Source organism: Burkholderia sp. AU45388 (assembly GCF_030481585.1).
Classification (GTDB): domain Bacteria; phylum Pseudomonadota; class Gammaproteobacteria; order Burkholderiales; family Burkholderiaceae; genus Burkholderia; species Burkholderia sola.
Window position 1 is genome coordinate 1 of record NZ_JAUJPV010000008.1, and the last position, 113,514, is coordinate 113,514.

The following is a 113,514-nucleotide window of genomic DNA, read 5'->3' on the forward strand; positions in this document are numbered from 1 at the left end:
TCTCCTGTTCTTCAGCGAGAAAATTCAGGGTGTCATCAAGCATGGCGACGCAGGTTAACAGCCTCCATCACCGTTTACAACACCCAAAACAAAAATGCCGTTCAGTTCTTAACTGAACGGCATTACCGCAATCGCGGGGCTTTTTTGTCCGGCGAAACCGCCGCCGGAACCGGGCCGACGGGCGCGGCTTACGCCTGCCGCTGCAGCCCGTCCACGTCCTTCACGGGCGCCGGCCGGTAGCCGAGCGATTCCGAGATGGTGAGCGCCGTCCGGCTCAACTGGCCGAGCCATGCGTCCTGCAGCCGGTCGGCGGGCGCCGACAGCGACAGGCCCGCGACGAGCTTGCCGGAATCGTCGTAGATGCCGGCCGCGATGCAGCGCACGCCCAGTTCGAGCTCCTCGTTGTCGCGCGCGCACGATTGCTGGCGAACGATCGTCAGCTCGCGCTCGAGTTTCGCGATATCGGTGATGCTGTTCTGCGTATGGCCGGACAGCCCCGTGCGCGTCGCATACGCACGCACGCGCGACGTTTCGTCGGCCGCGAGGAACAGCTTGCCGACCGACGTGAGGTGCAGCGGCGCGCGGCCGCCGATCGCGCGGACGACCTGCATCCCGGAGCGCTCAGAATACGCGCGCTCGATGTAGACGATCTCGTCGCCCTGGCGCACCGACAGGTTCACGGTCTGCCCGGTGAGGCGGTGCAGCTCGCGCATCGGCATCAGCGCCGCGTCGCGCACCGACAGGCGCGCCTTCACGAGATTGCCGAGTTCGAGCAGCCGCATGCCGAGGCGGTAGGTGCCGGGATCGGAGCGGTCGACGAGGCGGCAGGTCACCATGTCGTTGAGGATGCGGTGCGCGGTCGACGGGTGCAGCTCCGTGCGCTGCGCAAGTTCCTTCAGGCTGACAGGGTCGCTGTGCGCGGCGAGCGCGTCCAGCAACCGCATCATGCGTTCGATCACCTGGATCGACGTTTTTGAATCCGGGGTGGGTTGGCTCATGTCGGGGGAGGAATCGGTTGACGCGTCAAGCGGTGTTGGATCGATTGTATCTCGTATCGTGAAAAAAGCGAACGCCGTTCGAGGAAGTCCTCGTTTTGCGCGCGGCGGGCTTGCACGCGGGCCGGCGTTGGTCTTGTCGGCCAAACGTCGGATAATGAGAGCCGTTTTCTCGAAGGAGCACGTATGCGAGTCGGTTTGTTCGTGACCTGCCTGGTCGACCTGATGCGCCCCGAAATCGGCTTTTCGGCGCTCAAGCTGATTCGCGACGCCGGCTACGAGGTGAGCGTGCCGCCCGCGCAGACGTGCTGCGGCCAGCCGGCCTACAACTCGGGTGACCGCGCGCTCGCGCGCGACCTCGCGGAAAAGACGCTGCGCGAGTTCGAGTCATTCGATTACGTCGTCGTGCCATCGGGTTCGTGCGGCGGGATGATCCGCGCGCACTACGGCGACCTGTTCCGCGACGATCCCGAACTGATGGGGCGCTATACGCGGTTCCAGCAGAAAGTTTATGAGCTGACCGATTTCCTCGCGAGCGTCGCGAAGGTGTCGCTCGCGCCGGGCGAATTCGCCGGGCCGGTCACCTATCACGATTCTTGCTCGGGCCTGCGCGAGCTTGGCGTGAAGGCGCAGCCGCGCGCGCTACTCGCGCAGCGCGGCGTGGCCGTCACCGAGATGAAGGACTGCGAGCACTGTTGCGGCTTCGGCGGCACGTTCGCGGTCAAGTACGGCGACATCTCGGCGGCCATCGCGGACGAAAAATGCGCGAACGTGCGCGCGTCGGGCGCGGGTGCCGTCGTGCTCGGCGATCTGGGCTGCATGCTGAACATCGAAGGGCGGTTGCGCCGCACCGGCGACCGCGACACCCGCGTGCTGCACGTCGCGCAGGTGCTGGCGGGCGACGTCTGACGCCCGGTTCCGCTCACTTTTCCCCGATACCGCGATGCAAGTCCAATCGATGCATTTCAAGGCGCGCGCCGGCCAGAAGCTGGCCGACCAGCGCCTGCAGCACAACCTGAAGAAGCTGTCGACGAAGTTCGTGTCCGCGCGCGCCGACGCGATGACCGCGATCGACTTCCCGGCCACGCGCGCCGCGCTGAAGGCGCGCCGCAACCGCGCGCTGGAGAATCTCGACGTGTGGCTCGAGGCGTTCGAGCGCGAGGCGACGCGGCGCGGCACGACGGTGCTGTTCGCCGAAACGACCGCGGACGCTGCGCGGCTCGTGGCCGACATCGCGCGCCGGCACGACGTGAAGAAGGTCATCAAGACCAAGTCGATGGTGTCCGAGGAAATGCGCCTGAACGCGGTGCTCGCCGAGATGGGCGTGCAGTCGATCGAGACAGACCTCGGCGAATACATCCTGCAGATCAACGACAACGAGCCGCCGAGCCACATCATTGCGCCCGTCGTGCACAAGGACAAGGACGAGATCGCCGATCTCTTCGCGCGCACGCACCGGCGCGAGCGGCTCACCGAGATCCCGGACATGACGCGCGAGGCGCGCGACGTGCTGCGCCCGCATTTCATGTCGGCCGACATGGGCGTGACGGGCGGCAATTTCGTGATCGCGGAAACGGGCTCGGTCGCGATCGTGACGAACGAAGGGAACGAGGGCATGTGCACGGTGATGCCGCGCGTGCATGTCGCGGTGACCGGCATCGAGAAGGTGCTGCCGACCCTCGAGGATCTCGCGACGGCGATGCGGCTGCTGCCGCGTTCCGCGACCGGGCAGAAGACGTCGAACTATTTCTCGCTGCTGACCGGGCCGCGCGGGCCGGGCGACGAGGACGGCCCCGAGCACAACTACGTGGTGCTCGTCGACGGCGGCCGCACGGGCCTGATCGGCGGCGAATTCCAGGAGATGCTGCGCTGCATTCGCTGCGGCGCGTGCATGAATCATTGTCCGGTGTACCAGAAGGTCGGCGGTCATGCGTACGGCTGGGTCTATCCGGGGCCGATGGGATCGGTGCTGACGCCGAGCTACGTCGGGCTCGACCGCACGCTCGACTTGCCGCAGGCGGCGACGCTGTGCGGCGAGTGCGACAGCGTGTGCCCGGCCGGGATTCCGTTGTCGCATCTGTTGCGCACGTTGCGCGAGAAGCAGGTCGAGCGCCACCTGCGGCCGTGGCGCGAACGCGCGGCGCTCGCCGCATGGGGGTTCTTCGCCCGGCGCCCGATGCTGTATGCGCTGACGACCAAGCTCGCGGTACGCGTCCTCGAACGGCTGGGCGGCGACGGCGGCATGCTGCGGCGCCTGCCGATGATGGGCGGCTGGATGGACACGCGCGACCTGCCGACGCCGACCGGGCGCACCTTCCGCGAGCTGTACGCGGCGTCGCAAAGTCACCTCGGCTGACACTGTTCAGCGGGCGGCAACAGTGCGTTCGCTATTTGCATATTTATCTCGATAGATGCGGTCTATAGAATCTCGTCTGTAGTCCCCGGAATTGGGTTTCGGGGTACGAGGTCAACGAGGTCCGCATCATGAAAAAGACAATATCGATGTACTGGCCGCTGGCAATCGTGGTTCCGCTGGCAGCGGTTGCCTATCTGCATGCGATGGCCGATGCGCCGTCGCGCGGTCCGCTCGCGGTTCACCAGGCGTCCGCCGAACTGGCGCGCGCGGTGTCGTTCGGGCTGGTCGGCGACGCGGCGCAGCCGCTGCCCGCGGCATCCGGCGACATCGCGCTCGCTGCGCCGAAGGCGCTGTAAGGCATGGCGCCGTCGCTTCGCGCGGCGGCGCGGTTTCGGCCGCCTTTGTATAATGGCGCGTTATGCTCCCACGCGGTTCGCCGCGGCTTTTCGATAGTGCGATGACCCGCGTTGCGATCTGTTTCGTCTGTCTCGGCAACATCTGCCGTTCGCCCACCGCGGAGGGCGTGATGCGCCGCCAGGTCGATGCGGCCGCGCTGGGCGACCGGATCGCGATCGATTCGGCCGGCACCGGCAACTGGCACGTGGGCGAGCCGCCCGATACGCGTGCGCAGGCGGCGGCCCGCAGCCGCGGCTACGATCTGGCGGCGCTGCGCGCGCGGCAGGTGAGCGCGGCGGATTTCGAGCGTTTCGACCTGCTGCTCGCGATGGACGAAGCAAATCTCGCCGAACTGCGCCGCCGCTGCCCGCCGCAGTATCGCGACAAGGTGCGCCTGCTGATGGAATTCGCGCCGGGTGCGACCGAAACCGAAGTGGCCGATCCGTATTTCGGCGGCGCGCAGGGCTTCGAACAGGTGCTCGACCAGGTCGAGCGCGCATGCGCGGGCCTGCTGGAGACGCTGCGCGCACGCACGGCGCACTGACCGCGCGATATTCAGCGGTCTGCGAATACCCTTTCAAAGGCGTGGATACTTGACTAAAAACGTCAAATATTTATACTTGACCAAAATCGTCAAGATTGCAGTCCCCTAGACACCATGAGACTCACCACCAAAGGCCGTTTCGCCGTCACGGCGATGATTGACTTGGCACTGCGCCAGGAGCAGGGCCCGGTGACGCTTGCAGGCATCAGCCAGCGCCAGCGGATTTCGCTCTCGTATCTCGAACAGCTGTTCGGCAAGCTGCGCAGGCATGAAATCGTCGAATCCGTGCGCGGCCCGGGCGGCGGCTACAACCTTGCGCGTCGCGCGCAGGACGTCACCGTCGCCGACATCATCATCGCGGTCGATGAACCGCTCGACGCCACGCAGTGCGGCGGCAAAGGCACGTGCGACGGCTCGAAGCAGCCCGACGGCCATTGCATGACGCACGAGCTGTGGTCGACGCTGAACCAGAAGATGGTCGAATACCTCGATTCGGTGTCGCTGCAGGATCTCGTCGATCAGCAGCGCGCACGCGAGGGCGCCCCGGCGGTGCTGCGCGACCGTCGCGCGCCGGAGCCCGTCGCCGCACCGGCCGAGCCCGTGCGCACGATGCCGCTCGGCCCCAATTCGGTGTTCAACATCGCGAATTCGTGAGCGCGAAGGCGCCCGCCAACCCCCATAACGTACATAGTCCCTGCACAGAATACCCGGAGCGACAGATGACCCAAGAGACTCTCCACCTGCCCATCTATATGGATTACAGTGCGACGACGCCCGTCGATCCGCGCGTGGTCGACAAGATGGTGCCGTACCTGCGCGAGCAGTTCGGCAACCCGGCGTCGCGCAGCCATGCCTACGGCTGGGACGCGGAGCGTGCGGTCGAGGAGGCGCGCGAACAGGTGGCCGCTCTCGTGAACGCCGATCCGCGCGAGATCATCTGGACGTCGGGCGCGACCGAGTCGGACAACCTCGCGATCAAGGGCGCCGCGAATTTCTACAAGGGCAAGGGCAAGCACATCATCACGGTGAAGACCGAGCACAAGGCCGTGCTCGACACCTGCCGCGAACTCGAGCGCGACGGTTTCGAAGTCACCTACCTCGACGTGAAGGACGACGGCCTGATCGACCTCGACGTGTTCAAGGCCGCGCTGCGCCCGGACACGATCCTCGTGTCGGTGATGCACGTGAACAACGAGATCGGCGTGATCCAGGACATCGAGACGATCGGCGAGATCTGTCGCGAGAAAGGCATCGTGTTCCACGTCGATGCCGCGCAGTCGACCGGCAAGGTCGCGATCGATCTCGCGAAGCTGAAGGTCGACCTGATGTCGTTCTCGGCACACAAGACCTACGGCCCGAAGGGCATCGGCGCGCTGTACGTGCGTCGCAAGCCGCGCGTGCGCATCGAGGCGCAGATGCACGGCGGCGGCCACGAGCGCGGCATGCGTTCGGGCACGCTGGCGACGCACCAGATCGTCGGCATGGGCGAGGCGTTCCGCATCGCGCGCGAGGAAATGGCAACCGAGAACGAGCGCATCCGCATGCTGCGCGACAAGCTGCTGCGCGGCCTGTCGCAGATCGAGGAAACCTACGTGAACGGCGACATGGAGCACCGTGTCCCGCATAACCTGAACATCAGCTTCAACTTCGTCGAAGGCGAGTCGCTGATCATGGCGATCAAGGACGTCGCGGTGTCGTCGGGCTCCGCGTGCACGTCGGCGTCGCTGGAGCCGTCGTACGTGCTGCGTGCGCTCGGCCGCAACGACGAGCTCGCGCACAGCTCGATCCGCTTCACGGTCGGCCGTTTCACGACGGAGCAGGAAGTCGACTTCGTGGTCGATCTGCTGAACAGCAAGATCGCGAAGCTGCGCGAACTGTCGCCGCTCTGGGAAATGCACCAGGAAGGCATCGATCTGTCGACGATCGAATGGGCCGCACACTGATACCGCATTGAATGCAACCGCGGGCGGATTGACGCACGCAGACGTAACGAGTCAAGGAGTCTGAGTCATGTCTTACAGCAACAAGGTTCTGGATCACTACGAAAACCCGCGCAACGTCGGTTCGTTCGCGAAGGACGACGACACGGTCGGCACGGGCATGGTCGGCGCGCCAGCATGCGGCGACGTGATGAAGCTGCAGATCCGCGTCGGCGCGGACGGCGTGATCGAAGACGCGAAGTTCAAGACCTACGGTTGCGGTTCGGCGATCGCATCGAGCTCGCTCGTCACCGAATGGGTGAAGGGCAAGACGCTCGACGAGGCACTGTCGATCAAGAACACGCAGATCGCCGAGGAGCTCGCGTTGCCGCCGGTGAAGATTCACTGCTCGATCCTCGCGGAAGACGCGATCAAGGCAGCCGTGGCCGACTACAAGAAGCGCCACGACACCAAGGAAAGCGATCAGGCAGCAGCCTGAGCGGCATCGAGCGGCTAGGGAAGGAAACGCGGCGGGCTCCCGGGTGCGCCGCGGCAAGGACATCATGGCAATTACACTGACCGAAAAAGCAGCACAGCACGTCCAGAAATACCTCGTCCGTCGCGGCAAGGGTGTGGGCCTGCGGCTTGGCGTCCGTACGACCGGGTGTTCGGGGCTCGCGTACAAGCTCGAGTATGTCGACGAGCTGGCTCCCGAGGATCAGGTGTTCGAGAGCCATGGCGTGAAGGTCGTCGTTGATCCGAAGAGCCTCGCCTATATCGACGGCACCGAGCTCGACTTCGCCCGCGAAGGCCTGAACGAAGGGTTCAAGTTCAACAACCCGAACGTGAAGGACGAGTGCGGGTGCGGGGAATCGTTCCGCGTGTGACGCGGCTCCCTCCGCGCGATGCGGGCAAGAGGCGGCACGGGCCGCCTTTTTAATGTGCGGCGTTTGCCGCATGACGAACCGGAATTGAACGCGACGATGGTTTCGCTGAAAGACAGCCATTTCGACCTGTTTCACCTGCCGGCGCAATTCGCGCTCGACGAGACGGCGCTCGACGCCGCCTACCGCACGGTGCAGACGCAGGTGCATCCGGACCGCTTCGCGGCGGCCGGCGACGCGCAAAAGCGCATCGCGATGCAATGGGCCACTCGCGCGAACGAGGCTTACCGCACGCTGCGCGATCCGCTGCAGCGCGCGTCCTATCTGCTGTCGCTGCGCGGCGTCGACATCGGCGCGGAAAACAACACGGCGATGGAGCCTGCCTTCCTGATGCAGCAGATGGAGTGGCGCGAGGGCATCGAGGATGCCGCGGCTGCCCGCAACGTCGACGCGCTCGATGCATTGCTCGCCGAGTTGCGCGACGAGAAGCGCGTGCGCGTCGAGCGCCTCGGCACGCTGCTCGACAGCGGTGCCGATCAGGCCGCCGCGGAAGCCGTGCGTCAGCTGATGTTCATCGAACGGGTCGCGTCGGAAGTGGGCGCGCAGATCGAGCGCCTCGAAACTTAACCGCGTGCCTGGCGGCACGCGCAGCAAACGGGCCGAGCGCCCGAACGAACCAAGATGGCTTTACTGCAAATTTCCGAACCGGGCATGGCGCCGGCGCCGCACCAGCGGCGGCTCGCCGTCGGGATCGATCTCGGCACGACGAACTCGCTCGTCGCCGCCGTGCGCAACAGCGTGCCCGAAGTCCTGCCGGACGAAGCCGGCCGCGTGCTGCTGCCGTCGGTGGTCCGTTACCTCGAGAAGGGTGGCCGCCGCATCGGCCACGAAGCGAAGGAGCAGGCCGCGACCGATCCGCGCAACACGATCGTGTCGGTCAAGCGCTTCATGGGCCGCGGCAAGGCCGAGGTCGAAGGCGCGGCGAACGCGCCGTACGAATTCGTCGACGCGCCGGGCATGGTGCAGATCCGTACGATCGACGGCGTGAAGAGCCCGGTCGAAGTGTCGGCCGAGATTCTCGCGACGCTGCGTTATCGCGCGGAAGATTCGCTCGGCGACGATCTGGTCGGTGCGGTGATCACGGTGCCCGCATACTTCGACGACGCGCAGCGCCAGGCGACCAAGGATGCCGCGCGCCTCGCGGGCCTCAACGTGCTGCGCCTGCTGAACGAACCGACCGCCGCGGCGATCGCCTATGGCCTCGACAATGCGGCTGAAGGCCTTTACGCGGTGTACGACCTCGGCGGCGGCACGTTCGACCTGTCGATCCTGAAGCTGACGAAGGGCGTGTTCGAGGTGCTGGCCGCGGGCGGCGATTCCGCGCTGGGCGGCGACGATTTCGACCACGCGCTGTTCGGTCACGTGCTCGCGCAGGCCGGGATCGACGCGAAGACGCTCGCGCCCGAGGACGTGCGCCTGCTGCTCGATCGCGTGCGCGTGCTGAAGGAGGCGCTGTCGTCGGCGCCCGAAGCGGCGCTCGACGTGACGCTGTCGAGCGGTGCGCACCTCGTGCAGACGATTTCGCACGATACCTTCGCGTCGCTCGTCGAGCCGCTCGTGCAGCGCACGCTCACGCCGACCCGCAAGGCGCTGCGCGATGCGCAGGTCACGCCGGCCGACATCAAGGGCGTCGTGCTCGTCGGCGGCGCGACGCGCATGCCGGTGATCCGCGATGCGGTCGCGAAATATTTCGGCCAGCCGCCGCTCGTGAACCTCGATCCGGACCAGGTCGTCGCGCTCGGCGCGGCGATCCAGGCCGATCTGCTCGCGGGCAACCGCGGCACCGGCGACGACTGGCTGCTGCTCGACGTGATTCCGTTGTCGCTCGGTGTCGAGACGATGGGCGGCCTCGTCGAGAAGATCATTCCGCGCAACTCGACGATTCCGATCGCGCGCGCGCAGGAATTCACGACCTTCAAGGACGGCCAGACCGCGATGGCGATCCACGTCGTGCAGGGCGAGCGCGAGCTCGTCGCCGACTGCCGGTCGCTCGCGCGCTTCGAGCTGCGCGGCATTCCGCCGATGACGGCGGGCGCGGCCCGCATTCGCGTGACCTATCAGGTCGACGCGGACGGCCTGCTGTCGGTGTTCGCACGCGAGCAGCTGTCGGGCGTCGAGGCGTCGGTCGTCGTGAAGCCGTCGTACGGCCTCGCCGACGACGACATCGCGAAGATGCTGGAAGACAGCTTCAAGACCGCTGAAATCGACATGCGCGCGCGTGCGCTGCGCGAAGCGCAGGTCGAGGCCGAGCGGATGCTCGAGGCGACGCAGGCCGCGCTGGCGGCCGACGGCGAATTGCTCGATGCCGACGAGCGCGCGCAGGTCGACGCGCTGGCCGCGGCGTTGCGCGCGGTCGCGCAGGGCGACGATACGAATGCGATCGAAGCGGCGACCAAGGCGCTGGCCGACGGTACCGACGAATTCGCGGCGCGCCGGATGGACAAGAGCATCAAGCGCGCGCTGTCGGGCCGCCGGCTCGACGAGATCTGAACCCACGAACCGCGCATCGGCCGGCAACGGCCCGCGCGACGATGAACGTGCGGCGCGTGGCGCCGCACCCTGACTGACGGAACGAACATGCCTCAACTGGTGGTGCTGCCTCACGTCGAACTGTGCCCGGACGGCGCGGTGATCGACGCGACGCCCGGCAAGAGTATCTGCGACAACCTGCTCGATCACGGGATCGAGATCGAGCACGCATGCGAGAAGTCGTGTGCATGCACGACGTGCCACGTGGTGATCCGCGAAGGCTTCAACGATCTGACGCCGTCCGAGGAGGACGAGGACGATCTGCTGGACAAGGCGTGGGGCCTCGAGCCGACGTCGCGCCTGTCGTGCCAGGCGATCGTGAAGGAAGATTCGGACCTGGTGGTCGAGATCCCGAAGTACTCGATCAACCACGCGAAGGAAAATCACTGACAGGAACCGGAGGCAGGCGATGAAATGGACCGATTCGCGTGAAATAGCCATTGCGCTGGCGGACAAGTACCCGGACATCGACCCGCAGCGAATCAACTTCGTCGACCTGCGCCAATGGGTGCTCGAACTCGACGGCTTCGACGACGATCCGGCGCACTCCGGCGAGAAGATCCTCGAGGCGATCCAGGCGCACTGGATCGACGAAGCGGATTTCGACGACGAGGACTGACCGACCCGACCGGTCGCGGCGCGCGCTGCAACGGCGCACGCCGCGCCCATGAAAAACGGCTCGCGAGCAAGCGCTCGCGAGCCGTTTTCGTTTTGGGCGCGCCGCCGCGCACGACACACGGGCAGCGAACGCCGGCGACTACACGATCAGATGATTACGCGCCGACCAGCGTGCCGTTCTCGATCCGCACGCGCTGGCCCTGGCCGAACGGCGGCGGGTTGTGGTACGTGAACGTGCGCGTCGCACCGCTTTCCATCTGCACTTGCACCTGATAGTCGGTTTCCGCGCGAACCTGCTTCTCGACCTGGTTGCCGGCGAGCCCGCCGCCCAGCGCGCCGATGATCGTCATCGCGGTGCGGCCGTTGCCGTTGCCGAACTGGTTGCCGAGCAGGCCGCCGGCCGCCGCGCCGCCCACGGCGCCGATCCCCGAGCTCTGGCCCGGCGTGCGCGTCTGCGTGATCGAGACGACCGTGCCGCAGCTCTGGCAGTAGGTTTGCGCAGGCGCCGACGGCTGTTGCGCGTATTGCGGCGGCTGCGGCGCGGTCGTGTGACGGCGGTGCGGTGCGGCCGGGCGCGGCGCCGGCTTCGGCTCGACCTGCGCGACGGCGGCCTGTTCCGCCGCCTGCCGCTGCGCTTGCGCGGCGAGCGCGGCGCTGGCGGCCGCGGCCGTATCGACGGCCGGCTGCGACGCGATCAGCGCGGCCTGGGTCTGGCCGTTCTGTTCGTTGCTGCTGGTGGCTTTCGGGAAGACGCCCGTGATCGCCGCGGTCGCCGCGAGGCTGGCGACGATGACGGCGCCGGCCGCGGTGGCGATCAGCGGGTGGAGGCGTTGCTTTTGCGGCGTGGTCTGATTCTGGTTGTCCATTTTTTTCTCCAAGGTCGATCCGGATCGACGCACTGCGCCGGAGCAGGATCCCACGCTCGGGAGCGAGCAGACTCGGCGTTCCGGTGCCTCGTTCTGGTCCCGTGGTCATGCGTGGTGACGCAACAGGAGTGTCGTTCACGGCCCAGCGGCGCGCCGTATCAAGGTGTAACGAATTGCAGCGCGGGATCGTCGCTTGCTACCGGGAAAACCCGGGGGAGGCCGTCGCGACGTGGGAATAAAACGGGGAAGGATCGAAGGCCGGCAGACGCCGGCTGGCGGGATTTACGCGTCGTTACAAAGCCGACGCGTGCGCGCCACGGAATGCGGCGCACACGCGGTGGCGGCCGTCAGTCTTCGCGGCGCAGGTGCGGGAACAGCAGCACGTCGCGGATCGTCGGGCTGTCGGTCAGCAGCATCACGAGACGGTCGATGCCGATCCCGCAACCGCCGGTCGGCGGCATCCCGTATTCGAGCGCGCGGATGTAGTCGGCGTCGAAGAACATCGCTTCCTCGTCGCCCGCATCTTTCTGCTCGACCTGCTTCTTGAAGCGCGCGGCCTGGTCTTCCGGATCGTTCAGTTCGGAGAAGCCGTTCGCGATCTCGCGGCCGGTCATGAACAGCTCGAAACGCTCGGTGATGCCCGGCACCGTATCCGATGCGCGTGCGAGCGGCGACACCTCGACCGGGTAGTCGATGATGTAGGTCGGCTCCCACAGCTGCGATTCCGCGGTTTCCTCGAACAGCGCGAGCTGCAGCGCGCCGATGCCTGCATTCAGGAAGGCCGGCTGCGACACGTCGACGCCGAGGCGCTTCAGTTCCGTGCGCAGGAACGCGTCGTCCGACAACTGGCCGTCGGTGTAGTCCGGTGCGTACTTCTGGATCGCCTGCGTGATCGTCAGGCGATGGAACGGCTTCGCGAGGTCGAGCTCGCGGCCCTGATACTGGATCGTCGCGGTGCCGAGCGCATCGATCGCCGCCTGGCGGATCAGTTGCTCGGTGAAGTCCATCAGCCAGCGGTAGTCGGTGTACGCGGCGTAGAACTCCATCATCGTGAATTCCGGGTTGTGACGCGGCGACACGCCTTCGTTCCGGAAATTGCGATTGATTTCGAACACGCGCTCGAAGCCGCCGACGATCAGGCGCTTCAGGTACAACTCCGGCGCGATGCGCAGGAACATCTGCATGTCGAGCGCATTGTGATGCGTGACGAACGGCTTCGCGGCCGCGCCGCCCGGGATCGGGTGCAGCATCGGCGTCTCGACTTCCATGAACTCGGCGTTGTCCATGAACTTGCGGATCGACGCGATCGTTTTCGTGCGGGCGCGGAACGTGTCGCGCGTTTCCGGCGTGACGATCAGGTCGACGTAGCGCTGGCGGTAGCGCATTTCCTGGTCGGACAGGCCGTGGAACTTGTCCGGCAGCGGACGCAGCGCCTTCGACAGCAGGCGCAGCTCCTTGCACTGGACCGACAACTCGCCCTTGTTGGTGCGGAACAGCACGCCGCGCGCGGCGACGATGTCGCCGAGGTCCCACTTCTTGAACGCGTCGTAGGTGTCGGCGCCGACGTCGTTCGGCGTCACGAAGAACTGGATCTGGCCCGACCCGTCCTGCACCGTCGCGAAGCTCGCCTTGCCCATCACGCGCTTGAGCATCATGCGGCCGGCGACCGACACCTCGACCGGATTCGCTTCGAGCGCGGCCTTGTCCGAATCGGCGAATTTGGCCTGCAGGTCGGCTGCATGGTGCTCGGGCCGGAAGTCGTTCGGATAGGCGACGCCTTGCTCGCGCAACGCGCGCAGCTTCTCGCGGCGCTCGGCGATGATCTGGTTGTCGTCCGCCGTGACGGCGGGCTGCGTTTGGGTCGGTTCGGTCATGATGGTCGGAATTCGGAGTGGGGTGCGGCAACGCAAACGGGAAGGGCGGCGCGGGCCGGCCGCGCCGCGGCGCTTACACGCCCTGTTTGAGGCTCGCGCTGATGAAGTCGTCGAGGTCGCCGTCGAGCACCGCACGCGTGTTGCTCATTTCGACGTTCGTGCGCAGGTCCTTCACGCGGCTCTGGTCGAGCACGTACGAGCGGATCTGGTGGCCCCAGCCCACATCGGTCTTGCTCGATTCGAGCTTGTCCTGCTCGGCCTGGCGCTTGCGCATCTCGACTTCGTACAGGCGCGACTTCAGCATCGCCATCGCTTCGGCGCGGTTGCGGTGCTGCGAGCGGTCGTTCTGACATTGCACGACGATTCCCGTCGGCATGTGCGTGATCCGCACCGCGGAGTCGGTCTTGTTGATGTGCTGACCGCCCGCGCCCGATGCGCGGTACGTGTCGATGCGCAGGTCGGCCGGGTTGATCTCGACTTCGATCGAGTCGTCGATTTCCGGATAGACGAACACCGACGAGAACGACGTATGGCGGCCGCCCGACGAATCGAACGGCGACTTGCGCACGAGGCGATGGATGCCCGTTTCGGTGCGCAGGAAGCCGTACGCGTATTCGCCCGTGACCTTGACCGTCGCGTTCTTGATGCCGGCGACGTCGCCGTCGGATTCTTCGAGCACCTCGGCCTTGAAGCCCTTGCGTTCGCAGTAGCGCAGGTACTGGCGCAGCAGCATCGACGCCCAGTCGCATGCCTCGGTGCCGCCGGCGCCGGCCTGGATGTCGATGAAGCAGTTGTTCGGATCGGCCGGGTTCGAGAACATCCGGCGGAATTCGATGTCGCCGACGCGCGCTTCGAGCTTCGCGGCGTCGTCTTCGGATGCGAGAAGGGTGTCTTCGTCGCCTTCCTCGCGCGCCAGCTCGAACAGGTCGAGCGCATCGCGCAGGTCGCTATCGAGCGCGGTGAGCGTCGTGACGACGCCTTCGAGCAGCTTTTTCTCGCGACCGAGCGCCTGGGCGTTCTTCGAATCGTTCCAGACGTTCGGGTCTTCGAGTTCCTTGTTGACTTCGGTCAGACGCGCAGCTTTGGCGTCGTAGTCAAAGATACCCCCGAAGCTCGCCCGCGCGATTGCGCAGGTCGAGCAGGGAGCTTTCGATCGCGTTGAGACGTTCCGCTTCCATGATCGTTCGCTGTTCCGGCTTCGTAAAAAAGCGGAATTATAGCCGATCGGCCGGGTTGCCCGGTGACGCAAACGGTGCCTGTACGCGTGTTGACGGCCCCGTCCGGCGCGTCGCGCACGCGCAGCGGCGGGCGTCGCGGGGCGGTCGGCCCACTCAGCCGGCCGCGTGTTCGACGATCAGCTGGACGCGCGAGACGCCGTTCCACGTATCGGCAACGAGCCGGTACGCGACTAGCGCGCTCGCCGGCAGCGGCTCGGTATGGTTGAACCAGATCGCGTTGAAGCGCTGGCGACCGCGCGCGAGCTGCAGCTTCAGGTGCTTTTCCTTCACGAGCGACTGCGACACGACGTCGAATTCGCCCGAGAAAAGCGGGGCCGGAAACCCTTGCCCCCACACGGCTTCGTCGAGCAGGCCGACGAACTGCGGCGTGAAGTACGCGTCCTCGAGTTCGCCGTCGGTCTCGATCACGCGGGCCAGCGCGTCGTCGGACAGCCATTCGCGCGCGACGGCCTCGAACGCGGCCGCGAAGCGCGGCACGTTGTCGGTGTCGAGCGTGAGGCCCGCCGCCATCGCGTGGCCGCCGAACGCGACGATCAGGTCCGGTTCGCGTTTCGACACGAGGTCGAGTGCGTCGCGCAGATGGAAGCCGGCGATCGACCGGCCGGAACCCTTGACCCGCTTGCCGTCGTCATCGGCGTGCGCGAACGTGAACGACGGGCGGTGGAATTTTTCCTTGAGCCGGCCGGCGACGATGCCGATCACGCCCTGGTGCCATTCGGGATTGAACAGCGTGATCGTGCATGCGTCGGCCGGATCGACGTCGGCGAGATCGGCGAGCGCCTGCTGCTGCATGCCGGCCTCGATTTCGCGGCGCTCGCGGTTCATCACGTCGAGCTGCTGCGCGAGATCCCACGCGCGGCCGATGTCGTCGGTGATCAGGCATTCGATGCCGAGCGACATGTCGGACAGCCGCCCGGCCGCGTTCAGGCGCGGGCCGAGGCCGAAGCCGAGGTCGAAGCCCGATGCGGTGCGCGCTTCGCGCGCGGCGGCGCGGAACAGCGCGGCGACGCCCGGCTGCATGCGGCCGTTGCGGATGCGCTGCAGTCCTTGCGCGACGAGCACGCGGTTGTTGCCGTCGAGCCGCACGACGTCGGCGACGGTGCCGAGCGCGACGAGGTCGAGCAGGCCGTCGAGGCGCGGCTCGGCTTCCTTGCTCGCGAACGCACCGCGGCGGCGCAGCTCGGCGCGCAGCGCGAGCAGCACGTAGAACATCACGCCCACGCCGGCCAGGTGCTTGCTCGGGAACGCGCAGCCAGGCTGGTTCGGGTTGACGATCGCGCGCGCGGCGGGCAGCGCGTCGCCGGGCAGGTGGTGGTCGGTCACGAGCACGTCGATGCCGCGCGCGTTCGCGGCTTCGACGCCGGCGACGCTCGCGATCCCGTTGTCGACCGTGATCAGCAGGTCGGGCTTGCGCGCGGCCGCGAGCTCGACGATCTCCGGCGTGAGGCCGTAGCCGTATTCGAAGCGGTTCGGCACCAGGTAGTCGATCCGCGCGCCGAACATCCGCAGGCCGCGCACCGCGACCGCGCAGGCGGTCGCGCCGTCGCAGTCGTAGTCGGCGACGACGAGCAGGCGCCGCTTGTCGGCGATCGCGTCGGCGAGCAGCACCGCCGCATCGGCGCAGCCTTTCAGCTCGGTGGGCGGAACGAGGCGCGCGAGCGCGGTCTCGATATCGACGGGCGACTGCACGCCGCGCGACGCGTACAGGCGCGCGAGGACGGGGTGCAGGCCGTGGCGCGCGAGCGCTTCGGCGTCGGCGGGCGCGACGGGGCGGGTAACGATGCGGGTCATACGGGTGGGCTTGTTATTCGAACAGGGAGGCAAGCGCGCGGCGGCGCCAGAACTTGCGCAGGTCGCCGCGCGTCGCGTGCAGCGTGACGGAGCTCGTGTCGCCGCACAGCGTCACGTCGACGCTCGCCAGTTCGCCGTTCTGCAGCGCGGCGAGCGCGGGTGCGAACCAGTCGCGCTCCAGCGCGGCGAGGCCGTCGTGCCAGCGCGACCAGTCCTGCTCGATGAACGGGGTGGTCAGCGCCGGCAGCTCGACGAGCGTCGCGCCGTCGGCGCCGGGCAGCGCGCCGAACGTCGCGGGCAGGTTGCCGGCTTCGGCTTGCGCGGCGCGCGCGAGGCCGAGCGCGGCCGGCGACGCGGACACCACGCGCGCGAACGGCTTGCCGACCGGCTTCAGCGTGCCCTGCGCATGGAACCAGATCGAATTGACGGCCGGCAGCCCACGGGCCTCGCGGGCTTCGTTCACCGGGTGCTGGAACCACGCCATCTGCACTTCGTTCTGCAGTTTCATCCACATCCGCGAGCGCTCGCCCGTGTGCGCCTCGTGCGGCAGCCAGATCTCGATGTTGCGGCCGCTGGCGCGCAGCGGCGCGGCGCCGGCGAGGCGCGCGAGCTGGTCGCTCGACAGGTACCAGCGCGCGGGGTTCGGCGCTTCGAGCCGCACGCCCAGCTCCTCGATCAGCGGCCGCGCGACCGCGAGCAGCGCGGCCGCGTCGCCGTCGTCGAGCGCGAGGGCGGCCGGATCGACGAGCACCAGATGATCGTGCGCGATTTCGACGTGCACGGGCTCGACGCACGCCCACGCGTGCGCGCCGGGATCGCCGCCGTCGGCCAGCAGCATGTAGGGCGCAAGCGGCGCCTCGTCGGCGGCGTTGCCCTGCGTGGCGCCGAACCGGCTGGCCAGCCAGCGCTCGTGCGGCAGCGTGCGCTGGAAGTCCTCGCCGGTCACGCGCTCGACGAGGCTTGCTCGGGCGAGCAACTTTTGGAGCGCGGGGCTGTCCAGCGTATGCAGGGACGAGGCCGCGTCGGCCGCCGACGGCAGCGCGAACGGAACGAGAAAATGGAGGCGTCGGTCGTGCATGATGGTGCGCATTGTATGGCAAACCTACGCACCCTTGCGAATCAAGGACTTACAGCCGAGCGTGTAACACTTGGGGCGGGTCGGTGTTACGAAGAATTCAGGGCTACATCGTACCACGGCCCGTAAATTCATCGCGTCGGCGTCGCCTTCCACGCACGGAGGGCGGCCTTATCCCGCCAGTCACACGCTTCCATCGCGGCACGCTCGTTTATCAAAGCCTGAGCTAAGTCCGCAACCGTCTTGCCGGCCGGTCTCGGAGCATGGGCGCAGTCCTGCAAGTACGCGTCCGGAATCCCACTCCCCGACGCACACCCCGCCAATAGGGCCGCGAGCAACACGGCCACTCCCGTGTTAATTCCCCTCATTTGAATCCCCGTAGATTGCGTCCCATACCGCATCAGGGACGACCGTATCCGCTACTGTGGGGTTGCCCTTGACTGCTTGCCGTAACCGCTCGGAGGCCGTCTCTTGGCGTTTCCGGGCCTTTTCTTCTGCCGCCTTCTGGGCGTCGAGCGCGCGGGCGTATCCGTCGCGTTCCTGCTTGATCTTCGCTACCTTGCTCTCTAGTTCCTTGGCCCGGTTGTGTTCGTGCTTCGCGTAGAGTCCCGCTCCGGTCGCAGCTATCGCAGCGACCAGGAACAGAGCCGCGAGAATCTGATCAATCCCCCGCATCAGTCGTCTTTCTTTGGTGTCGGCTGGTCGCCCAGCTTTCGCCACAGGGACCAATCCTTATCGATCAAGCCGCGCTTGAGAGCTACCGCAGTACGTGCCACGCGGGGCAGAGCGCCCCAGATATAGCAGACCGACAACACAATCGAGAGTGCCGCCGCGTAGCTGCTGAGGGGCAGGGTTGTGATGCCGTATAGAGCCGTACCAGTTGTCACTGTGACCTTTCCGGCCGATGCGGCGGCGCTGTCGGCCGCCTCTTGAAAAATTCCCATCTTCTCCTTGTGAGAAATTGCTACAGAACGCCGGTCATATCCAACACCATGAACCGGTAGTGCATGCACTCGCGGTAGCACGTAATGTTTGGAGGATTTCCCCCGTTATAGCGGTGCAGTTCCCAGGTGACGACATCACCGGACACGCCAACGGCGCTCATCTCCGCAATGTCCCAAATCCGTTGGTTGCTGTTGGTTGATCCGCTGATGTAGTGAGCGGGCCACATACACGCGATAGCAACAGGTCGGCCGTAGCTTCGCGACTGCGTACCGACTCCAGGGAAGCCCGTCACAGCCCAGCCGTAGCCGTCGAGGTATTGCCCGGCCACCACGTCCAGCACTTTGCAAAATGGCTGCGAAGCATCCGCGATGAGTGTTCCGGCTGCATCGAACACTTGAAACCCGAAGTTTGACGAGGCAGGGGCTACGCGCGCGTACACGAACAGTCGCACGGTCGTTTGCGATGTTGTAATCAATCTGACCGTGTAGATACTGCCGTTTCTTGTGAAGTCCCACGGCGTAACCATCACTCCGCCGTCTGCGACAAACGCCCAGATTGGCGGCTGGTCGGACCGAAATGTGAAGCTACACAGCCAGAATGTTCCGGTAAATTGGATGCTTGCGTTGTTGTAGACGGTGTTGATTGTGGTCTGCTGCGATACCGCTGCGAGGCTGGCGGTTAGCTGATAATTCGCCGTCAATCCGTCGATCTGGAACAGACCAGAATCTGTGAACGCTTGGAACCCTACGGACATCAGTACACGCCGTAAACTAGCCAGCCTTGAACCGGAGTACGGTAGCCGTCGCTAGTAGTGCTATAACGCCAACGGACACCATTCGCGTCAATGTCGATGATCGGCACGGGAGCGTTCATGCTGATGTGCTTAAACAAAAACTCCGGCATGAATGACCACCACGGAGTACCGTCCGACAGATTCGCGCCTACTGCTCCATCGCTTCCATTCACATACACCATGTCCTTGATGCGACCGCATCGAGTGCTACCGTCTAAGACGAGACGCCCGGAGGCGTCCCACAGTTGCAGCCCTACGGCCATTAATAGAACCCCAAGCGATACCGGAGAGTTCCGTTGGCGTCGTATCCTCGTACGCCGTTGCTGTCGATATTCAATCGGTTTCCTTGTCCGTCCGTGTTGTTGATTTCGAACCAGCCGCTCTTATCAAGTCGCCATCCTTGCCGCCCAGCCACGTAGTTATCGGACTGGATGTAGTTTCCAATCATGGCGTTCTTAATGAAGCCGTTCCCGATGAATGCCTCATTGAGGAACACTTGGCCGCCCTGAATAACGAACGGCGACGTTACGACGGAGCCGTTAGGATCGAGGACAGCGAATCGTGAAGCCGCGACTAGAACCTGAGATTCCACGTCACCACCATTGCCATTGACACCCAAAGAGATGCCGGCCATGTACGTGCGGCCATCCTTCGTAATTTGCGTCTTGACCGTGTACGACGCCGACAATTGGCCGTTGAGGTCAGCGTAGGATTTCGCGACTGTCTGCACTGCCGCCGTGTTGTCGTTGGCCTTGGCTTCAACCGTCGTGATTCGCTGGGCTTGCGCGCTAATCGCATCCGCACGGGCCTGCGATTCATCGCGCACGGCAGCGATAAGCGACGCATTTGCGGACGTGAACTGCGCCGTAGTTGTGTCGATCCGTTGCGACAGGGCAAGGTCACCCTCCGCACGCGCGGACTGCTCGGACCACACCCCGGCGTAGACTTCCGTACTACCCGCGTAGTCGCCATCGCTACCCGCCATGTCAGGAATTACTACCTGGGCTTCAACCTTATCGACACGCCCGGCAAGTGCTTTGTCTCCCTCCAATCGGGCCTGTTGCTCGCTTGTGATGCGCGCGTCGTTTTCCTCTACCTTCTGCTTGAGGTCGGGAATCTCTTGGATCGGACCAAGGAGTTCCTTCGATAGCTCCGTGGATGTGATCTTTCCGACGAGGTAGCCGAGAATTAAATCGGTGTCGGCGGTGGCCGCGCCGCGAACACCCGGCGAAGCAATATCCGGGTACCACGGCCCGATGTTCCCCGACGTATCTACGAGCCTCGCCCAGAAGTAGAGCGCATGGCCGGCAGCGAGATTGAGAAGGTTCGCAGAACTTGTCGGATACCCGTATCGGGATAGCTGCGATGCTTTCTCGAAACTGGGAGTGTCGCTGTAGTAGACCTCCGTATATGCAGTGTCCGCCGCGTCGGCAGAGAACGCCCAACTAAGGCGGATCGACATGACCTGATCCGTGGACGCGCTGAACGCGAGCGGCTTAGGCGGACTGCCAGTCTTACCTTGGAGAACCGTCTCAGTCGAGTACGCATAGGGCGATACGATGTCCACGGCGTTGACCGCGCGAACACGCGCCGCATAGCGACCGGTGTAGATATTCGAGACATCGATAGACAGGCCGCCAGTCCGACCGGCCGTGATCCAATCGCCATTGTCCTTACGGAACTCTGCGATGTACGCGATTGCATTGGGTGCGGAATCCCAAGCAATCGTCATGTTGGTTCGCGTGATGCCCTGATCGACTACGACGAACTGTGAAATGCGGACATTGCCGGGCGCTTGCTGGGTGTTAAGCGGTAGGCCGATGATCGGAGCGGGGTCGATTGCCGCGCCGCTGTCCACGGCCGCGTACTTGCCCGGTTCGTGCTGCGTTGCCGAAATTTCGAAGGTGATACCTTCTTTCTCGGAGACACTGGTGACCCGGAAAAGCTGCGCCTGTACCTTGCTGCTTTCCACCATCCACACCGCGCCGGCCAGAGGCGTAGTCGAGAATGGGTCGGCGGTTTGGACGAGGCCGTTGGATACAGACGTGATAGCGCGCTTCTGCGCAATCCCGGTCGGCATGATTACCGTGAGCGAATCGCCGGCCGAGATGTCAGGCGGAGCCTGATCCAACGTTACGTGCGATGCGTCCTGCACACTGAGTAGTCGGCCTCCGATACGCCGCCGAGCGCGCGCCGGGTCTGCTACGGCAATGACCTGTCCGGGTTGCGCAAGCGTCCCGTCCATACCTACGCTAAACGTCACCGCGTTGGTCTCGTACCGCGAGGTCAGGAGCGACCAGTGGCCCACACGTTGAGCTTGGGAACGGCTTGTGCATCCGAATGCGGTTATCTCAGCCTTGTTGATCCCGTAGCGGTTAATGCCGTCTGCGTCCTCAACGTACTCCACGGTTTGCTTATACGCGTTGCCTGGATCGTTGTACGTGACAAGTGCAGTCGTGTAGCGCGTGCGGAGCGAGCTACCCACATACTTGAACTCGCCTTTGACGACGTTCGCGGCAGTGTAGACGTAGACTGGATCGGATGGCATATCCGACGAGGCGATGACGCTGCCTGCCGACCAATGCGCGATCCCACGGAAAACGCTGGCGAGGTCTTGAATAACCTTGATGGCGTCTGCGCGGGACGCGATGTAGCAATTGCAGGTGAAGCGCGGTTCCTGTCCGCCTTTCCCGTCGGACACCAATACATCGCAGTACCGGCCAATCTGATACAGCGCGTAACGGTCGAGCATGGTTGCATCAACGTAGCGGCCCAGCCCGTACCGTTTGTTTAGCACTAGATCGTAGAAAATCCACGCCGGGTTATCGGTCCAGCCGAACGAGAACGTTCCGTCCCATGTCCCCGTATATACGCGCGTCTTTGGGTTGTAGTTCGACGGATATTTAACGAGGAGGCCCAGCACGTCATAGGCCCGCGTCGGCATGCTGGAGAACTGCTCCGCGTCGATCTGGAGAGCGACTAGCGCGCTATACGGATACGACAGCTTTGCGTCGATGACCTCCGCGTAGCTAACAACGCTTGTCTTGTCTTGGATGTACTGTGTAGTGCCATCCGGCGTAAGGCGGACGACGCGGACGGTGTACTGTGATTTCGCGCCTGACAGTTCGATACGGTGCGAACGTGTGTAAGTCGAGCTAGCTTTCCCGTCGAATGCGGTATCGATGACTGTCGAGAACGAGCCGCCATCCTTGGAAACCTGAATCTGGTATGCGACCCGATACCCGTAAATGTTCCCGGTGTTGGTGTCGGTCTTTGACAGGCCGCTAACGCTGAGAGTGATTCGGGCGGCGCTAAGGTCTACGTTTGTGAACGTGTGTGACCACGGCTGTTGAGTCGTAAGTGCGACGCCTACTTGCGTTTCCGCTACAGAGCTTTCGAAGCCGGCGATATGCGTCTGGTCAACATAACCCAGCCGGTAATCGAGTTGCTTGACGTTGAAGTTGTACGAGCCGTCCGCGTTCTGTAGCGGGGTGTCGTTGAAGTAGACACACTGAGCCGGCGTGAGGTTATCTGGAAACCCTGCAATCGGCCCTTCGCCTAGGAGGTCGAGAATCTGCGCGTATGCGGTACTGCTTAGGGTGTCGTCGGCTTCCACGGGCGATGAACCGCCGCCACCTCCTTTACTACCGTGAATCAAGGTCATTTATCGGTTGCTGTGATCCCTTGGCTAATAACGGTGCTGCCGATACGCAGGCGACCGTAAGGCAACCCGACAGGGCCGCCTTGTTCGGTAACGTTCTCCGCGCCGTTGAAGTAGTAGGATTGCTTTCGATTGCTGCTGCCGTTCGATGCTGTTGCGTGCGGCGAGAGCATTTGAGCGACACCGCCGAGCGCCATAGATGCACCGAGCATCATCATTTGCGTACCGAACGGGTTGCCGAAGTACGACGTAACGGCCCCGATAGCCGCTAGCGCGATGCCTGCAATCGTTTGGAAAAGGCCGCCTCGTTTGCTGCCGCGAATGATCGGCGCGATCCGCACTGCGTTGTCGCCGACAGGCGCGGGTATGTCGTCCTCTCGGATATTGCGGCGGCCGACGAACACGGCGTACTCAATGCCACGATCCCGGCTTGTCATGAGTTCACGCTCAAACCCCGGAATCATCGCGCATAGCGCTTTCAGTGCGTCTCGCGTACTGCGAATTACAAAGCGATGCTCACGACCGAACATCGTCCCTAGTCGCCCGTATAGGCGAACGATCCGGGGTTTATCCAATAAGTCAGTCCTTGTAGCGCAGAACGTCGGTTAAGAAGGGGAGATAGCGCGGAAGGGTGTCGTGTCGTGACGCCTCACCCCAAAGGTGATGGAGGATTTCGTCGTCACCGGTGTAGACAGCCGCATGATTCGGCACGTCGTTAGCGCTTCGGATTTTCATCAACAGCACATCGCCTACCTGCAAATCTGCGGCGCGGCCCACCGAATAGAATCCGGCTTCCTTGTAGTGCTGCGTGTACAGGTCCGACACTCCATCCTTCCACCACTCTCCAGAGCGGGAAAAGTCCGGCAGAGCTACGCCGCGAACTTGCTTGTAGTAGCGCCGAATGAGGCCGTAGCAATCATTCGTGCCGTGAGAGAATTCACAGCCGACTAGCGGGGCGTCATAGCCGCTTGGTGAGAACTTGCACCAATCGTCTACCGCGATGCTGCCGTCCGCCTGGACTCCAAGGCTCACGATGATCCATTGCGGAACACCGCCATCTTCGCAGGCTGTTAGGTCTGCTTGGCTGGGTTGAGCGCTTGCGCCAGGATGGGAATGTACGATCGCCTGAATCGGGCCGATATCCTCTGCCGCCGCGTATTCCTCGGGAGCAATTTCGAAAGCCTCGCGAGGCGTAGGCGATGTGTTGCGGCATGGAATGTATTTTCCGGAAACGATGAGGCCGCAGCACTCGTCCGGATACTGCGCAAGGGCATGTCTAGCGATGTCCTCGTGCAGCCGTGAATCGATCATAGTCCTCCGTTTCTTCCTGCTGACGGGTAGCCGCCCCAGGGCAACACGGCGTTCTGTCCGAATCTGCACTTGCAACCGGAAAGCCGTTTGCTGCAAACATCAAGGGCGGGGTCGTCTACTGGGTTGTTGTTCCTATCGAAGAACGTTACGCCCGTCCAGCTACAGCCGGACACGGGGTCTCGATAGTCGAACGTGCAGAGAGTCGCGGTAACTTGCCGCGCGGGTAGCTGAACACCGGAGAAGTCGAGAGCGGATGCGAGCCGGAACGAGACACTTACCGGCGTCTCCTCCGTGCGTTGCTCGATTCGCCATACCTCAACAGCGGTGTATTCGGATGCGTCGGCGGTTGCGGCTCCGTCGAGATACTGCTCAAGCGTCCAGAGCCTGCGCACGACTGCGCCGACCATATCAGCAAACGCGATACAGAGGGCGGAGATAGACCCGTCAACGTTGGATACGGTGAGAGTGGGCGAAGGCTGGCTCTGCGACCCGGTGCGAGCGAAGCCGGATGCAGTGATGGGCCAAGGTGTGTAGTCGTTACCACCCCACTTGATAGGCCCGGATTGGAGGTGTGCGTGGAACCGCAGTACATCGCCGCCGAGGGGCGTTAGGTCCACTTCGTATAGTTCGACGCGCGCGCCGATACTGCTCGATTGGACATCTGCGGCAATTGTCATGCGTTGGCCTGCTCCAACGCTGACACGCGCGCGGCCAACTCCTTCACTGCCTCAAGAATAGGGCCAATCAAGGATGTGTAGTTGACGGCCAAGTACACCGACTCGTCAAAAGAGGAAGGTAATTGGGTGACTGCGTAGGGAAACGCCGGCTGTACCTCCTGCGCGATTACACCATATTGCTTTTCGCCACTTGCCTTAAGCGTGTATTCCACTCCCCGTAACTGGCACAAGCGATGTAGCGCGTTCTCGATGGTCTCCACATCGTCCTTAAGGCGCGAATCTGAACCTTGCGCAATGGCCCCCGCAACCATGACGTTCCCGTTATCGTCGCAAGTGAACAATTCCCGGTTATACGCGCGGTTAACGATGCGCAGGTGCGTGCCGAAGGGGTTATATATCGTCGGGAGGTTATCACCGCTGATCGCTATGATGGGCTGCGGTACGCCATTGCTGTCCTTCCCGTAGATCGCCGTTCCATTATTGACGATGATGGCCGGACAATAGAGGTTGCCCGTCATTGCCGTGCTGCCATTTAGCGGAAGAAAGCTAGCGGGATTGAAGTTACCGGAGTCCCATGCTACATAGCCGCTGAACGTCGGGCGTTTAGAGAATGCCACGGCACCGGTTGCGCGCGAGATTTGGAAAGGGGTATCGATCCAGGTGCCGTTATCCGAGTAACGGCTAATGAAGAAGTCGGACCCAGTGTTAGAACCATTCTCGATTGCGCTAGTGACCCCGTTGGCCCATCGCAGCGACGCCCCGGAGTTGTATAGTACTTGGCGATAGTTCCCAGCCGCTGCACCGATCGATAGGTTTACGCTGCCGGTCGCAGCCGATACGGACGCAGCCGAACAAGATACGGAGCCGGTTACAGCGAGGTTGCCAGAGACCTGCTCATTAGGACCGGCTGAGCGCCCCCGCATAAGGACCGACCAAGAGCTAGCCCCATCAGTAGCGACCAGCAATGTCTCATACGCGCCCAGAGCAACCGCATTTGCGAACGAGTCGCCCGTGGCCGGGGCGTGCGTAATCGTGAAGGCGCTCGCGTTAACGAGGAGAATTACGCCGTCCGCGACGCATGTACTAGCTTTCGGCCATGTGAGAGCCGCTGCAGCGGACGGACGGAGAACTACGCGTTTGCCTACGTAGGTACTATCCAAGGCGACGGTGTTGGTAGTTACTGGCGCAGATGAAACAAGCGCCGCTTGCGTGGCCAGTACATCAACGTTTGCGTTTACCTTGACGTTGCCTGATCGGACGGTATCGCCGTCCCTTCCATCTGGGGCGGTGCCAAGGTTGATCTTCTGCAATACGGGCAAGTCTTAGAAAACCTCCTGAAATGTTGCGGTGAGTGTCCATACGTTGCCGCCTTCCGGATGTCGCGCGATGCCTTGCGAGTCGCAGACGAACAGGCCTTTTGCACGACGAGGCGGCGTCCATTCAAAGCGCTGCGCGCCGCGAGTGGCTTTGAGGAACACATAGATAGCGTCGATAGTCTCCGCGTCGTTTCGGAATGTGACGGGCCACACGTCGGCCGCGTTATTGATTCCGTTCGGTGCGCGCTGGCTATAACCGTCCCCGAACTGGGCGACAAGCACATCGAATTTCGTTGTGCCGGTCACATCCAGCAGCGGGGACCATGTGAATACTGGGTAAGCCAACGTCAGATTTGCCCGTACTTCATTTGATAGGCGAAGCCCCCTTGTTCGCGCATGCGTTGCTCCATTCGAATATCAATCCAAGACTGCACGTACTGCTGTAGGTCTTTCGCGTCTTGCTCGGACAACCCGCCCCCGCCGTGGTTGTTCACCTGGACAGAAACCGGAGAGGAACCGCCAGAAGCGGCGGGAGAGGGCGCGAGCTTCGCGGCAATACCACCTGTCGCGAAGTGCGCCATGTGCCCGGAGTTGATAGCCTCAAGCAGGCTACGGTACTTCTTTGTAGACGCGGCATTGATGACGAACTCGCCATTCGAGAGCATCGCGGGAATGCTGTCACTGGTCGTTGTGCCTGGGCCAGCGATGGGGCCGCCGCCCGCACGATGCAGCACGGGGCCGCCCTCGCTAAAGAACGAGAAGGCACTAGCCATACCTTTGAAGATGCCAATTTCCGCTTGTCGTAAGGCGATCTTTGCGAGGTCCGCGAGAACAGACGTAGCGAACGAACTAAAGCTAGCCTTACCCGTGGTGATGAACGTATCGAGCGCGTTACTCACGGAATCAAAGCCGCTACGGAACCCGCTTACGATTGCTTCCGCTGTCGTTTGCGACGAACCTACGAGGTCCGCATATCCCTTTTTGAATTGCTCACCGAACGATTCTCGGATCGAGCGTTGGCGCTGTAGGTTCTCCTCGAACGCTTCCGTTTGCTTCCGGTAGCTATCGCCCGCAATGACCAGCTTCTCTTGATACTCTTTCTGGTCCGCATTTGGACTACTGTACTGTTCGTTAAGCGATGCAATCTTGCGTTCGAATTGGTCACGGAGAGCGGCCCGCGCGTCGTACGCGGCCTTCTCATCCGCCAGCATGTTCCGCGTGTTGAACGTGTCCGCGTACTGGTTGAGTTGCGCGCCGAGTGCCGTAGTCTCCTGCATCGAGAACTTCGCTACGTTCGCCGCACGCTGGGCCTGATATTTCGCCAGTGCGTCCGTTAGGTCCGCGTCGATCTTCTTCCGCTCCTCCGCGAGTCGGAGGTATTCGGCGTTAGCAGTCTCGTAGGTGGACTTCTCTTTCTTCGCTGACGCGATGTCCGCCCGCTGTTTGGCGTTTGCGATCTGCTGATCGAGTGCCTTTGCCTGGATGTCGTGGAGGCGCTGGAAGTACGTTTCCGAATCCATCAGCCCTGCATCGCGTTGCGCTTTGAGGGATGCCTCCGAGCGTTTCGCCTCCGCCTCAATCAGTCGGTTCATGCCGGCGAGGCGAGCAAGTTCCGCATTGAGTCCGCCTTCGCTGGCGTGCTTGCGGTTCTTGTTCGCGTACGACTCGTTGATCTGCGCTACGTTATCCTGGTGCCGCTTGAGTGCTTCCGTATACTTCGCGGAATTTTTGTCCAGGTCGCGCGTGGCATTCGCGAACGCCTCGTTTTCCTGCTGTAGCTCTAGGCTGTGCTTCTGCTTCGAATTCGCGTACTTGTCCGAGCGGAGGTATTCACCAACCCGAACGGCAGCGTCGCCGCCTTTCGCTGCACCCTCGCGCGATTGCCGCATCTTTTCTTCGGCGTCCAACTGACCCCGGAGGGCGTTGAGCTTCGCAAGTTCTACCGCGAGTTCCCGCTTATTCGCGTCGATCACTGAGGCTGATACGGCGGCCTTATTGCCGTGCGTTGTCGCTTGGTCCTGAATGGTCTTTTGCAGGTTGGCGACTACTTCCGTCTGCGCGCGCAGTTTCTCGATAGTTCCGGCCGGCGTGCCGATGTTCATAACAGCGGCGGAGTAGTGCTTGACCGTCGCGATTAGCGAGTTCCACCAGCGCTGTACTACGCCGATGTTCTGCGTTGCATTTGATGCGAAGGCGTCGTGGGAGCCGGCGAGGTCACGAAGGATTGCCTTGTACGCCGCCGCCTTGTCGCCAGCCTTAACGTAGTTCTCAATTTCCTCGATCTGGGCGGCGTTGAATGTGTGGTGTGCCTTCTGATACTCGGATACCCACTTAAGCAGGTCGTCCTGAATCTTGGCGATCGACTCTGCGGCCTTGTCGAAGCCGATACCGATATCCGACGACATCGCAAGCGCGGCTTTCGTGGCGAGCGCGAGACTATCGCCCGTAACAGCGCCGGTAGACGCGACCGCCGCCATTGCTTCGCGCACGTCACTAAGGGAAGTGTGCGTGTCGCGGAGGCGGTTCGACATGAGCACCATTTGCTCCGTCGTCATGCCAAGGTATCCGCCCGTGGCCGTGATCGCCTTGTTGAACTGCTGCGCCGATTCGTAGCCCGCGTAGACCTGCTTGGCAAACAGGAATGCCGCACCGGCCGCAGCAGTAAGCCCCATGCCGAGCGGAGACATAATCAGGCTCAGTGCGTCGGATGCCTCAGCCATCACCAGCATGGACCCGGCGAACCGCTTCCACTGACCTTGTGACGCTTCGTGCGCGAGAACGAGCATTTCGCGGCGCGCGGCGGAGTTGTTGATACTGAATGAGTGCGCCGCATGTGCGGCTTGTTGGATCGCCGCCGCTTGGGCGGAGAACGCTTGCGTAACACCGCGCGCGGCGGCCTGCTGATTGAGCATTTCCAACCGCGTCTTACCTGCTGTCGCTTGGAGGCGGTCGTACTGGTCTACGAGTTTCTTTGCTTCGCGTGCGGTGAGGTTGTAGCCGTTGCTGGCGGCTTCCTGCATCGCGCGTTGTACGGCTTCTTGCTTGCGCCGTACTTCTTCCTGTGACGCGTTTAACTGCGCGTTCGCCGCACGGAGTTGGCCGATACCCGCCTGTGCGCCGGAGGCATCAACCGAATAGCGTACGGTTACGTTATTGTTGCTGCCGCTCACGGACCTCCTTTCTTGTTCAGTGCCGCAAGGATGGTGTCGCGCGACCGATCTACGGCGCGCTGCTTAACGGCTTCGAAGGCAGGTCGAACGAAGGGATGTGCAGGCATGCGCGAGTTGCCACCCTCCAGCATTGCCGCGAGGGTTTTACGTGCCAGTTTGCCGCCGGTTTTCCAGCGTGATTTCGTGTCGCCTACGAACAGCGCGAGATAGGTTGCGTTCAGACCCGCCGTGCTGTTCTCGCGGTCGTAGGTGACGGTCAAACCGGACGCTAGGTCGCCGGACTCGCGCGGGACACGAACCGCGATTTCGTTCTTGATTTCTGTGACGCCTGCCGCTGCGGCTTGACGCAACACGGATTCCGAAACGGTCGTATCGAGCGCGGCAATTTCGTTAGCCAGTGCGTCCGGGTTGTCTACGGAGTACGATTTTCCGCGTGCCATTCTTTTTTAGCTCCGCAAGGTTGACCCCGAAAACGGATGCCGCGATGTCCTCTGCGCTGCGAGTCGGCTCCGCCACTTTGGGCGTGCTGATCCACGGCATGAATTGACTCGGCAAGAGCGGGGGCGTGTTAGGTGTTCTGTTTACGTTGGCGATAACGCTCGCGATGGTTCCGGCGCGAAGGTCTGCGATGCGGTCTCCAAATGGTTCGATGGAGAAATACGCGATCCACTCGCCAAACTCCGCACTGGATACTTCGGCCTGAGCGCGCCGCACAGACATACCGAGTTCTTTAGCCAGCCGGAACCACATCAAGCGTTCCGGGCTGGCCCTTAGTTTTTTGCGGCTTCTGCCTCTGCTGCTGCACCAATGTTGTTGATCCGCATGGACACGGCGGCCATTTCCGCAACAGCCGTTGCACGCGATTCCTTGAGGGCGGCGACGTCATCGAGGGTGAACATCGGACGATCCTGGTCATCAACGACCGTCGAGACCACGATAAGCGCCTCAAAGCGTGCGTTGCTAAAGTCGTCGCCCATATTCCGGGTCATCGATTCGCGTGCGTCGCCTGACAGTTCCTTGAAGCGAAGTTTTGCGCCGCCGAGAGCTTTAATCGGCTCCTCATGGATGGCCGGGGCGATAGCTGCGAAGATTTGTTCTTTGTTCATGTGTTATTGGCAGCTTTCGCAGCCTTCCTCAAAGTTGCAGACGGTGGGAGCGGGCGCGGATTGCGCCTCACGAATTAGCCGGTTGATTACCGGTACGGCGTTCGCTTGGACTTCCTCCATAGCGAGCCGTACCAGTTCGTCTATGCGATCACGCACCGACTGTGACAGTGATATCGCCGGTAATTTCGAGGTTGACCGCGCCGGTAACAACCTGATCGACCTTGGCCGAGATGGGGAAGTCCTTCACGAACGCACTAAATTCCAGCGTGGAACCATCCGAGAGGGTCGCGCGGAAGTCGATGGACGTGCCGGCCTTCTTCGCAGCCAGGAGGGCGGAGTGCGAAGGCTCTTTAAGGTTCGTATTGATGGTGAGCGTTACTTGGCCCCAGTCTTGGAGGCCGAGCCGCTTCTCTTTCGCTTTGCTGTCCAGGTCGGTAACGTCGATGACGTTTGCCGCGCCGTTGAAGCCGGAAAGGTCCGTAAGGTTTTTGACTTTCGCCCATACAGGCGCACCGGTCGTTGCGGTGTTGTATTCGAGCTTGGTACCCTGGGCGTTGATTGCCGTCGATACGGTGTTTTCTGCCATTAAACCTCAGTGTTGTAGGTGATGGAGAAGTCCAGAGACGACCCATAAAGGAGCGTGTCGGATTCGAAGTTGCTGATTGGGCCGCCGATGGGGACAGCCTTAGTTTGCGGATTCACCAAGGCTCGCTTTACTTGCCGCATTAGCTGCGCGGCGTCTTTACGCGTCTTGGCCCACACGCTGATCTGAACGCGTGCGTTTTCGGTGTCCGGTAGTTCGTTGTCCAGACCCGTGAAGTCCTGCCCGCCGACCACTTGATATGTGATCCACGGAGCCGGAGTTTTTGCTGGCGCAACGTCGGGATAGACTTGACCGGAGGCGAGCGCGGCGAGTGCCTTGTAGACAATCGACTCAACCATCGTTCGCGTTCTCAGTGCAAACGAGGTCCGTGTACTCGCGAGATGCCACGTTAGGCAGGACGGACGCGACATTGAAGATGACACCCTGAGCTACGGCGCGATCGCCATTGGTCACATCGTTGCGATAGCGAATGCGGATGCTGGCGGAGCCGATGTCTACCGACGTGCCGCCCGTGATGCGCTCTTTCCCGTTTAGCTGGAGGACTGCGCCCCAGACGGACGCGTATTCCGTCCAGGCGTTAATCTCCTGTCCGGTATCAGGATCGCGACCAGACGTGCGACGCTGTAAGGACACCTTGTTACGGAGCGTCCCGGCGCGGACGCCGGTTACGACGCGCCGTGTTGGGCGGCTGGGAATGTTTCTCACGCTAGGGCCGGGTCGCGGTCCCGCATGAGGAGCGATTGGACTGCGGGGCCAATCGGATCGTTAGCCCCTTCGCGATCCTCGTAGAGAGAGGCGAGGACCAAGAGAACGGCGGTGCGAACACGCGGCGGCACGGTGTCCGCTGTGTACGCTGCTGCCTCGACCGTTTTGAGGTAGCCCACGACGATATCGCTAGCTGCGGAGACGAGGCTTGTCAGTTCGTCGTCGCTGTCAGTGTCGGTGATCCGCAGTTGTGCTTTTGCTTGCGCGAGGGTGATTAGGTCACTCATCGGCCGTAGCGGCTTCCTCCTCTGGCGGTTGTTGTTCTGGATCGGTGGGCTTGTCGGTTGGTCGCGCAGCCTCGTCGGGCGGCTTGCGCCCTGCGAGAGCGGAAAGAGCGTAGTTCTGTTGCTGCATGTACGGCGTATCGCCGCCTTCCTTCGGCGCGAGACCCTGCCGTGCGCGTGCCTCGTTCGGGGCCATGATCCCCGCACCTACCGATTGCGCGTTGGCCGACAGCATTGCGGCTTCGTCCATTCGCATAAGGCCGGACGTATCAAACTTGAATCCGACTGTATCTGGGACACCGAATGCGTCGTCTAGCAGTAACTCGATAGCCTCAAGATAGGCTTGCAGACAGTCGGAGTAGTACATTGCCTCGTAGATGGCTGAACTATTCGCGGTACGCGATCCGGTATCCAAGCCGATCTTATGGCCGGGTACGTGGAAGCAGCGGGCGACATCCTGTGCAGTCCATTGGAGGTGTTCGACGGTTTGCGCATCGGAACCCGTCATCGTCATGGGGTTGTACACAAGGCCGTCACCGGCAACCAGCGTGCCGCCAGCACCCATACCGCTGTACTCGTCCATCTGCTTCTTAAGCCGCTGGGCGGTCGGTTCCGAGATTGCACCCGGAGCGGACAGCACGCCGGAAGGACGGGCCGCATTGGAGAAGAACGCGGCGGAGTTGTTCGTGATGCTGCTAGCGAGAACGGCAGACCCGGCGCACGCCGCAATCGGCGTCATGCCGACGAGCGGATGCCACGACGTAATACCTCGATCATGGATGATGTCTCGCGCGGGAACCACGAACGTCTCCAGCGGCGTGACCATAAGCGGGGACATCGTGACCTGATAGAAGATCGACCCATCAGGCGCAACGAGCGGAACAACGTACTTGGGGTTTAGTACGTCCATTGAGACGATGCCGCCCATACTGTTCCGGTTGAGAAGAACGTAGGTATTGCCGTGCGTCAGCTTGCTTGCGAGCCACGCCTTAACGAACTGCTGTCGCGTTTGATAGTGGTTCGGTTTGCGTAGTACGGTCGTGAAGCGCGGCGCGCTGGATTCGAGCCATACGCCGTCAGTCAACTTGACGTACTTGATACGCAACTTCGAAACGTCTGACGAGATGAGGTCCACACACGCGAACACGGCCGAGCTAGCCAACATTCCGTCGCGAGTGTTGAGAGCCTGGTTCTTTTGCCATGCGCCAGGGTACGGCTCGCGGATGAACCCATTAGAACCGGGCGCACCGATTGCCGATGCACCAACAGACGCGGCGGGACGCTTCTTGAACTTGAGCGCCTTGGTTACGTCCCAGCCGAATACCCTCATTCAGCGTCCTTGGACTTGGGGCGGCCGGGTTTAGGTGCGAGCTTTACCCAACCGAGCGCAATCAGAAAATCTGCCTCCGGCTTCGGGATTGCTCGTTTTTCGCCTTCTTTGATAGAAGGGTGCAACGGCGCATCCCGGAGGGCCTGCACCGTGACGAATTGGGCCATAGCCCTCCGAGTTGGTAAGCGTTGAACGGGACGCCCCGCAGGCTGCGGGGCAAGATGGATTACGGCGTGACGGTCGAGCCGTAGGTAGCGCCCGTGATGACGTTGGCCGCGAGGTTGCGGCGCTTCTGCCAGTTGATGAACTGACCGATGCGAACAGCGACCATGTTGTTTTGGAACATCGAAACCGGGGCCGTCGTAGCATTCTCCGGATCGCTGTCCATGATGATCGATGCCTCACGCGTAATGTCGATCTGCGGACCTGCATCTTCCGAGAGGTACACCTCGTCCGGAATCAGGAACACGATTTGATCGCCGGGGCAGTTGTTCGACGTGATTACCGGATAGTTCTCCAGCGTACCGCCATCCTTGCTGATGTCCGGGAAGTATTTCGCACCCAGAGCGTTACGCATTGCACCGATTGCCTGCGCGCGTGCCGGCGACATGACCAGGAGAGCGCGCGACAGGTCCAGGTTAGCTGCGATTGCCGGAGCGGTAAGGGTCTGGATGTCCGCGATGAGGTGAAGCGCCTCGTTGCCGCTCGCCTTCACGCCGCCTACACCGTTGAGCATGCCGGCCGGCGAGACGTTCGCGACGGCTGCGCCGCTCCCGATGAACGTACGGTCCAGACCTTGCGCGGTTGCCTTGAGCAAATCTGCCTGCACCAGCGCTTCTGCGGCCGGATTCGAAAAGCGGATGAGTTCGTCGGAGAACGCGGCGATAGCGTAGACCTTGGCCCACGTCAGGAAGATGGCATTGAACTTTGCCGACGTGACCGGGACCGGCTTGGCTTCACCGACCCAACCGACCGTCGTACCGCCGTTCTGTCCCGCGATACGTACATTAAACGGAACCTTGCGGAGATTCAGCCGACCGAGGATGGTTTGCGGATACAGCAGTTCGATGAAATCGCCTGCGTACGTTTCCGGATAAATCAGGTTGCCAGCCCATTCCGCTACCTGCGTCGAGCCTGCGGAGACTGCCGCTTTGACAATACCGTTGACCACGGCATCATCCTTGTAATGCTCCTCTGCGAGCATCTTTGCAACTGCGAGGTTGCCGTTAGCCTTCGCGAGGACCATTGCGGTACGCGTGAATGCCGAACCCTTCGGCGCATTGGTCTCGACCGACACGGCGGACTTTGCAGTGACCTTGATATCGTTCTCTTGCTTCGGGACGGCGACCGCACGCGCGGCGAGCGACTTTTCCGTTTCCTTGAGCGCGTCCAGTTGCTTCTGGTCGGCCTTGAGAGCTTCGTTGATGCCGTCGATTTCTGCGAACTGTTCCGCAGTGAGGGCGACGCCTTCCGTTGCCGACTTAACGACCGTGGTATCCCGCTTCTCCACTGCCGCCGCCATCTTCTCTTGAAGTGCCTTGATTTGTTGTGCCAGAGTCATACGTAATCCTTAGTAAGTGGGGTAAAAAAAGGGCTTGAGCGCGGCCCGTGGCGCGGTTTCGATTGCTTTGGTGGTTGCCGCGTCGGTCGGCGGGTCTGCTTGATTGCCTTTGGCGTTACCCTCTGGCGTGGTCGGAGCGGTGTCCGGAATTTCTGAAAGGCTCTTGAACGCGGTAATGAGCGCTTCGGGATTGCACGGAATGGCAGTGAGCGATAGCTCGGAGATGTCCGCCTTCTTGTAGTGCATGCCCCCGTCGTCCTTGTAGGCGTACTCGGTAGGGCGGAAGCGAATAGAGACGCCTTTGATAAGGCCGCTCTTGACGCTGTGCCACGCCTCGTCGGTGCGGCGCTTCACCTCGCCTTCCTCGTCTACCTTCGGAATCTGCGCGCGGAACGGGAGACCCTTTGCGGTCGGCGTACCGAATTGAACGGTGCCTACCGGTTGATCGATCTTGTGATTGAGGAGGAGGGGTGTTTCTTTCTGGAACGTGAGGCCCAGAGGCTCAACCACGTCGTTTACTCTGTCCGCTGTCGGCGTTGAGGCAATCCCTTCAAACACACGGGAGTCCTCATTTACTGACTTGATGACGACAGCGGAGAACAGCTTGTTGTCTATTCAGACCTCACAGAACGAAGAATTGATAGGTGCGCTCCGGCTCGACATCACTTGCCGCGAGAACCGTTGCCCCAAATGCCATACCCATAGCGACAAGACCATCGATTCGGCCGGTCGCCTTCTGCTTATCCAACTTCCGGTTTCCGGATGGGTCTCTGTTGACGATTGCGTTGGCTGCGCACATCGTGAGGACCGGCGTAGAGCCGTGCGCAATGCGGCCGTTGACTAGTTCCACCTCAAGCGCGTCGAGTGCCGGGGAGAAGTCCTTGAAGCCTTGCCCGTGTGGAACGAGGGGCAACCGGCCGCCTTCCTTAGCGGATGTGTCGGCGTCTACGCCGATGTCGGAGAATTCCTTTTTGAGGAGGTCAATACGCCACCGGTCGTAGGCGATGGAATGCAGATTCAACCCGGCGCAAATATCCGCGATGTCGCGGGCGACGTACTCGTAATCGACGGAGCGGCCGGGAGTGGTCCGAATGAACCCCCCGCGCGCCCATACGTCGTACGGTGCGCGGTCTCGCTTGGCGCGGTCCTTGATGCCCTCAGCGGGCGTCCAGAAATACGCGTGTGTCTGCCACACGCCGTCCATGCGTCCGATTAGGACGAGGGAGGTAAGGTCAGTGCGTGCCGAAAGGTCCAGGCCGCCGAATACTTGCGTGCCGGGTTCGAACTCCATCGGCTGCGCGCCGCACGACTTCCACACATCCCGCGAGATGAACGGCGCTACCGTAGACACTCGCTGATTGAGAATCAGGTTGCGGAACGTGTTTTCCACGGACGGCATGCGGACGGCTTGCTTTGCCTGCTCCTCTACGTCCTTCTCGGAGCGGAACACGCCAAGGGCCGGGTTAGCTGCTTTCCATGCTTCCCGGTCCAGTAGCTCTGCATCCTGATGCGCCGCGTATAGACGACATACGATGTGCGGGTCGTTGCTTTTCAGTGCGTCATCGATCCAGACCGACAGCAAATCCGCATCGTTAGCGGCTTGCGTGCTGATCGCGACTAGGAGCGGTTCGGCATGTGCGCCCTGAGAGGTCGTTACCGCGTCGATGAAGTCGTCTTGCGGGCCGCGAATCTGGCCGATCTCGTCCAGGATCGCGAGGACCGGGGAGAGGCCGTGAGTCGTCTTGGCCTCTGCGGACAGTGCCTTGTATTCGACGTTGAGCGGCAGGCCGACAAGCTTCTTTGCCGATGGGTTGATCCGGACGAGGGGAGCAATCTCCGTCGATAGTTGGACCATCTTGGCCGCGAGGTTGAACACAAGAGCGGCTTGGTCGCGGGACATGGCCCCCGAGACAATTTGACTGTTGAGCTTTGCCTCTGGCCCAATGAGGTGCGCGAGGAGGATGCAGGCAATAACCGCGCTCTTACCGTTCTTGCGGGCAATGCTCAGGTAGGCGCGGCGCGTGCCGTGCGGGTTATCGTAGATCGAGAGGATGAACTCTCGTTGGAACTCCTCGAAGCGGATCGGCTGGCCGACGAGCGCACCCTCCGGAACACGGAGGTAACGCTCACAGAACGCAATTACGCGCTCGCCGCGAGTCTGGGGGATGGTCTGCTTGAGTGGGCCGGGGCTTACTGGGTCGCGGACTCTCAATGCGTCAGACCGGGGATTAGCCCGTCGTCTGCTTGGGATGCGTTCAGGACGGCTCCGCGTGCTGCTTGTTCTGCGCCGAGCTTCTTACCGGCGTCTTGGCTGCGGCCTACGGTCGCCTCTGCGTGGACGTGGAGAGCGCGAGATAGAGCTACAGCGCGGCGGGTAAGTGTCTCGAGAAGGTTGTGCTTCGGGTTCACTACCGGCGTACCGCGCGCGTTCTCCAGAATGTCCCCTTCGTCCTCAAGTTCGAGACTGAGGCGGGAGATATCAGCTTGGGTGCGGGCCAGATTTGCCGCAAGGGCTAAGTCGGCGTTGTTCCAGGTCGTAGCCGCTCGGGCCTGTACGATCGCATCCCAGTACGGCCAATCATCATCACGTAAGCGGATATGGTCAGGCGGCTTCATCGGGCCGGCCGCTGCGGCCTGCGTCGCAGCTACGGCAGTCGTAGTGCTATCGGAGCGAGTTCTCATAGTGGTTTGCTACTTGTAGAATGTGCTGGACACGGGGAGGGCCAATGGGAATTGAACGACCGCTACAGGACTTGGAAGATGCACGGGCGCATTTGCAGGAGATGCGCGACGCGCCGACCTTTCCCGCGTTTGACCGTGCTTGGGTAAGTGTTCTTGCTGACTTGTCACGCGCTTGGCATCGGACGCAAAGCTGCGTGAAGCCGCACCCAGAGGTGAAAGCCCATAAGACGATGCGCGATGCGCTCGCACTAATCGGCGACGGTGGGGATGACCTGCTTGTCTATCTGAGGATGGCCCGAAATGCGCGAGAGCACGGATTGGTGGACATCACTCGGCATGAACCGGGTAGCCTCGCAATCAATCCTCCGAAGGGCGCGACAGGTCTCTACATCCGGCACTTGGAATTCAAGGCCGGGCGAGTGATGTTGGATGCCCCGATGGGTGCAGAAGTGCTATTTCGGCCAGGGCGGGTCATTCCCGCTACTTTTATCGCGTTCGGTAAGGAGTATTACCCGCCTCTGTATCACCTGGGAAAGCCGGTAGACGGCTTCGATGCAATAGCACTGGCAGAAGCGGGCATCGCTTACTACGACGGGGTGATTCGTGAGGTAGGGCAATTACTGGCCGCTGTGGAGACAGCCTAATATTGGGCTACGCGTGTACGCGTGCGCGCACAACGAAGACTTATGGGCTGTTTAGAGCGATTCCAGGCCGGTCCCTGAGAGCTAGGGCGTTATCGGCGGAAATTTTTGCAGTTAGCGATATTTCGACACTGACCCGCCGGTGTCGGCGGAAAAGGCTTCCGCAAATCACCACACCCCCGCCTGCATCACATGCGGGATAGTCTGTCAATAGAAAATCGCAGGAATTTGATATTTATTTTCGGATGTGAGCATCACTGATAGCTCACTGTGGTTATCACTGAGTCAGGCACTGTAGCTACACTGAATAGCCACTGAGGAGACTAGATATTCCAATGATGGGAGCTATCCACTGGCAATCCATCTACTGAGCTACCAGACTTGATGACATAACGTCTATCTGTAGCTGTTTTCTTTTTATGGCAGTCTACGCAGAGCAATTGCATATTCGCATCATCATTAGTTCCACCATCCTCTAAAGAGATGATGTGATCTACTTCGCCTATGCGTACTGCTATTCCGCATCGCTGGCAAATATAGTTATCCCTAAGCCTAATGCGTCTGCGTTGATTAACGCCTGCTTCGCCTCTAAGGCGAGAACTCTTAGTGATCTTCTGGATAGCTCAATCTCCTCGCTCGCTTCGCTCGCTCGGATAGAACTACCGTGCGTATTCGTGGAATGAACAGGGTTCGCCTTGCACGTACCTGGGGCATCATTGGCGGCTAGCCTATAGCCAGCCTTCCATCGGGCATGCCTACCCATCGGGGAGGTTCGTCCTCTCCTAAGCTGTGGGGTATTTTATATCGTGAAATTCACAAGATAACGTACTGATTTAATTGGATAACGGTTGCAAGGAGTCGTAGGCGCTGAGAGCGCGCGCGATTCGCTGGCGGTCGCCTTGGGACATTTCGAAATCTTGTCGGTGATCTCGTCCACTAAGGCGAACTGTGACGGATCTAGCGGATGAGATTTTTCGCATTGCTGCAATATCGTCGTCCTTTGCCGCGTAATCGGTGGATTCGTAGACTCTGCTTGATTTGGCGTCTCGCCGCATATCGGAGGAAGAATACTCCTTCTCGTACACGATTTCGTTATCCGCCAATACCTTCAAATGATCGAAGAAAATCCAATCATCTCCTTGGTAGTGTGGGTAGATGCGAAATATCGGACCTTTGCCGTCGGGGACTGAAATATAGACTCCGAGGTATTGATTGCTCCACTCGCTTGAATTGGTCTTGGGTGAGTAGAAAGTAATTTTCTCAACCTTGTCGCGCTCGACCTCAAATCCGTCTTTGGTGGCGGTCGAGATAAGGTCCGATCGTTGTTGCTCGGTGAGAGCAGGTTTGGCAACCGGAGCGGGCGCAGAAGCTTGTGGCGAGGATTTGTCATCGCAGCCGGAAAGGAATAAGGCTGTTGCGATAAGGGCAATAGAGGTAAAGCGCATGTTTTATGGTCTCCAAGCAATCCAGGGACACTACATGCGCCTTCCAGAGGTGTCAAATCGTGCGGCTATACCAAACTGGGACGCCGGCAATCTCAACGCCGGACCCTTCCTCTAAGGATGTCTCGAAGGACGGATAGCGCGGATTGTCGGGCATCACGCGGATGATGTTGTTCGGAAGCACTTGGACGCGGCGCACCACCATTGCCTCATTGATGTAGAGAGCGTAGAGGCCGTCCTTAACCGGGCCGTGCGGGTTCATGTTGACCAGGATGTTGTCCGCTCGGTTGAACGTGCCTTCCATTACGTCATCGTCAACACGCAGCACGATCAATTCCTCTGGGTTCGCCTGGAGGTACTTCTCGACCCAGTAGCGGCGGAACGCCATCGTGACTTGCTCCGGCGAGCCGTTACGCGGGTAGCGCGGGATGTATACGAACTCGTCGGCGGCACCCAACGTTTGGCCGGTTGTACCAACGTCGGTAGTCGCACCAGGGTGCAATAAGTCCTCACCCAGCAGCCAGCCGATAGGCTTGCCGGTTTCATCGCGGAACTTCCGCAGAGTCTCCAGGCCCGGAATCTTCTGCCCGCTCACCATGTTGTATAGCGTTTGACGGGGGAAGCCGTGAGATTTGCCCCATCCGTACAAGTCCTCCGTACCGATCGCCTGCCGCAGTCGTGCAAAGAACACCTCAAACTCAGCGAGCGAATCTACCCGATTTGGAGCATTTTCCTTAACTTGGTTGGAATCTGCCGGTTCGTTGTACATGGTCTGGCCCTTGCAAGCTGTTGATTCTACTAAATTATAGTCAAAACCTACTGACAACTAGCTGACGATGCAAATTAACAAGTAGATTGCATGTACAGAAGTCGGTAAAGTTCGTTCCGTGGTCAGCGATGACCTACCGAAATTGGAATAAATTCTAGCAGATTTAGTTGCGTCTGTACAATTTTCGGTAGATTTGTAAGTGCCTGTTTACGACAGGCGCGGCGACACGGTTACGGCCTACCAGCCCGGCGCGTAAGTCCTCCACCACGGAGGCGAGAACGGGATAAAGAGTCGGAAGGCGCTGGAGACAATCACTACGGGTATGTGGGCCGGGTGAAAACGATAGCGCAGCTAGTGACAAGGAACCTCCCCAGTTCCACGGACGCTAGCCCGTTCCTATACGGCTGTCGCAGGGAGCCCTTTGGCTTTCTCCGGCCCCGTGTACAGACGGTAAAACGAACTTCGGTTCGTAGAGCAGGTTCCGGCGAGCCTGTTCCATCAACCGAACATAACGAGAGCGTATGACCGAACACATTCCGAAGTACGTAGGCCGGGATAACCACACGACGGCGGAGACCAACCGCGAACCTTACGAGGAGAACCGCACCGAGGGCCGGGCGCATCAGGCGACCCGGTTGAGCAGCATCGAAGAACTGCGGCAGGCAGGGGCAGCATGGAGGAAGAAACTCCTCAACTGATCTACGCAGAGCAGCACACGAACAGGCCCGCGAGCAGTTAGCGCGGGCTTTTCACTGTCAGACACACAACTTTCTCGAATCAACTTAGGACTACAACATGATGCAAATCCGCAAGCCGCTGGACATGAACCGCACGCACACCGTTGGTCGTTTCCTCAACGAGAACCCGGAAGCGAAGAAAATCGTTGTCGGCAATCGCCGCAACACGCAGCGGGCATTCTTCCACATCGGTCCGGACAACCGCATGCCGTTCAATGGGGGTGTTCGTCGCGGCTCGACGCTGGGCCGTGGCACTGGTTTCGACATCTCCTGCAAGGCGCGTGCCGCATGAACCAACGCGCCGTACTCAAGGAAGCACACGTAGCAGGCGCTACGGTTTCGTTCCACGAAGCATCGGAAACGATTCAGATTGACGGACATCGTTGGGACCGCTGGGCCGCGTTGCGGAACTGCCGTGAACCCAAGCCGTTCGTCTCGTATCGCACAAAGTCGCTGCGCGGTAACGTCGCGGGACGCATTCAAGCGGGCTACTCCGTGGTTCACACGGAACACGCCTAAGTTTCGCTGTAGAGATTAGGACTACATTTCATAAAGGATCGAGCATGAGCAAGCAATTCACGGTAGGTCAGCGAGTCAAGTTCAATCAACCGTACGCCGCTATCAAGGCGGGTGACGAAGGAACTATCGACCGCGTGAGCGGACAGCATGTTCACGTCAAGATGGAGACTGGGAAGCGGTCGGGACAAGTCGCCGTGTGCTACCCGTTCCGAGTAGACGAGATCAAGGCGGAACCTAAGTTCAAGGTGGGCGATAAGGTGCGCAATCTGCACGACAGTAGCGAGGAGTGGTGCGCTTTTCGTGGGGCGCGGCACGGGGATATCTGCACGGTTATCAAGGTCGAACCCAGCAATGCGTGGCCGGGAGAACAGTTGATCCGTCTTGCTGAGTATGCGCCCGGCTCGCCGCATCATCTCCGCCGCGCGAGCAAATACGAACTGGTTGAAGAACCGATGTTCAAAGCCGGCGACCTCGTTACGCCGAACGAACAAGAGAACGACACGCGTAGCTTCACGCGAGGCAAGCCGTACAAGGTCCGTGAGTATCGCCCCGCGTACGACGGTGCGTGTGGCGTGCTTCATTTCGAATCCGACGACCAGGGCTATACGGGCCGATTCCGTCCGGCAAGCTACTACGAGCGCTACGTAGAACCGGAAGCGTCCGAACCCGCAACCGAATTCCGCATTCGCAAGCACGGAACGGCGCTCCGTGAAGTTCGCGGCATTCCGTTCGACTCGCAAGAAGCAGCAGAGCAAGCAGTCTCGCGCTACACGCCGGGCAGCGTCTACGAGATTGTCGAGGTCAAGGTGGTTCGCACCGTGAAGGTGGAGCAGGAAGTGCGCGTGATCGATTACAAGGAGGCCGCATGAAGGTAGGCGCGAAAGTTCGTTCGAAGGTGTCTCAGTTCGATGTCAAATGCGATCGCGAGTACGAAGTAGTTTCGGTTCACGAGAATGGCTCAGTGCGCGTGCGGGACGATGTGGGCGACTCGTATTGTCTAATCGCGGGTGAATTCGAGGAAGTTTCGCGAACGCATACGGATTCCGCATTCGACCTCCTTGCAGCAATGACCGGGACGCCGCTCAAGTTCCGCTCCGGCTGCGATGTCAAGTTCATCGCGTATTCGCCGGAGGCAAAGCCGCATTGCCAACTGGTCCTGTTGAACCCGTCCACGGGGAATATCGTGACGCGGTATGCGAACGGTAAGGCGAGCGACGAGCCTCATAACGATCCGGGCGACATCCTCGTAAAGGTGGCTGCGTGAAGTCGGCCGAAATTGACGGCGTGGAGTATGTGGCCGAGCCGGAGACGAGTGGGTGCGATGGCTGCGTGGGCGATCGTGACGGGGGCTTATGTATGGAGCTTCCCATAGGCTGTACGCTGGATCGAATAATCTGGGTCCGCAAGGATTGAAATTCGTTTTCTACGTCGTGTGCTTCGCGGCGTTCATTGGCGGGGCGATTACTGGATGTGCGTATGACCTGAGCCGTACTTGGTCGGCGTGCGTCGTGACGACTCCGGGTAAAGCTACCTGTCATTAACCTATAACTAATAAGGACTACATGGCAAAGACCATTGCGGAACGTATCGCGGAATACCGCAGCAAGGCCGCAGACTACACGGAGAAAGCCGACGCACTCGAAGCGCAAGAGAAGGCCGCCGCCGCGCTGGATTCGCTCAAACAGGGCGACGTGATCCGCTTCAACTACGGTCGCGGCGAAACGCGCGGCGAGTTCACGGGCGAAGTGCGCGCAGTGTTCGATACCGACAAGGGCAGGGGTATCAAGGTCATCAAGGGAATCGGCGCGGATGAGGAAATCGTAACGATCCGTCCGGGCGATATCGTCGGCATCGGTGAGGAAGTTCGGGAGACCTCCGCGCCGGAAGCTGAGGTGAAGCAAGGCGGGGGACATGCACCGGTCGATCCGTTGGCGGGTATCGAGTGATGAGCAAGACGGTAATCATCTGGGATGAATGCGGCCAGAACGATATTTCGTTCATCGTGTTCGACCGAGACGTAACGCATCTCGCGGGCGTGTACGTCAACAGATGCGGTAACGACCGCGACAAACAGGACGAGCTTACGAACCTCATTTACGACGACACGGGCAGCACACGGAACAAGCATCTTTCGTCGTTCCCAGTGGATGCCGTCAATGCCGGCGCATCGGTGATCGTCTGCGGCTTTCTTCCCTAATCAACAAGGAGACTACATGCACAAACTTACGGCCGCCCTCCTGGCAGGCTTCGCAGCAATCAAAGGCGTAAGCGTCCGAATCGCGGCACGCATCCACGCGGCACTGATCGCAATGCACATCGCGAATCTTCGCAAGCTGATCGAGCGCGCAGATAAGCGAGTTCGGCAGTACGACGACCTCATCCGGTATCACAAGGCGGCAGGCGTCGAGGCGGAATCGCGTGCTGACGAAGCGGCACGGGCGGCGGACGCGGTGAAGCGAACGGCCCTTATCGAGGCAATTTCGCACGGAGCAACGCTTTGAAGCTGTTGCCGGGAGTGTTCCTCATTTTCCTCGCGCTCAAGCTGGCGGGGATTGGTGTCGTCGCGGCGTGGTCGTGGTGGTGGGTTACTGCGCCGCTCTGGGGCGTTTTTGCTTTCGCATTCGTCGTAGTGTTTCTTAGCTATGTCTGCCTGGGTTCGGCGGCCGCATACAAGGAGACGAATTGGTACAGGTCGTTTGGATCGCGTAAGCGATAAATAGTAGGAGTCGCGTGCTGGAATCGAAAGAATGGTTGCAGCACGCCCAATCCCTCCCTGAGGGCGGCAGTAGAAAAATTCCGCACGATTGCGGCCCCGGCGATTGCCTGCACATCAACCATAAGCGGGACGGCTGGGCCGCCTACTGCCATAGGTGTGCATACAAGGGCTGGGTTCCACGTCCTGCCGAAAGTCTCACGGAAAGGCTTGCCCGCCTGCGTCGAATACAGGCCGCAGAGGAGGCCGTAGCCGCTAGTCCGACGTTGCCCCTTCCCGCAGAAAAGAACCCGTCAGCGTGGCCGCTAGAGGCCCGTGTGTGGCTCTACAAGGCTGGCATCGCGAACCAGGAAATAGAAGCGCTCGGCTTCTACTGGAATCCACGCATGCAGCGCGTCGTTTTGCCCGTTCGGGACGAGCTGGGCGAGGTCATGTACTGGCAGGCCCGGACACTCGATAAGGCAAATCCCCGGAAGTACCTCAACCCCAACGTTGATAAACGGCGACTCGTTGCGCGGTATGGCGACGGCCCGCTGATCGTTCTTACGGAGGATTTGCTATCCGCGTACAAGGTTGCGACTCGCGGCGGCGTGGCGGGGTGGTGTCTGCTGGGGACGAAGATATCCGACTGGATTGCAGCGGAGTTGATCCGTTCGGGTAAGCCGGTCGCGGTATGGCTGGACCCGGATAAGGCAGGGCAGACGAACGCAGCAAAGATCATCAAGCAGCTACGAGCATACGGCATTGCCGCACGCAACGTAGTTTCGAGTAAAGACCCGAAGTTGTTAAACAGAGAGGAAATCAATGGCGCAATCCATCAGCAAAGCAACGACGCGTTTCGTAGAGAAAGAGGTGACGCGGACTGAACGCGTCGCCGATGGCGTTACTTTGGAACTGAACGAGGAAGAGGCGCACCGGATGCTGGCGTTGCTCGGCGCAACGCACGCGTTCAGCGGACTGTACGACGTGTTTGCGGGACTTGACGACGCACTTGGAAAACCGGTGCGGCGGCACAAGGTTGACACGGGTGTGATTCGCATCGTCGCCGCCTAACGCTTGTCTATCGAGGTAACACTCCTCCAGCTTCTCAAATACCGCGAACGTTATGAGAGGTTGGCGAAAGCAGTACCAACAGCAGCATTAGAAGCAAAGTCCGTCGTCATCCTTGGCGATTACGGGAAGTTCTTTAGCGAGTTCCCTGAACAGCAGCGCATCGAGCTTGAGCCGTTCATGTTGTGGTTCGGGACGTTCGCGCACCCGACGCTCACCCCGGAACAACTAGGGCTGTACCGCGCGTTGCTTGGGCGTGTCCTAAACGAGGACTGCGACCCGTCGCTAGAGGCCGGAATCATGGAGCGCCTAGTAGCGGCAGAGACCGCGAACCGCGTTACGTCGCTGATCGAGAAATACAACAACGGCGATGAGCTAGACCTCTATGTGTCGCTCCGTGACGAGATAGAGCGGTTCGAGCAGAACACGAATCGCAAGGTGCGCGTTCCGTGGATATCCGAGGACATCGATTCGATTCTCCTGGATGACAAGGACGACCGTGGCTTGCACTGGCGGCTTGATTGCCTGAACACGGTAATGCGTCCGCTGCGCGGCGGGGACTTCGTTGTGTACGCCGGTCGCCCAGACAAGGGAAAGACGACAAGCATTTCGTCGGAAGTCACCTACATGGCCGGCCAGTTCGACGCGTACTACGGGCCGAACAGTGGGCGCTATGTCCTCTGGATGAACAACGAAGGGCCGGGCCGCCGCATCGTCCAACGCACGTACCAGAGTGCGCTTAACGCCACGATGGCCGAGCTTATCCGTATGTCGAATAACGGTGCGCTCAAGGACAAGTACGCGGAGGCTGTCGGCGGTGTTGATCGTATCCGAATCATGGACATTCACGACTTCTGGAACTACGAGGTAGAGGACATCATGCGTCGCTGCCCTCCGGGTCTGGTCGTAATGGACATGGTGGACAACATCAAGTTCGGAGGGCAAGCGTTGAACGGTGGGCAACGTACCGACCAACTGTTAGAGGCTCAGTATCAGTGGGCGCGACTAATGGCTGTGAAGTACGACACGCCGATTATCGCCACGTCGCAAATCTCAGCGGACGGGGACGGGTTGCAGTTCCCGACGCTCCCGATGCTCAAGGACAGCAAGACCGGCAAGCAGGGCGCGGCGGACGCAATCATCACGCTCGGCGCGGTCAACGATCCGTTCTATGCATCGTCCCGCTGGATCGGCATGACGAAAAACAAACTGCGCCGGCAAGGCGCGCCCCAATCACCACAAGCGGAAGTCATGTTCGACGGCGAGCGTGGCCGCTTGCTTATGCCCGTGGAGGCCGCATGAGGGAAGTGAAAATTTACGCAACGATTCAGTACCCAGGCGATGACCGGGACGCTGATCGCGAGGCCGAAGTTATCGCAGCGAAGTGCGACGACATCGCAAGCGCACTGGGCGGCGAAGTGATCGACCTGGAGATTAAGTGAGATACGGCGTAATCCGCACGCAGAAGGAGCGGGAAGGCGGGGTCTTTGGGTTTCCTGCCCATTGGCTTATGCGCGGCACGCTGGTTCGAATTCTCCGGGACAAGGACTACGGGACTGAGGTGGAGACCATGTACCCGGTGTTCGGCGCACCGTTCTTTAACGCTCGTTATTCAGTCCGCACGCAGTACGTGAAACGTGGCGATTACTACGAGCTTCCGCACTGGCTAGGCCCGTTCCTTGAATGGTTCGCTCCGAAGTTCCAGCGCGCGCGGGAATGGCTCTGCCTCGCGTAGTCGAACTCATCGGCTGTATCTGCCTAGTGATTCAACTGCCCTGGATGGTGGGCGGCACTGGGTTCCTCGTCTGGGAAATGATCCAACAACTAACGGAGTTCGATGACGATTCCAACCGGGTTTAAGCCGAATCTGGCTGCGACCCTGACGAAGCCGGAACTTATCAAGTTCCCGGTATGGGCCTCGCCCAAGATTGACGGTATCCGCTGCGTGTTCTTCTGCGGTGTGGCCTATAGCCGCTCGCTCAAACCGATCCCGAATCCGGTAGTGCAAGAGTTCGCCGCAGCATACGCGCGCCTCTTGGAAGGGTTGGACGGCGAGCTTACGGTGGGTTCTCCGACCGATGCGAACTGCATGCAGAGCAGCATGGCCGTTATGTCCAAGTCTGCCGAGCCGGATTTTACGTTCCATGTTTTCGATTGGTTCCCGGACCCTAACCGAGCCTCGTTGTACACGGTGGGATATGACCGTCGCAGCGATGTAGTTGAGGCGCGAATCGGAGAGTTCTACGACCTTTATCCGGAGGCGGATATTAAGGCGGTTCCACAGCATCTCTGCGTTAGCCATGAGGACTTGAACAAGCTGGAGGCGCGATTCCTCGCAGACGGTTACGAAGGAATGATGATCCGCGCCCATGACGGCAAGTACAAGTGCGGCCGAAGCACGGAGCGCGAAGGCGGCCTCGTCAAGGTGAAACGGTTCGTAGATGGCGAGGCGGTAATCGTCGGGTTCGAGGAGGAAATGCACAATGCAAATGAGGCGACACGCAACGCGACAGGCCGAACGGAGCGCAGTACGGCGCAAGCAGGCTTGGTCGGCAAGGGCACTATGGGCGCGCTACGCGTCGCTATGCCGGTGGATTCGCGTGTTCCCGACTCCACGTCCATCGTGTTCAGTATCGGAACAGGCTTCACCGCTGCGCAGCGGCGGGATTACTGGCAAGACCGGGCGAGTCTTATTGGTCGGTTAGTCAAGTTCAAGCACTTCGACCACGGCACGGTAGACGCCCCACGACATCCTGTTTTCATTGGCTTCCGCCATCCGGAGGACATGGGTTGACGCCCGCAATCCTCACGGCGAGCGGGCGCTACTTCGACTTTCTCTCGCCCGATCCGGAAAGCATCGTTATCGAGGACATCGCTACGGCACTGTCCCGTATCTGCCGATTCACCGGACATACGAAGCAGTTCTACAGCGTCGCACAGCACAGCGTGCTGGTGTCCTATCTCGTTCCCCAAGAGTTCGCCTTGCAAGGGCTGCTGCATGACGCGTCGGAGGCGTACTTGGGCGACGTGTCGAGTCCGCTTAAGCAACTTCTCCCGGACTACAAGGTAATCGAGAGACGCGTGGAGCGCGCGATTCTTGAGCGCTTCAGATTGCCGTTTCCGTTACATCCGTCGATCAAGGAGGCGGACTTGCGTGCGTTAGTAGGTGAGCGTCGCGACTTCATGCCCGAGCCGATCGACTGTTATCGAGTGACAGATTCTGTCGCGTGGTCATGGACTGATGGTGTCGAGGCCGCGCCCGACGAACAGCGATACGCGTTCACACCGGAAGCCGCGCGAGCAATGTTTCTTGCTCGCTACACAGAACTTATGCAGGAGGGCTGACATAACGTATTGCGTGTGGGACACGGAGACCACGATCAAAGCCTACATGAAGCGTAAGGCGTCTCCGTTTCACCCTGAAAATTTCGTTGTGGTCTCCGGCTGGAAGCGCAAGGGCGGGAATACCACGGCGGATTACTTCGGACGAGGTAAGCGCCCGTTCGACTGGTTCACGAAACTCCTGAAAGACACGACGCTACTTGTCGGTCAAAACATCAAGTTCGACTTGCTGTACGCACTGCGCGAGCCGCAAAACCTTGATGCCTGGATGGAGTTCGTAGCGCGTGGCGGGAACGTCTGGGACTGCCAGCTTGCGGAGTACTTGCTCCGTGGCATGGAGCCGACCTCGCACATGCTGTCTATGGACGAGATGGTTGTGTCCTATGGTGGCAACGTCAAGATTGATGAGGTTAAAGCGCTGTGGGAGGCTGGCGTAGATACGCCGGATATCGATAAGGATTTGCTCCTTCGATACCTCTGTGGCGATGAGTCGGGCTTAGGCGACATCGGCAACACGGAAAAGATTTTCCTAGGCCAGCTTGCCAAGGCGCGCAAGACCGGACAAGTTAAGTCGATCCTCCTCAACATGGGGAGCCTGTTGTGTACCGTCGAAATGGAACGCAACGGGATGTACGTGGACAAGGCGCTTGGTCTGCGTATTGCGGCGGAACTTGAGGAACGCTTGGCCGCGATCACTGCGGAACTGCGCGCATACCTCCCGGACGATTGCCCCTTTGAATTCAACTGGAGCAACCGTTACCACCTCTCTCCGCTGATCTTCGGCGGCACGGTCAAGTACCAGAAGCGCACGGAAACGCTAGACGACGCAGGCAATGTCCAATACTTCCAGAAGGAAGTGGAATACCTGTTCCTCAAGCACAAATCCCGCGTTGTCGATGGTAAGACCGAGCCGGAAATGATGCCGGTGTCTGAGTGGTACGCGCTGGACCATCCGCCCGAACCGATCCGCTTTGCGAGCGGGAAGAACGCCGGAGAGATTAAGACCAAAAAGGTCAAGGTTCCGGACATCGAGCGCGGGCCGAAAACGGCTATGCGGGACTTCTTCTACAAGTTCCCAGGCTACACGACGCCGGACGAGATTTGGGCCAGCAGCACGCCAGGGTTGTACAGCGTTTCGAGCGACGTTATCGAAGCACTTGGGAACCGGGATATCCCATTCCTCAAGACGCTTGCGAACGTCGCGAAGCTGGGGAAAGACCTGGGGACGTACTACGTAACCACGGACGAAAAGACGGGCGAGCAGAAGGGGATGCTTACCCTTGTCGGCGGTGACAGCATCATCCACCACGGCATCAATCACACGTCCACGGTTACGGCGCGTTTCTCGTCGTCAAACCCGAACCTCCAGAATGTCCCGAAGGAGGGCAAGTCCGACGTTAAAACGGTGTTCATCTCGCGTTACGGCGAGGACGGGCAAATCGTTCAATCGGACTTCACCTCGCTTGAGGTGTTTGTGCAAGCGATCCTCACCGGCTGCAAGCAGCTTATCGAGGACTTGCGCGCGGGCCTGGACATGCACTGCGTTCGTGTCTCACAGAAGGAAGGCATCAGCTACGAGGATGCGCTCCTTAAGTGCAAGGGCGACAAGGCCCGTGGTATCGCGCCGCTATCCGAGTGGGAGAAGAAGCGCAGCGAAGCCAAAGTGTTCTCGTTTCAGCGTGCATACGGAGCCGGTGCGAAGAAGATCGCGGAATCTACCGGGATGCTTCTGGAGGATGTCGAGGCGCTGATTCGTGCGGAGGAGGTGCGTTATCCGGAACTGTCCGCATACAACGCGGCCAAGACGGAGCGCATCAAGCAGTCGCGCCGGCCAACCAACAACATCCAGCCGCATCCAGAAGTAAAGGGCTTGATGTGCCAGCTTGGCAAGGGCTACAGCGTAACGCCGGATAACAAGGTGTACAGCTACCGCGAATCGCCCGCGCCGAAGTGGCTTATCCAGCAAGGCGGAATGCCGCAGTCTTTCAGCCCGACCGAGATTGCGAACTATGAGGTTCAGGGCGCGGGCGGGGAGTGGGCCAAGGCGGCAATGTGGCTCGCGATTCGTGCGTTCTACGCTCGGAAGAACTTCAACGGCCTCGCGCTCCTCGTCAACCAGGTTCATGACGCGCTGTACAAGGACGCGCACAAGTCGATCCTATTCGAATCGAGTGCACTCCTGCATGCGTGCATGCTCGCCGCGTCGGACTTCATGGAGTGGTATTTCGGCTGGACAATCCCCGTCCCGGTTCCGAGTGTCACGGTACACGGCGACAACATGATGGAGGAGAACGCCTTTACGGGCGACTTCGAAGAACGTGCGGAGCAATTCCGCATTGAACTGCGACAGCAGTACATGGGCGGCTACACGCCGTCTTTCATTCACTAACTATAAGGAACGCTATTACATTGGCATACGACCTCAAAGCGAAGATTGCGGAAGCAGCGAAAACCGGCCCGAACATGAACGAGGCACAGGCAGGCGGCGAGTACACGCCTCCGGCCGCAGGTATCGCGCGAGCACGCTTCGTGGGGTATTACGAACTGGGTACGCACGAAGGCGAGTACCAAGGCAAGAAGAAGGAGACCCCAAAGGTTGACCTTGTCTTTGAACTGAGTGGCCCGAATCACGAGCCGCACAAGAAAGAGGACGGGACTTTGGTTCCGGTTCGTATCACTGCGAATGAGAATCTGCACCTGAACGACAAGGCGCATTTCTTTAAGCTGTTCGCCGCGATGAATGCGGCGAGTGGGGGCACGGCTACGCATATGGCGGAGCTTCTGGGTAAGGCTTTCATCGTGGAAATTTTCCACAGCAAGAGCAAGGACGGGAAGCGAACCTACGCAAACTTGCGCGGACCGAATGGGTACAACGTGAAGGGGACCACGGTCCAAGACCCCCTTACGGGTAAGCCTGTCCTTATCGAAGTGGCCCCGGCAATCTCGGATGTCAAGGCGTTTATCTGGGATTTGGCGGACAAAGCAATGTGGGATTCGATCTTTATCGAAGGCGAGTACCCGGAGCGCAAGGACGAAAAGACCGGCGAAATCATCTCGAAGGCGCGCTCGAAGAATGTGATTCAAGAAAAAATCATGTCCGCGAAGAACTGGAAGGCGCACCCGCTCGCGGCCATTGTTGCCGCTGGCGGCCAAGAGCCGGACCTCCCGGAAGCCGAGACGCCGGAACGCAGCACGCCGGAGAACGAAGCAGCAGCCGACCCGCTGGCCGCTATCGGTTGAGTCTCCACGCACATCCCGACCGTGGAACGGGGCGCACTTCTCGCATGCTAATGCGGGCGGTGTGCCAGCTTGCCAACGGTAAGCGCGTGTACGTCATCTGTGGTCACTTCGCAGAGCGCGACTACATGCGGAACATCCTACGAGGTACGGGGTTGCAGGGCGACCGTGTGCGGTTCGTCACGCTCAGAGAAGTCCATCTCTTACGCGGCCTCCGAGAGAACGCCGCAGTGTTCATAGACCACCATGCGCGGGAGGTTGCAACCATCGAGCAGTGGTGCGAGTTCTGTTCGACGGTGCAGCCGAGCGTAGTCTATGAATGAGGCTCTACGCGCAAAGATAGCGCGTGCGGCGGCGGAATGTCCCCAAGCTGGGGCGGGGATGTTCCCGCCCGTCGAGCCTGGGCGTGTTCTTCACCTGGACGGCGACTATCTAGCCTATTTCGCGGCAGGCGGTGATGACACACAGCCGGGGATGGCGCGGCGTAACGCGTTCGACCGCATCGAGACAACGCGCCTACGGACAGGATCGGAATCGGTCGTCGTCCATCTCTCCGCGAGCGGATGCACGAAGGCCCACCGGTTCAACATCGCGACCGTGAAGCCGTACCAAGGACAACGCCATAAGCGCAAGCCGCGTAACTGGCAGTTCCTGCGTGAAGTCCTTGAGCATTACGAGGGGCCAAGTTTCCGCCCGAAAGTCTGGGTAACGCGGGAGGCCGATGACGGCATGGCCCATTGCTCGCGCTTGTCGGACATCGCTATTTCGACGCGTGACAAGGATATGCGGATGCTTCCGGGGCTTCACATTAACTGGATGACCTGGGAGCTAACGACGGTTCCGCGAGGTGCGTTCGACGTGATCGGCACGGATGGCTTGCAATACGGCCTTAAGTGGTTCTACCTGCAAATGCTTCAAGGTGACACGGCCGACAACATCCCCGGACTGCCGTTGCTGTTCGGCCAGCAATGCGGCGACGCCCGAGCCTTGAAGCACCTCGCCGGAGTCACGAACAAAGAGGAAGCGTACGACCGTGTACAGACCGCCTATGCCGATCATTACGGCGCGACATGGGCTGATGCCCTAGTAGAGCAAGCGGGCCTGCTATGGCTGCGTACGGACGCCCAAGCGAGTATCGCGAACGTCGCGGAAGCATTTCCCGACTGCCCCCACATCGAGCGCGCTTTGGAGCGCCTGGAAGCGCGCGTAACACAGGAGTTGAATGACCTTCAAAAAATTGTCCAAGGGTGACTTGGCAGACTACCGCGAGAAGTTGCGGAAAGAACAGGGCAACCGATGCCCGATCACTGGTTGGCATCTTACCGACGACATCGTAGCCGACCACTGCCACAAATCCGGGATGATGCGCGCGGCACTTCCTCGTTGGGTTAATGCAGTGCTGGGCCGCGTCGAGAACTGGGCGGGCCGCGTAGGCGGTGGTGTTCCGGTTCCGACGTTCCTCCGCAAGTGCGCCGACTACATCGAGCATTACCAGCTTTTCCCTTCGTTCGTGTTCCATCCGTTGCACAAGACACCGGAGGAGAAGAAGGAAGCCGCAAAGAAGAAAGCAGCCAAGCGACGCGCGGCGAAGAAGGCGGAGGCCGACAAGTGAGAAAGAAGCCCCGCATCCTGTCCTTGGACATCGAAACCTCCCCAATCCTGGGTTACGTGTGGTCGCTGTGGAAACAAAACGTTGGTCTGAACCAGATTCACAGCGAATGGTGCATCTTATCCTTCTGTGCAAAGTGGCTGGACGATCCCCGCGTGATCTACCACGACACCAGCGGGCAGCGGAACAAGGAGGACGACCGGCGCATCGTCCGCAAGCTGTGGAAACTGTTGGATCAAGCCGATATCGTCGTCGCACAGAACGGCGTCCGATTCGACGCTAAGAAGATCAACGCGCGATTCATCCTGCTAGGCATGCCTCCGCCGTCGCCGTTCCGCGTGGTCGATACGATGCTGGAGGCGCGTAAGCACTTCGGGTTCACGTCGAACAAGCTGGAATGGCTCACGGACAAGCTGTGCAAGACGCACAAGAAAAAGAAGCACGCGAAGTTCCCCGGCTTCGAACTCTGGCGGGAATGCCTCAAGGGCAATCCGGAAGCATGGGACGAGATGCGGTCGTACAACACGGACGACGTACTGAGTCTGGAGGAACTGTACCTAGTCATGCGTCCGTGGATGTCGGGGCATCCGAACGTCGGCAACTACGACAGCGCGGTAGGCAGCGGGCCGAAGTGCGACCGGTGCGGGAGTACGAACGTTCGCCGGAAGGGGCTCCGCTATACCCAAGTCGGGCAGTACCCGCGTTATCACTGTCAAGCATGCGGCGCGTGGAGCCGTGGCCGCCTCACCGTCAATTCGAAGCAGCACAAAGCGAACCTGTTGGTTAGCTGATGACCTCACACGTTCCAACGTTCTACCACTGCGGGCGTATCGCAGCGTCGGAGGGATTCGACGTTGCGGACGTTCCTTTTGATCGCGGCACGCTCGCCCGTAGCGAGTGGCTGCGTGGATTCCATGCCTACGCCGATGAAGCCATTACTTATTCACGCAGCAGAGGAAGCGGCGGAGTTCACGCAAGCCGCGATGAAGAACGCCCGGAGTGATTGGGGCAAACGGAAGTTGACTGACGAGGCCGCCGACTTGGCGGCCTTTCTTTTGGTCATGCAGGAGCGCGGCGCGATTGATTCGGAGCGATTCGGGAAGCGTCTCGCGAAGAAGGTGAGAAAGATGAGGAGGAAGTACGGCCGATGAAGGGATACCAACCAAACGCGGAACGCGAAATGCCTCCGCCGCCCGGACCAAAGGGCATGAAGTTCGACGGAGGGAAGCCCCGTTTTGATCTGCTGGAGTTCGGCTGCGCCGATGCGCTGCTGGGCGTGGTCAAGGTGATGACCTGGGCTATCGAGGTGAAGGGCTACGAGCCGCATTCATGGCAGGGCGTCGAGGATGCGGAGACTCGCTATACGGCTGCTATCCGTCGCCACCAAAACGCCCGCGCGCGGGGTCAATTGAACGACCCGGAAAGCGGCTATCCGGAGGAGTGGCACATCGCGACAAACGCTTTGTTCCTCGCACAACTCCGACACAACCGGGATGCCAGTGTCCTCCAGCCAGTCTAAGCCCGTCTACTACAAGGACACGCGGGTAGCGCCTAACAGCGATCTATACGCGGCGTTGCAGGAAGCGACGAACGCGTCCGCAGCGGATCGCAAGGAAGCGGCAGCACGCGCCGAGCGCATCTATCAGGAGTGCGAGCGCGAGTATCAACGAACGTATAAGGGGAAGGTTTGAGCAAGCACACACGGGATGAACTGCGCAGCATGGCGCGGACGGTGCTGGATGCGAAAGAGAAGGGCGACCGGCGAGCCGACTTGCTGCTTACCGAACTCGCGAATCGTGGCTACAGTCCGGCGAACTCCCTGACCTTTTTGCAGGCTCTGGCGGCTTGAGCGTTCAAGCCTGCATCAGCCAAGCGGCCTACAACGCGTTCTACGATCTGGCCGCGTGCGCTCTCGAAACGCACAATCCGGAACGCGCTGCACAGCGAGTTATCGAGTCGAGGGACTATCTCCCACAGGCGGATGTGAATCGGCTGGTTCGGGAGCTTGAGTTGGACTATTACGAATTCACTTAAATTTCGGTTGCGGCGAAAAGTAGGTAGCCGTGGCGGCGTCCTACAGCGTCATCGGCCACATCAAGGAAATGAACCTCGGTGCAGACAACTGGGTAACGTTCAAGTGATGCTCAACGTCGAGGTGCAGCGGCGCTGGAGATTCTCCGGGTATTCGTGAACAAGGTCGTTGTCGTCGGCAACACAATCAACGCGATCGACGAAATCGCCGTCCTGTGGCTGCATCGGCTACGGGACATCCCTTGAAGCCGTGCGGCATGTAGGTTCCTGGAGTACCACACTTTCTCCGACCGTCAAGCGGAGTTGTCGAGAATGACGAACTTGTACTAAGAGTTCGTGAAAAAAACTTTGGCGTGGCTTAGCATAGCTGCATGTAGTGAGTTGAAGCACTACATATAGTGCGGCCGCTGCTCCTACCAGAGTCAGCGGCCAATGTAAATCCTTGTCATAGGAGATGAGCGATGAATCCGCTCTTGCAGCCTTCGTTCTTGTACTTCGCAATCGCAGTTAACTATTTGCTCTTGGCATGGCTGCATCTGCCTTGATGAACTGGGGCGGCGCTGTGAAGGAGCGTTCGCCTTAGTTCGGTGTCCGGTACAAGCAAAACTTGTATTCGACATCCGCAGTCTAGCACTGTGATGCTAGACGTCAATTAAATGTCGCGGTTCTTTCGGGTGTTCAACCCGAGGGTAGCGCTTTGCCTCCGCCTGTAGTCTGGGTGGAGGCTTTGTCACGCCTATAAGGAGTCGATGCACTCGATTGCTGAGTACCAGAGCCTTCGCGAAAAGGCCGTAGCAGTATCCCTGACTGAGATTCCGGAAGTTCGTCCGTATGCCCGGCGCCATGTCGAGCGACTACAACAACAAGAACATGTTGAACAAGTAATCAAACAGCTTTGCCGAGAAGCGCAAAGTAGCCGCCGTACGACGGATGACGCGGGGCTGACCAACCGGGAAGCGCTCTACGCCGGCCTGAATGCGTTCCGCTCCGCGCTGGAGACTGCGAAACAGACCAAGCGGAAGGTCTCCAAGATCGAGCACAAGGGCGGAAAGTACAACCCCCTAAACGCCGTCGATGTCGCCGCCCAGGCGGATGCAACATGGGGCGCGATTTGCGGCATGCTGGGCCGGATGGCGGACCCGGATAGGCCGCTGAGTGCGCAGACGCTCGCGGGAGCCTTGGCAGGCCGCCTCCGCAATCTGACAGGCGGCGCACCTGAGTACGGCGAACTCGGATACGAGCGGGCCGCATTGCTTCTGCTGGATCATTTCTGCGCGGCTACTGGTTGGCTGGAGGAGCGAACCGGCGAAGCCAAGATGATGAGCCGCACGCGCAAACCGAACACGTTCCACCTCACAGCGCGATTCATGGACGAGGTAGCGGGCGACGGTCTCGCGGTGGACTTCGCGGAACGGCGACCGATGCTTGTCCCGCCTGTGCCGTGGACAACGTTCGCAACGCATGGCGGATATCTTCACGACCAGATTCCAGCAGTGCGCGGCACGCGCCGGCCGATTGAGTCGGAAGTGATTGTGTCGGCATTGAATGCGTTGCAGGCGACGCGCTTTCGGGTGAATCGCCGGGTGCTTGAGGTCGCGCAGACGTTCAAGACGAACGCAGAGGACATGCGCGGGGCGGTTATCAATGGCAAGTACATCGAGGCCCGCCACGACACGCCGGAATCGCTTCGCCGCGCCAAGACGATCCGCAGCGCGCTTACTTTGGCTGCAATGCAGGAGCTTGTAGACGAGGAGGCGTTTTACTTCCCGTGGAATCTTGATTGGCGCGGCCGGATGTATCCCGCAACCAGCATCATCAGCCCGCAAGGGGCGGACCTGTGCAAGGGCTGTTTGGAATTCGCGGACGGTACGCCGCTAGGTATGGATGGGGCACAGTGGCTCGCAATCCACCTGTGCAACCTTGCCGGCGAGGACAAAGTTACTGTGGATGGAAAGAAGGTCCACCGCACGCCGGAGGAGCGCGCGGAATGGACCCGCGACAACACACAGGCGATTCTCTCGTATGCGCAGAACCCGCGAATAAACACAGGTTGGCATCGCGCGGATAAGCCGTGGCAATTCCTCGCGGCGTGCTTCGAATGGGCTGGGTATCAGGAGGAGGGTGACGCGTTCCGCAGTCGCCTTGCGGGCGCGTTGGACGGAAGCTGTAGCGGGGTGCAAATGCTCGCGGGGATGACTCGCGATGCGTCTGCCGGCGCAATGGTGAATCTCGTTCCCGCTCCGCGCGGTGATGACTACTACGGTCGGATGGCGGACGCCTTATCTAAGCGCCTGTGCGGCCTTGTGGATTATGCGGACGCGGCCACGATGGCACGCTTGCAATTCTGGGCTGAGAAGTCGATCGACCGCGATCTGTTGAAAGGCCCAAGCATGACGAAGGTGTATAGCGCGGGAACGTACACGTTCGGAGAGCAGGTACAGAGCAAGACCGGCGCACCAGACGCGGAGTCGATGTGGTTGGCTTCGCAAATCAACGCATGCTTTTCTGATGTCGCGCCGGGGATGCTCAACGCAATGGCCTACTTACAGGCAGTGTCCGATGTGATGACCGCTGCGGGCCTCCCGTTAGTGTGGCGAACACCGGCAGGCTTGCGAGTAGAACAAGCGCGGGTAGCGCGCAAATCGGTGCGCCTCGAAACGCAAATCGCCGGCCCAGAATCACGCCGCGCGCGCACGTTCTCTGTGGATACGAACGACCTCAGCAAGAACGATCAACGGGCCGGCGTAGCCCCGAACTTTGTGCATGGCGTCGATGCCTCCCACATGGCCTACGTCGTCAACGATCTGCACGGAAAGGGTGTCCGCAATTTCTGGATGATTCACGACTCGTTCGGCGCGCCGTTCGCTCAATGCGGGGAGGTATTCCGCAGCACGCGCGAGCAGTTTATCGAACTGATGTCGCCGGACCTGTTGCGTTCCTGGACAGATGACGTCGTCGCGGCCCTCACGGACGAACAGCGCAGCGCGCTTCCGGAGGTTCCGAAGTATGGCGCGCTTGATCTGAGCGTGGTCCGAGAATCGATTTACGCGTGGTTCTAGCTTTCATCGCGAAAGCGCGTGTAAACTTCCCGTTGGGGCTAAACAAACACAAATCGAACAAAGACAATGATTAAACGACTCACTGCTGTAGCTGTTCTTTCTGCATTTCTGGCCGCATGTGGCGGGGGCGACGACAACGCATCCACACCGGTAAACGCTGGACCCGCAATCAAGCTGACGTACACGGGCGCACCACTCGTTGCGACTGCAACTAAGGCGCGCGCGATGGCTGCTGCGGATACGTCTGCATCGGCCCCTGTTGTTTCGGATTCGCAGGACACCATCAATCGCCTGCAAGAAGCGTTCAAGGCACGCGGTGCGGACATCGGGGTGTATCCCGGCATCGTCAACGGGTCGAAGCTGCACGACATCGTTATGAGCGTGAACAACGGTGAAGCGCCAAGCGCTGCGGAGATGGCGGCAGCAAACGTCAACATTTCGACGTGGACGCTGGTGAACTTCCAGTACGACGATATGACGGGCTACGTCGATACGTCTGAAAAGAAAGCTGCGGCGGCGCAGTTCTATAAGGACATTCGCGTGTATGCAGCGCGGGAGTACATCAAGGGCAACGTCGTGTACTTCGCTCGCCCGATCCTGTCGTGTCTGCCGGACAAGCTGGACGCACAGGGTGATGTTATCCAGACATCCGCCGCGTCGCTGTGGTCCGCCTTGGGTAGCGGTGGCGATAACGTCGGGCATGCAATCGGCGGCATCCGGCCGACCCCGGACCAGATGGGGAGCGACTGCCAAACGCCCGACACAACGGCCCAGGCGTCCTACGTCGATAGCATTGTCGATCCGCTTGTGGCCGACTACAAGAATGCCCTAGACACGATCGATAAGTGCAAGCACAACCCCGAGACGATTCCGGAGAATGAACGCGCGGGGCAGTGCTGGGGCATCGTGCCTGACAAGAAGTAACTAAACCTCGCGGGATTCGGAGGCTACCTTGACGCTCGCGTTTAAGAGTCTCCGCAGCGCGATGACCTCCAAGACCATCCGGCGCACGTCCGCGCCGTCAACCCGCTCAGGGTGCTTCCACCAGCCGCGCAATGTACCTGTGTCCGGAGATACGAACTCCGGCAGCGGGTCCGTTCCTGCTGGGGCCGATGCGTACGAGAGCGCTTGCTCGTTAGACTTCGGCTGCAAATGCCTATCCCTCCGCGTCTCATCTAGACGCCTTGTCCCTTCCTGCCCGTACGCATGCCAGCGTTCAGCCTCCCAATCCGTCATCCAGAATTTGCAGTCAATCACGCCGTAGTACGAGTCGACATACTCCCAGCGGTACTCCCATAGCGGTTCCACGTTCCACCTCTAAATACTGTATGGATGTACAGTATCGTGGCAGAGCCTGCGGCCTTGGTCAAGGTTTGAAATTAGGGCAGCACGCCCGTACGTTCGGTTGTATGCTGACCCGATTAGGCCGCGCCGATAATGGTTGCGGGGTGATCCAAAAGGGGCTAGTATTATGGACATGGGCGACGCACTCGCGTAACCCGACAACCCCTAGAGGACGACTGAATTGGAAAAGACCGTGGACATTCTCAAAGTTGAGGCAGAGATTGCCAAACTGATGACGGAATCTGCAAAGCTGACCGCCGAGGCGACCAAGCTGAACGCGGAAACCGTCAAGATGAATGCGGAAGCCGCCAAGCTACAACGCGAGACGCGGTGGTATCCGGTGATCTGGGCTACGGCCTTTGTCGGAACCGCCCTTGCGCTCGCTAGAATCCTGCCTCACTAACTGACCGGCCCGCGCAAGCGGGCCTTTCTCTATGCGCTACTCCCCGCCGTCTGCTGCTGACCTCCGAAACCTCAAAGACTCGCTCAATAAGACCAGTGAGGAAATGGCCGAACTGTTCGCGCTCGCTGGCGGACAGCAGTGGCGGAAATACACAGGGGGCGAGTCTCCGCGCGTGATGGGCGAAGATCGGTTGTTCTACGCCGCTGCGCGGCTCGCGCTAACGGACGAAGAGATACAGCGCGTCTACAGCAAGATGCGTGAGATTGGCGCGGACATCGCTCCGGAATGACCTATAGTGAATTCTCCGCCGTCTGGAGGATTCGCCATGACTGAGTTTGACTCCCGCGTTCTGAAACTGCGCATCTTGGAAGCTTCGATAGAGGTTGACGAGGTATGCGAAATGACGCGTAGCCTACTGACCAAAGCAAGGCTCAGGAAGGCGCAAGACGCACTTGACGATGCTTTACGCGTGGTGCGCAAGTATGTGCCGGATACGCAAGAGCCTATGCAAGGTCTGCAAGACACGCCTTCATTTCCGCGTCACGGCGCTTGACCAATCCGGGAAGTTGTTTCTTCGAGCGGTCTTTCGTCAAACACTTCCCCGACGTGTCCCCATAACCTTGCGGAACCGTCACGCATACCCATTTCGCGAGTTCGTAGCACGCGCCCGCGTGGTCGCCCGTGTTGAGTTTCTTGAGGAGCGTACTAGACGCGAGAGCGCCCGCGCCCGCATTAAACACGAAGTCCGTGTAGGCCAGTTTTTCACCCGGAGACAGAGGAGATTTAACGATCTTCTGTACGGCCTTCTCCGCCTCGTTAATGTCTTTCCCCAGCAAGTAGCTACACACGTCGTTTGAGAACGTCTGCCCGAGCCGCAACGGCTTTCCGTCCGGGCCTGTACGTGCATGACCGACGCACACGGTAGCGATGCCTACAGGATCGCTGTAGACCTTGTTGAAATTTCCCTCAAACTGAGAAGCAAACAGCGCGGCGGCCAAACCTGCGGCACCTGCTACACGGGCAACAATGGCCCTGTTGATTTGCGGCATAGATTTCCTTGATAGAAAAGAAAAAGCCCGCGCTAACTGCTCGCGGGCTGATCGGTGGGTTGTGGGCCTTATTTGGCCGGTCTATTTGGAAGCGTTACGCCGGGTATCGTCACTCGCGACATAGCGTCAACGAGTGGCGGCAATGGGTAGAAGTCGCCGCCGTATCCGCTGGATGCGGAGCCGTCACTATGGCCCGTGAGTGCGTCCGAGACCTCGCGGCTAATACCTACCGAGCGGCAGGCGTCTTTGAACGAGTGGCGGAAGCTATGGAACGTCATGCGCGGGTCAGTGACCTTGCACACTTTGCGCAGGTAGTCGCTAAACCACTTGGCCCATGTAGGCGATACGCGGCCGTGCCTATCCGGCTTCATGTCGAAAAGTCGTAGGTGGCCGTTGCGGGACTGTGCGAACTGGACGAACCCCAGACGCAACAATTCGGCGTGAATCGGGATGCGACGGAGGCTTCCCAATGTTTTCACGCGCTGGCCGCGCTCCTCGTCATACACGAAGCGTACGCACCAATGGCCGCCTTCTTCGAATACATCGTCTGGTGCTAATTGGCATAGCTCCTCGACACGTGCACCTGTGAATGCCGCAAGCAAAGGAACCCAGTATGCGGCCTCTCCAGCGCCGCGAACCGGGCGCGCACCCTCTGTGTATATGGGGCTGTTGAAGATTGCGCCGAGTGCCGTCGTGTCAAACGAGATACGGGCCTTTTCGGTGCGTTTTACAGTCACCGACACACGTTGAATTTGAGTCGGTATCACCTCGTTCTCGTAACCGAAGCGCAGTAGCGTAAAGAACTGGTCCATATACCGCTTTACGCTTGACGCAGCTAGACCCGACTCAAATAATTTGTCTTTCAGCTTGACCAAGTGCTGACGCGTAATAGTTGCTACTGGAATCCGCCCGACGTGCGTGTAGAAGCGGTCCACCGCGAGGTTCATTTGGTCTATTGCGCCGCCCGTTGGCTTCCGTTCCTTCGCCCACTTTTCTACTAGCGCGGCGAGGTGTTCGGCCGATGAACTGCCCGCAACGATAGGGCGGGGTTCGGGCACCGGTGCCGGGGATTGGGCAGCGGCAGGGCGAGGATCGGGCAGAGGCGCGGCGTTGCCGAATACCCGGCGTAGCGCCTCCTCCTGCACGGCAACCTGACGGTTGAACTCGGTGTGCTGGGATAACCGCCGCCCGGTCTCGTTGAACAGGGTTTCTAGAAACGGGCGAGGCTCCAGACCAAGCGCCTTGCGAGTCTCGGTGTGGAACCGGCTGGCCTCTATGACATCCGGAGACAACGCGAGCGGATCGAGGGGTTGCGCTGCCTGTCCGGCCCGGATCGCCCTGAACTCACAGTCAAGGCGATAGCTCTCCTCGCGAACCTTCTCCCGCGCTACAGCAGGGTCGGACGTACCCAGGGCTTTGACGATTTCCTTGCGGCCGTTGTAGTGGGTCTGGAGGTCTGTCGGAACTTTCCGGCGAATGTAGTATCTAGAGCCACGCCGCAGGAGATGGTTTGTCATGGTGTCATCCTCAGTGGATGTAACACCGGCTACCGCACCCCGCAAACCCTTGTCCGACAAGGTTTCCCCCGAAAATCAAAGGGTTAAGTGTAGCATGTTTGTTTATGGCAAACTGCGCGCGTGATCGGGCCGGCTGACGGCCCGATCGCGTCCGGCGGCCGTTTTTTCGACCGTGCCCGGGCTGCCGGCCGCCACCCGGCGGCGGTCCGGCCGCGGCGCGCCTCCCGCCGTAACCAGCAGAAAGGATTCGCTTGAAACTTCCGTACGAATGGCAGATCGGCTGGCGCTACACGCGCGCCGGCAAACGCACGACCGGCAACGGCTTCATTTCCTTCATCGCGCTCGTCTCGATGCTCGGGATCGCGCTTGGCGTCGCGGCGCTGATCGTCGTGCTGTCGGTGATGAACGGCTTCCAGAAGGAGGTGCGCGACCGCATGCTGTCGGTGCTTGCGCACGTCGAGGTATTCTCGCCGACGGGCTCGATGCCCGACTGGCAACTGACCGCGCAGGAAGCGCGCCGCAATCCGGCGGTGATCGGCGCGGCGCCGTACGTCGACGCGCAGGCGCTGCTCACGCGCCAGGACGCGGTGAGCGGCGTGATGCTGCGCGGCGTCGAACCGTCGCTCGAGCCGCAGGTGTCGGACATCGGCAAGGACATGAAGGCCGGCCGGCTGGCCGCGCTCGTGCCGGGCCAGTTCGGCATCGTGCTCGGCGACGCGCTCGCCGGCAATCTCGGCGTGACGGTCGGCGACAAGGTCACGCTCGTCGCGCCCGAAGGCTCGATCACGCCGGCCGGCATGATGCCGCGCCTGAAGCAGTTCACCGTGGTCGGCGTGTTCGAATCGGGCCACTACGAATACGACAGCACGCTCGCGATGATCAACATCCGCGACGCCGAGGCGCTGTTCCGGATGAGCGCGCCGACCGGCGTGCGGCTGCGACTCACCGACATGCAGAAGGCGCCGCAGGTCGCCGTCGAGCTGTCGCATACGCTGTCGGGCAGCCTCTACATTCGCGACTGGACCCAGCAGAACAAGACGTGGTTCTCGGCCGTGCAGATCGAGAAGCGGATGATGTTCATCATCCTCACGCTGATCATCGCGGTGGCCGCGTTCAACCTCGTGTCGTCGCTCGTGATGACGGTGACCAACAAGCAGGCCGACATCGCGATCCTGCGCACGCTCGGCGCGCAGCCGGGGTCGATCATGAAGATCTTCGTCGTGCAGGGCGTGACGATCGGCTTCGTCGGCACCGCGTCCGGCGTCGCGCTCGGCTGCCTGATCGCGTGGAGCATCCCGTGGCTGATCCCGATGATCGAGCATCTGTTCGGCGTGCAGTTCCTGCCGCCGTCGGTGTACTTCATCAGCGAGCTGCCGTCCGAACTCGTCGCGAGCGACGTGATCCGGATCGGGCTGATCGCGTTCGCGCTGTCGGCCGTCGCGACGCTCTATCCGAGCTGGCGCGGCGCGAAGGTGAAGCCGGCGGAGGCGCTCCGCTATGAATGACCGCGCGGCCGCATTCGCGGACTCACGACAACAACACAACAGACAGGATTCGGCAGGTATGCAGGAATACGTGCTTCAGGCGCGCGGGATCACGAAGGCGTTCGTACAGGGCGGCTTCAACGTGCAGGTGCTCGACAACACCGAGCTGACGGTGCGGCGCGGGGAGAAGCTCGCGGTCGTCGGTGCGTCGGGCTCCGGCAAGAGCACGCTGCTGCACGTGCTCGGCGGCCTCGACGAACCGAGCGCCGGCGAAGTGTCGCTGCTCGGCAGGCCGTTTACGCAACTCGCCGAGCGCGAGCGCAACGAGCTGCGCAACCGCGCGCTCGGCTTCGTCTACCAGTTCCACCACCTGCTGCCCGAGTTCACGGCGCTCGACAACGTCGCGATGCCGCTGCGCATCCGCCGGATGACGACCGAGGACGCGCGGGAGCAGGCACAGGCGATGCTCGAACGCGTCGGTCTCGGCCCGCGTGCGAAGCACCGGCCGGGCGAGCTGTCGGGCGGCGAACGGCAGCGCGTCGCGATCGCGCGCGCGCTGGTCACGAAGCCCGCGTGCGTGCTCGCCGACGAGCCGACCGGCAACCTCGACGGCACGACGGCCGACACGGTGTTCAACCTGATGCTCGAACTGTCCGAGACGCTCGAAACGAGTTTCGTGATCGTCACGCACGACCCCGATCTCGCCGCGCGCTGCGACCGCATCATGCGGCTGCGCGACGGGGTGCTGCACGAGGAGCCGGCGCTGCCGGTGTAAAGAAGCCACGCCGCTCGCCGGCCGCCTGTTCGTCGCGGCATGGCACAACGGCGCAGGACCGCTGCCATGTGGATCGACACGCACTGCCATCTCGATGCCGCCGAGTTCGACACCGACCGCGACGCGGTCGCGCAGGCTGCGCACGCGGCCGGCGTGTCGCGCATCGTGATCCCGAGCATCGGGCGCGACAACTTCACGACGGTGCGCGAACTCGCGCAGCGCACGCCGGGCGCGGCGTACGCGCTCGGCATTCATCCGATGTATACGCCGCAGGCGCGCGACGCCGATCTCGACCGGCTGCGCATGGAGATCGAGGCGAGCCTCGACGATCCGCGTTTCGTCGCGATCGGCGAGATCGGGCTCGACTATTTCGTGCCGGGGCTCGACGAAGACCGGCAGCAGTTCTTCTACCAGGGCCAGCTCCGGCTCGCGCGGGAATTCGATCTGCCGGTGCTGTGCCACGTGCGCAAGTCGCAGGACCGCGTGCTGGCCGGGCTGCGCCGTTTCGGCGTGCGGCGCGGCATCGCGCATGCGTTCAACGGCAGTTTTCAGCAGGCCGAAGCGTATCTGGCGCAGGGGCTGCATCTCGGCTTCGGCGGCAACGTGACCTTCTCGCGTGCGCGGCAGATCCGCCGGCTCGCCACCGAGTTGCCGCTCGACGCGCTCGTCGTCGAAACCGACGCGCCCGACATCGCGCCCGAATGGGCCTACAAAACCCGCAATACGCCCGACCAGGTGCCGCGCATCGGCGATGTGCTCGCCGAATTGCGCGGGCTCGATACCGGCGAACTGGCCGTATGCACTTCGGCTAACGCGCTCGCCGCGCTGCCGCGACTCGCCCTTTCGTCCGCATAATCGTTGCCGGAAGGCGCCGCATGGGCAGGGGCGGCGCCGGGTCGACGAGGAGGCGGAATGCGCGTGTGGTGGATCGCGTTCGCGCTCGGCGTCGTCGTGCTGCAGCGGCAGGCGGCGTTGCCCGGGGCGATCGCATGGACGATCGGAGCAGCCGTGCTCGCGGGCTGCGCGGCGCTGGGCGCATGGTGCGTGCGTCGACGGCGCACGCGTGCGGTCGTCGTATGCGGATGGATGCTGTGCGCGGTCGCGGCCTGCGTCGCGGGGTTCGGCTATGCGGCCGCGCGCGCCGAATGGCGGTTGCGCGACAGCCTGCCTGTCGAGTGGGAAGGGCGCGACATCGTCGTCACGGGCGTGATCCGCGGGTTGCCGGTCGTTGACGAGACGGGCGCGCGGCTGCTGTTCGCGGTCGAGTCGAACGATGCGAGGCTCACTCGTTTTCCGCCATTGATCCGGCTGTCGTGGCGCGCGTATGGCGCATCCGCGACACGCGATGCGCTGCCCGATTTGCGCGCTGCCGAGCGCTGGCGTTTCGTCGTGCGTCTCAAGCGCCCGCATGCCGAGGCCAATCCCGGCGTGCGCGACAGCGAGGCCGCGTGGCTCGCCGCGGGCATTCGTGCGATCGGCTATGTCAGTGCGCCGCGTCGGGCGGTATTGCTCGATGCGCGCGCATCGGGGTGGCGCGCATCGATCGACCGGGTGCGCGACACGCTGCGCGCACGCATCGGCGCGGTGCTGGGTAGCGATGCGGCGCACCGCGGCATCGTCGCCGCGCTGGCCATCGGCGACCAATCGGGCATCGGCGACGACGACTGGCGCGTCCTGCGCAACACCGGCACGAGCCACCTGGTCGCGATTTCGGGTCTCCATGTCGGGCTGGTCGGCGCGATCGCCGGCTGGCTGGTCTCGATGGTCTGGCGCCGCGTGCGCTGGCGCGCGCGGGCCGCGACGCTCGTGTTGCCGGCGCCGTACGCGGCCGCGCTTGCCGCGCTGGTTGCTGCCGCGGGCTACGCCGCGCTCGCCGGCTTCAACGTGCCGGCACAGCGCGCGTGGTGGATGATCGCGGGTGGCGGCGTCGCATATCTGGCCGGCCGCAGTGTGCCGACGTCCGCGGTGTTGTGCGCGGCGCTCGGCGGCGTGCTGCTCGCCGATCCGTGGGCCGTGCTGTCGGCCGGCTTCTGGCTGTCGTTCGGCGCGGTCGCGGTGATCCTGCTGGCCGTCGCCGGCTGGCGCGCGGTGCGCGAGATCGATCGGAACGACGAGATCGACGAAACGGGCGCGGAAAGCGGTACGGCCCGCTTGCGGAGGCGGGTGCGCGGATGGGCCACGCGCTGCCGGCGCCGCATCGCCGAGGCGACGCGCGTGCAGTACGCGGTGACGATCGGTCTCGCGCCGCTCACCGCCGCCTGGTTCGCACAGGTCTCCCTGTCGGGCCCGTTCGGCAATGCGTTCGCGATTCCGTGGGTCAGCTCGGTCGTGACGCCGGTCGTGCTGGCCGGCATCGCGTTGCCGCCGCCGCTCGATGCGGCGGCCTTCCGGCTGGCGCATGCGGCGCTCGCACCGATGATGGCGCTCCTCGCGCACCTGGCCGACTGGCCGGCCGGTGTGTTCTGGCCGCGCATGCCCGAGTGGCCGGTGCTGGCGCTCGCATGCGTGGGGGTCGCGTGGGCGCTGATGCCGCGCGGCTGGCCGTTGCGTTGGGCCGCGCCGCTGACGTGGCTGCCGCTCGTCGCGCCGGCGCCCGACGCGCCGCCGCCGGGCGGTTTTCGGCTCACCGTGCTCGACGTCGGGCAGGGCGCGGCGGTGCTGGTCGAAACCGCTCGGCGAACCTTGCTGTTCGATGCGGGGCCGGGCGCGGAGTCGTCCCACGCCGGCACGCGGATCGTCGCGCCGGCATTGCGGGCGCGCGGCATCGCGACGATCGACTCGCTTGTGCTCAGTCACGCGGATGCCGATCATGCGGGCGGCGCGCCGGCCGTCTATGCGGCCGCCGACGTGCGCCAGTTGCTGGCCGGCATTGCGCCGCGGCACCGGCTGTGGCGCGAGGCGCAGGCGGCCGGCGTGGCCGATCGGCTGCCTTGTGCGGCCGGGCAGCGGTGGACCTGGGACGGCGTCGTCTTCACGATGCTGTGGCCGCCGGGCGGGGTGGGCACGGGTTCGTCGAACGGACAATCGTGTGTGCTGCGCATCGATGCGGGTGGCGCCTCGGCATTGCTGACGGGCGACATCGATGCGCGCGGCGAGCGCCGACTCGTGAATGAGGCGCGCGACGCGCTGGCCGCGCAGATCCTGGTCGTGCCGCACCACGGCAGCCGCACGTCGTCGGTCGAGCCTTTCCTCGATTCGGTCGGGCCGCGCGTCGCGGTATTTCCTGTAGGCTATCGCAATCGTTTCGGGCATCCGCACCGGACCGTGCTCGCCCGCTACGAGGCGCGCGGGATTCCGCTGCCGCGCACCGATCGTGACGGCGCCGTGCGGTTCGACGTCGCGCCGGCCGGCGGCGGGTTCGCATTCGCACGCTATCGCGACGAACGGCGCCGGTACTGGATGGACCGGTGAGCGCGGCGAAGGCTGGCGTATCGGGACGGAAAACTCGCGGCCGGCGTACCGTGCCGAAGCACGGTTCCGACATAAATATGAAGCATGGAGCTGGCGTAGGCTGAAGCACTCACTCTTGCCGACCGCGAAGCATTGGACGGGAGTAAGCGCTGAAGCGCCAACTTTCGTCGACCGCGAAGCATGGGGCGAGAGTAAGCGCTAAAGCGCCAACTCTCGTCGACAAAGGAGACATCGGCGTTTGAAGGACATCCTCCACTTCTCGCATGCGAACGGCTTCCCTGCGTCCACGTACCGGACGATCTTCGCCGAACTGGCCGACGACTACGAGCTGCGCTACATCGAACGGATCGGCCACGACCGCCGCTACCCGGTGACGCGCGACTGGCCGCATCTCGTCGAACAACTGCTCGACGATATCGGCAGCCGCTACGAGCGCCCGGTCTGGCTCGTCGGCCATTCGCTCGGCGGCTACCTGTCGCTGATGGCCGCGCTGAAGAAGCCGCAGTGGGTGCGCGGCGTCGTGATGATCGATTCGCCGATCATCGCGGGCTGGCGCGCCGGCGCGCTGCGCGCGAGCCAGTGGGCGGGGCTCGACGAGCGGCTGTCGCCGGCCGCCGCGACGCGCAACCGGCGCACGCGCTGGACGAGCCGCGACGAAGTGTGGCGGCATTTCCGCGAGAAGCCCGCGTTCGCCCGCTGGGACGAGCGGATGCTCGCCGACTATATCGACTACGGGATCCCGCAGGCCGGCGCCGACGGCGAGCGCGCGCTGGCGTTCGACCGGCAGGTCGAATACCTGATCTACCGGACGCTGCCGCACACGCTCGGCCCGCGGCTCGCGCACGGCGCGCCGGTGCCGCTCGGCTTCCTCGCCGGCACGCGCTCGCGCGAGGTGCGGCAGGTCGGCCTCGATGCGACGCGCCGCGCGACGCGCGGGCGCATCGAATGGCTCGAGGGCAGCCACCTGTTCCCGATGGAGCGGCCGATCGAGACCGCCCGCGCATTGCAGCGGATGCTGAATTCGCTGAAGGCGCAGGAGAGCGGCGTTTCGCAGGCCGGCGTGCCGCTCGCGAGGCGCGCCTGACGCTTCGTCGGGCGGCTGGAACGCCCGCCGGCGCATGCGCGCGGCGCCGACCGGCCGGCCGGTTCGCACCGGCGCACGCGACCGGCGCGGGCCGCCACGAAAGGGCGCGATCATCACGTCATTGCTGAGAGAAGGGCGGGCTTTACGGTATAATCCGTTTTTCCCGCGAGCATCCAGCGATGACCAAATATGTTTTCGTCACCGGCGGCGTAGTTTCTTCCCTCGGCAAGGGTATTGCCGCCGCCTCTCTCGCCGCGATCCTCGAATCGCGCGGTCTGAAAGTCACCCTCCTCAAACTCGATCCCTACATCAACGTCGACCCCGGCACGATGAGCCCGTTCCAGCACGGCGAAGTGTTCGTGACGGAAGACGGAGCGGAGACCGACCTCGACCTCGGCCACTATGAGCGCTTCATCAGCACGAAGATGCGCAAGGCCAACAACTTCACGACCGGCCAGATCTACGAATCGGTGATCCGCAAGGAACGCCGCGGCGACTATCTCGGCAAGACCGTGCAGGTCATTCCGCACATCACGAACGAAATCCAGGCGTTCATCGAGCGCGGGGCGGCATCGGCCACCTGCGGCGAGCCGGACGTCGCGATCGTCGAGATCGGCGGCACGGTCGGCGACATCGAGTCGCTGCCGTTCCTCGAGGCCGCGCGCCAGATGAGCCTGCGCCTCGGCCGCAACAGCGCGTGCTTCGTGCACCTGACGCTCGTGCCGTACGTCGCGACGGCCGGCGAGCTGAAGACGAAGCCGACCCAGCACAGCGTGCAGAAGCTGCGCGAGATCGGCATCCTGCCGCACGTGCTGCTGTGCCGTGCGGATCGCCGCATCCCCGACGACGAATCGAAGAAGATCTCGATGTTCTCGAACGTGCCCGAAGACGCCGTGATCTCGGTGTGGGACGCCGACAGCATCTACAAGATTCCGCAGATGCTGCACGACCAGGGCCTCGACCGGATCATCTGCGAAGAGCTGAAGCTGTCGCCGAAGGATGCCGACCTGAGCATGTGGTCGACGCTCGTCGAAAAGCTCGAGAACCCGCAGCACGAAGTGACGATCGGCATGGTCGGCAAGTACGTCGACCTGACCGAGTCGTACAAGTCGCTGATCGAGGCGCTGCGTCATGCGTCGATCCATACGTCGACCAAGGTCAACATCGAGTACATCGACTCGGAAGAGCTCGAGACGAACGGCGTCGATAGCCTGAAGCATCTCGACGCCGTGCTGGTGCCGGGCGGCTTCGGCCGTCGCGGCACGGAAGGCAAGATCGCCGCGGTTCGCTACGCGCGCGAGTCGAAGGTGCCGTATCTCGGCATCTGTCTCGGCATGCAGCTCGCGGTGATCGAATTCGCGCGCGACGTCGTCGGCCTGAAGCAGGCGAACAGCACGGAATTCGATCCGGACACGCCGGAGCGCGTGGTCGCGCTGATCACCGAATGGTACGACCGCGAAGGCAAGGTCGAGACGCGCACCGAGGAATCCGATCTCGGCGGCACGATGCGCCTGGGTTCGCAGCGCTGCCCGATCAAGCCGGGCACGATGGCGGAGGAAATCTACGGCAAGGACGTGAACGAGCGCCATCGCCACCGTTATGAAGTCAATAACCGCTTCGTGCCCCAGCTCGAAGCCGGCGGCCTTATCATCAGCGCCCGTACCCCGAGCGAGGATCTGCCGGAAATGATGGAGCTGCCGCGTTCGATGCACCCGTGGTTCGTCGGTGTCCAGTTCCACCCGGAATTCACGTCCACGCCGCGTGACGGTCATCCGCTGTTCAAGTCGTTCGTCGAAGCCGCGCTCGCCAACAAGCAAGCGCGCGGAGTGCAAGCATGAAGCTGTGCGATTTCGAGGTCGGTCTCGACCAGCCTTTCTTCCTGATCGCGGGTACCTGCGTCGTCGAATCGGAGCAAATGACGATCGACACGGCCGGCCGCCTGAAGGAGATCTGCGAGAAGCTGAACGTTCCGTTCATCTACAAGTCGTCCTACGACAAGGCGAACCGCAGTTCGGGCAAGTCGTTTCGCGGCCTCGGAATGGACGAAGGGCTGCGGATCCTCGGCGAGGTGAAGCGCCAGCTCGGGCTGCCGGTGCTGACCGACGTGCATTCGATCGAAGAGATCGAGCAGGTCGCGTCGGTCGTCGACGTGCTGCAGACGCCCGCGTTCCTGTGCCGTCAGACCGATTTCATCCATGCGTGCGCGCGCTCGGGCAAGCCGGTCAACATCAAGAAGGGCCAGTTTCTCGCGCCGCACGACATGAAGAACGTGATCGACAAGGCGCGCGACGCGGCACGTGAGGCCGGGCTGTCGGAGGACCGCTTCATGGCGTGCGAGCGCGGCGTCTCGTTCGGCTACAACAATCTCGTGTCGGACATGCGTTCGCTCGCGATCATGCGCGAGACGAACGCGCCGGTCGTGTTCGATGCGACCCACTCGGTGCAGTTGCCGGGCGGGCAGGGCACGAGCTCGGGCGGCCAGCGCGAATTCGTGCCGGTGCTCGCACGCGCGGCGGTCGCGACGGGCGTCGCGGGCCTGTTCATGGAAACGCATCCGAATCCGGCCGAGGCGAAGTCGGACGGCCCGAACGCGGTGCCGCTGAACCGGATGGGCGCGTTGCTGGAGACCCTCGTCACGCTCGACCAGGCGGTGAAGCGCAATCCGTTCCTGGAAAACGATTTCAATTAAAGATCGAATGAACCTTGCGACGGCTTCGCGCGTCTGTAGCGAAAGCGGTTCCGGCGCGCACGCCGTCGCAGTTTGAAGAATCCATCGTCATTCTCAGAGGAAACCCATGAGTGCAATCGTAGATATCATCGGCCGCGAGATTCTGGATTCGCGCGGCAACCCCACCGTCGAATGCGACGTGCTGCTCGAATCGGGCACGATGGGCCGCGCGGCGGTGCCGTCGGGCGCGTCCACCGGCTCGCGTGAAGCGATCGAGCTGCGCGACGGCGAAGCCGGCCGCTACAACGGCAAGGGCGTGCTGAAGGCGGTCGAGCACATCAACACCGAAATCTCCGAAGCCATCATGGGCCTCGACGCGTCGGAACAGGCGTTCCTCGACAAGACGTTGCTCGAGCTGGACGGCACCGACAACAAGTCGCGCCTCGGCGCGAACGCGATGCTGGCCGTGTCGATGGCCGTCGCGAAGGCGGCTGCCGAAGAAGCCGGCCTGCCGCTGTACCGCTACTTCGGCGGTTCGGGCGCGATGCAGCTGCCGGTGCCGATGATGAACATCGTCAACGGCGGCGCGCATGCGAACAACAGCCTGGACATCCAGGAATTCATGATCGTCCCGGTCAGCCAGCCGACGTTCCGTGAAGCGCTGCGCTGCGGCGCGGAAGTGTTCCACGCGCTGAAGAAGATCCTCAGCGATCGCGGCATGAGCACGGCGGTGGGCGACGAAGGCGGTTTCGCGCCGAACTTCGGCAGCAACGACGAGTGCCTGTCGACGATCCTGCAGGCGATCGAGAAGGCCGGCTACCGTGCGGGCGAAGACGTGCTGCTCGCGCTCGACTGCGCGGCATCCGAGTTCTACCACGACGGCAAGTACCAGCTCGCGGGCGAGGGCCTGCAACTGTCGTCGGCCGAATTCACCGATTACCTCGCGACGCTCGCCGACAAGTTCCCGATCGTGTCGATCGAGGACGGCATGCACGAAAGCGACTGGGACGGCTGGAAGCTGCTGACCGATCGCCTCGGCAAGAAAGTGCAACTGGTCGGCGACGACCTGTTCGTCACGAACACGCGTATCCTGAAGGAAGGCATCGAGAAGGGCATCGCGAACTCGATCCTCATCAAGATCAATCAGATTGGTACGCTGACCGAAACGTTCGCGGCGATCGAAATGGCGAAGCGCGCGGGTTACACGGCCGTGATCTCGCACCGCTCGGGTGAAACGGAAGATTCGACGATCGCGGACATCGCGGTCGGCCTGAACGCCGGTCAGATCAAGACGGGTTCGCTGTCGCGCAGCGACCGCATCTCGAAGTACAACCAGCTGCTGCGTATCGAGGAAGATCTCGGCGACATCGCGAGCTACCCGGGCAAATCGGCTTTCTATAACCTGCGCTAACGCGCTACTATCGGGTTAGTCATCTCGACGCCGCTCTGTGCCTGTGCGCGGAGCGGCGCTTCTTATATCTGCGTCTCTTACATGCGGCTTGTCACTGTCGTCCTGATTGCCTTGCTGGCGCTCATTCAGTACCCCCTATGGTGGGGACACGGCGGCTGGCTGCGGGTGCACGAATTGCGTCAGCAACTCGACGATCAGTTGCAGAAGAACGCGGACGAGAAGCTGCGCAACGAGCGCACCGCCGGTGAAGTGCAGGATCTGCAGAGCGGCACCGCGGCGATCGAGGAGCGTGCGCGCTACGAGATGGGCATGGTGAAGGACGGCGAAGTATTCGTGCAGTTCGTGTCGCCGAATGCACCGGCAGGGCCGGTGAACAACACGCCGTCGAATACGTCGACGCGTGGCGCCGTCTCCGCGGCGCCGGTGCGCGTCGTGCCGAATCCGCAGTCAATCGCGAAGCCGTCGCGGCATCGCGGCGGCGACAAGGGCAAGGCGGCGCATCACTGAGCACGATGCCTCGAATCCATTGAAAAAGCGCGGGAAATGCCGCGCTTTTTTATTTCCTGCCAGTCGTCAATCGATCGGGCGACGCCCGCTCACCACCACCAGCCCGGGTAGCCGTAACCGATACCCGTACCCCAGCGATTACCCCATCCGCCGTAGTACCCGCCGTAGACCGTCACGGGCGGCGGCGAGTAATAGGCCCACGCGCGCGCGGCCGCTTCGGCCGCCATCGCGCTGTTCTGCTCGCGCAGTACCTGCCGATCGATCTCGTCGTAGCGCTTGCGTTCGGCGCTCGACAGCACCGGCGGCTGGCCGCCCGACGCGCCCGGTTCGGGCAAGCGGCTCAGGATCGTGGCAGTGGGCGGCGGCATCGCGCAGCCGGCAAGCGCGAGCGTGCCGGCTGCCATGCTCGTCAGGACGAGGGTGCGGAGTGTGTAAAAGGGGCGGCGATTCATGCGTTTCTCCTGCAGCGCGCCGACCGTGGAAGGCGGCTTGCGCCGAAGGCCGTGCCTCCGGCGCTTGAACCGCGCGTGCGGCGCTCGTGCGTCATTATGCGCCCGCGCCGTGCCGCTGGCGGGCACGGGTGCGCGGCTCAGTGACGCTGGTCGGTCGCGGGTGCGATGCCGGTTTCGACACCGGGCGCCGCGAACAGTTGCGCGACGTCGACCGGATCGAATTCGTAGCGCTGGTTGCAGAACTCGCAGTGGATCTCGACGTGGCCGCGCTCGACGATCACGCTGTCGACTTCCTCGCGACCGAGCATGCGCAGCATCGCGCCAACCTTCTCGCGCGAGCACGAGCACTGGAAGCGGGTGCCGGCCGGTTCGAAGTGCTGCACGTTTTCCTGCCAGAACAGCCGGCGGAACACCACTTCCGGTTCGACTTCGAGCAGCTCCTTCGCGGACAATGTGCCGCCGAGCGTGCACACGCGCTCCCACGTGTCGAGATCGGTCTCGGCGTTGCGCGGCACGATGCCGCCGTCGCCCGGCAGCTTCTGCAGCAGCATCCCGACCGCGCGGTCGCGATCGGCCGCGAGCCACAGACGCGTGTCGAGCTGTTCGGAATGATGCATGTAGTGCTCGAGCACCTGCGACACCGATTCGAGCGGGCCGTCGATGCCGTTCAGCGGCACGATGCCCTGGTACGGCTGCTGGCCCGGCAGCTTGTCGGCCGGGTCGAGCGTGATCACGCAGCGGCCGTGGCCGCTCGCGTTGACGAGCGCCGCGAAGTTCGTGTCGTCGCCGATCGTCTGCGCGGCGTCGCCCGAGAACTTCGCGGTGGCCCGCATCGACAGATCGGACCCGCACTGGACGACCAGCATCTGGACCGGCCCGTCGCCGAAGATCTGCATGATCAGGGTGCCGTGAAATTTCAGGTTCGCGGACAGCAGCGCGCACGCGGCCATCATTTCGCCGAGCACCGTGCGCACGGGGGCGGGGTAGTCGCGGCGGGCGAGCACTTCCTGCCACGTGTTGCGCAGCGAAACGATCTCGCCGCGCACGGGCGCCGCATTGAACATGAATTTCTGTAACTGGTCGCTCACTCTTCTTCCTTGAAATCCGTGCGGATCACCCGATCCGCACGAGTTGCTCCTTGAAATGCGCGCGTCGCTCGACATACGTCTTCGCGTTCGCGCGCAGCCGCGCGACGTCTTCGGCCGACAGCTCGCGCACGACTTTTGCCGGTGCGCCGAGAATCAGCGAATTGTCCGGGAACGTCTTGCCTTCCGTCACGACCGCGCCGGCACCGACCAGACAGTTGCGGCCGATGACCGCTCCATTCAAGACCACCGCCTGAATCCCGACCAGCGAACCTTCGCCGATCGTGCAGCCGTGCAGCATCGCCTGGTGCCCGATCGTCACGTTTTCCGCAATCGTCAGCGGAAAGCCCGGGTCGGTATGCAGGACCGCGCCTTCCTGGACGTTGCTGCCGATGCCCACGGTAATCGTCTCGTTGTCGCCGCGAATCGTCGCGCCGAACCACACGCTCGCGTTTTCCTCGAGCACGACCTTGCCGATGATGGCCGCCGTATCGGCGACGAACACGCTTTCGTGGATCGTCGGGGCCGTATCGCCCAGCTTGTAGATCGTCACGGGGTCTCCTTGTCTCTTCGATGATGGGCGCCGGTAGAATGGCGCGTCCGGTGTGGCCGGCGCCTGGCGCCGTGGAACAAACGCATATTGTAAACCGTCGCGTGCCTGTGCTCCCGCCACGCGTACGCAGGGTGTCCCCGTTTATGAGCATCGAGTCTTCTTCTTTCGGCCCGGCGCCGGCCTGTGTGCGCCGCGCGGCGCTCGACGCACTGCTCGTTGCCGAGCCGGCGGTCAAGGCCGCGCAGGTGCGCGCGTTGCACGATGCGCTGCGGGCCGGGCAGGCCGCGATCGCGCCGGCGCTTGAACTGCGCGAACCGGCCGGTCTGCCCGGGCGCCCGGCGCGGCCGCCGCTCGTCGAACCGCGCGAGCTGCAGCGGCGCAGCATGCGATCGCCGGCAGGGCGTGCCGTACTGCTGCACGCGCTCGCCCATATCGAATTCAATGCGATCAACCTGGCGCTCGATGCGGTCTGGCGCTTCTCGGGCATGCCGGACGCGTTTTACGCGGACTGGCTGAAGGTCGCGGCCGAGGAGGCCTATCACTTCACGCTGCTGTCCGACCGGCTCGCCGACGGGTTCGGGCATGCTTACGGCGATTTTCCGGCGCACAATGGGCTGTGGGAAATGTGCGAGCGGACCAGGGACGATGTGCTCGCGCGCATGGCGCTCGTGCCGCGGACGCTCGAGGCGCGCGGGCTTGACGCGTCGCCGCCGATTCGCGCACGGCTCGTGCAGGCGGGCGACGATGCGTCGGCCGCGATCCTCGACGTGATCCTGCGCGACGAAATCGGCCATGTCGCGATCGGCAACCGCTGGTTCCGCCATCTGTGCGACGCCGCCGGGCGCGACCCCGTGCCGGCCTATCGGCAGCTCGCCGAGCAGTACCACGCGCCGCGATTGCGCGGCCCGTTCAATTTCGATGCGCGGCGCGATGCCGGCTTCGACCAGGCCGAACTCGATGAACTGGCCGCGCAGGATGCGGCGGACGGACGTCCCGCGCACTAGCCGGATCGCGTTCACCCACGTCCGGACGGCCGCCGGCCGGCTCGCGCACCGGATCGATGGCGCCTGCCGGCCGGCGCTGGAACGACCTCGCCGCTAGAGCGCTACCTCGATTGCCGGCCGCCGGAACCGGGGCGCCGCTATAATCGAACGACCATTCTTTTTTCGGCGGCTGCAATGAGTGCCTCGAGTTCTGTTTCCGATTTCGTCACGGTGCGCGGCGTCCAGCTGCATGTGCGGCGCTGGGGCCGGCCCGATGCGCCCACGCTGTTCATGCTGCATGGCTGGATGGACGTCGCGGCGTCGTTCCAGTTCGTCGTCGATGCGCTCGCGGGCGACTGGCAGGTGATCGCGCCCGATGCGCGCGGCTTCGGGCTGTCCGACTGGCCGGTCGCGCGGCAGGGCGGCGGCCACTACTGGTTCCACGATTACCTGGCCGACCTCGATGCGCTCGTCGACCGCTATGCGCCGAGCGGCGAGGTCAATCTGGTCGGACACAGCATGGGCGCGAACGTCGTGTGCCTGTATGCCGGCGCGCGGCCGGAACGCGTGCGCCGCGTGGTCGATCTCGAAGGGTTCGGGCTCGCGCCGGCCCGCGCCGAACAGGCGCCGCGCCGGCTGCGCGGCTGGCTCGACGAACTGCGCGAGCCGCCCGCGCTGCGGCCGTACGCGTCCCTCGACGACGTGGCGGCGCGCCTGATCAAGACCAATCCGCGGCTCGACCCGCGCCGCGCCGCGTTTCTCGCCGCGCACTGGTCGAAACGCGGCGACGACGGCCTCTACCATCTGCTCGCCGACCCGGCGCACAAGATGCCGGGCCCGCTGCTGTACCGGCTCGACGAAGTGATGGCGACCTGGAAGCAGGTGCGCGCGAAGGTGCTGCACGTCGAGGCCGTCAATTCGCCGACGCTCGCTTACATCGCCGGCGATATTCCCCTGTCCGAATTCAAGGCGCGCTTCAACGCGTTCCCGGACTGGCGCGAGAAGCTCATCGAGGACGCCGGCCACATGGTGCATCACGACCAGCCCGAGCAGATCGCGGCGCTGATCGAGGCGTTCTGCGCGTAGGCGCGTGGCACGGGCGGCAGGGCAGGCCGGCGGCGCAATTGCCGCATTGCAGTAGAATGAAGCCTTACCTGCCATGCCGACAATGAACGCCGATCTCCACTGCCATTCCAATGTTTCCGACGGGCTGCTGTCGCCTGCCGACGTCGCGCGCCGCGCGCATGCGGGCGGCGTGACCCTGTGGGCGCTGACCGATCACGACGAGATCGGCGGCCAGGCGGTGGCGCGCAGCGAGGCGGAAGCGCTCGGCATGCGCTACCTGAGCGGCGTCGAGATTTCGGTCACGTGGGCATCGCGCACCGTGCACATCGTCGGTCTGAACATCGATCCCGCCCATCCGGCGCTGGTCGACGGCCTGTACCGCACGCGCCACGGCCGCGCCGCGCGCGCGCTGGCGATCGCGGAGCAGCTCGCGACGCTCGGCATTCCCGGCGCATACGAAGGCGCGCTCAAATACGTGTCGAATCCCGACCTGATCTCGCGCACGCACTTCGCGCGCTTTCTCGTCGAAAACGGCCACGCCGAATCGACGTCGGACGTGTTCGACCGCCTGCTCGGCGACGGCAAGCCCGGCTTCGTCCCGCATCGCTGGGCGTCCCTGTCCGACGCGGTCGGCTGGATCCGCGCGGCAGGCGGCGAAGCGGTGGTCGCGCATCCGGGCCGCTATCGCTATACGCCGGTCGAATTCGACGCGTTCTTCGGCGAGTTCATCGATCTCGGCGGCCGCGCGATCGAGGTTATCACGGGCAGTCACACGCCCGACCAGTACCGCGAGTACGCGGATGTCGCGCGCCGCTTCGGCTTCGAAGTGTCGCGCGGCTCGGATTTCCATGCGCCGGGCGAGGGCCGCATCGAGCTCGGCAGCCTGCCGCCGTTGCCGCCCGACCTGACACCGGTCTGGGAGCGCTGGCTCTGACGCCGGGCGGCTTCGGGCCGCCCGCGTTGCCGTCGCTGCGCGCATCCGACTTCTCCCTCTTTACGTGTCCCCATGTCCCAGTTCTTCAGGATTCACCCGGATAATCCGCAGCCGCGCCTGATCAAGCAGGCTGTGGAGATCGTCAACAAGGGCGGCGTAATCGCGATGCCGACCGATTCGAGCTATGCGCTCGCGTGCCATCTCGACGACAAGGATGCGGTCGAGCGCGTACGCCGGATTCGCGGTCTCGACGAGAAGCAGCACCTGTCGCTGCTCGTGCGCGACCTGTCGGAGCTCGCCAACTTCGCGATGGTCGACAACCGCCAGTATCGGCAGATCAAGTCGGTGACGCCGGGCCCGTACGTGTTCATCCTGCAGGCGACGAAGGAAGTGCCGCGCCGGTTGTCGCACCCGTCGCGCAAGACGATCGGGCTGCGCGTGCCCGATCATGCGATCACGCTCGCGCTGCTGGAGTCGCTCGGCCAGCCGCTGCTCGGCACGACGCTGATCCTGCCGCCGGACGACGAACCGCTGAACGATCCCGAGGAAATCCGCGCGCGCCTCGAGAAACAGGTCGACCTCGTGATCGACGGCGGCGCGTGCCCGCGCGAACCGTCGACGGTGATCGACCTGACCGGCGATGCGCCCGAACTCGTCCGCGCGGGGCGCGGCGCGCTCGAACCTTTCGGACTCTCGGTCGCGTAAGCGCCGTTCATTTTTGCGCGAGTGCGCTTGTTACAATAACGCGATATGGATGCTTCCCTGATACAGACCATCGCCGTCTACGCGCTGCCCGTGATCTTCGCGATCACGCTGCACGAGGCCGCGCACGGCTACGCCGCGCGCCTGCTCGGCGACAACACCGCCTACGCGATGGGGCGCGTGTCGTTCAATCCGATGCGCCACATCGACCCGCTCGGCACGATCGCCATTCCGCTCGCGATGTACTTCCTGACCGGCGGGGCGTTTCTGTTCGGCTATGCGAAGCCGGTGCCGGTATCGTTCGGCAACCTGCGCAATCCGCGCTGGGGCAGCCTGTGGGTCGCGCTGGCAGGCCCGGCCTGCAACTTCGTGCAGGCGCTCGTCTGGGGCCTGCTGACCCTCGTGCTGCCGGCCGTCGGCGTCGACGAGCCGTTCTTCACGCGGATGGCGTTCGCCGGCGTCAGCGCGAACCTCGTGCTCGGCGTGCTGAACCTGTTTCCGCTGCCGCCGCTCGACGGCGGCCGCATCCTGGCGGCGCTGCTGCCGACCAGGCAATCGATCGCGCTGTCGCGCATCGAGCCGTACGGTTTCATCATCGTCCTCGTGCTCGTCGCGACGGGCGTGCTGACGAACTTCTGGCTGCGTCCGCTCGTCAACGTCGGCTACGCCGTCCTGAGCGCCGTCCTGTCTCCCTTCGCCTCGCTTTTCTAACGACAATCATGTTCCCAGAACGTATTTTCTCCGGCATGCGACCCACCGGGTCGCTGCACCTCGGTCATTACCACGGCGTGCTGAAAAACTGGGTGAAGCTGCAGTCCGAGTACCCGTGCTTCTTCTGCGTCGTCGACTGGCATGCGTTGACGACGCACTACGAGACGCCCGAGGTCATCGAGAAGAACGTGTGGGACGTGCTGATCGACTGGCTCGCGTCCGGCATCGATCCGGCGCAGGCGACGCTGTTCATCCAGAGCAAGGTGCCCGAGCACGCGGAACTTGCGCTGCTGCTCGGCATGAGCACGCCGCTCGGCTGGCTCGAACGCGTGCCGACCTACAAGGAGCAGATGGAGAAGCTGAAGGACAAGGATCTGTCCACCTACGGCTTTCTCGGCTACCCGGTGCTGATGGCGGCCGACATCCTGCTGTATCGCGGCTCGCTGGTGCCGGTCGGCGAAGACCAGGTGCCGCACGTCGAGATGACGCGCGAGATCGCGCGCCGCTTCAACTACCTGTACGGCCGCGAGCCCGGTTTCGAGGAGAAGGCGCTCGAGGCCGCGAAGAAGCTCGGCGGCAAGCGTGCGAAGCTCTATCACGAGCTGCGCAATGCGTATCAGCAGGAAGGCGACGACGAGGCGCTCGAACAGGCGCGCGCGATGCTGCAGGAATCGCAAAGCCTGTCGATGAGCGACCGCGAGCGTCTGTTCGGCTATCTCGAAGGCGCGCGCAAGATCATCCTGGTCGAGCCGCAGGCGCTGCTGACCGAAGCGTCGCGCATGCCGGGCCTCGACGGGCAGAAGATGTCCAAGTCGTACGGCAACACGATCGGCCTGCGTGAAGACGCCGACACGATCACGAAGAAGGTCCGCACGATGCCGACCGATCCCGCTCGCGTGCGCCGCACCGATCCGGGCGATCCCGACAAGTGCCCGGTGTGGCAGCTTCACCAGGTCTACACGGACGAAGCGACGCACGATTGGGTGCAGAAGGGCTGCCGTTCGGCGGGCATCGGCTGCCTCGACTGCAAGCAGCCGGTCGTCGAAGGCATCCTGCGCGAACAGCAGCCGATGCTCGAGCGCGCGCAGAAGTACATGGACGATCCGTCGCTGCTGCGTGCGATCGTCGCGGACGGTTGCGACAAGGCGCGCAAATACGCGACGGAAACGATGCGCGACGTGCGCGACGCGATGGGCCTGTCGTACAACTGACCCGGCGCATGAGCGAGTCCGTCATCGCCGCCGCGGGCGGCCACGTCGGCCAGGCCGAACCGTCGCGCTGGGTCGCGCAATGGGCGCGGCTCGTGCCGGCCGGCGGGGCGGTGCTCGACGTCGCCGCGGGCGGCGGGCGCCATGCGCGCTGGTTCGCGTCGCGCGGGCATCCGGTCGTCGCGCTCGATCGCGATCCGGCCGCGCTGGCCGCGTTGCGCGCGATGCCGGGCGTCGACGCCCGCGCGGCCGATCTCGAGGGTGCGCCATGGCCGCTGGCGGCCGGCGAGCAGTACGCGGCCGTGATCGTCACGAACTACCTGCATCGCCCGCTCTGGCCCCATCTGCTCGACGCCGTGGCGCCGGGCGGCGTGCTGATCTACGAAACCTTCGCGCAAGGAAACGAAACGGTCGGAAAACCGTCCAATCCCGCGTTCCTGCTCGCTCCGGGCGAGTTGCTGGACGCCGTGCACGGCCGCCTGCGGGTGATCGCGTACGAGGACGGTTTCATCGCCGCGCCGCGCGAGGCGTTCGTCCAGCGTCTGAGCGCAGTGCGCGAGGGCGCGACCCCGAAGGCGGGGGCGGGAATTCCACGTTACGAACTGCCCGGCTAATCCGCTACAATCTCAACGTTTACCGGTACACAATCAATCGCGTTTCATGGCTAACGGCACCCAAGACGGCATTCAAATCCGCGGCAGCATCCCCGCGATCGTCACCCCGATGCTCGAAGACGGCAGTCTCGACCTGCCGGCGTTTCGCAAACTGATCGACTGGCACATCGCGGAAGGCACCGATGCGCTGGTCGTCGTCGGTACGAGCGGCGAGTCGGCAACGCTCAGCGTCGAAGAGCACATCCTGATGATCCGCACGGCGGTCGAGCATGCGGCGAAACGCATCCCGATCATCGCGGGCGCGGGCGGCAATTCGACCGCCGAGGCGATCGAGCTGACCAAGCATGCGAAGGCCGTCGGCGCGGACGCCACGCTGCAGGTCGTGCCGTACTACAACAAGCCGACGCAGGAAGGCATGTACCGCCACTTCCGGACGATCGCCGAATCGGTCGACCTGCCGGTGATCCTGTACAACGTGCCGGGCCGGACGGTCGCCGACATGGCGCACGAGACGACGCTGCGCCTCGCGCAGGTGCCGGGCATCATCGGCGTCAAGGAAGCGACCGGCAACATCGATCGCGCCGCCCACCTGATCAAGGCCGCGCCGAAGCATTTCGCGATCTACAGCGGCGACGATCCGACCGCGATCGCGCTGATGCTGCTCGGCGGCCACGGCAACATCTCGGTGACCGCGAACGTCGCGCCGCGCGCGATGAGCGAGCTGTGCCGCGCGGCGCTGGCCGGCGACGTCGCTACGGCGCGCGAACTGCACATGAAGCTGCTGTCGCTGCACAAGAACCTGTTCATCGAAGCGAACCCGATCCCGGTGAAGTGGGCGCTGCAGGCGATGGGCAAGATGCAGGGCGGCATCCGGCTGCCGCTCACGGCGCTCGACGAGCGCTGCCACGATGCCGTACGTTCGGCCCTCGTCGAGGCCGGCGTTCTCGCCTGATGCCGACGCGGCCGCGTCCTGCGGCCGCCGGCTCGACCCCTGATCAACCCGCACCGGCCGGCACCGTCCGGCGCCGCTCCTGACGAGCGTTCTAGCAAGACGAAGGATTTCATGAAACGTTTCGCCTTTTCCTCTCGCGCCATCCAGTTGTCGGTGGTGGCGCTGGCGCTGGGCGCGCTCGCTGGCTGCGATACGCTGAACGACTACCTGGCCCCCGACCGGGTCAACTACAAGAACACGGGCTCGGCGCCGCCGCTCGCGGTGCCGAGCGACCTGAAGCCGGTGCAGACGACGCAGCAGTTCGTCGCGCCGCCGACCAACGCCGGGCTCGGCACGCTGCCGCCGCGGGCCACGACGCAGGCCGGCAACGCGACCGACGGCATACCGAGCGCGCAGGATCCGCTCGGTATGCACATCGAGCGCGACGGCGATCGCCGCTGGCTCGTCGTCGACGGCCGCACGCCCGAGCAGCTGTGGCCGATCCTGAAGGAGTTCTGGCAGGAGAACGGCTTCTCGCTGAAGACCGATGCGCCGTCGACGGGCATCATGGCCACCGACTGGGCCGAGAACCGCGCGAACATTCCGGACGACTGGTTCCGCCGCACGATCGGCAAGGTCATCGATTTCGCCTATTCGTCGGGCACGCGCGACCGCTTCCGCACGCTCGTGAACCGCACGTCGGACGGCAACACCGACATCTCGATCACGCACAGCGCGATGGAGGAAATGATGGTCGGTCCGCAGGGCGGCACGTCGTCGCGCTGGGAAGAGCGTCCGCGCAACCCGGTGCTCGAAGCCGTGTTCCTGTCGAAGCTGATGCAGAAGTTCGGCCTGACCGACGCGCAGGCGAAGCAGTTGCTGACCGATGCGCGCCCGGCAACGGCGCCGGCGCAGGTCAGCGACACGAGCAGCGGCGCCGCGACGCTGCAACTGGCCGAGTCGTTCGACCGTGCGTGGCTGCGCGTGGGCCTGGCGCTCGACCGGACCAACTTCACGGTCGACAATCGCGACCGCGAGAAGGGCGTCTACACCGTGCGCTATGCGAACTCGATGGAAGAGCTCAAGCGTGACGGCCTGTTCGGCAAGCTGTTCTACGGCGGCCCGTCGGCGGCGAAGCCGGGCAAGGAGTTCCTGGTCAACGTGCGCGCGCAAGGCGCCGGCGGCACGCAGGTCGCCGTGATCGGCGCGAACGGTCAGGTCGACAATTCGTCGGACGCGCAGCGGATCATTTCGCTGCTGCACGCGCAGCTGAACTGAGCGCGTGCGATTCGCCAGCCTCGGAAGCGGCAGCGAAGGCAACGCGCTGGTCGTCGAGGCCGCGAGCGGCACGACGACCACTCGTGTGCTGCTCGACTGCGGCTTTTCTGCCAAGGAGGTCGAGCGCCGGCTCGGCCGACTGAATCTCTGCATCGCCGATCTCGATGCGATCCTCATTACCCACGAACACAGCGACCACGTTGGCAGCGCGCTGACGCTCGCGCGTCGCGCGTCGCTGCCGCTCTACATGAGCTGGGGCACCGCGCGCGCGGTCGGTGCGGACGAGGCCGATGTCGATCTCCACGTGCTGTGGGGCGACGAGACGGCCGCGATACGCGATCTGGCCGTGATGCCTTATACCGTCCCGCACGATGCGCGGGAACCGCTCCAGTTCGTGTTCATGGACGGAAACCGCCGGCTCGGCGTGCTGACGGACGTCGGGATGGCTACGCCGCACATCACGGCGGTCCTGAGCGGCTGTGACGCGCTGGTGCTCGAATCCAACCACGATACCGCGATGCTGGCCGGCAGCCGCTATCCGCAGTCGCTGAAGGCACGCATTGGCGGCAACCACGGCCACCTGAGCAACGACGCGGCGGCCGACATCCTCGCGTCGCTCGAACGCAGCCGTTTGCAGCACCTAGTCGCGGCCCATCTGAGCCAGCAGAACAACCTGCCGGAACTGGCCCGCCAGGCGTTCGGCGGCGTGCTCGGGACGGACGGGGAAGACGTGATCGTGGCCTCGCAGGACGCGGGCTTCGATTGGCTGATGCTCGGATGAGCGGGGCAGGGCCGCTGCGGCGGCCCCAGCGGCGCGGCCCCCAGCGGCTGCCGGGCGCTCGATCGAAAGCGACAGGCGTAAAAAAACCGGCCCTCGGGCCGGTTTTTTTCAGCTGACGCTGAAGGCTTACTGGCTTGCGCCCGAAGCCGGAGCAGCCGTCGCTGCCGAAGCAGCCGACGCCACTGCAGCAGCAGCGTCGCTCGCAGCAGCCGAAGCCGACGAAGCTGCAGCCGAAGCGTCGCTCGCAGCACCAGCAACTGCCGAAGCAGCCGACGAAGCAGCAGCCGATGCGTCGCTAGCAGCCGACGAAGCAGCTTGATCAGCGCTCTTGTTGCAAGCAGCCAGTGCAACAGCAGCCAACAGGGAAGCTACGAGGAGGGATTTCTTCATGATCACGTCCTTTTATGGTTAAAGGTAAGCAACAGCGCGAAACAATACCGGTAATGTGCTCCAACACCGACCTGGGCCGCTGGTGGAGATGCACTTCTTAGAGCGTGAATCTTCCCTACGGCTTGGGCGGAAATTATATGCACTTTCCTATCGACCGTCGACAAATGCGGGGTCAATACGTTGTCTTTCCCATACAGAATTTGATCTGTATGGGCATACGGGGCGACTCACACTAATTCCGGTTTCCGACCCGTATCCAGCCCGCACGATACCACTCGTGCAACAAGGCTGTCATCGAGGGACCCCGGGATAGTGTTACAAACCGTTTCGCCTCCATCCGGCGTTGATTGGCCAGTTCGGGCAGCCATTCCTCGGCTTGCTCGAGCGGCCCTTCCTCGCCATTAATGAAGTACGAGCGCGCGTTATACATCAATGCGGCCCTTCTGTCGAGACACACGCCCCGGCGAGACGCCTGCGCGACGAACGCGGCCTCGGACAGCGGGCGCTCCGGCGGGTCGAAAACGACGTTCGATTTGGGCTCGCTCAGGTAGCAGCCGAGGAATTCGGCGATGTCGCGCTTGCGCCAGCGGATCGCGTCGACGATCTCGGCGACCCGGTCGACCATCGCCGGCGGCAGTTGCGCGGGCGCGTCGACGGCCGGCTGCTTCGGATCGCGGTAGAGGTCGTCGCCGCCCGCGTCGCGCAGGCCGCCGCGCTCCGCGAGGTAATACAGGAACTGCGCGCCCAGCTCGCCGGCGGACGGTGCCCGGAACCCGATCGAGCAGGTCATGCACTCGCCTTCGGCGACGCCGTCGTGCGCGATGTGCGGCGGCAGGTACAGCATGTCGCCGGGCTCCAGCACCCATTCGTCGCTCGGCTCGAAGTTTTCGAGGATCTTCAGCGGCACGTCCGGCTGCAGCGACAGATCCTTCTGGGCGCCGACCCGCCAGCGGCGCCGGCCCTCGACCTGCAGCAGGAAGACGTCGTACGAATCGAAGTGCGGGCCGACGCCGCCGCCGTCCGTCGCGTACGAGATCATCAGGTCGTCCAGCCGCGCGTCGGGGACGAAGCGGAAGCGGTCGAGCAGCGCGCGCGCCGCGTCGGCGTGCAGGTCGAGTCCCTGCACGAGCAGGGTCCAGGATTTGCGCGTGACGGCCGGGAGCGAACCGGGTTCGAACGGGCCGTGTGCCAGTTGCCACTTGTTACGAAAATGGGTGATCAATCGCGATTCCGCGTCATAGTCGGCGGCGAGCTCGAACAATGCATCGCGCGTGACCGGCGACGCGACGCCGGGGATCGCCTGGCGGATCAGCAGCGGCTTCTTTTGCCAGTAGCCGCGCATGAATTGCGCCGGTGTGAGGCCGCCGAGCAGCGGTGTGGGAAGATCGGAAGGCGGCGCGCCGAGCGGGGCGGCAGCGGCATCCCGCGGTTCGGCTTGAGACCGGTTGCGCATCGTATAATGAGACTTGTATTTGGGAGAATTGGATGAAAATCGCAAAAAACACCGTCGTGTCGGTCACTTACAAGCTGTCGGACGCACAGGGCAATCTGATTGAAGAAAGCGACGAGCCGATGGTCTATCTGCACGGCGGCTATGATGGCACGTTCCCCAAGATCGAGGAACAGCTCGACGGCCACGAGGCAGGCTACCAGGCGCAGATCCAGCTCGAGCCGGAGGACGCGTTCGGCGATTACGATCCCGAACTCGTGAAGATCGAGCCGCGCGACCGTTTTCCCGAGCCGCTCGAAGTGGGCATGCAGTTCGAAGGCACGCCGGAAGACGGTGACGAGGAAGCCGACTCGCTGATCTACACGGTCACCGATATCGCCGAGGACAAGGTCGTGCTCGACGGCAATCACCCGCTGGCGGGCATGGCGCTGCGTTTCGCGCTGACCGTGAAGGACGTTCGCGAAGCCACCGAAGACGAAATCGAGCACGAGCACGCGCATGGCGCGGAAGGGCTCGAGATCGTCGACGAGGACGACGACGAAGACGGCGAAGCGCCGTCAGGGCGTACGCTGCACTGAGCTTGCCGGCAACTCCGGCGCCGGCCCCGATGCGGGGGGCGGTGCCGGCCACGACGCGCCGCCCGGGGCGGCGCCGTCGCCCTGCAGCGGCGGCGCGACCGACGAAGAGTCGGGTAGCGCAGGCAGCGCGGGAATTTCGGGCATCTGCGGCAGCGGCACGTCGTCGCGCGGCACGAGCGGCAGCGTGGGCGGCACCGGGAGGTTCTTCGGCACCTCCTGCAGGCTCACGTTGAAGATCGTCTGCCGCGCCGGCGATACGCTCACCTTCACCCACTGATTCGTCGGATGGCGCGGTCCGATCGCGACGCGCGTGACGTTTCCTACCAGCTCACCGTCGTCGCCATGCAGCGGACGGTCGATCAGAAAGCCGTTCGCCAGCGGTTCGCCGCTCGCGTGCATCACCAGTATCGGGCCGCGGAACGTCGCCGCCGCCTTCACCAGCGTTCGTTTCAGTTCGCGGAAGCCGTCGCGCACGCGCGGCCGGTTGAAACGCAGCCACGCGAAGCGCTCGGCGCGTTCATAGCGTTCGAACTGAGGATCGCCCTCGAAAATCACGACCATCGCGCGCGCTTCGCGTCGCTTCGCATATTCGGCCGCATGGTCGATCCAGAAGTCGTTCGCGACGATGCGATCCTCGAATTCGCCGTTGCGGCCGCCCGCCGTCAAATAATGGTTGTTCGGCGCTGGCGCATTGAGTGCGACGTAGACGACGTCGTCGCGCATCCAGCGTGCGTTCTCGCGATACGGCCGGAACCGTGGGACTTCGCTTTCCCGCGTGATCTGCAGCGCGCCGGGATCGGGCAGCGCCGGGTCGGCGAGCAGCGTCTGCCGCAGGAAATCGAGCCGCTCGACCGGGTCGTAGCCGCCGCCGGCCGCGGTGCTGCACGCGATCCAGTCGTCGTGGCCGGGAATGAACACGAGCGGCACGCGCGCCGAATCCAGGATCGCGCCGCGCTGCGAATACAGCGTGTCGCGGCATGCTTCCTTCGAGCCTTTGAGATCTCCCGCGTAGACGACGAACGCGAGATTGCGCTCGCGTGCGATCGCATCGAGCAGCCGCTGCGCGGCCGGTTCGTCCGCCGGGACGTTGATGACGCCCGATACGACCGCGAACGAGTAGGGCGCCGCGCTGCGCTTGGGCGGCGCGGCCAGCGCACCGGCCTGGGCCAGCGCAAGGGCCGCCGCGACGAGCGCGGCGGCGGCGCGGGCCGGCAGGCCGCGCGCAATGCGCTTACGCGTGCCCGTCGGCATCGTGCGACCGGACGAGCGTACGCAGTTCGTACAGCAGGTCGAGCGCCTCGCGCGGCTTGAGATCGTCGGGATCGATGTCGCGCAGTTTTTCGAGTGCCGGATGCGGCGTGTCGGGCAGCGCCGGTGCGTCCGCGCATTCGAGATCGTCGACGGCCGCCGGCGGCGCGCTGAAGAGATCGAGTTGCGGCGTGTGCTGGGATGCCGACTGCTGTTCGAGATACGCGAGGTGCTTGCGCGCGGCGCGGATCACCGGCGCAGGGACGCCCGCGAGCTGCGCGACCTGGAGGCCGTAGCTCTGGTTCGCCGGGCCTTCGTTGACTGCGTGCAGGAACACGATCCCGTGGCCGTGCTCGACCGCCGACAGGTGGACGTTGGCCGCCTGCGGGAATTCGGCCGGCAGTTGCGTCAGCTCGAAGTAGTGCGTCGCGAACAGCGTGTAGCACGCGTTGTGCGCGAGCAGGTGGCGCGCGATCGCCCAGGCGAGCGCGAGGCCGTCGAAGGTCGACGTGCCGCGGCCGATTTCGTCCATCAGCACGAGGCTTTGCGGCGTCGCGTCGTTGAGGATCGCCGCGGCTTCGGTCATCTCGACCATGAAGGTCGAGCGGCCGCCCGCGAGATCGTCGGCCGCGCCGATGCGCGTGAAGATCCGGTCGATCGGGCCGAAGCAGGCCGACTTCGCCGGCACGTAGCTGCCGACGTACGCCATCAGCGCGATCAGCGCGGTCTGCCGCATGAACGTCGACTTACCGCCCATGTTCGGGCCGGTGATCAGCAGCAGCTTGCGCTCGGCGCCGAACCGGCAATCGTTCGCGATGAACTGCTCGACCTGGGCTTCGACGACCGGATGGCGACCCTGCTCGATTTCGATGCCGATCTCGTCGGTGAAGGTCGGCGCGACCCAGTCGAGCGCGCGTGCGCGTTCGGCGAAGGCGGCCAGCAGGTCGAGCTCGGCAAGTGCCGACGCGACGCGCTGGCATTCGGGGATGAACGGCAGCAGCGCCTGCAGCACCGAGTCGTACAGCGCGCGCTCGCGCGCCAAGGCGCGCTCCTGCGCCGACAGCGCCTTGTCCTCGAAGGTCTTCAGTTCCGGCGTGATGTAGCGCTCGGCGTTCTTCAGCGTCTGGCGGCGACGGTAATCGTCGGGCACCTTGTCGGTCTGGCCGCGCGTGACCTCGATGTAGAAACCGTGCACCTTGTTGTATTCGACGCGCAGGTTCGCGATGCCGGTGCGCGCGCGTTCGCGCGCTTCGAGATCGATCAGGAACTGCCCGCAATTCTCCGAAATGTCGCGCAGCTCGTCGAGCTCGGCATCGTAGCCGCGCGCGATCACGCCGCCGTCGCGCACCATTGCGGCCGGCTCGGTGGCGATCGCGCTCGTCAGCAGATCGAGACATTCGGCGGGCGGCGCGAGCGCGGCGTCGACGCGCGCGAGCGCATCCGCGTTCGCGACGATCGCGCCGATGCGCTCGCGCAGTGCCGGCAGCGCGGCGAACGTATCGCGCAGGCTCGACAGGTCGCGCGGGCGCGCTGACAGCAGCGCGAGCCGCCCGGTGATCCGTTCGACGTCGGCGATCTGGCGCAGCGCGCTGCGCAGTGCATCGAGGCTCGCGTTGGCCGGTGCGTCGAGCAGCGCGCCGATCGCCTGCTGGCGCGACTGCGCGGCGACCGACGCGCGCGGCGGGTGATGCAGCCAGTGACGCAGCAGGCGGCTGCCCATCGTCGTGCAGCAGGTGTCGAGCAGCGAATACAGCGTGGGCGACTCGGTGCCGCGCAGCGTCTCGGTCAGTTCGAGATTGCGGCGCGTGGCCGGATCGAGCCCGATGTATTCGGTTTCGTTCTCGACCTTCAGGCTGCGCACGTGCCGCAGTTGCTGGCCTTGCGTGGCGGCTGCGTAGAGCAGCAGCGCGCCGGCCGCGCCGCACGCGCTCGTCAGCGAATGCGCGCCGAAACCGTCGAGGCTCGCGACGTCGAGCTGGTCGCACAGACGCTGCGTGCCCGATGCGATGTCGAAGTGCCAGGCCGGCACGCGCTTGCTTGCGCCCGCGCCGGCGGGAAGGGCGTCGGTCGCGCCGTCCGGCGTCAGGATTTCGGCCGGCCGGATGCGTTCGAGCGCGGCCGCGAGTTGCTCGGGCTCGATTTCGGCGAGCCTCAACGCACCGCTCGCGAGGTTCAGCCACGCGAGGCCGATATTGACCGCGACGCCGCGCTTGTTGTGGCCGGTGCACATCGCGAGCAGGTAGACGTCGTTCTTGTCGGACAACAGCGCGGCGTCGGTCAGCGTGCCCGGCGTGACGACGCGCACGACCTTGCGCTCGACCGGGCCCTTCGACGTGGCCGGATCGCCGATCTGCTCGCAGATCGCGACCGATTCGCCCATCTTCACGAGCTTCGCCAGATATTGCTCGACCGCGTGATGCGGGACGCCGGCCATCTTGATCGGCGTGCCGGCCGACGCGCCGCGCTGCGTGAGGGTCAGGTCGAGCAGGCGTGCCGCTTTTTCCGCATCCTCGAAGAACAGCTCGTAGAAGTCGCCCATCCGGTAGAAGACGAGCGTGTCCGGATGATCGGCCTTGATGCGCAGGTACTGCTGCATCATCGGGGTGTGGCCTGCGAAGGCTTCGGGCGACAGCGTGGTCATAGGTCAGGCATGAAGTGGGTGCTTGGGTTGCCCGAGTTTACCAGCGGCTTCGACGCGAACGTGCGAAGTTGGCCGTTTGGCCGATTGCCGGCGGCGCCGCGCAGCGGCGACTAACCTCGAGCGGCGGCTCACGATCGCTCGCCATGAGGCGCTGAAGAAAGGGCGCATGGCCCGGAACCGCGCGCGTCTTTCGTCACTTCCGATCGCAAGCGTTGCCACGAGCGGTGCGGAGCCGGCGGCGCCCGGCTTGCGCGCCTGCACGCGCCGGCTTCGCACCGCGGCTCAGGACGCGTGCGCCGACGTCAGGCTGAGCGCCACCGCCTGCGCGACTTCGATGCCGTCGATCGCGGCCGAATAGATGCCGCCCGCATACCCGGCGCCTTCGCCGGCCGGATACAGGCCTTCGACGTTCATGCTCTGGTAGTCGTCCTTGCGTCGAATCCGGATCGGCGACGACGTGCGCGTCTCCACGCCGGTGAGCACGGCATCGTGCATCGCGAAGCCGGCGATCTTCTTGTCGATCTCCGGCAGCGCTTCGCGGATCGCTTCGATCACGTAATCGGGGAGCGCGGTGCCGAGATCGGTCGGATTCACGCCGGGCTTGTACGACGGCTCCACGGAGCCCAGCGACGTCGACGGCCGACCCGCGATGAAATCGCCGACCAGCTGGCCCGGCGCACGGTAGTCGCCGCCGCCGAGTTCGAACGCGCGCTCTTCCCATTTGCGCTGGAACGCGATGCCGGCGAGCGGGCCGCCCGGATAGTCGTCCGGCGTGATGCCGACGACGATGCCCGCGTTCGCATTGCGCTCCGCGCGGGAATACTGGCTCATCCCGTTGGTGACCACGCGGCCCGGCTCCGAGGTCGCGGCGACCACCGTGCCGCCCGGGCACATGCAGAAGCTGTAGACCGCGCGCCCGTTGCTTGCGTGGTGGACCACCTTGTAGTCGGCCGCGCCGAGCTGCTTGTGGCCCGCGAACTTGCCGAAGCGGCTGCGATCGATCAGCCCCTGCGGATGCTCGATACGGAAACCCAGCGAGAACGGCTTGGCTTCGATGTAGACGCCGCGGTCGTGCAGCATCTGGAACGTGTCGCGCGCGCTGTGGCCCACGGCCAGCACCACGCGGTCGCACCGCAGCGTTTCGCCGTTCGACAGCTTGAGCGCGCGTACCTTGCCCTGGTCGATTTCGATGTCGTCGACACGGGTTTCGAAACGCACTTCGCCGCCGAGTTCGTGGATCGACGCGCGCATTTTTTCCACCATGCTGACGAGGCGGAACGTGCCGATGTGCGGGCGGCTCAGATACAGGATGTCCTCGGGCGCGCCGGCCTTGACGAATTCGTCCAGCACCTTGCGGCCATAGTGGTTCGGATCCTTGATCTGGCTGTACAGCTTGCCGTCGGAAAACGTCCCCGCGCCGCCTTCGCCGAACTGCACGTTGGATTCGGGATTGAGCACGCTCTTGCGCCACAGGCCGAAGGTGTCCTTGGTGCGCTCGCGCACGGCCTTGCCGCGTTCGAGGATGATCGGGCGGAACCCCATCTGCGCGAGGATCAGCCCCGCGAACAGCCCGCACGGCCCCATGCCGATGACGACCGGGCGCAGGAAATCGGCGTGCTCGGGCGCCTTCGTGACGAAGTGGTACGCCATGTCGGGCGTCACGCCGCAATGCGGGTTGCCGGCGATGCGCTCGAGCGCGGCCGCTTCGTCCTTGACTTCGATATCGACGATATACGTGAGCTTGATGTCGGCGCGCTTGCGCGCGTCGTGCGCGCGGCGGAACACGGTGTAACGGAGGAGATCGTCCGCCGCCACGCCAAGCTCCGCGAGGCGCGCGCGAATCGCGGCCTCGAGCGCGCGCTCGGGGTGGTCGAGGGGAAGTTTAATTTCGCTTAGCCGTAACATGATGACTCGGATGCGATTGCCACGGCGCCGTGGCGATGTTGATACAGGCGGGGCCGGCACGCCGGCGGCGTGGTTCGCCGCGCGGGCATGCCGGACGCAAACCCTGTGCCGTCGTTGCGGGGCCAGCGGTGCGAGCGGCAGTGCGCCGATTCGCACGCGCGACGCGAGCAACTTCAGGATAGGCGCACGAAGCGGCCCGCGTGCACGGAAGATGGTTTCGCGTGTCGGGCGATCGGCGCGCCATCGTGACGATGCCGTGCGAGCGGTTTGCGCGAAAGCCGCGCCACGCGGGCGCGGCCCGGGCTTACTCCGCTGCCGGATGCATGCGGCTGTAGCGGTTCAGGATCGGGATCATCTGCGCGTAGATCTTCGGATTCGCGGCGACGATCTCGTGGCGATGCAGGAAATCGGCATCACCCGTGTAGTTGCCGACGAGGCCGCCGGCCTCGGTGATCAGCAGGCTGCCCGCGGCCATGTCCCACACGTTGATGCCTTGCTCGAAGAATGCGTCGAGGCGGCCGGCCGCGACGTTCGCGAGGTCGAGCGCCGCCGCGCCCGGGCGGCGCAAGCCCGTGCAGGCCTGCGTCATCTCGGTGAAGAGGCGCGCGTAGGCGTCGAGGCCGTCCTTCTCGCGGAAGGGGAAGCCCGTGCCGACCAGCGCGTCCGACAGGCGGTCGCGGCGGCCCACGCGGATGCGGCGGTCGTTCAGGTACGCGCCGCGGCCGCGGGTGGCCGTGAACAGGTCGTTCTTGTTCGGATCGTAGACGACGGCCTGCGTGACGACGCCCTTGTGCTCGAGCGCGATCGATACGCAGTAGTACGGGAAGCCGTGAATGAAGTTGGTCGTGCCGTCGAGCGGATCGATGATCCACTTGAATTCGGATTCGTTCTCCGATTCGCCCGATTCCTCCGCGAGGATCGCGTGGTCGGGGTAGGCGGTCTTTAGCGTCTCGATGATCGCGTCTTCGGCGGCCTTGTCCACTTCGGTGACGAAGTCGTTCTGCTGCTTCTTGCGGATCTCGATCAGGTCGAGATCGAGGGACGCGCGATTGATGATCTGTCCGGCGCGGCGCGCAGCCTTGACAGCAATGTTGAGCATGGGATGCATGAGCCTGGATCCTGTAGCCGGCGGCACGGGCCGCCACGAAGTGGGACAACCGCCCGGAACGGCGCAAGCGTGCCGGGGCGAGGTGAGACGCGAATTGACAAAGAGCGGGGTACGACCCGCGCTGCGCCGAGCGCAACGCGTAAAGGCATGATTTTACCCGATTTTTGGCGGTTTCAGGCGGTCGGCACGCGGGGAAACCCCCACTGGTCGTCCGGACGAGTGGGTTTGCGCGGGCGATGGCGATACCATACGGCCATTCTGATGAACCGAGTCGTATCGTAGTGGAAACCCCGCAGAACACCGCCGCGCCGTCCGAATCGGGCGCGGCCTCGTCCGCGCCGCCGTCCGGCGGCTTCACGTCCACCCGCTTCGTGCTCGTCGAGCCGAGCCATCCCGGCAACGTCGGGGCGGCCGCCCGCGCGCTGAAGACGATGGGTTTCTCGCGCCTCGTGCTGGTCGCGCCGCGCGTGCCGCACGTGCAGCGCGACCCGGAGGCGATCGCGATGGCCAGCGGCGCGGACGACGTCCTCGCGTCCGCGCACGTCGTGCCGACGCTCGGCGAAGCGCTGTCCGGCGTGCACTGGTCGATCGCGCTGACCGCGCGCACGCGCGAATACGGGCCGCCGCGCCTCGCGCCGCGCGCGGCCGCCGCGCAGGCGGGCGCGCAGGTCGGCGCGGGCGACGTCGCGCTCGTGTTCGGCAACGAGCGCACCGGTCTCGCGAACGAGCATGTCGAGCAGTGCAGCGCGCTCGCGCACATTCCGGCCAACCCGGCCTACAGTTCGCTGAATCTCGCGCAGGCCGTGCAGGTGCTCGCGTACGAATTGCGCGTCGCGTTTCTCGAGCAGGCGAGCGAGCCGGCCGCGCAGCCGCCGGCCGAAGCCGGCACGCTCGCGCAGAGCGACGAGATCGAGCGGATGTACGTGCATCTCGAGAACGCGTTGATCGCACTCGACTTCCTCGATCCGCGCAATCCGAAGAAGCTGATGCCGCGGCTGCGGCGCCTGTTCGCGCGCACGGGCCTCGAGCGCGAGGAGGTCAACATCCTGCGCGGCATCGCGAAGCACATCCTGCTGAAGTCGGGCAAGCCGGACGGCGACGCGTAAGCGGTCGACACTCCGATTGCCGGGCGTGCGGGAGTCCGCTGGATGCGGCGTGCGGTCGGGCAGGCCATGCGTTGGCCAGCCGGCGGCGTCGGACCGGTTGTTTTTCCCGATCGATCGCTGCCGGCAACCCCCGTTGCAACAAGCGTCGCGGACGAATACCCGCGCCGACGGCGGGGTGAACGCGCGACTGCGTGCGGCCGGGCGCGACTGGCCCTACAATCGCCGGACGTCATAAGCAAATGACCCGGCGCGATAACGGCCGGCATTGCCGGCGATGCGCGCCGGCCTTTTCCCGGATCACATCATGTTGACGAGACTGCGCGAAGACGTTGCAACGATTCGCGAGCGCGATCCCGCCGCTCGCAGTGCGTGGGAAGTGCTGACCTGTTATCCGGGGCTGCATGCGCTCGTGCTGCACCGTTTCGCGCACGCATGCTGGCGCGCGAAACGCTACTGGCTCGCGCGGTTCGCGTCGCAGGCCGGCCGGTTCCTGACGGGGATCGAGATCCATCCCGGTGCGACGATCGGCCGGCGCGTGTTCATCGATCACGGCATGGGTGTCGTGATCGGCGAGACGGCGATCGTCGGCGACGACTGCACGATCTATCAGGGCGTGACGCTGGGCGGCACGTCGCTCACGCGCGGCGCGAAGCGTCACCCGACGCTGGAAGCCGGCGTGATCGTCGGCGCCGGCGCGAAGGTGCTCGGCGGTTTCACGGTCGGCGCGGGCGCGAAGATCGGCTCGAACGCGGTGGTCGTCAAGCCGGTGCCGCCGGGCGGTACCGCGGTCGGCAATCCGGCGCGCATCGTGATGCCGGCGCAGCCGAAGCCGCAGCCCGAGCGCGCGGCATTCTGCGCGTACGGGATCACGCCGAACGCGGATGACCCGATGTCGCTCGCGATTCACGGGCTGATCGATCACGCGGCGAAGGAAAGCCGCCGCGTCGACGAGATCGTCGCGGCGCTCGAGCGGCTCGGCACGCATCTGGAAACGCTGCAGGGCGCCGACGCGGCACGCCTCGACCTGCGCAGGCTGTCGGCGGTGCTGGAAGGCAAGACGGTCGAACGCCAGATGTAACGAACGCGATCGCTGCCGGTCGGTGCGACGGCAGCAGCGGCGTCAGTCGAGCGGCATCGCGTGGATGCCTTCCGCGTCGACACGCAGATAGCCGCCGCGCCGCGTGCCGTGGTCGAGATCCCAGTCGGGCAGCACCCAGCGGATCCCGCCCGGCTCCGCGTGGCTTGCGGGGCGGTGCGTGTGGCCGTGAATGATCACGCTCGCGCGGCTTTTCCGGAACAGCGCGGCCACGCCTTCCCGCGTGACGTCGTAAATGGCCGAAGCAGGGCGCATCCGGCCCGCTTCGCTGGTCGAGCGCATGCGCTGGGCGAGCGCGCGGCGCCAGCGGAACGGCCACGCGAGAAACAGCCATTGCGCGACGCGGTTGCGCGCGAAGCGACGGAACACCTGGTAGCCGCGGTCGGCCGTGCATTGCGCGTCGCCGTGCGCGAGCACGATGCGCTGGCCGAACGCGATGATCAGCGAAGGGTCGGGCAGCAGCATCGCGCCGGCGGCCTTCATGAAGCGCCGGCCGAGCAGGAAATCGCGGTTGCCGTGCATCACGTAGAGCGCGATGCCGCGTTCCGAGAACGTATGCATCAGCGCGGCCATGCGCGCGGCGAACGGATCGTCGTCGAGGATGTCGTCGCCGATCCAGTATTCGAACAGGTCGCCGAGGATGAACACCGAGTCGGCGCTGTCGGCGGTGTATTTCACGAAATGCTCGAACGCGGCGACCGTCTTCGGAATCGCCTCGCTCAGGTGCAGATCGGACAGAAACAGGAACGGGCGTGCGGCTTGCGCGTACTCGCGCTCGCCCGGCACGCCCGCGGAGACGCTTCGCGGCGGACTCTCCTGCAACATCGAAGTGCCTCCGTAACGGCTGGTGCGTCAGACCACCACGGCCTTTTCGATCACGACGTCGTCGGCCGGCACGTCTTGGTGGAAGCCGGCGTTGCCCGTCTTGACGCCCTTGATCTTGTCGACCACGTCCTGGCCTTCGACGACCTTGCCGAACACCGCGTAGCCCCAGCCCTGCGGCGTCGGCGACGAGTGGTTCAGGAAATCGTTGTCGTTCACGTTGATGAAGAACTGGGCGGTCGCCGAGTGCGGATCGTTCGTGCGCGCCATCGCGACCGTGTAGTTGTCGTTCTTCAGGCCGTTGTTCGCTTCGTTGTCGATCGGCGCGTCGGTCGGCTTCTGCTTCAGGCCCGGCTCGAAGCCGCCGCCCTGGATCATGAAGCCGTTGATCACGCGATGGAACACGGTGCCGTCGTAATGGCCCTTCTTCACGTAGTTCAGGAAGTTCTCGACCGTCTTCGGTGCCTTCTCGGCGTCGAGTTCGAGCTTGATCACGCCGTGGTTCGTATGCAGTTCAACCATGATGAATTCCTTCGGTGAGGCGGTTTAAATGGCACGCGGCCGGTCGTGCGACGCGGCCGCGTGAGGCGCCGGACGTGCCGGCAGGTGCTTACTTGGAGACGATGCTCGCCGATTCGATCACGACCGGTTGCGCCGGCACGTCCTGCATCGGGCCGCGCGAGGTCGTCGCCACGCCTTCGATCTTCTTCACGACGTCGAGACCCGACACGACCTTGCCGAACACCGCATAGCCGTTGCCGTCCGGGTTCGGGTAGTCGAGGCCGCTGTTGTCGACCGTGTTGATGAAGAACTGCGCGGTGGCCGAGTTCGGATCGCTCGTGCGCGCCATCGCGATCGTGCCAGTGAGGTTCTTCAGACCATTGCGGCTTTCCAGCGGGATCGGCGCACGGGTCGGCTTTTCCTCGAAGTTGGTCTTGTAGCCGCCGCCCTGGATCATGAAGCCCTTGATCACGCGATGGAAGATCGTGCCGTTGTACTGGCCGGCCTTCACGTAATCGAGGAAGTTGGCGACCGACTTCGGCGCCTTCTCCGGATAGAGCTCGACGCGGATGTCGCCCTGCGAGGTCTTCAGCTGCACGACGGGGTGCGCGGTGGCCGTTTGCGCGAACGCGGGCGCGGTCGCGAGAAGGGCGGCGCCGCCAAGCGCCAGCAACAGACGTTTCATTGCGATCCTCAGGTTGGGAGGGAAGGAAGGCCGCGCCGCTTATTGCGACGGCGCGACGTACGGCGCCGCCAGTGCGCCCGACGGACCGCTGAACTGGAACGTCGGCGACATCGGCAGCGTGGTGGTGCTCACGTTCGCGGCGGCGCGGTCGGTGTAGTCGCGCGTGGCCGGCGTCGTCGCGCGGGCGTTCGGCGCGGCTTTCGACGGCGACACGATCTTCTGCAGATCGGCGAGGCGCTGCGCGGTCGCGCCGCTCGTGCGGCCGAGCGATTGCGCGCGCTTGTACGATTCGGCCGCGAGGCGCAGGTACAGATCGCCGAGGTTCTCGTACGCGAGCGAGTAGCCCGGGTTCGATTGCGTCGCGGTGACGAGCGCGGTGCGCGCTTCGTCATAGCGGCCGTGCTTCGCGTAGAGCGCCGCGAGGTTGTTGTACGGCTCGGGCAGTTCGGGGTACGCCTGCGTGATCGCGACGAACTGCTGGATCGCGTCGTCGTCGCGGTTCAGGCGGGCCAGCACGGTGCCGCGCTTGAACTGCGCCTGCACGTCGTGCGGGTTCGACGCGATGCGCGCGTCGAGTTGCGCGAGCGCCTGCTTCCACTGCTTGCCGGCGATCGACGCATCGACTTCGGGGGTGCCGTCGGCGACCGCCGGGGCCTTTTGCGCATGCGCCGCGGGCGCCGCGAAAAGCGTCAGCGCGACGCCCATGACGGTGGTCGCAACGAGGGTCGCAGCGCTCGGCGCGCGGCCGCGATGAGGTTTCATAGGCGTAAATCGGAATGTTATACTCCGACCCATTCTAACAAAACGTCTGCGCGTTCCGGCGAGCGGCAGACAGTCTTTCTTAGCCTCTCGTGGCCGTCACCGCTGTGCTTGCAGCCTGACCGCCCCATGTGATATCGAGGACGCGCGGCCTGGCGCCGCAGCAGATGGTCCGTCCGTTTCACATGCTGGGCGAGCTTCGCCAGGGCGGTTTCCTTCGGCTCACGGTTCATCTCTATGGAATCACTGCGCATCTACAACACGCTCGCGCGTGACAAGCAAGTTTTCGTGCCGCGCCAGCCCGGCGAAGTGCGGATGTACGTATGCGGGATCACCGTCTACGACTATTGTCACGTGGGCCATGCGCGCATGCTGGTCGTGTTCGACCTCGTCCAGCGCTGGCTGCGTGCGATCGGCTATCGGGTCACGTACGTGCGCAACATCACCGACATCGACGACAAGATCATCCGCCGCGCGGTCGAGAACGGCGAGACGATCAAGTCGCTGACCGACCGCTTCATCGGCGCGATGCACGAGGACGAAGGTGCGCTCGGCATCCATCGGCCCGACATCGAGCCGCGCGCGACGCAGTTCATCCCGCAGATGCTCGGCATGATCGAGACGCTCGAGGCGAACGGCTACGCGTACCAGGCGACCGACGGCGACGTCAATTACTCGGTGCGCAAGTTCGCGAACTACGGGAAGCTGTCGGGCAAGTCGCTCGAGGATCTCCGCGCGGGAGAGCGCGTCGCCGCGAACGATGCGAAGCAAGATCCGCTCGACTTCGTGCTGTGGAAGCGCGCGAAGGCGGACGAGCCGGAAGGCGCGTCGTGGGCGTCGAAGTACGGGATGGGGCGCCCGGGCTGGCACATCGAGTGCTCCGCGATGGGCTGCTCGCTGCTCGGCAATCATTTCGACATCCACGGCGGCGGGCAGGATCTGCAATTCCCGCACCACGAGAACGAGATCGCGCAGAGCGAAGGCGCGACCGGCGAGACGTTCGTCAATTACTGGATGCACAACGGCTTCGTGCAGGTCGACAACGAGAAGATGTCGAAATCGCTCGGCAACTTCTTCACGATCCGCGAAGTGCTCGAGCGTTACGACGCGGAAGTCATGCGCTTCTTCATCGTGCGCACGCATTACCGTTCGCCGCTCAATTACAGCGACGTGCATCTCGACGATGCGCGCGCGTCGCTCACGCGTCTGTACACCGCGCTGAAGGACGTCGAGCCCGACACGCTCGCGCTCGACTGGAACGAGCCGCACGCGCAGCGTTTCGCGGCCGCGATGAACGACGATTTCAACACGCCGGTCGCGGTGGCGACGCTGTTCGAGCTGGCGGGTGAAGTCAACCGCACGCGCGAGGCGTCGCTCGCGCGGCAACTGAAACAGCTGGCGGGCCTGCTCGGCCTGCTGGGCCGCGAACCGCGCGCGTTCCTGCAGCAGGCGTCCGGCGCCGCGCAGGCGGGCGGGCTCGTGGCCGACGAGATCGAAGCGAAGATCGCCGCGCGGGTCGCGGCGAAGCAAGCGAAGGACTATGCCGAAGCGGACCGGATTCGGGCGGAATTGCTCGAAGCCGGCATCGCACTTGAAGACAAACCGGGCGGATCGACCGAATGGCGTCGCGTATGAGCGCGGCGCGTTCCACTGACCGATCCGTCAGGTAGGAGGCAAGATGGCAACGGCCAGAAAAGCGCCGGTCAGGCGCGCGACCCCGGTCGCCGTGCGTCCGGCAGCCAAGCGCGTACCGGCCACGAAGGCGGACGCGACGCGCGCCGTGCCGAACGGCGCGCTGAACGGTCATGCGCAGCCGGCAGCCGCGCTGCCGGCCGCCGACGCGGCCCGCAAGACACGGGCGTCCGAAGCGGACGGCGAGGAGGTCGTCGTGCGTCCTGCCTATTGGGACAAGGCGTGCGCGGACCTCGTCAAGCGCGACCGGATCCTGAAGAAACTGATTCCGAAGTTCGGTCCCGCGCATCTCGTGAAGCGCGGCGATCCGTTCGTCACGCTCGCGCGCTCGGTCGTCGGCCAGCAGATTTCGGTGCCGTCCGCCCAGTCGCTGTGGGCGCGCATCGAGGACGCGTGTCCGAAGCTCGCGCCGCAACCGGTGATCCGCCTCGGCGCGGACAAGCTGATCGCATGCGGGTTGTCCAAGCGCAAGACGGAATACATCCTCGATCTCGCGCAGCATTTCGTGTCGGGGGCGCTGCACGTCGACAAATGGATGTCGATGGACGACGAGGACGTGATCGCGGAACTCACGCAGATCCGCGGCATCAGCCGCTGGACGGCCGAGATGTTCCTGATCTTCAACCTGTCGCGGCCCGACGTGCTGCCGCTCGACGACCCGGGCCTGATCCGCGCGATCAGCGTCAATTACTTCAGCGGGGAACCCGTCACGCGCAGCGAGGCGCGCGAGGTCGCGGCCAACTGGGAGCCGTGGCGCACCGTCGCGACCTGGTACATGTGGCGCAGCCTCGATGCGCCCGACGCCGACGCCTGAGTGCCGGCTATCGGGTTTTAAACATCAATAGTTGAGAGCTGGTTTTGAGCGTCGCCCGCGCGGGTAGAATACGCGCTGCCGCAAGACCCAAGGATTCGAACACATGAAGACCACATTTCTGGATTTCGAACAGCCGATCGCCGAACTCGAGGCCAAGATCGAAGAGCTGCGATTCGTGCAGGACGACTCGGCTGTCGATATTTCGGAAGAAATCGAGCGGCTGTCGAAGAAAAGCCAGCAACTGACGAAAGACCTCTACGCGAATCTGTCGCCGTGGCAGGTTTCGCAGATCGCGCGGCATCCGCAGCGGCCATACACGCTCGATTACGTCGCGGAACTGTTTACCGATTTTCACGAGTTGCACGGCGACCGCGCATTCGCGGACGACCTGTCGATCGTCGGCGGTCTCGCGCGCTTCGGCGGCCATCCGTGCATGGTGATCGGCCACCAGAAGGGTCGCGACACGAAGGAGCGCGCCGCGCGCAACTTCGGGATGCCGCGTCCGGAAGGCTATCGCAAGGCAGAACGCCTGATGCGTCTGGCCGAGAAGTTCGGGCTGCCGATCTTCACGTTCGTCGACACGCCGGGCGCGTACCCGGGCATCGGCGCGGAAGAGCGCGGCCAGTCGGAGGCGATCGGCCGCAACCTGTACGTGATGGCCGAGCTGAAGACGCCGATCATCACGACGGTGATCGGCGAGGGCGGTTCGGGCGGCGCGTTGGCGATCGCCGTGGCCGATACCGTGATGATGCTGCAGTTCTCGACCTACTCGGTGATCTCGCCGGAAGGCTGCGCGTCGATCCTGTGGAAGAGCGCCGCGAAGGCGCCGGAAGCCGCGGAAGCGCTGGGCCTGACCGCGCACCGCCTGAAGGCGCTCGGCCTGATCGACAAGATCATCAACGAGCCGCTCGGCGGCGCGCATCGCGATCCGAAGGGCATGGCCGCGCTGCTGCGCCGTGCGCTGGCCGATTCGCTGCGCCAGTTCCAGGGCATGAGCATCGATGCGCTGCGCGAGCGCCGCTTCGAGCGCCTGATGGCCTACGGCAAGTTCAAGGAAACCACGCCGGGCGCATGACCGGCCGTGTATTCAATGCGCGCGCCGCCGCGCGCGCGTCCCGCTCGTGATTCCGCCCACCGAATTCTCCGCCGACCGCGTCGTACTCGACGCGGTCGGCGTTGCGCTTTCCGGCCTGCCGCCGGATGCGCGCATCGCGATCGCGTACAGCGGCGGCCTCGATTCGACGGTGCTGCTCGATGCGGCCGTGCGCGTCGCGGGCGCATCGCGCTGCGTCGCGCTGCACGTGCATCATGGCCTCAGCGCAAACGCCGATGCGTGGGTTGCGCATGCCGAAGCGCAAGCGGCGCGGCTCGGTGCCGCATTCGAATCGATGCGTGTCGACGTGCCGCGCGACAGCGGGCTCGGTATCGAGGCGACCGCACGCGAGCGTCGCTACGCGGCGCTCGACGAGATGGGCGAACGCCACGGCGCGGCGGCGCTGTGGCTCGCGCAACATGCGGACGACCAGGCCGAGACGGTGCTGCTGCAACTGTTGCGCGGGGCGGGAATCGCGGGGCTCGCGGCGATGGCGCCGCGTTATCGTCCCGACGGCGTAAGCATCGAGCGTGTGCGTCCGTTGTTGAGACTGTTGCGCGCACAACTTGAGCGCTATGCGGAGCAGCACGCGCTCGCGTGGATCGACGACGAATCGAACGGCGATACGCGCTATGCGCGCAATGCGTTGCGCGTCGACGTGCTGCCGGCGCTGGCCGTGCATTTCCCGGGCTTTCGCGACGCGCTCGGCCGCGCGGCCCAGCATGCGGCGGCCGCTCAGCGGCTGCTCGACGATCTGGCCGAGCTGGATTTCGCCGTCGCCGCGCGCGATGGCGGTCAGGCGCTGTCGCGCGACGCGCTGATCGGCTTCGACGACACGCGCGGCGCGAACCTGCTGCGCTTCTGGATGCGCCGGCTCGGCTTGCCGGGCGCGTCGGCTGCCCGGCTCGCCAACATGATGCGGCAACTGCGCGCCGCGCACGACGCGCATGCGCTGCGCGTCGATCACGCGGGGCAGTGCCTGCGGCTCTATCGCGATGTCGTCTACTGGGAGGCGGGCGACAGCAGCGAGCCGGCCGACGACGGCACGGGCACGCCGCAACCGGAGGTGGCGCTCGCGTGGGACGGGCAGGAAGTATGGCACCTGCCGGCGTGGCGCGGCACGTTCGTGTTCGCGCCCGCCGACGCGGGCAGCACCGACGCCGTGCCGGAGGGAGTGCTGCGCGGTGCGCAACTGGCGGCGCGCGCCCGGGCCGGCGGCGAACGGATGCGTACGTCGCCGGGCGGGCCGGGCCGGACGCTGAAGAACCTGTTCCAGGAGCGCGGCGTGCCGGCATGGCAGCGCGACGTGCCGTTGCTGTTCGCGGGCGACCGGCTGATCTACGTGCCGCGGCTGGGCGTCAATCGCGACATCGGCGAGCCGGCCGCGGCGGCGCCGGCCACCACCGCATGGCGCCGGATCGAGTGGCGTCCCGACCTGCTGATCGCATAGCGGCGGCGGGTGGCCGGCCGGCGCGATGGCGCGCCCATTTTCACCATTTGGTAAACAGCGCCGGAACGGCCGGCGACACGGCGCGCGGCTTGTCAAGTAGGCGTCTATCGGGTACGCTCGGTCGTTTGCTCGGCTCGATTTTCGAGCGTTTTGTGCAGGTTTTCCGCGTGACGTACCCGGTTTGCGCGGCCTGATCGGCCTTCCGGGCAAAATCCGTCACGCTTGCGTGTTGCGTCCCAGCCGTCCCCCTCGTCGTCCGTCCACAGCCACAAGCCGCGTGACCGAACGGCAACGCGGCCTGCCCAGCGCGCCCGTGCGGCTTCTCCTCCAGTTCAGAACGACAATGGCACTCATCGTACACAAATACGGCGGCACTTCGATGGGCTCGGTCGAGCGCATCAAGAACGTCGCGAAACGCGTCGCAAAATGGCATCAGGCCGGGCACCAGATGGTGGTCGTGCCTTCGGCGATGTCCGGCGAAACCAACCGTCTGCTCGGTCTTGCGAAAGAGATTTCGAGCCAGCCGAGCCCGCGTGAGCTCGACATGATCGCGTCGACCGGCGAGCAGGTCAGCGTCGGCCTGCTGTCGATCGCGCTGCAGGAAATCGGCGTCGAGGCCGTGAGCTATGCCGGCTGGCAAGTGCCGATCAAGACGGACAGCGCGTTTACGAAGGCGCGCATTCACTCGATCGACGACGAGCGCGTGAAGGACGATCTGAACGCGGGCAAGGTCGTGATCATCACGGGCTTCCAGGGCGTCGATCCGGACGGTCACATCACGACGCTGGGCCGCGGCGGCTCGGACACGTCGGCGGTGGCGGTGGCCGCTGCGCTGGGCGCCGAAGAGTGCCTGATCTATACCGACGTCGACGGCGTCTACACGACCGACCCGCGCGTCGTCGAGGAGGCGCGCCGCCTCGACCGCGTGACGTTCGAGGAGATGCTGGAAATGGCCAGCCTCGGCTCGAAGGTCCTGCAGATCCGCTCGGTCGAATTCGCCGGCAAATACCAGGTGAAGACGCGTGTGCTGTCGAGCCTGACCGATCCGCTGATTGCGCTCGACGAAGAAATGCGCTCGGGCACCCTGATTACTTTTGAAGAAGACGAGACCATGGAAAAGGCAGTCATTTCCGGCATCGCGTTCCAGCGCGACGAAGCACGCATTGCGGTGATGGGCGTGCCCGACAAGCCGGGCATCGCATATCAGATCCTCGGCCCGGTGGCCGATGCGAACGTCGACGTCGACATGATCATCCAGAACCAGAGCGTCGAAGGCAAAACCGACTTCACGTTCACGGTCGGTCGCGGCGACTACCAGAAGGCGATGGACATCCTCACCAACCAGGTGCAGGGCCATGTGAGCGCCGAGCGCGTGCAGGGCGACCCGAAGGTGTCGAAGGTGTCGGTCGTCGGCGTCGGCATGCGTTCGCACGTGGGCGTCGCGAGCAAGATGTTCCGCACGCTGTCGGAAGAGGGCATCAACATCCAGATGATCTCGACGTCCGAAATCAAGATTTCGGTGCTGATCGACGAGAAATACATGGAGCTGGCTGTCCGCGCGCTGCACAAGGTGTTCGAACTCGACCAGGCGTCGTGAATTTTTCGTGATGCATTGAAGAAAATGCACCGCGGAAATTGACGTACGGTTCGAAACCCTATATTATTTCGTTCTCGTCGCACTGCCTCCCTGGTGCGAGCGAAAGTTTGGGAGACGTGGCCGAGAGGTCGAAGGCACTCCCCTGCTAAGGGAGCATCTGGGCCAAAACCTGGATCGAGGGTTCGAATCCCTCCGTCTCCGCCAAAAGCGGTGACAAAGCCCCGCAAGTTCTCGGACTTGCGGGGCTTTTTCTTTTTCGGTCCGTGCCGATGCGCGAAGGGGCGAGGCGGATCTGAGCGAACATCGAGCGCTTCGACGATCGTTCGTTGGTCTGTGTGAGTAGTGACGATCGATAGGCCCTCTATATTGAATGGCTGACGTTCGGCGTGATCGACGCGCGCCATACGTCGATGTGACGACGCTTCGCGGGTCATCGCCGGTTTATGCGACGGCCGACGCAACAGCACGATCACTGTCGCGCGGGGAGTCCGTCGGCATAAGCGGTGCGATCGCACGAAAAGAGGCGCGCGACGCCGACGCCTCCTGCGAGCCACACCGCGCGAAATAGAATGAAATAAAAATGAAAGTATTCGCGTAAGGCAGCGGGCGCCACGTGATCGCCGCACGGCGCGATGTCGACCTCGTCGTTCCGGCCCTTCGAAATGAGTGGTTGGTGTCAAAAATGCGGCGCTGCATCTATTCTCGCGGCGGATCGCATCGAGCAATACAAAAAATTACTCAAGTAAATCAACGAACTACGCCGACACCAAAAAACAGTGCGCTGCTGCGCTGCAAAAAATAATCAATCGTCTTATGCTCGTTAACCCGATCGCGTTTGAGCGGCATCAAGTTTTCCGGTGATGCCGCTTTACATTTAGCCAACATTGGCGATTCACGAAATCTACCTGTCGATTTGATTTCGTTCCTTTCGTCGCGCCTGTCCCCGATGCAAGGCGCGACCTCCTCTAGGCCTTGTTGACATGCATGATTTCCCCTTCCTGAGCCTGGCCATCTGGGTTCCGATACTGTTCGGCGCGGGCCTGCTGCGCGCCGGTTCCGACCAGCATTTGCGCCGGATACGACTGATCGCGCTGGTCGGCGCGCTTGCCGGGCTGGCGGCCGTCGTTCCGCTGATGGCCGGTTTCGACGCGCATTCGGCGGCGATGCAGTTCGTCGAAAGACGCGATTGGCTCGCGGCATTCAATGCCGGATGGCGGGTCGGCATCGACGGCGCGTCGCTGTGGCTCGTCGTGCTGACCGCGTTCACGACGCTCGTGGTGGTGGTGGCGTCGTGGGAATCGGTCACGGTGCGCGTCGCGCAGTACTACGCGTCGTTCCTGATCCTGTCGGGGCTGATGGTCGGCGTGTTCGTCGCGCAGGACGGGCTGCTGTTCTTCATCTTCTTCGAGGCGACGCTGATCCCGTTGTACCTGCTGATCGGCACGTGGGGGCGCGAGCGCCGCGTATATGCGGCCGTGAAGTTCTTCTTCATTTCGTTCGCCGGCTCGCTGTTGCTGCTGATGGCGATGCTGTACCTGTACGCGCAGTCGCATACGTTCGACATGGCCGTGTGGCGCACGCTGCAGCTCGGCTTCGCGCCGCAGTTGCTGGTGTTCCTCGGCTTTTTCGCCGCGTTCGCGGTCAAGGTGCCGATGTGGCCGGTCCACACGTGGCTGAGCGACGTGTACACGGACGGCCCGACGGGCGCCGCGCTGATGCTCGCGATGCTGAAGCTCGGCGGCTACGGGTTCCTGCGCTTCGCGTTGCCGATCACGCCCGACGCCAGCCACTTCTTCGCGCCGGCCGTGATCGCGCTGTCGCTGTTCGCGATCGTCTACGCGAGCCTGATCGCGCTCGCGCAGACCGATCTCGGCAAGTTGCTCGCGTATTCGACGGTCGCGCACATGGGGATCGTCACGCTCGGGCTGTTCCTGTTCAACCGGATCGCCGTCGAAGGCGCGATCGTGCAGCTCGTGTCGTATGGCTTCGTGGCGGGCGCGATGCTGTTGTGCGTGAACGTGCTCGTGGATCGCACCCGGCAGCGCGAGATCGCCGCATACGGCGGTGTGGCAGGCGTGATGCCGCGTTTCGCGACCTTCACGCTGCTGTTCGCGATGGCCAACGTCGGCCTGCCGGGCACGTCCGGGTTCGTCGGCGAGTTCATGGTCATCATGGGCGCGATCCGCTTCAACTTCTGGATCGGCGCGATCGCGGCGCTCACGCTGATCCTCAGCGCGTCGTACACGCTGTGGATGCTCAAGCGCGTCGTGTTCGGCAAGGTCGCGAGCCAGCGGATCGCGAAGCTCGCCGACCTGAACCGCCGCGAGATCGTGGTGTTCGCGTCGCTCGCATTGATCGTGCTGGCGGTCGGCATCGATCCGAAGCCGTTCACCGATGCGATCGACCCGACCGTCGGCAAGCTGATCCAGGAAGCGAGCCATTCGAAGGTGCCCGCGGCGGATGGCCCCGCGCCGGCGTTGCCGTCGTACATGGCTTCGACGCACGACTGATCGCGGCTCACCGCGCCGCGCCACGCCAGGCAAGCCCGCCGCATCGCGCGGCGCGCATGGTTGCGCGCGCATCGATCCAAAGCCCGGCATGGCGAGTGCCGGGCCCGCTTCCGGCTGCGTGAAATTGCCCCGCGACAATGTGACTCACGGCAGATTTTGCAATGATGATTTGCCGTATGCACAGGTTTTTCATCGCACTCGCGCGACGTATGATTCGGCCCATTTCGTGAATCGAATGCGCATCGGGCAAACGCAAACGGATTCAATGACCCTCGGGCTGTGTGATGAAAAGAAGAGCATCAAGAGGCTGGTCGGCGCTGATGTCAATCGGCGCGGCTTTGAGCCTGTCAGGTTGTAACTTAGATGTACTAAATCCGAAAGGAAGCGTGGGTGCGGCCGAAAAGGCGCTGATCGCGACGTCCACGTGGGCGATGCTGATCGTCGTCGTGCCCGTGATCCTGCTGACGCTAGGGTTCGCGTGGCGTTACCGCGCGTCGAACCGCAATGCCGCCTACGCGCCGAACTGGTCGCACTCGACCGCGATCGAGGTCGTGATCTGGACGGTACCGACGCTGATCATCCTGTTCCTCGGCGTGCTCACGTGGAAGACCACGCACGAGCTCGATCCGTACAAGCCGCTCGAATCGGCGGTGAAGCCGATCGACGTCGAGGTGGTCGCGCTCGACTGGAAGTGGCTGTTCATCTATCCGGAACTCGGCATCGCGTCGGTGAACCAGCTCGCGATTCCGGTCGGCACGCCGGTGAATTTCCGCATCACGTCGGATTCGGTGATGAATTCGTTCTTCATCCCGCAGCTCGGCGGCCAGGTCTACGCGATGGCCGGCATGCAGACGCGCCTGCACCTGATCGCCGACGAGCCCGGCAATTACGCGGGCACGTCTGCCAACTTCAGCGGCCGCGGCTTCTCCGACATGAAGTTCCGCACGCTCGCCGAGCCGCGCGAGCAGTTCGATGCTTGGGTGCGGAAGGTGAAGGCGTCGCCGGACCGGCTCGACGCGACCGTGTACGGCACCGTCGCGCAGCCGAGCGAGAAGGCGCCGGTGCGCTACTTCTCGTCGGTCGATCCGCGGCTCTTCCACAACATCATCGCGAAATACAACGATGGCCACGTCCTCGACCTGAAGGACGCCGCCTGCGGCACGAAGGGGTAACGCATGTTCGGCAAACTCACACTTTCGGCGATCCCGTTCGATCAGCCCATCATCATGGGGGCCGGCGCCTTCATGGGGCTGGTCGTGCTGGGCATTCTCGCCGCGCTGACGATCACCGGCCGCTGGAAATGGCTGTGGACGGAATGGCTGACCACGGTCGACCACAAGAGACTCGGCGTGATGTACATCATCGTCGCGCTGATCATGCTGCTGCGCGGCTTCGCCGACGCGATCATGATGCGCATGCAGCTCGCGCTCGCGTACAACGGGCCCGGCTACCTGCCGCCGCACCACTATGACCAGGTCTTCACGGCACACGGCGTGATCATGATCTTCTTCATGGCGATGGTGTTCATGGTCGGCCTGATGAACCTGATCGTGCCGCTGCAGATCGGCGCGCGCGACGTCGCGTTCCCGTTCATCAACTCGCTGTCGTTCTGGATGACGGCGGTCAGCGCGATCCTGATCAACGTGTCGCTCGTGATCGGCGAATTCGCGCAGACGGGCTGGCTCGCGTATCCGCCGCTGTCGGAGCTGCAGTTCAGTCCGGGGGTGGGGGTCGACTACTACCTGTGGGCGCTGCAGATCTCCGGCGTCGGCACGCTGCTGACCGGCGTGAACTTCTTCGTGACGATCGTCAAGATGCGCGCACCCGGCATGACGCTGATGAAGATGCCGGTGTTCACGTGGACGGCGCTCTGCACGAACGTGCTGATCATGGCGTCGTTCCCGATCCTGACCGCGACGCTCGCGCTGCTCGGCCTCGACCGTTACCTCGGCATGCACTTCTTCACGAACGACGCCGGCGGCAACGCGATGCTGTACCTGAACCTGATCTGGGCGTGGGGCCATCCGGAGGTGTACATCCTGATCCTGCCGGCGTTCGGGATCTTCTCGGAAGTCATCGCGACGTTCGCGAAGAAGCCGCTGTTCGGCTACAAGACGATGGTGTACGCGACCTGCGCGATCATGGTGCTGTCGTTCCTCGTGTGGCTGCATCACTTCTTCACGATGGGCTCGGGCGCGAACGTGAACGCGTTCTTCGGGATCATGACGATGATCATCGCGATTCCGACCGGCGTGAAGGTGTTCAACTGGCTGTTCACGATGTACCGCGGCCGGATCGAATTCACGACGCCCGTGCTGTGGACGATCGGCTTCATGGTCACGTTCACGCTCGGCGGCATGACCGGCGTGATGATGGCGATTCCCGGCGCGGACTTCGTGCTGCACAACAGCCTGTTCCTGATCGCGCACTTCCACAACGTGATCATCGGCGGCGTGCTGTTCGGCTATCTCGCGGGCTTCAACTACTGGTTCCCGAAAGCGTTCGGCTTCAAGCTGAACGAGACGCTCGGCAAGGCCGCGTTCTGGTTCTGGCAGATCGGCTTCTACGTCGCGTTCGTGCCGCTCTACGTGCTCGGCTTCATGGGCATGACGCGCCGCCTGAACCACTACGACAACCCGGCCTGGCATCCGTGGCTGCTGGTCGCCGCGTTCGGCGCCGTGCTGATCGCGATCGGCATCGCGTGCCAGCTGCTGCAGCTGGTGGTCAGCATCCGCAACCGCCATCTGCCCGAGTACCGCGACACGACGGGCGACCCGTGGGGCGGCCGCACGCTGGAGTGGGCGACGTCGTCGCCGCCGGCCGACTACAACTTCGCAGTGATCCCGCAGGTGCGCACGCTCGATGCGTATGCGGACATGAAGGCGCGCGGCGAAGGCCGGCCGAATCCGGCAGCGATTCGCGACATCCACATGCCGTCGAATACCTGTGCGGGCCTCGTGATCGCCGTCTTCAGCCTGGTGCTCGGCTTCGCGCTGGTGTGGCACATCTGGTGGATGGCGATCGGCGGGCTCGTCGGGATCATCGCGACGCTCGTGATCTACAGCTCGCGCGATAACGACGGCTATTACATCCCCGCGTCGACGGTGCGCAAGACCGAAGACAAGCAGCCGACGAAGCGCACGGCCGCGCGCGTCGACGGCGTGGAACTGGAGGCCAACTGATGTTGCAGAAAACCTTGAGCGCGACCCTGCTCGAACACGACGACCATCCGCCGTCGCATTCGGTGTTCGGTTTCTGGCTGTACCTGATGACCGACTGCGTGATCTTCGCGGCGCTGTTCGCGACGTTCGCGGTGCTCGGCCACCAGTACGCGGGCGGGCAGACCGCGAAAGAGCTGTTCGACATTCCGGGCGTCGCGGTGGAAACCGCCGCGCTGCTGCTGTCGAGCATCACGTACGGTTTCGCGATGCTCGCGGCGTACCAGCAGCGGCGCGGTGCGCTGCTCGCGTGGCTCGCGGTGACGTTCGTGCTCGGCGCGGCGTTTCTCGCGATGGAACTGCGCGAGTTCTCGCACCTGATCGCGGAAGGCGCGGGCCCGCAGCGCAGCGCGTTCCTGTCGGCGTTCTTCACGCTGGTCGGCACGCACGGGCTGCACGTGACGGCAGGCCTGTTGTGGATGATCGTGCTGGCCGCGCAGATCGTGTTGCGCGGCGGCGACCTGACCGATCGCGACCTGCGACGCCTGACGTGCCTGAGCCTGTTCTGGCACTTCCTCGACATCGTGTGGATCTGCGTGTTTTCCTTTGTCTATCTCGCGAGCGTGATCTAAATGGCCCATTCGCATTCGTCTCAACTCGAAGAAGGGCACGGCAGTGTCGGCGGCTACGTCGCCGGTTTCATCCTGTCGGTGCTGCTCACGGCCGCGTCGTTCGGCCTCGTGATGGGCGGCGTGCTGTCGCCGCATGCTTCGCTGATCGGGCTCGCCGTGCTCGCGTTCGTGCAGATCGTCGTGCACCTCGTGTACTTCCTGCACATGAACGGCTCGTCGGGCCAGCGCTGGAACGTGATGGCGTTCAGCTATACGGTGCTGACCGCCGCGATCCTGATCGTCGGCACGCTGTGGGTGATGCACAACGTGAGCATGAACATGATGTCGCGCTGAGCGGCGGCGCGGCGCAGCGGGGTCACCTCGCTGCGCGCTCATGAAGAAAAGGCGGCACGTGCCGCCTTTTCGTTTTTTCCCGCTGCTGCGTTGTGCAGGGCGGTGCGGTCAGTGCCGCGCGCCGGCGTCCGCCGTCAGCGCATGTGTGCAGTCGGCGCGGTACTCGGCGGCGAGCCGATGCTTCGCGCCGTCGAGATCGTCGGGGTAGTACGGGCTGGCATGGGCGGGATCGTAGCCGACCTGTTCGAGTTCGGTCAGCTCGCGCACGAGGTCCGCACGCGTGACGTCGCGGCCCGTGTGCACGAACGGGTACGCATTGCATTCCTGCGGGGTGAGGTGCGGCCCCGCGAATGCGGCGGTGCTCGCGCATGCGAGCAGCATGCAGGCGACGGTGGTCGACAGTTTCATCCGATAACTCCTGGTTTCGCGGCCCGATGCCGCATGACGTCAGCGTAGGCGGCCGCGGCCGCGGCCGCGGCGCGGCCGACGCACGGATGAAACATGTTTCACAGGGGCGTGCCGCGACGCGGGATGAAGCTATTTTCATCTGGCGCCGC

118 protein-coding genes, 1 tRNA gene and 1 pseudogene are annotated in these 113,514 nt (G+C 63.5%); 73 read left to right on the top strand and 47 right to left on the bottom strand.

What is annotated here, in order from left to right:
- Positions 1-188 precede the first annotated feature (188 nt).
- Positions 189-998, bottom strand: coding sequence for an IclR family transcriptional regulator (locus QZM72_RS15495; RefSeq protein ID WP_089467812.1), 810 nt, complete (start codon positions 996-998; stop codon positions 189-191).
- A gap of 183 nt (positions 999-1,181) precedes the next feature.
- Between QZM72_RS15495 and QZM72_RS15500 the strand changes: the two genes are divergently transcribed.
- The 12 genes from QZM72_RS15500 (at position 1,182) to iscX (ending at position 10,302) form a co-directional block, all read left to right on the top strand.
- Positions 1,182-1,904: a (Fe-S)-binding protein gene (locus QZM72_RS15500; protein WP_089467810.1), complete on the top strand. Its 723-nt coding sequence runs from the start codon at positions 1,182-1,184 to the stop codon at positions 1,902-1,904.
- 34 nt (positions 1,905-1,938) lie between these two features.
- Positions 1,939-3,351 carry a lactate utilization protein B gene (locus tag QZM72_RS15505; protein WP_301738578.1) on the top strand — a complete coding sequence of 471 codons (1,413 nt, stop codon included), beginning with the start codon at positions 1,939-1,941 and terminating at the stop codon, positions 3,349-3,351.
- Positions 3,352-3,479: 128 nt separating this feature from the next.
- A complete protein-coding gene (locus QZM72_RS15510) occupies positions 3,480-3,707 on the top strand; it encodes a hypothetical protein (protein ID WP_089467808.1) in 228 nt (75 codons plus the stop codon).
- 101 nt (positions 3,708-3,808) lie between these two features.
- Complete coding sequence (locus tag QZM72_RS15515) at positions 3,809-4,291, top strand: low molecular weight protein-tyrosine-phosphatase (RefSeq protein WP_301738579.1); 483 nt, start codon at positions 3,809-3,811, stop codon at positions 4,289-4,291.
- A 114-nt stretch (positions 4,292-4,405) separates the two neighbouring features.
- Complete coding sequence (gene iscR, locus QZM72_RS15520; protein WP_301738580.1) at positions 4,406-4,945, top strand: Fe-S cluster assembly transcriptional regulator IscR; 540 nt, start codon at positions 4,406-4,408, stop codon at positions 4,943-4,945.
- 65 nt (positions 4,946-5,010) lie between these two features.
- Positions 5,011-6,234 (top strand): IscS subfamily cysteine desulfurase, encoded by a 1,224-nt coding sequence (locus QZM72_RS15525; protein WP_301738581.1) that lies wholly within the window; start codon positions 5,011-5,013, stop codon positions 6,232-6,234.
- Between the two features lie 67 nt (positions 6,235-6,301).
- Entirely contained in the window at positions 6,302-6,709 is a 408-nt protein-coding gene (iscU, locus tag QZM72_RS15530) for a Fe-S cluster assembly scaffold IscU (protein WP_006478389.1), read from the top strand.
- 64 nt (positions 6,710-6,773) lie between these two features.
- A complete protein-coding gene (iscA, locus tag QZM72_RS15535) occupies positions 6,774-7,097 on the top strand; it encodes an iron-sulfur cluster assembly protein IscA (protein ID WP_011885413.1) in 324 nt (107 codons plus the stop codon).
- A 96-nt stretch (positions 7,098-7,193) separates the two neighbouring features.
- Positions 7,194-7,721, top strand: a complete 528-nt coding sequence (gene hscB / locus QZM72_RS15540; RefSeq protein ID WP_089467988.1) for a Fe-S protein assembly co-chaperone HscB — start codon at positions 7,194-7,196, stop codon at positions 7,719-7,721.
- A 54-nt stretch (positions 7,722-7,775) separates the two neighbouring features.
- Positions 7,776-9,644 (top strand): Fe-S protein assembly chaperone HscA, encoded by a 1,869-nt coding sequence (gene hscA, locus QZM72_RS15545; RefSeq protein ID WP_089467805.1) that lies wholly within the window; start codon positions 7,776-7,778, stop codon positions 9,642-9,644.
- A gap of 87 nt (positions 9,645-9,731) precedes the next feature.
- Positions 9,732-10,073, top strand: coding sequence for an ISC system 2Fe-2S type ferredoxin (gene fdx / locus QZM72_RS15550; RefSeq protein WP_006478392.1), 342 nt, complete (start codon positions 9,732-9,734; stop codon positions 10,071-10,073).
- 19 nt (positions 10,074-10,092) lie between these two features.
- A complete protein-coding gene (gene iscX, locus QZM72_RS15555) occupies positions 10,093-10,302 on the top strand; it encodes a Fe-S cluster assembly protein IscX (protein WP_301738582.1) in 210 nt (69 codons plus the stop codon).
- 154 nt (positions 10,303-10,456) lie between these two features.
- On the opposite strand, the gene QZM72_RS15560 is transcribed toward iscX, so the two are convergent.
- From QZM72_RS15560 to QZM72_RS15690, 27 genes are all read right to left on the bottom strand, one after another.
- A complete protein-coding gene (locus tag QZM72_RS15560) occupies positions 10,457-11,167 on the bottom strand; it encodes a glycine zipper 2TM domain-containing protein (RefSeq protein WP_301738583.1) in 711 nt (236 codons plus the stop codon).
- Between the two features lie 347 nt (positions 11,168-11,514).
- Positions 11,515-13,041: a lysine--tRNA ligase gene (gene lysS / locus QZM72_RS15565; protein WP_050013000.1), complete on the bottom strand. Its 1,527-nt coding sequence runs from the start codon at positions 13,039-13,041 to the stop codon at positions 11,515-11,517.
- A 73-nt stretch (positions 13,042-13,114) separates the two neighbouring features.
- Positions 13,115-14,219, bottom strand: a protein-coding gene (prfB, locus tag QZM72_RS15570; RefSeq protein ID WP_102961735.1) for a peptide chain release factor 2 whose coding sequence is annotated in 2 segments (ribosomal slippage) — positions 13,115-14,137 and positions 14,139-14,219 — 1,104 coding nt in all. Because the reading frame shifts where the segments join, the coding sequence is not laid out codon by codon here.
- 153 nt (positions 14,220-14,372) lie between these two features.
- Positions 14,373-16,070, bottom strand: a complete 1,698-nt coding sequence (gene recJ / locus QZM72_RS15575; RefSeq protein ID WP_301738585.1) for a single-stranded-DNA-specific exonuclease RecJ — start codon at positions 16,068-16,070, stop codon at positions 14,373-14,375.
- A gap of 13 nt (positions 16,071-16,083) precedes the next feature.
- Positions 16,084-17,148, bottom strand: a complete 1,065-nt coding sequence (locus QZM72_RS15580) for a regulator (protein WP_301738586.1) — start codon at positions 17,146-17,148, stop codon at positions 16,084-16,086.
- Positions 17,149-17,499: 351 nt separating this feature from the next.
- On the bottom strand, positions 17,500-17,820 hold the full coding sequence (locus QZM72_RS15585) for a hypothetical protein (RefSeq protein ID WP_301738587.1): 321 nt from the start codon (positions 17,818-17,820) through the stop codon (positions 17,500-17,502).
- Positions 17,820-18,089: a hypothetical protein gene (locus tag QZM72_RS15590; RefSeq protein ID WP_060050907.1), complete on the bottom strand. Its 270-nt coding sequence runs from the start codon at positions 18,087-18,089 to the stop codon at positions 17,820-17,822. The genes QZM72_RS15585 and QZM72_RS15590 overlap by 1 nt, the downstream gene beginning before the upstream one ends.
- A gap of 20 nt (positions 18,090-18,109) precedes the next feature.
- On the bottom strand, positions 18,110-18,844 hold the full coding sequence (locus QZM72_RS15595) for a hypothetical protein (protein WP_301738588.1): 735 nt from the start codon (positions 18,842-18,844) through the stop codon (positions 18,110-18,112).
- A gap of 301 nt (positions 18,845-19,145) precedes the next feature.
- Positions 19,146-22,547, bottom strand: coding sequence for a host specificity protein J (locus tag QZM72_RS15600; protein ID WP_301738589.1), 3,402 nt, complete (start codon positions 22,545-22,547; stop codon positions 19,146-19,148).
- The gene (locus tag QZM72_RS15605) at positions 22,544-23,074 is read right to left on the bottom strand and encodes a tail assembly protein (RefSeq protein ID WP_301738590.1); all 531 of its coding nucleotides are present in this window, start codon (positions 23,072-23,074) and stop codon (positions 22,544-22,546) included. Before QZM72_RS15605 ends, QZM72_RS15600 begins: the two co-directional genes overlap by 4 nt.
- 49 nt (positions 23,075-23,123) lie before the next feature.
- Entirely contained in the window at positions 23,124-23,852 is a 729-nt protein-coding gene (locus QZM72_RS15610; protein ID WP_301738672.1) for a C40 family peptidase, read from the bottom strand.
- Positions 23,852-24,532 (bottom strand): phage minor tail protein L, encoded by a 681-nt coding sequence (locus QZM72_RS15615; protein ID WP_301738591.1) that lies wholly within the window; start codon positions 24,530-24,532, stop codon positions 23,852-23,854. Before QZM72_RS15615 ends, QZM72_RS15610 begins: the two co-directional genes overlap by 1 nt.
- On the bottom strand, positions 24,529-25,050 hold the full coding sequence (locus QZM72_RS15620; protein WP_301738592.1) for a tail fiber domain-containing protein: 522 nt from the start codon (positions 25,048-25,050) through the stop codon (positions 24,529-24,531). The genes QZM72_RS15615 and QZM72_RS15620 overlap by 4 nt, the downstream gene beginning before the upstream one ends.
- Positions 25,051-25,854: 804 nt before the next feature.
- On the bottom strand, positions 25,855-26,193 hold the full coding sequence (locus QZM72_RS15625) for a phage tail protein (RefSeq protein WP_301738593.1): 339 nt from the start codon (positions 26,191-26,193) through the stop codon (positions 25,855-25,857).
- A gap of 2 nt (positions 26,194-26,195) precedes the next feature.
- Positions 26,196-29,018: a phage tail length tape measure family protein gene (locus tag QZM72_RS15630; RefSeq protein ID WP_301738594.1), complete on the bottom strand. Its 2,823-nt coding sequence runs from the start codon at positions 29,016-29,018 to the stop codon at positions 26,196-26,198.
- Positions 29,015-29,458 (bottom strand): hypothetical protein, encoded by a 444-nt coding sequence (locus QZM72_RS15635; RefSeq protein ID WP_081066078.1) that lies wholly within the window; start codon positions 29,456-29,458, stop codon positions 29,015-29,017. The genes QZM72_RS15630 and QZM72_RS15635 overlap by 4 nt, the downstream gene beginning before the upstream one ends.
- 330 nt (positions 29,459-29,788) lie before the next feature.
- Positions 29,789-30,124 (bottom strand): hypothetical protein, encoded by a 336-nt coding sequence (locus QZM72_RS15640; RefSeq protein ID WP_301738596.1) that lies wholly within the window; start codon positions 30,122-30,124, stop codon positions 29,789-29,791.
- A 148-nt stretch (positions 30,125-30,272) separates the two neighbouring features.
- Positions 30,273-30,710, bottom strand: coding sequence for a phage tail tube protein (locus QZM72_RS15645; protein ID WP_059466490.1), 438 nt, complete (start codon positions 30,708-30,710; stop codon positions 30,273-30,275).
- Positions 30,710-31,066: a DUF3168 domain-containing protein gene (locus QZM72_RS15650; RefSeq protein WP_301738597.1), complete on the bottom strand. Its 357-nt coding sequence runs from the start codon at positions 31,064-31,066 to the stop codon at positions 30,710-30,712. Before QZM72_RS15650 ends, QZM72_RS15645 begins: the two co-directional genes overlap by 1 nt.
- Complete coding sequence (locus QZM72_RS15655) at positions 31,059-31,433, bottom strand: phage head closure protein (protein ID WP_367620034.1); 375 nt, start codon at positions 31,431-31,433, stop codon at positions 31,059-31,061. The genes QZM72_RS15650 and QZM72_RS15655 overlap by 8 nt, the downstream gene beginning before the upstream one ends.
- On the bottom strand, positions 31,430-31,720 hold the full coding sequence (locus QZM72_RS15660; protein ID WP_301738598.1) for a head-tail connector protein: 291 nt from the start codon (positions 31,718-31,720) through the stop codon (positions 31,430-31,432). Before QZM72_RS15660 ends, QZM72_RS15655 begins: the two co-directional genes overlap by 4 nt.
- The gene (locus QZM72_RS15665; protein WP_301738599.1) at positions 31,713-33,047 is read right to left on the bottom strand and encodes a phage portal protein; all 1,335 of its coding nucleotides are present in this window, start codon (positions 33,045-33,047) and stop codon (positions 31,713-31,715) included. The genes QZM72_RS15660 and QZM72_RS15665 overlap by 8 nt, the downstream gene beginning before the upstream one ends.
- Positions 33,044-33,214 carry a hypothetical protein gene (locus QZM72_RS15670; protein ID WP_154233168.1) on the bottom strand — a complete coding sequence of 57 codons (171 nt, stop codon included), beginning with the start codon at positions 33,212-33,214 and terminating at the stop codon, positions 33,044-33,046. Before QZM72_RS15670 ends, QZM72_RS15665 begins: the two co-directional genes overlap by 4 nt.
- A gap of 59 nt (positions 33,215-33,273) precedes the next feature.
- Positions 33,274-34,608 carry a phage major capsid protein gene (locus QZM72_RS15675; RefSeq protein WP_301738600.1) on the bottom strand — a complete coding sequence of 445 codons (1,335 nt, stop codon included), beginning with the start codon at positions 34,606-34,608 and terminating at the stop codon, positions 33,274-33,276.
- 9 nt (positions 34,609-34,617) lie between these two features.
- Positions 34,618-35,166 carry an HK97 family phage prohead protease gene (locus QZM72_RS15680; protein ID WP_249212240.1) on the bottom strand — a complete coding sequence of 183 codons (549 nt, stop codon included), beginning with the start codon at positions 35,164-35,166 and terminating at the stop codon, positions 34,618-34,620.
- A 64-nt stretch (positions 35,167-35,230) separates the two neighbouring features.
- Positions 35,231-36,820 (bottom strand): terminase large subunit, encoded by a 1,590-nt coding sequence (locus tag QZM72_RS15685; protein ID WP_301738601.1) that lies wholly within the window; start codon positions 36,818-36,820, stop codon positions 35,231-35,233.
- Complete coding sequence (locus QZM72_RS15690; protein WP_301738602.1) at positions 36,817-37,224, bottom strand: TerS protein; 408 nt, start codon at positions 37,222-37,224, stop codon at positions 36,817-36,819. Before QZM72_RS15690 ends, QZM72_RS15685 begins: the two co-directional genes overlap by 4 nt.
- Positions 37,225-37,334: 110 nt before the next feature.
- Between QZM72_RS15690 and QZM72_RS15695 the strand changes: the two genes are divergently transcribed.
- Complete coding sequence (locus QZM72_RS15695; protein WP_301738603.1) at positions 37,335-37,934, top strand: hypothetical protein; 600 nt, start codon at positions 37,335-37,337, stop codon at positions 37,932-37,934.
- 320 nt (positions 37,935-38,254) lie between these two features.
- On the opposite strand, the gene QZM72_RS35655 is transcribed toward QZM72_RS15695, so the two are convergent.
- From QZM72_RS35655 to QZM72_RS15710, 3 genes are all read right to left on the bottom strand, one after another.
- On the bottom strand, positions 38,255-38,551 hold the full coding sequence (locus tag QZM72_RS35655) for an HNH endonuclease (protein WP_367620036.1): 297 nt from the start codon (positions 38,549-38,551) through the stop codon (positions 38,255-38,257).
- A gap of 213 nt (positions 38,552-38,764) precedes the next feature.
- Positions 38,765-39,376 (bottom strand): hypothetical protein, encoded by a 612-nt coding sequence (locus QZM72_RS15705; protein WP_301738604.1) that lies wholly within the window; start codon positions 39,374-39,376, stop codon positions 38,765-38,767.
- A gap of 52 nt (positions 39,377-39,428) precedes the next feature.
- Complete coding sequence (locus QZM72_RS15710; RefSeq protein ID WP_301738606.1) at positions 39,429-40,142, bottom strand: S24 family peptidase; 714 nt, start codon at positions 40,140-40,142, stop codon at positions 39,429-39,431.
- Between the two features lie 521 nt (positions 40,143-40,663).
- Here QZM72_RS15710 and QZM72_RS15715 point away from each other — a divergent pair.
- The 26 genes from QZM72_RS15715 (at position 40,664) to QZM72_RS15840 (ending at position 60,475) form a co-directional block, all read left to right on the top strand.
- Positions 40,664-40,840 (top strand): hypothetical protein, encoded by a 177-nt coding sequence (locus QZM72_RS15715; RefSeq protein ID WP_301738607.1) that lies wholly within the window; start codon positions 40,664-40,666, stop codon positions 40,838-40,840.
- Between the two features lie 97 nt (positions 40,841-40,937).
- Positions 40,938-41,171: a hypothetical protein gene (locus tag QZM72_RS15720; protein WP_301738608.1), complete on the top strand. Its 234-nt coding sequence runs from the start codon at positions 40,938-40,940 to the stop codon at positions 41,169-41,171.
- 271 nt (positions 41,172-41,442) lie between these two features.
- On the top strand, positions 41,443-42,267 hold the full coding sequence (locus tag QZM72_RS15725; RefSeq protein WP_301738609.1) for a hypothetical protein: 825 nt from the start codon (positions 41,443-41,445) through the stop codon (positions 42,265-42,267).
- A complete protein-coding gene (locus QZM72_RS15730) occupies positions 42,264-42,662 on the top strand; it encodes a hypothetical protein (protein WP_301738610.1) in 399 nt (132 codons plus the stop codon). Before QZM72_RS15725 ends, QZM72_RS15730 begins: the two co-directional genes overlap by 4 nt.
- 298 nt (positions 42,663-42,960) lie before the next feature.
- Positions 42,961-43,344 carry a hypothetical protein gene (locus tag QZM72_RS15735; RefSeq protein ID WP_301738611.1) on the top strand — a complete coding sequence of 128 codons (384 nt, stop codon included), beginning with the start codon at positions 42,961-42,963 and terminating at the stop codon, positions 43,342-43,344.
- Positions 43,344-43,595: a hypothetical protein gene (locus QZM72_RS15740; protein WP_301738612.1), complete on the top strand. Its 252-nt coding sequence runs from the start codon at positions 43,344-43,346 to the stop codon at positions 43,593-43,595. Before QZM72_RS15735 ends, QZM72_RS15740 begins: the two co-directional genes overlap by 1 nt.
- A 16-nt stretch (positions 43,596-43,611) precedes the next feature.
- Positions 43,612-43,899, top strand: a complete 288-nt coding sequence (locus tag QZM72_RS15745; RefSeq protein ID WP_301738613.1) for a hypothetical protein — start codon at positions 43,612-43,614, stop codon at positions 43,897-43,899.
- Positions 43,900-44,128: 229 nt separating this feature from the next.
- Positions 44,129-44,977: a hypothetical protein gene (locus QZM72_RS15750; protein ID WP_301738614.1), complete on the top strand. Its 849-nt coding sequence runs from the start codon at positions 44,129-44,131 to the stop codon at positions 44,975-44,977.
- Positions 44,916-45,164, top strand: a complete 249-nt coding sequence (locus QZM72_RS15755) for a hypothetical protein (protein WP_301738615.1) — start codon at positions 44,916-44,918, stop codon at positions 45,162-45,164. Before QZM72_RS15750 ends, QZM72_RS15755 begins: the two co-directional genes overlap by 62 nt.
- Before the next feature lie 3 nt (positions 45,165-45,167).
- On the top strand, positions 45,168-46,463 hold the full coding sequence (locus QZM72_RS15760) for an AAA family ATPase (RefSeq protein ID WP_301738616.1): 1,296 nt from the start codon (positions 45,168-45,170) through the stop codon (positions 46,461-46,463).
- A complete protein-coding gene (locus tag QZM72_RS15765; protein WP_301738617.1) occupies positions 46,460-46,603 on the top strand; it encodes a hypothetical protein in 144 nt (47 codons plus the stop codon). Before QZM72_RS15760 ends, QZM72_RS15765 begins: the two co-directional genes overlap by 4 nt.
- Complete coding sequence (locus QZM72_RS15770) at positions 46,600-46,896, top strand: hypothetical protein (RefSeq protein ID WP_301738618.1); 297 nt, start codon at positions 46,600-46,602, stop codon at positions 46,894-46,896. Before QZM72_RS15765 ends, QZM72_RS15770 begins: the two co-directional genes overlap by 4 nt.
- A gap of 102 nt (positions 46,897-46,998) precedes the next feature.
- Positions 46,999-47,955 carry an ATP-dependent DNA ligase gene (locus QZM72_RS15775; RefSeq protein WP_301738619.1) on the top strand — a complete coding sequence of 319 codons (957 nt, stop codon included), beginning with the start codon at positions 46,999-47,001 and terminating at the stop codon, positions 47,953-47,955.
- On the top strand, positions 47,952-48,506 hold the full coding sequence (locus QZM72_RS15780; protein ID WP_301738621.1) for a metal-dependent phosphohydrolase: 555 nt from the start codon (positions 47,952-47,954) through the stop codon (positions 48,504-48,506). The genes QZM72_RS15775 and QZM72_RS15780 overlap by 4 nt, the downstream gene beginning before the upstream one ends.
- Positions 48,507-48,552: 46 nt before the next feature.
- Complete coding sequence (locus QZM72_RS15785) at positions 48,553-50,892, top strand: DNA polymerase (protein WP_301738622.1); 2,340 nt, start codon at positions 48,553-48,555, stop codon at positions 50,890-50,892.
- A 20-nt stretch (positions 50,893-50,912) separates the two neighbouring features.
- Positions 50,913-51,743, top strand: coding sequence for a hypothetical protein (locus QZM72_RS15790; protein WP_301738623.1), 831 nt, complete (start codon positions 50,913-50,915; stop codon positions 51,741-51,743).
- Between the two features lie 378 nt (positions 51,744-52,121).
- Positions 52,122-52,991: a phosphodiesterase gene (locus QZM72_RS15795; RefSeq protein ID WP_301738624.1), complete on the top strand. Its 870-nt coding sequence runs from the start codon at positions 52,122-52,124 to the stop codon at positions 52,989-52,991.
- The gene (locus QZM72_RS15800) at positions 52,963-53,352 is read left to right on the top strand and encodes an endonuclease domain-containing protein (RefSeq protein WP_301738625.1); all 390 of its coding nucleotides are present in this window, start codon (positions 52,963-52,965) and stop codon (positions 53,350-53,352) included. Before QZM72_RS15795 ends, QZM72_RS15800 begins: the two co-directional genes overlap by 29 nt.
- Positions 53,349-54,140 (top strand): ribonuclease H-like domain-containing protein, encoded by a 792-nt coding sequence (locus QZM72_RS15805; RefSeq protein ID WP_077056199.1) that lies wholly within the window; start codon positions 53,349-53,351, stop codon positions 54,138-54,140. The genes QZM72_RS15800 and QZM72_RS15805 overlap by 4 nt, the downstream gene beginning before the upstream one ends.
- 123 nt (positions 54,141-54,263) lie before the next feature.
- Complete coding sequence (locus tag QZM72_RS15810) at positions 54,264-54,500, top strand: hypothetical protein (protein ID WP_301738675.1); 237 nt, start codon at positions 54,264-54,266, stop codon at positions 54,498-54,500.
- The gene (locus tag QZM72_RS15815; protein ID WP_301738626.1) at positions 54,497-54,868 is read left to right on the top strand and encodes a dATP/dGTP diphosphohydrolase domain-containing protein; all 372 of its coding nucleotides are present in this window, start codon (positions 54,497-54,499) and stop codon (positions 54,866-54,868) included. The genes QZM72_RS15810 and QZM72_RS15815 overlap by 4 nt, the downstream gene beginning before the upstream one ends.
- Before the next feature lie 168 nt (positions 54,869-55,036).
- Positions 55,037-55,198: a hypothetical protein gene (locus tag QZM72_RS15820; RefSeq protein WP_301738627.1), complete on the top strand. Its 162-nt coding sequence runs from the start codon at positions 55,037-55,039 to the stop codon at positions 55,196-55,198.
- 931 nt (positions 55,199-56,129) lie between these two features.
- Positions 56,130-58,439, top strand: coding sequence for a DNA-directed RNA polymerase (locus QZM72_RS15825; RefSeq protein WP_301738628.1), 2,310 nt, complete (start codon positions 56,130-56,132; stop codon positions 58,437-58,439).
- Positions 58,440-58,505: 66 nt separating this feature from the next.
- Entirely contained in the window at positions 58,506-59,363 is an 858-nt protein-coding gene (locus QZM72_RS15830; RefSeq protein ID WP_301738629.1) for a hypothetical protein, read from the top strand.
- Positions 59,364-59,964: 601 nt separating this feature from the next.
- Complete coding sequence (locus QZM72_RS15835; RefSeq protein ID WP_212186830.1) at positions 59,965-60,186, top strand: hypothetical protein; 222 nt, start codon at positions 59,965-59,967, stop codon at positions 60,184-60,186.
- Positions 60,187-60,289: 103 nt separating this feature from the next.
- Positions 60,290-60,475, top strand: coding sequence for a hypothetical protein (locus QZM72_RS15840; RefSeq protein WP_367620035.1), 186 nt, complete (start codon positions 60,290-60,292; stop codon positions 60,473-60,475).
- A 214-nt stretch (positions 60,476-60,689) separates the two neighbouring features.
- On the opposite strand, the gene QZM72_RS15845 is transcribed toward QZM72_RS15840, so the two are convergent.
- Together QZM72_RS15845 and QZM72_RS15850 are read right to left on the bottom strand one after the other, a co-directional pair.
- Positions 60,690-61,235, bottom strand: coding sequence for a lysozyme (locus QZM72_RS15845; protein WP_301738631.1), 546 nt, complete (start codon positions 61,233-61,235; stop codon positions 60,690-60,692).
- Between the two features lie 68 nt (positions 61,236-61,303).
- Positions 61,304-62,752 carry a site-specific integrase gene (locus QZM72_RS15850; RefSeq protein WP_301738632.1) on the bottom strand — a complete coding sequence of 483 codons (1,449 nt, stop codon included), beginning with the start codon at positions 62,750-62,752 and terminating at the stop codon, positions 61,304-61,306.
- 251 nt (positions 62,753-63,003) lie between these two features.
- Between QZM72_RS15850 and QZM72_RS15855 the strand changes: the two genes are divergently transcribed.
- From QZM72_RS15855 to ftsB, 9 genes are all read left to right on the top strand, one after another.
- Positions 63,004-64,257, top strand: a complete 1,254-nt coding sequence (locus QZM72_RS15855) for a lipoprotein-releasing ABC transporter permease subunit (RefSeq protein WP_089467801.1) — start codon at positions 63,004-63,006, stop codon at positions 64,255-64,257.
- On the top strand, positions 64,250-65,011 hold the full coding sequence (gene lolD / locus QZM72_RS15860) for a lipoprotein-releasing ABC transporter ATP-binding protein LolD (protein WP_179233405.1): 762 nt from the start codon (positions 64,250-64,252) through the stop codon (positions 65,009-65,011). Before QZM72_RS15855 ends, lolD begins: the two co-directional genes overlap by 8 nt.
- Positions 65,012-65,077: 66 nt before the next feature.
- Positions 65,078-65,866, top strand: a complete 789-nt coding sequence (locus QZM72_RS15865; RefSeq protein WP_089467799.1) for a TatD family hydrolase — start codon at positions 65,078-65,080, stop codon at positions 65,864-65,866.
- A gap of 57 nt (positions 65,867-65,923) precedes the next feature.
- On the top strand, positions 65,924-68,422 hold the full coding sequence (locus tag QZM72_RS15870) for a DNA internalization-related competence protein ComEC/Rec2 (protein WP_301738633.1): 2,499 nt from the start codon (positions 65,924-65,926) through the stop codon (positions 68,420-68,422).
- Positions 68,423-68,660: 238 nt separating this feature from the next.
- Positions 68,661-69,506 (top strand): alpha/beta fold hydrolase, encoded by an 846-nt coding sequence (locus tag QZM72_RS15875; protein ID WP_089467797.1) that lies wholly within the window; start codon positions 68,661-68,663, stop codon positions 69,504-69,506.
- A gap of 179 nt (positions 69,507-69,685) precedes the next feature.
- Entirely contained in the window at positions 69,686-71,344 is a 1,659-nt protein-coding gene (locus QZM72_RS15880) for a CTP synthase (RefSeq protein ID WP_034207739.1), read from the top strand.
- On the top strand, positions 71,341-72,195 hold the full coding sequence (kdsA, locus tag QZM72_RS15885) for a 3-deoxy-8-phosphooctulonate synthase (RefSeq protein WP_044848177.1): 855 nt from the start codon (positions 71,341-71,343) through the stop codon (positions 72,193-72,195). Before QZM72_RS15880 ends, kdsA begins: the two co-directional genes overlap by 4 nt.
- Positions 72,196-72,301: 106 nt before the next feature.
- On the top strand, positions 72,302-73,585 hold the full coding sequence (eno, locus tag QZM72_RS15890; protein WP_006478406.1) for a phosphopyruvate hydratase: 1,284 nt from the start codon (positions 72,302-72,304) through the stop codon (positions 73,583-73,585).
- An 81-nt stretch (positions 73,586-73,666) separates the two neighbouring features.
- Positions 73,667-74,092, top strand: a complete 426-nt coding sequence (gene ftsB, locus QZM72_RS15895; protein ID WP_089467795.1) for a cell division protein FtsB — start codon at positions 73,667-73,669, stop codon at positions 74,090-74,092.
- 89 nt (positions 74,093-74,181) lie between these two features.
- Here the strand turns inward: ftsB and QZM72_RS15900 are convergent, their stop codons facing one another.
- The 3 genes from QZM72_RS15900 to QZM72_RS15910 form a co-directional block, all read right to left on the bottom strand.
- Positions 74,182-74,544 carry a hypothetical protein gene (locus QZM72_RS15900; protein WP_089467794.1) on the bottom strand — a complete coding sequence of 121 codons (363 nt, stop codon included), beginning with the start codon at positions 74,542-74,544 and terminating at the stop codon, positions 74,182-74,184.
- Between the two features lie 137 nt (positions 74,545-74,681).
- The gene (gene hslO / locus QZM72_RS15905; RefSeq protein WP_089467793.1) at positions 74,682-75,632 is read right to left on the bottom strand and encodes an Hsp33 family molecular chaperone HslO; all 951 of its coding nucleotides are present in this window, start codon (positions 75,630-75,632) and stop codon (positions 74,682-74,684) included.
- A 25-nt stretch (positions 75,633-75,657) separates the two neighbouring features.
- Positions 75,658-76,182 (bottom strand): gamma carbonic anhydrase family protein, encoded by a 525-nt coding sequence (locus tag QZM72_RS15910; RefSeq protein ID WP_089467792.1) that lies wholly within the window; start codon positions 76,180-76,182, stop codon positions 75,658-75,660.
- Between the two features lie 143 nt (positions 76,183-76,325).
- Here QZM72_RS15910 and QZM72_RS15915 point away from each other — a divergent pair, with 143 nt between their 5' ends.
- The 11 genes from QZM72_RS15915 (at position 76,326) to QZM72_RS15965 (ending at position 85,688) form a co-directional block, all read left to right on the top strand.
- Positions 76,326-77,186, top strand: a complete 861-nt coding sequence (locus tag QZM72_RS15915) for a ferritin-like domain-containing protein (protein ID WP_301738634.1) — start codon at positions 76,326-76,328, stop codon at positions 77,184-77,186.
- Between the two features lie 174 nt (positions 77,187-77,360).
- Entirely contained in the window at positions 77,361-78,251 is an 891-nt protein-coding gene (locus QZM72_RS15920; protein WP_301738635.1) for an alpha/beta fold hydrolase, read from the top strand.
- An 82-nt stretch (positions 78,252-78,333) separates the two neighbouring features.
- Positions 78,334-79,164, top strand: coding sequence for a 3',5'-nucleoside bisphosphate phosphatase (locus tag QZM72_RS15925; protein WP_179233404.1), 831 nt, complete (start codon positions 78,334-78,336; stop codon positions 79,162-79,164).
- A 72-nt stretch (positions 79,165-79,236) separates the two neighbouring features.
- Positions 79,237-79,869: an L-threonylcarbamoyladenylate synthase gene (locus QZM72_RS15930; RefSeq protein ID WP_089467788.1), complete on the top strand. Its 633-nt coding sequence runs from the start codon at positions 79,237-79,239 to the stop codon at positions 79,867-79,869.
- A 45-nt stretch (positions 79,870-79,914) separates the two neighbouring features.
- The gene (locus tag QZM72_RS15935) at positions 79,915-80,577 is read left to right on the top strand and encodes a site-2 protease family protein (RefSeq protein WP_089467787.1); all 663 of its coding nucleotides are present in this window, start codon (positions 79,915-79,917) and stop codon (positions 80,575-80,577) included.
- Positions 80,578-80,585: 8 nt separating this feature from the next.
- A complete protein-coding gene (locus QZM72_RS15940; RefSeq protein ID WP_089467786.1) occupies positions 80,586-81,788 on the top strand; it encodes a tryptophan--tRNA ligase in 1,203 nt (400 codons plus the stop codon).
- A gap of 8 nt (positions 81,789-81,796) precedes the next feature.
- Entirely contained in the window at positions 81,797-82,399 is a 603-nt protein-coding gene (locus QZM72_RS15945) for a bifunctional 2-polyprenyl-6-hydroxyphenol methylase/3-demethylubiquinol 3-O-methyltransferase UbiG (RefSeq protein WP_089467785.1), read from the top strand.
- Positions 82,400-82,445: 46 nt separating this feature from the next.
- Positions 82,446-83,351: a 4-hydroxy-tetrahydrodipicolinate synthase gene (gene dapA, locus QZM72_RS15950; protein ID WP_089467784.1), complete on the top strand. Its 906-nt coding sequence runs from the start codon at positions 82,446-82,448 to the stop codon at positions 83,349-83,351.
- Between the two features lie 111 nt (positions 83,352-83,462).
- A complete protein-coding gene (bamC, locus tag QZM72_RS15955) occupies positions 83,463-84,608 on the top strand; it encodes an outer membrane protein assembly factor BamC (protein ID WP_089467783.1) in 1,146 nt (381 codons plus the stop codon).
- A gap of 4 nt (positions 84,609-84,612) precedes the next feature.
- A complete protein-coding gene (locus tag QZM72_RS15960; protein WP_089467782.1) occupies positions 84,613-85,389 on the top strand; it encodes an MBL fold metallo-hydrolase in 777 nt (258 codons plus the stop codon).
- Positions 85,390-85,523: 134 nt separating this feature from the next.
- Complete coding sequence (locus tag QZM72_RS15965; protein WP_179233403.1) at positions 85,524-85,688, top strand: hypothetical protein; 165 nt, start codon at positions 85,524-85,526, stop codon at positions 85,686-85,688.
- Between the two features lie 20 nt (positions 85,689-85,708).
- Here the strand turns inward: QZM72_RS15965 and QZM72_RS35660 are convergent.
- A pseudogene (locus tag QZM72_RS35660) lies at positions 85,709-85,955 on the bottom strand (hypothetical protein).
- A gap of 56 nt (positions 85,956-86,011) precedes the next feature.
- The gene (locus QZM72_RS15970; protein ID WP_089467781.1) at positions 86,012-87,232 is read right to left on the bottom strand and encodes a cupin domain-containing protein; all 1,221 of its coding nucleotides are present in this window, start codon (positions 87,230-87,232) and stop codon (positions 86,012-86,014) included.
- Between the two features lie 32 nt (positions 87,233-87,264).
- Here QZM72_RS15970 and QZM72_RS15975 point away from each other — a divergent pair, with 32 nt between their 5' ends.
- Positions 87,265-87,807 (top strand): peptidylprolyl isomerase, encoded by a 543-nt coding sequence (locus tag QZM72_RS15975; protein WP_011694320.1) that lies wholly within the window; start codon positions 87,265-87,267, stop codon positions 87,805-87,807.
- On the opposite strand, the gene QZM72_RS15980 is transcribed toward QZM72_RS15975, so the two are convergent.
- The 4 genes from QZM72_RS15980 to QZM72_RS15995 form a co-directional block, all read right to left on the bottom strand.
- Positions 87,787-89,058, bottom strand: a complete 1,272-nt coding sequence (locus QZM72_RS15980; protein ID WP_179233402.1) for a hypothetical protein — start codon at positions 89,056-89,058, stop codon at positions 87,787-87,789. The genes QZM72_RS15975 and QZM72_RS15980 overlap by 21 nt on opposite strands.
- Positions 89,039-91,696 (bottom strand): DNA mismatch repair protein MutS, encoded by a 2,658-nt coding sequence (gene mutS / locus QZM72_RS15985; protein WP_301738636.1) that lies wholly within the window; start codon positions 91,694-91,696, stop codon positions 89,039-89,041. The genes QZM72_RS15980 and mutS overlap by 20 nt, the downstream gene beginning before the upstream one ends.
- A gap of 282 nt (positions 91,697-91,978) precedes the next feature.
- Positions 91,979-93,601, bottom strand: coding sequence for an NAD(P)/FAD-dependent oxidoreductase (locus tag QZM72_RS15990; RefSeq protein WP_089467779.1), 1,623 nt, complete (start codon positions 93,599-93,601; stop codon positions 91,979-91,981).
- 304 nt (positions 93,602-93,905) lie between these two features.
- Complete coding sequence (locus tag QZM72_RS15995) at positions 93,906-94,709, bottom strand: inositol monophosphatase family protein (protein ID WP_050012977.1); 804 nt, start codon at positions 94,707-94,709, stop codon at positions 93,906-93,908.
- Positions 94,710-94,990: 281 nt separating this feature from the next.
- Here QZM72_RS15995 and QZM72_RS16000 point away from each other — a divergent pair, with 281 nt between their 5' ends.
- Positions 94,991-95,815: an RNA methyltransferase gene (locus QZM72_RS16000; protein WP_089467778.1), complete on the top strand. Its 825-nt coding sequence runs from the start codon at positions 94,991-94,993 to the stop codon at positions 95,813-95,815.
- Between the two features lie 304 nt (positions 95,816-96,119).
- Complete coding sequence (cysE, locus tag QZM72_RS16005) at positions 96,120-96,893, top strand: serine O-acetyltransferase (protein WP_256979646.1); 774 nt, start codon at positions 96,120-96,122, stop codon at positions 96,891-96,893.
- Positions 96,894-96,935: 42 nt separating this feature from the next.
- Here the strand turns inward: cysE and QZM72_RS16010 are convergent, their stop codons facing one another.
- The 4 genes from QZM72_RS16010 to QZM72_RS16025 all read right to left on the bottom strand — a co-directional run bounded on the left by QZM72_RS16010 (position 96,936) and on the right by QZM72_RS16025 (position 99,681).
- Positions 96,936-97,736: a UDP-2,3-diacylglucosamine diphosphatase gene (locus QZM72_RS16010; protein WP_089467776.1), complete on the bottom strand. Its 801-nt coding sequence runs from the start codon at positions 97,734-97,736 to the stop codon at positions 96,936-96,938.
- A gap of 27 nt (positions 97,737-97,763) precedes the next feature.
- A complete protein-coding gene (locus QZM72_RS16015; RefSeq protein ID WP_027784822.1) occupies positions 97,764-98,255 on the bottom strand; it encodes a peptidylprolyl isomerase in 492 nt (163 codons plus the stop codon).
- 88 nt (positions 98,256-98,343) lie between these two features.
- Positions 98,344-98,919, bottom strand: a complete 576-nt coding sequence (locus tag QZM72_RS16020) for a peptidylprolyl isomerase (RefSeq protein ID WP_006484003.1) — start codon at positions 98,917-98,919, stop codon at positions 98,344-98,346.
- 39 nt (positions 98,920-98,958) lie between these two features.
- Entirely contained in the window at positions 98,959-99,681 is a 723-nt protein-coding gene (locus QZM72_RS16025) for a tetratricopeptide repeat protein (RefSeq protein ID WP_179233401.1), read from the bottom strand.
- Positions 99,682-99,915: 234 nt separating this feature from the next.
- Here QZM72_RS16025 and cysS point away from each other — a divergent pair, with 234 nt between their 5' ends.
- The 11 genes from cysS to cyoD all read left to right on the top strand — a co-directional run bounded on the left by cysS (position 99,916) and on the right by cyoD (position 112,957).
- Positions 99,916-101,313 carry a cysteine--tRNA ligase gene (cysS, locus tag QZM72_RS16030; RefSeq protein WP_089467774.1) on the top strand — a complete coding sequence of 466 codons (1,398 nt, stop codon included), beginning with the start codon at positions 99,916-99,918 and terminating at the stop codon, positions 101,311-101,313.
- 43 nt (positions 101,314-101,356) lie between these two features.
- On the top strand, positions 101,357-102,184 hold the full coding sequence (locus tag QZM72_RS16035; protein WP_089467773.1) for a DNA-3-methyladenine glycosylase: 828 nt from the start codon (positions 101,357-101,359) through the stop codon (positions 102,182-102,184).
- Between the two features lie 103 nt (positions 102,185-102,287).
- On the top strand, positions 102,288-103,259 hold the full coding sequence (locus QZM72_RS16040) for an acetyl-CoA carboxylase carboxyltransferase subunit alpha (protein WP_006478433.1): 972 nt from the start codon (positions 102,288-102,290) through the stop codon (positions 103,257-103,259).
- Positions 103,260-103,305: 46 nt separating this feature from the next.
- Positions 103,306-104,727 (top strand): tRNA lysidine(34) synthetase TilS, encoded by a 1,422-nt coding sequence (gene tilS, locus QZM72_RS16045; protein ID WP_089467772.1) that lies wholly within the window; start codon positions 103,306-103,308, stop codon positions 104,725-104,727.
- Positions 104,728-105,070: 343 nt separating this feature from the next.
- Complete coding sequence (locus QZM72_RS16050; protein WP_011549493.1) at positions 105,071-106,324, top strand: aspartate kinase; 1,254 nt, start codon at positions 105,071-105,073, stop codon at positions 106,322-106,324.
- A gap of 110 nt (positions 106,325-106,434) precedes the next feature.
- Positions 106,435-106,528: transfer RNA gene (locus tag QZM72_RS16055), tRNA-Ser, on the top strand.
- Positions 106,529-107,304: 776 nt separating this feature from the next.
- Positions 107,305-108,834 carry a NuoM family protein gene (locus tag QZM72_RS16060; protein ID WP_089467771.1) on the top strand — a complete coding sequence of 510 codons (1,530 nt, stop codon included), beginning with the start codon at positions 107,305-107,307 and terminating at the stop codon, positions 108,832-108,834.
- A 284-nt stretch (positions 108,835-109,118) separates the two neighbouring features.
- Positions 109,119-110,006 carry a ubiquinol oxidase subunit II gene (gene cyoA, locus QZM72_RS16065; protein ID WP_089467769.1) on the top strand — a complete coding sequence of 296 codons (888 nt, stop codon included), beginning with the start codon at positions 109,119-109,121 and terminating at the stop codon, positions 110,004-110,006.
- A gap of 3 nt (positions 110,007-110,009) precedes the next feature.
- On the top strand, positions 110,010-112,016 hold the full coding sequence (cyoB, locus tag QZM72_RS16070) for a cytochrome o ubiquinol oxidase subunit I (RefSeq protein ID WP_089467768.1): 2,007 nt from the start codon (positions 110,010-110,012) through the stop codon (positions 112,014-112,016).
- Entirely contained in the window at positions 112,016-112,624 is a 609-nt protein-coding gene (gene cyoC, locus QZM72_RS16075) for a cytochrome o ubiquinol oxidase subunit III (protein WP_089467767.1), read from the top strand. The genes cyoB and cyoC overlap by 1 nt, the downstream gene beginning before the upstream one ends.
- A complete protein-coding gene (gene cyoD, locus QZM72_RS16080; RefSeq protein ID WP_059573658.1) occupies positions 112,625-112,957 on the top strand; it encodes a cytochrome o ubiquinol oxidase subunit IV in 333 nt (110 codons plus the stop codon).
- Positions 112,958-113,065: 108 nt separating this feature from the next.
- On the opposite strand, the gene QZM72_RS16085 is transcribed toward cyoD, so the two are convergent.
- Complete coding sequence (locus QZM72_RS16085) at positions 113,066-113,365, bottom strand: DUF4148 domain-containing protein (RefSeq protein ID WP_089467766.1); 300 nt, start codon at positions 113,363-113,365, stop codon at positions 113,066-113,068.
- Positions 113,366-113,514 lie beyond the last annotated feature (149 nt).

Bases quoted from the DNA above. Each gene is read 5' to 3' on its own strand.
- QZM72_RS15495 (WP_089467812.1), bottom strand. From the start codon at position 998: ATGAGCCAACCCACCCCGGATTCAAAAACGTCGATCCAGGTGATCGAA.
- QZM72_RS15500 (WP_089467810.1), top strand. From the start codon at position 1,182: ATGCGAGTCGGTTTGTTCGTGACCTGCCTGGTCGACCTGATGCGCCCC.
- QZM72_RS15505 (WP_301738578.1), top strand. From the start codon at position 1,939: ATGCAAGTCCAATCGATGCATTTCAAGGCGCGCGCCGGCCAGAAGCTG.
- QZM72_RS15510 (WP_089467808.1), top strand. From the start codon at position 3,480: ATGAAAAAGACAATATCGATGTACTGGCCGCTGGCAATCGTGGTTCCG.
- QZM72_RS15515 (WP_301738579.1), top strand. From the start codon at position 3,809: ATGACCCGCGTTGCGATCTGTTTCGTCTGTCTCGGCAACATCTGCCGT.
- iscR (WP_301738580.1), top strand. From the start codon at position 4,406: ATGAGACTCACCACCAAAGGCCGTTTCGCCGTCACGGCGATGATTGAC.
- QZM72_RS15525 (WP_301738581.1), top strand. From the start codon at position 5,011: ATGACCCAAGAGACTCTCCACCTGCCCATCTATATGGATTACAGTGCG.
- iscU (WP_006478389.1), top strand. From the start codon at position 6,302: ATGTCTTACAGCAACAAGGTTCTGGATCACTACGAAAACCCGCGCAAC.
- iscA (WP_011885413.1), top strand. From the start codon at position 6,774: ATGGCAATTACACTGACCGAAAAAGCAGCACAGCACGTCCAGAAATAC.
- hscB (WP_089467988.1), top strand. From the start codon at position 7,194: ATGGTTTCGCTGAAAGACAGCCATTTCGACCTGTTTCACCTGCCGGCG.
- hscA (WP_089467805.1), top strand. From the start codon at position 7,776: ATGGCTTTACTGCAAATTTCCGAACCGGGCATGGCGCCGGCGCCGCAC.
- fdx (WP_006478392.1), top strand. From the start codon at position 9,732: ATGCCTCAACTGGTGGTGCTGCCTCACGTCGAACTGTGCCCGGACGGC.
- iscX (WP_301738582.1), top strand. From the start codon at position 10,093: ATGAAATGGACCGATTCGCGTGAAATAGCCATTGCGCTGGCGGACAAG.
- QZM72_RS15560 (WP_301738583.1), bottom strand. From the start codon at position 11,167: ATGGACAACCAGAATCAGACCACGCCGCAAAAGCAACGCCTCCACCCG.
- lysS (WP_050013000.1), bottom strand. From the start codon at position 13,041: ATGACCGAACCGACCCAAACGCAGCCCGCCGTCACGGCGGACGACAAC.
- recJ (WP_301738585.1), bottom strand. From the start codon at position 16,070: ATGACCCGCATCGTTACCCGCCCCGTCGCGCCCGCCGACGCCGAAGCG.
- QZM72_RS15580 (WP_301738586.1), bottom strand. From the start codon at position 17,148: ATGCACGACCGACGCCTCCATTTTCTCGTTCCGTTCGCGCTGCCGTCG.
- QZM72_RS15585 (WP_301738587.1), bottom strand. From the start codon at position 17,820: ATGCGGGGGATTGATCAGATTCTCGCGGCTCTGTTCCTGGTCGCTGCG.
- QZM72_RS15590 (WP_060050907.1), bottom strand. From the start codon at position 18,089: ATGGGAATTTTTCAAGAGGCGGCCGACAGCGCCGCCGCATCGGCCGGA.
- QZM72_RS15595 (WP_301738588.1), bottom strand. From the start codon at position 18,844: ATGTCCGTAGGGTTCCAAGCGTTCACAGATTCTGGTCTGTTCCAGATC.
- QZM72_RS15600 (WP_301738589.1), bottom strand. From the start codon at position 22,547: ATGACCTTGATTCACGGTAGTAAAGGAGGTGGCGGCGGTTCATCGCCC.
- QZM72_RS15605 (WP_301738590.1), bottom strand. From the start codon at position 23,074: ATGTTCGGTCGTGAGCATCGCTTTGTAATTCGCAGTACGCGAGACGCA.
- QZM72_RS15615 (WP_301738591.1), bottom strand. From the start codon at position 24,532: ATGACAATTGCCGCAGATGTCCAATCGAGCAGTATCGGCGCGCGCGTC.
- QZM72_RS15620 (WP_301738592.1), bottom strand. From the start codon at position 25,050: ATGACGGGCAACCTCTATTGTCCGGCCATCATCGTCAATAATGGAACG.
- QZM72_RS15635 (WP_081066078.1), bottom strand. From the start codon at position 29,458: ATGGCACGCGGAAAATCGTACTCCGTAGACAACCCGGACGCACTGGCT.
- QZM72_RS15640 (WP_301738596.1), bottom strand. From the start codon at position 30,124: ATGAACAAAGAACAAATCTTCGCAGCTATCGCCCCGGCCATCCATGAG.
- QZM72_RS15645 (WP_059466490.1), bottom strand. From the start codon at position 30,710: ATGGCAGAAAACACCGTATCGACGGCAATCAACGCCCAGGGTACCAAG.
- QZM72_RS15650 (WP_301738597.1), bottom strand. From the start codon at position 31,066: ATGGTTGAGTCGATTGTCTACAAGGCACTCGCCGCGCTCGCCTCCGGT.
- QZM72_RS15660 (WP_301738598.1), bottom strand. From the start codon at position 31,720: ATGAGTGACCTAATCACCCTCGCGCAAGCAAAAGCACAACTGCGGATC.
- QZM72_RS15665 (WP_301738599.1), bottom strand. From the start codon at position 33,047: ATGAGGGTATTCGGCTGGGACGTAACCAAGGCGCTCAAGTTCAAGAAG.
- QZM72_RS15670 (WP_154233168.1), bottom strand. From the start codon at position 33,214: ATGGCCCAATTCGTCACGGTGCAGGCCCTCCGGGATGCGCCGTTGCAC.
- QZM72_RS15675 (WP_301738600.1), bottom strand. From the start codon at position 34,608: ATGACTCTGGCACAACAAATCAAGGCACTTCAAGAGAAGATGGCGGCG.
- QZM72_RS15690 (WP_301738602.1), bottom strand. From the start codon at position 37,224: ATGAAGCCGCCTGACCATATCCGCTTACGTGATGATGATTGGCCGTAC.
- QZM72_RS15695 (WP_301738603.1), top strand. From the start codon at position 37,335: ATGGGAATTGAACGACCGCTACAGGACTTGGAAGATGCACGGGCGCAT.
- QZM72_RS15705 (WP_301738604.1), bottom strand. From the start codon at position 39,376: ATGCGCTTTACCTCTATTGCCCTTATCGCAACAGCCTTATTCCTTTCC.
- QZM72_RS15710 (WP_301738606.1), bottom strand. From the start codon at position 40,142: ATGTACAACGAACCGGCAGATTCCAACCAAGTTAAGGAAAATGCTCCA.
- QZM72_RS15715 (WP_301738607.1), top strand. From the start codon at position 40,664: ATGACCGAACACATTCCGAAGTACGTAGGCCGGGATAACCACACGACG.
- QZM72_RS15720 (WP_301738608.1), top strand. From the start codon at position 40,938: ATGATGCAAATCCGCAAGCCGCTGGACATGAACCGCACGCACACCGTT.
- QZM72_RS15725 (WP_301738609.1), top strand. From the start codon at position 41,443: ATGAGCAAGCAATTCACGGTAGGTCAGCGAGTCAAGTTCAATCAACCG.
- QZM72_RS15730 (WP_301738610.1), top strand. From the start codon at position 42,264: ATGAAGGTAGGCGCGAAAGTTCGTTCGAAGGTGTCTCAGTTCGATGTC.
- QZM72_RS15735 (WP_301738611.1), top strand. From the start codon at position 42,961: ATGGCAAAGACCATTGCGGAACGTATCGCGGAATACCGCAGCAAGGCC.
- QZM72_RS15740 (WP_301738612.1), top strand. From the start codon at position 43,344: ATGAGCAAGACGGTAATCATCTGGGATGAATGCGGCCAGAACGATATT.
- QZM72_RS15745 (WP_301738613.1), top strand. From the start codon at position 43,612: ATGCACAAACTTACGGCCGCCCTCCTGGCAGGCTTCGCAGCAATCAAA.
- QZM72_RS15755 (WP_301738615.1), top strand. From the start codon at position 44,916: ATGGCGCAATCCATCAGCAAAGCAACGACGCGTTTCGTAGAGAAAGAG.
- QZM72_RS15765 (WP_301738617.1), top strand. From the start codon at position 46,460: ATGAGGGAAGTGAAAATTTACGCAACGATTCAGTACCCAGGCGATGAC.
- QZM72_RS15775 (WP_301738619.1), top strand. From the start codon at position 46,999: ATGACGATTCCAACCGGGTTTAAGCCGAATCTGGCTGCGACCCTGACG.
- QZM72_RS15785 (WP_301738622.1), top strand. From the start codon at position 48,553: ATGAAGCGTAAGGCGTCTCCGTTTCACCCTGAAAATTTCGTTGTGGTC.
- QZM72_RS15795 (WP_301738624.1), top strand. From the start codon at position 52,122: ATGTTCCCGCCCGTCGAGCCTGGGCGTGTTCTTCACCTGGACGGCGAC.
- QZM72_RS15800 (WP_301738625.1), top strand. From the start codon at position 52,963: ATGACCTTCAAAAAATTGTCCAAGGGTGACTTGGCAGACTACCGCGAG.
- QZM72_RS15810 (WP_301738675.1), top strand. From the start codon at position 54,264: ATGCCTACGCCGATGAAGCCATTACTTATTCACGCAGCAGAGGAAGCG.
- QZM72_RS15815 (WP_301738626.1), top strand. From the start codon at position 54,497: ATGAAGGGATACCAACCAAACGCGGAACGCGAAATGCCTCCGCCGCCC.
- QZM72_RS15825 (WP_301738628.1), top strand. From the start codon at position 56,130: ATGCACTCGATTGCTGAGTACCAGAGCCTTCGCGAAAAGGCCGTAGCA.
- QZM72_RS15830 (WP_301738629.1), top strand. From the start codon at position 58,506: ATGATTAAACGACTCACTGCTGTAGCTGTTCTTTCTGCATTTCTGGCC.
- QZM72_RS15840 (WP_367620035.1), top strand. From the start codon at position 60,290: ATGGCCGAACTGTTCGCGCTCGCTGGCGGACAGCAGTGGCGGAAATAC.
- QZM72_RS15845 (WP_301738631.1), bottom strand. From the start codon at position 61,235: ATGCCGCAAATCAACAGGGCCATTGTTGCCCGTGTAGCAGGTGCCGCA.
- QZM72_RS15850 (WP_301738632.1), bottom strand. From the start codon at position 62,752: ATGACAAACCATCTCCTGCGGCGTGGCTCTAGATACTACATTCGCCGG.
- lolD (WP_179233405.1), top strand. From the start codon at position 64,250: ATGAATGACCGCGCGGCCGCATTCGCGGACTCACGACAACAACACAAC.
- QZM72_RS15865 (WP_089467799.1), top strand. From the start codon at position 65,078: ATGTGGATCGACACGCACTGCCATCTCGATGCCGCCGAGTTCGACACC.
- QZM72_RS15870 (WP_301738633.1), top strand. From the start codon at position 65,924: ATGCGCGTGTGGTGGATCGCGTTCGCGCTCGGCGTCGTCGTGCTGCAG.
- QZM72_RS15880 (WP_034207739.1), top strand. From the start codon at position 69,686: ATGACCAAATATGTTTTCGTCACCGGCGGCGTAGTTTCTTCCCTCGGC.
- kdsA (WP_044848177.1), top strand. From the start codon at position 71,341: ATGAAGCTGTGCGATTTCGAGGTCGGTCTCGACCAGCCTTTCTTCCTG.
- eno (WP_006478406.1), top strand. From the start codon at position 72,302: ATGAGTGCAATCGTAGATATCATCGGCCGCGAGATTCTGGATTCGCGC.
- ftsB (WP_089467795.1), top strand. From the start codon at position 73,667: ATGCGGCTTGTCACTGTCGTCCTGATTGCCTTGCTGGCGCTCATTCAG.
- QZM72_RS15900 (WP_089467794.1), bottom strand. From the start codon at position 74,544: ATGAATCGCCGCCCCTTTTACACACTCCGCACCCTCGTCCTGACGAGC.
- QZM72_RS15915 (WP_301738634.1), top strand. From the start codon at position 76,326: ATGAGCATCGAGTCTTCTTCTTTCGGCCCGGCGCCGGCCTGTGTGCGC.
- QZM72_RS15920 (WP_301738635.1), top strand. From the start codon at position 77,361: ATGAGTGCCTCGAGTTCTGTTTCCGATTTCGTCACGGTGCGCGGCGTC.
- QZM72_RS15925 (WP_179233404.1), top strand. From the start codon at position 78,334: ATGAACGCCGATCTCCACTGCCATTCCAATGTTTCCGACGGGCTGCTG.
- QZM72_RS15930 (WP_089467788.1), top strand. From the start codon at position 79,237: ATGTCCCAGTTCTTCAGGATTCACCCGGATAATCCGCAGCCGCGCCTG.
- QZM72_RS15935 (WP_089467787.1), top strand. From the start codon at position 79,915: ATGGATGCTTCCCTGATACAGACCATCGCCGTCTACGCGCTGCCCGTG.
- QZM72_RS15940 (WP_089467786.1), top strand. From the start codon at position 80,586: ATGTTCCCAGAACGTATTTTCTCCGGCATGCGACCCACCGGGTCGCTG.
- QZM72_RS15945 (WP_089467785.1), top strand. From the start codon at position 81,797: ATGAGCGAGTCCGTCATCGCCGCCGCGGGCGGCCACGTCGGCCAGGCC.
- dapA (WP_089467784.1), top strand. From the start codon at position 82,446: ATGGCTAACGGCACCCAAGACGGCATTCAAATCCGCGGCAGCATCCCC.
- bamC (WP_089467783.1), top strand. From the start codon at position 83,463: ATGAAACGTTTCGCCTTTTCCTCTCGCGCCATCCAGTTGTCGGTGGTG.
- QZM72_RS15970 (WP_089467781.1), bottom strand. From the start codon at position 87,232: ATGCGCAACCGGTCTCAAGCCGAACCGCGGGATGCCGCTGCCGCCCCG.
- QZM72_RS15975 (WP_011694320.1), top strand. From the start codon at position 87,265: ATGAAAATCGCAAAAAACACCGTCGTGTCGGTCACTTACAAGCTGTCG.
- QZM72_RS15980 (WP_179233402.1), bottom strand. From the start codon at position 89,058: ATGCCGACGGGCACGCGTAAGCGCATTGCGCGCGGCCTGCCGGCCCGC.
- mutS (WP_301738636.1), bottom strand. From the start codon at position 91,696: ATGACCACGCTGTCGCCCGAAGCCTTCGCAGGCCACACCCCGATGATG.
- QZM72_RS15990 (WP_089467779.1), bottom strand. From the start codon at position 93,601: ATGTTACGGCTAAGCGAAATTAAACTTCCCCTCGACCACCCCGAGCGC.
- QZM72_RS15995 (WP_050012977.1), bottom strand. From the start codon at position 94,709: ATGCATCCCATGCTCAACATTGCTGTCAAGGCTGCGCGCCGCGCCGGA.
- cysE (WP_256979646.1), top strand. From the start codon at position 96,120: ATGTTGACGAGACTGCGCGAAGACGTTGCAACGATTCGCGAGCGCGAT.
- QZM72_RS16010 (WP_089467776.1), bottom strand. From the start codon at position 97,736: ATGTTGCAGGAGAGTCCGCCGCGAAGCGTCTCCGCGGGCGTGCCGGGC.
- QZM72_RS16015 (WP_027784822.1), bottom strand. From the start codon at position 98,255: ATGGTTGAACTGCATACGAACCACGGCGTGATCAAGCTCGAACTCGAC.
- QZM72_RS16020 (WP_006484003.1), bottom strand. From the start codon at position 98,919: ATGAAACGTCTGTTGCTGGCGCTTGGCGGCGCCGCCCTTCTCGCGACC.
- QZM72_RS16025 (WP_179233401.1), bottom strand. From the start codon at position 99,681: ATGAAACCTCATCGCGGCCGCGCGCCGAGCGCTGCGACCCTCGTTGCG.
- cysS (WP_089467774.1), top strand. From the start codon at position 99,916: ATGGAATCACTGCGCATCTACAACACGCTCGCGCGTGACAAGCAAGTT.
- QZM72_RS16035 (WP_089467773.1), top strand. From the start codon at position 101,357: ATGGCAACGGCCAGAAAAGCGCCGGTCAGGCGCGCGACCCCGGTCGCC.
- QZM72_RS16040 (WP_006478433.1), top strand. From the start codon at position 102,288: ATGAAGACCACATTTCTGGATTTCGAACAGCCGATCGCCGAACTCGAG.
- QZM72_RS16050 (WP_011549493.1), top strand. From the start codon at position 105,071: ATGGCACTCATCGTACACAAATACGGCGGCACTTCGATGGGCTCGGTC.
- QZM72_RS16060 (WP_089467771.1), top strand. From the start codon at position 107,305: ATGCATGATTTCCCCTTCCTGAGCCTGGCCATCTGGGTTCCGATACTG.
- cyoA (WP_089467769.1), top strand. From the start codon at position 109,119: ATGAAAAGAAGAGCATCAAGAGGCTGGTCGGCGCTGATGTCAATCGGC.
- cyoB (WP_089467768.1), top strand. From the start codon at position 110,010: ATGTTCGGCAAACTCACACTTTCGGCGATCCCGTTCGATCAGCCCATC.
- cyoC (WP_089467767.1), top strand. From the start codon at position 112,016: ATGTTGCAGAAAACCTTGAGCGCGACCCTGCTCGAACACGACGACCAT.
- cyoD (WP_059573658.1), top strand. From the start codon at position 112,625: ATGGCCCATTCGCATTCGTCTCAACTCGAAGAAGGGCACGGCAGTGTC.
- QZM72_RS16085 (WP_089467766.1), bottom strand. From the start codon at position 113,365: ATGAAACTGTCGACCACCGTCGCCTGCATGCTGCTCGCATGCGCGAGC.